The sequence below is a fragment of the Pseudarthrobacter sp. NPDC092419 genome (assembly GCF_044755045.1).
Taxonomy (GTDB): Bacteria; Actinomycetota; Actinomycetes; order Actinomycetales; family Micrococcaceae; genus Arthrobacter.
Window position 1 is genome coordinate 1 of record NZ_JBIVQF010000008.1, and the last position, 112,038, is coordinate 112,038.

The 112,038-nt window shown below is 66.1% G+C and carries 109 protein-coding genes and 1 tRNA gene (1 of these 110 only partly in view); 47 read left to right on the top strand and 63 right to left on the bottom strand.

Features of this window, described 5'->3' with window-relative positions:
- Positions 1-167: 167 nt before the first annotated feature.
- On the top strand, positions 168-623 hold the full coding sequence (gene aroQ / locus ACIQC0_RS12855; protein WP_400535349.1) for a type II 3-dehydroquinate dehydratase: 456 nt from the start codon (positions 168-170) through the stop codon (positions 621-623).
- A gap of 7 nt (positions 624-630) precedes the next feature.
- Here aroQ and ACIQC0_RS12860 read toward each other — a convergent pair whose 3' ends face one another.
- The gene (locus ACIQC0_RS12860; RefSeq protein ID WP_400535351.1) at positions 631-1,815 is read right to left on the bottom strand and encodes a MarP family serine protease; all 1,185 of its coding nucleotides are present in this window, start codon (positions 1,813-1,815) and stop codon (positions 631-633) included.
- A gap of 185 nt (positions 1,816-2,000) precedes the next feature.
- On the opposite strand from ACIQC0_RS12860, the gene ACIQC0_RS12865 reads away from it, so the two are divergent.
- Positions 2,001-2,678, top strand: coding sequence for a Crp/Fnr family transcriptional regulator (locus ACIQC0_RS12865; protein ID WP_009359192.1), 678 nt, complete (start codon positions 2,001-2,003; stop codon positions 2,676-2,678).
- Positions 2,679-2,764: 86 nt separating this feature from the next.
- On the opposite strand, the gene ACIQC0_RS12870 is transcribed toward ACIQC0_RS12865, so the two are convergent.
- From ACIQC0_RS12870 to ACIQC0_RS12880, 3 genes are read right to left on the bottom strand one after another with little or no spacing between them, the layout of a single operon-like run.
- Positions 2,765-3,676: an NUDIX hydrolase gene (locus ACIQC0_RS12870; RefSeq protein ID WP_377214349.1), complete on the bottom strand. Its 912-nt coding sequence runs from the start codon at positions 3,674-3,676 to the stop codon at positions 2,765-2,767.
- A 7-nt stretch (positions 3,677-3,683) separates the two neighbouring features.
- Positions 3,684-4,217, bottom strand: coding sequence for a RidA family protein (locus ACIQC0_RS12875; protein WP_377214348.1), 534 nt, complete (start codon positions 4,215-4,217; stop codon positions 3,684-3,686).
- A gap of 1 nt (position 4,218) precedes the next feature.
- Positions 4,219-4,374: a DUF4177 domain-containing protein gene (locus ACIQC0_RS12880; RefSeq protein WP_009359196.1), complete on the bottom strand. Its 156-nt coding sequence runs from the start codon at positions 4,372-4,374 to the stop codon at positions 4,219-4,221.
- Between the two features lie 37 nt (positions 4,375-4,411).
- On the opposite strand from ACIQC0_RS12880, the gene ACIQC0_RS12885 reads away from it, so the two are divergent.
- The 5 genes from ACIQC0_RS12885 (at position 4,412) to ACIQC0_RS12905 (ending at position 11,502) form a co-directional block, all read left to right on the top strand.
- Positions 4,412-6,685 (top strand): transglycosylase domain-containing protein, encoded by a 2,274-nt coding sequence (locus ACIQC0_RS12885; RefSeq protein ID WP_400535354.1) that lies wholly within the window; start codon positions 4,412-4,414, stop codon positions 6,683-6,685.
- Between the two features lie 3 nt (positions 6,686-6,688).
- A complete protein-coding gene (locus ACIQC0_RS12890; protein WP_400535356.1) occupies positions 6,689-7,639 on the top strand; it encodes a metallophosphoesterase in 951 nt (316 codons plus the stop codon).
- A 71-nt stretch (positions 7,640-7,710) separates the two neighbouring features.
- On the top strand, positions 7,711-9,519 hold the full coding sequence (locus tag ACIQC0_RS12895) for an ABC transporter ATP-binding protein (RefSeq protein ID WP_400535358.1): 1,809 nt from the start codon (positions 7,711-7,713) through the stop codon (positions 9,517-9,519).
- Complete coding sequence (locus ACIQC0_RS12900; RefSeq protein ID WP_400535360.1) at positions 9,516-11,342, top strand: ABC transporter ATP-binding protein; 1,827 nt, start codon at positions 9,516-9,518, stop codon at positions 11,340-11,342. The genes ACIQC0_RS12895 and ACIQC0_RS12900 overlap by 4 nt, the downstream gene beginning before the upstream one ends.
- A gap of 83 nt (positions 11,343-11,425) precedes the next feature.
- Positions 11,426-11,502, top strand: a tRNA-Pro gene (locus tag ACIQC0_RS12905).
- 136 nt (positions 11,503-11,638) lie between these two features.
- Here the strand turns inward: ACIQC0_RS12905 and ACIQC0_RS12910 are convergent.
- On the bottom strand, positions 11,639-11,884 hold the full coding sequence (locus ACIQC0_RS12910; protein ID WP_400535362.1) for a hypothetical protein: 246 nt from the start codon (positions 11,882-11,884) through the stop codon (positions 11,639-11,641).
- A gap of 133 nt (positions 11,885-12,017) precedes the next feature.
- On the opposite strand from ACIQC0_RS12910, the gene ACIQC0_RS12915 reads away from it, so the two are divergent.
- Positions 12,018-13,283 (top strand): helix-turn-helix domain-containing protein, encoded by a 1,266-nt coding sequence (locus ACIQC0_RS12915; RefSeq protein ID WP_400535364.1) that lies wholly within the window; start codon positions 12,018-12,020, stop codon positions 13,281-13,283.
- A 9-nt stretch (positions 13,284-13,292) separates the two neighbouring features.
- Here ACIQC0_RS12915 and ACIQC0_RS12920 read toward each other — a convergent pair whose 3' ends face one another.
- On the bottom strand, positions 13,293-14,225 hold the full coding sequence (locus tag ACIQC0_RS12920) for a phosphoribosylaminoimidazolesuccinocarboxamide synthase (RefSeq protein ID WP_400535366.1): 933 nt from the start codon (positions 14,223-14,225) through the stop codon (positions 13,293-13,295).
- A 1-nt stretch (position 14,226) separates the two neighbouring features.
- Entirely contained in the window at positions 14,227-15,543 is a 1,317-nt protein-coding gene (gene purD / locus ACIQC0_RS12925) for a phosphoribosylamine--glycine ligase (protein WP_377214911.1), read from the bottom strand.
- 98 nt (positions 15,544-15,641) lie between these two features.
- Here purD and ACIQC0_RS12930 point away from each other — a divergent pair, with 98 nt between their 5' ends.
- Genes ACIQC0_RS12930 through ACIQC0_RS12940 form a run of 3 tightly spaced genes read left to right on the top strand, consistent with a single transcriptional unit; the run spans position 15,642 to position 18,712 of the window.
- Positions 15,642-17,216 carry a molybdopterin-dependent oxidoreductase gene (locus ACIQC0_RS12930; protein ID WP_377214340.1) on the top strand — a complete coding sequence of 525 codons (1,575 nt, stop codon included), beginning with the start codon at positions 15,642-15,644 and terminating at the stop codon, positions 17,214-17,216.
- Between the two features lie 53 nt (positions 17,217-17,269).
- Positions 17,270-18,286: an asparaginase gene (locus ACIQC0_RS12935; RefSeq protein ID WP_377214339.1), complete on the top strand. Its 1,017-nt coding sequence runs from the start codon at positions 17,270-17,272 to the stop codon at positions 18,284-18,286.
- A 48-nt stretch (positions 18,287-18,334) separates the two neighbouring features.
- Complete coding sequence (locus ACIQC0_RS12940) at positions 18,335-18,712, top strand: sterol carrier family protein (RefSeq protein ID WP_400535368.1); 378 nt, start codon at positions 18,335-18,337, stop codon at positions 18,710-18,712.
- Positions 18,713-18,759: 47 nt separating this feature from the next.
- Here ACIQC0_RS12940 and ACIQC0_RS12945 read toward each other — a convergent pair whose 3' ends face one another.
- The 3 genes from ACIQC0_RS12945 to ACIQC0_RS12955 are packed head-to-tail and all read right to left on the bottom strand — an operon-like array spanning position 18,760 to position 21,053.
- The gene (locus tag ACIQC0_RS12945; RefSeq protein WP_400535370.1) at positions 18,760-19,545 is read right to left on the bottom strand and encodes an SDR family oxidoreductase; all 786 of its coding nucleotides are present in this window, start codon (positions 19,543-19,545) and stop codon (positions 18,760-18,762) included.
- Positions 19,523-20,503 carry an aldo/keto reductase gene (locus ACIQC0_RS12950; RefSeq protein ID WP_400535372.1) on the bottom strand — a complete coding sequence of 327 codons (981 nt, stop codon included), beginning with the start codon at positions 20,501-20,503 and terminating at the stop codon, positions 19,523-19,525. Before ACIQC0_RS12950 ends, ACIQC0_RS12945 begins: the two co-directional genes overlap by 23 nt.
- 55 nt (positions 20,504-20,558) lie before the next feature.
- Positions 20,559-21,053 (bottom strand): nucleoside deaminase, encoded by a 495-nt coding sequence (locus tag ACIQC0_RS12955; protein WP_377214335.1) that lies wholly within the window; start codon positions 21,051-21,053, stop codon positions 20,559-20,561.
- Between the two features lie 171 nt (positions 21,054-21,224).
- Here ACIQC0_RS12955 and ligD point away from each other — a divergent pair, with 171 nt between their 5' ends.
- Positions 21,225-22,457: a non-homologous end-joining DNA ligase gene (ligD, locus tag ACIQC0_RS12960; protein WP_400535374.1), complete on the top strand. Its 1,233-nt coding sequence runs from the start codon at positions 21,225-21,227 to the stop codon at positions 22,455-22,457.
- A gap of 27 nt (positions 22,458-22,484) precedes the next feature.
- Here the strand turns inward: ligD and ACIQC0_RS12965 are convergent, their stop codons facing one another.
- Positions 22,485-23,660, bottom strand: coding sequence for a zinc-dependent alcohol dehydrogenase (locus tag ACIQC0_RS12965; RefSeq protein WP_400535376.1), 1,176 nt, complete (start codon positions 23,658-23,660; stop codon positions 22,485-22,487).
- Between the two features lie 173 nt (positions 23,661-23,833).
- On the opposite strand from ACIQC0_RS12965, the gene ACIQC0_RS12970 reads away from it, so the two are divergent.
- Positions 23,834-24,079, top strand: a complete 246-nt coding sequence (locus ACIQC0_RS12970; RefSeq protein WP_377214332.1) for a hypothetical protein — start codon at positions 23,834-23,836, stop codon at positions 24,077-24,079.
- Here the strand turns inward: ACIQC0_RS12970 and ACIQC0_RS12975 are convergent.
- The 3 genes from ACIQC0_RS12975 to ACIQC0_RS12985 all read right to left on the bottom strand — a co-directional run bounded on the left by ACIQC0_RS12975 (position 24,057) and on the right by ACIQC0_RS12985 (position 27,009).
- Positions 24,057-24,791, bottom strand: coding sequence for an HAD family hydrolase (locus ACIQC0_RS12975; protein WP_400535378.1), 735 nt, complete (start codon positions 24,789-24,791; stop codon positions 24,057-24,059). The genes ACIQC0_RS12970 and ACIQC0_RS12975 overlap by 23 nt on opposite strands.
- Positions 24,788-25,078 (bottom strand): hypothetical protein, encoded by a 291-nt coding sequence (locus ACIQC0_RS12980; protein WP_377214330.1) that lies wholly within the window; start codon positions 25,076-25,078, stop codon positions 24,788-24,790. The genes ACIQC0_RS12975 and ACIQC0_RS12980 overlap by 4 nt, the downstream gene beginning before the upstream one ends.
- Before the next feature lie 95 nt (positions 25,079-25,173).
- Positions 25,174-27,009 carry a glycoside hydrolase family 15 protein gene (locus tag ACIQC0_RS12985; protein ID WP_400535380.1) on the bottom strand — a complete coding sequence of 612 codons (1,836 nt, stop codon included), beginning with the start codon at positions 27,007-27,009 and terminating at the stop codon, positions 25,174-25,176.
- A gap of 62 nt (positions 27,010-27,071) precedes the next feature.
- Between ACIQC0_RS12985 and ACIQC0_RS12990 the strand changes: the two genes are divergently transcribed.
- Both ACIQC0_RS12990 and ACIQC0_RS12995 read left to right on the top strand, forming a co-directional pair.
- A complete protein-coding gene (locus ACIQC0_RS12990) occupies positions 27,072-27,803 on the top strand; it encodes a DUF72 domain-containing protein (protein WP_400535382.1) in 732 nt (243 codons plus the stop codon).
- Positions 27,804-27,891: 88 nt separating this feature from the next.
- On the top strand, positions 27,892-29,031 hold the full coding sequence (locus ACIQC0_RS12995; protein WP_400535384.1) for an App1 family protein: 1,140 nt from the start codon (positions 27,892-27,894) through the stop codon (positions 29,029-29,031).
- 9 nt (positions 29,032-29,040) lie between these two features.
- On the opposite strand, the gene ACIQC0_RS13000 is transcribed toward ACIQC0_RS12995, so the two are convergent.
- From ACIQC0_RS13000 to ACIQC0_RS13015, 4 genes are all read right to left on the bottom strand, one after another.
- A complete protein-coding gene (locus ACIQC0_RS13000; protein ID WP_400535386.1) occupies positions 29,041-30,570 on the bottom strand; it encodes a glycoside hydrolase family 1 protein in 1,530 nt (509 codons plus the stop codon).
- Between the two features lie 95 nt (positions 30,571-30,665).
- Positions 30,666-31,043: a hypothetical protein gene (locus ACIQC0_RS13005; protein ID WP_400535388.1), complete on the bottom strand. Its 378-nt coding sequence runs from the start codon at positions 31,041-31,043 to the stop codon at positions 30,666-30,668.
- 50 nt (positions 31,044-31,093) lie between these two features.
- The gene (locus ACIQC0_RS13010; RefSeq protein WP_377214324.1) at positions 31,094-31,423 is read right to left on the bottom strand and encodes a J domain-containing protein; all 330 of its coding nucleotides are present in this window, start codon (positions 31,421-31,423) and stop codon (positions 31,094-31,096) included.
- Between the two features lie 72 nt (positions 31,424-31,495).
- Positions 31,496-31,921, bottom strand: a complete 426-nt coding sequence (locus tag ACIQC0_RS13015; protein WP_400535601.1) for an Hsp20/alpha crystallin family protein — start codon at positions 31,919-31,921, stop codon at positions 31,496-31,498.
- Positions 31,922-32,057: 136 nt separating this feature from the next.
- Here ACIQC0_RS13015 and ACIQC0_RS13020 point away from each other — a divergent pair, with 136 nt between their 5' ends.
- Positions 32,058-32,375, top strand: a complete 318-nt coding sequence (locus ACIQC0_RS13020) for a MerR family transcriptional regulator (protein WP_400535391.1) — start codon at positions 32,058-32,060, stop codon at positions 32,373-32,375.
- 41 nt (positions 32,376-32,416) lie between these two features.
- On the opposite strand, the gene ACIQC0_RS13025 is transcribed toward ACIQC0_RS13020, so the two are convergent.
- The 8 genes from ACIQC0_RS13025 to ACIQC0_RS13060 all read right to left on the bottom strand — a co-directional run bounded on the left by ACIQC0_RS13025 (position 32,417) and on the right by ACIQC0_RS13060 (position 40,636).
- A complete protein-coding gene (locus ACIQC0_RS13025) occupies positions 32,417-33,121 on the bottom strand; it encodes a phosphatase PAP2 family protein (protein WP_400535604.1) in 705 nt (234 codons plus the stop codon).
- A 201-nt stretch (positions 33,122-33,322) separates the two neighbouring features.
- Complete coding sequence (gene manD / locus ACIQC0_RS13030) at positions 33,323-34,552, bottom strand: D-mannonate dehydratase ManD (protein ID WP_400535393.1); 1,230 nt, start codon at positions 34,550-34,552, stop codon at positions 33,323-33,325.
- A gap of 46 nt (positions 34,553-34,598) precedes the next feature.
- Positions 34,599-35,534, bottom strand: a complete 936-nt coding sequence (locus tag ACIQC0_RS13035; protein WP_400535607.1) for a sugar kinase — start codon at positions 35,532-35,534, stop codon at positions 34,599-34,601.
- 35 nt (positions 35,535-35,569) lie between these two features.
- A complete protein-coding gene (locus ACIQC0_RS13040; protein WP_400535395.1) occupies positions 35,570-36,250 on the bottom strand; it encodes a bifunctional 4-hydroxy-2-oxoglutarate aldolase/2-dehydro-3-deoxy-phosphogluconate aldolase in 681 nt (226 codons plus the stop codon).
- 5 nt (positions 36,251-36,255) lie between these two features.
- Positions 36,256-37,404, bottom strand: a complete 1,149-nt coding sequence (dgoD, locus tag ACIQC0_RS13045) for a galactonate dehydratase (RefSeq protein ID WP_400535397.1) — start codon at positions 37,402-37,404, stop codon at positions 36,256-36,258.
- A 6-nt stretch (positions 37,405-37,410) separates the two neighbouring features.
- Complete coding sequence (locus tag ACIQC0_RS13050; protein WP_400535399.1) at positions 37,411-38,292, bottom strand: carbohydrate ABC transporter permease; 882 nt, start codon at positions 38,290-38,292, stop codon at positions 37,411-37,413.
- The gene (locus tag ACIQC0_RS13055) at positions 38,289-39,242 is read right to left on the bottom strand and encodes a carbohydrate ABC transporter permease (protein WP_400535401.1); all 954 of its coding nucleotides are present in this window, start codon (positions 39,240-39,242) and stop codon (positions 38,289-38,291) included. Before ACIQC0_RS13055 ends, ACIQC0_RS13050 begins: the two co-directional genes overlap by 4 nt.
- Before the next feature lie 98 nt (positions 39,243-39,340).
- The gene (locus tag ACIQC0_RS13060; RefSeq protein WP_400535403.1) at positions 39,341-40,636 is read right to left on the bottom strand and encodes an ABC transporter substrate-binding protein; all 1,296 of its coding nucleotides are present in this window, start codon (positions 40,634-40,636) and stop codon (positions 39,341-39,343) included.
- Positions 40,637-40,767: 131 nt separating this feature from the next.
- On the opposite strand from ACIQC0_RS13060, the gene ACIQC0_RS13065 reads away from it, so the two are divergent.
- Positions 40,768-41,511 carry a FadR/GntR family transcriptional regulator gene (locus ACIQC0_RS13065; RefSeq protein WP_400535405.1) on the top strand — a complete coding sequence of 248 codons (744 nt, stop codon included), beginning with the start codon at positions 40,768-40,770 and terminating at the stop codon, positions 41,509-41,511.
- Here the strand turns inward: ACIQC0_RS13065 and ACIQC0_RS13070 are convergent.
- The gene (locus tag ACIQC0_RS13070) at positions 41,508-43,382 is read right to left on the bottom strand and encodes a S8 family serine peptidase (protein WP_400535407.1); all 1,875 of its coding nucleotides are present in this window, start codon (positions 43,380-43,382) and stop codon (positions 41,508-41,510) included. The genes ACIQC0_RS13065 and ACIQC0_RS13070 overlap by 4 nt on opposite strands.
- A gap of 101 nt (positions 43,383-43,483) precedes the next feature.
- Positions 43,484-44,332 (bottom strand): NAD-dependent epimerase/dehydratase family protein, encoded by an 849-nt coding sequence (locus tag ACIQC0_RS13075; RefSeq protein WP_377214321.1) that lies wholly within the window; start codon positions 44,330-44,332, stop codon positions 43,484-43,486.
- Between the two features lie 306 nt (positions 44,333-44,638).
- Between ACIQC0_RS13075 and ACIQC0_RS13080 the strand changes: the two genes are divergently transcribed.
- Entirely contained in the window at positions 44,639-45,382 is a 744-nt protein-coding gene (locus tag ACIQC0_RS13080) for an ANTAR domain-containing protein (RefSeq protein ID WP_377214908.1), read from the top strand.
- A gap of 14 nt (positions 45,383-45,396) precedes the next feature.
- Here the strand turns inward: ACIQC0_RS13080 and ACIQC0_RS13085 are convergent, their stop codons facing one another.
- The 4 genes from ACIQC0_RS13085 to ACIQC0_RS13100 all read right to left on the bottom strand — a co-directional run bounded on the left by ACIQC0_RS13085 (position 45,397) and on the right by ACIQC0_RS13100 (position 49,705).
- Entirely contained in the window at positions 45,397-46,233 is an 837-nt protein-coding gene (locus tag ACIQC0_RS13085; protein WP_377214320.1) for an alpha/beta fold hydrolase, read from the bottom strand.
- 40 nt (positions 46,234-46,273) lie between these two features.
- A complete protein-coding gene (locus ACIQC0_RS13090; protein WP_377214319.1) occupies positions 46,274-47,434 on the bottom strand; it encodes a fatty acid desaturase family protein in 1,161 nt (386 codons plus the stop codon).
- A 13-nt stretch (positions 47,435-47,447) separates the two neighbouring features.
- Positions 47,448-48,545 carry a ferredoxin reductase gene (locus ACIQC0_RS13095; RefSeq protein ID WP_377214318.1) on the bottom strand — a complete coding sequence of 366 codons (1,098 nt, stop codon included), beginning with the start codon at positions 48,543-48,545 and terminating at the stop codon, positions 47,448-47,450.
- A 104-nt stretch (positions 48,546-48,649) separates the two neighbouring features.
- Entirely contained in the window at positions 48,650-49,705 is a 1,056-nt protein-coding gene (locus ACIQC0_RS13100; protein ID WP_377214317.1) for an LLM class flavin-dependent oxidoreductase, read from the bottom strand.
- 132 nt (positions 49,706-49,837) lie between these two features.
- On the opposite strand from ACIQC0_RS13100, the gene ACIQC0_RS13105 reads away from it, so the two are divergent.
- From ACIQC0_RS13105 to ACIQC0_RS13120, 4 genes are read left to right on the top strand one after another with little or no spacing between them, the layout of a single operon-like run.
- The gene (locus tag ACIQC0_RS13105) at positions 49,838-50,422 is read left to right on the top strand and encodes a hypothetical protein (protein ID WP_377214316.1); all 585 of its coding nucleotides are present in this window, start codon (positions 49,838-49,840) and stop codon (positions 50,420-50,422) included.
- Between the two features lie 24 nt (positions 50,423-50,446).
- Complete coding sequence (locus tag ACIQC0_RS13110) at positions 50,447-50,806, top strand: YnfA family protein (protein ID WP_377214315.1); 360 nt, start codon at positions 50,447-50,449, stop codon at positions 50,804-50,806.
- Between the two features lie 37 nt (positions 50,807-50,843).
- Positions 50,844-51,248 (top strand): YidH family protein, encoded by a 405-nt coding sequence (locus tag ACIQC0_RS13115; protein WP_377214314.1) that lies wholly within the window; start codon positions 50,844-50,846, stop codon positions 51,246-51,248.
- A gap of 6 nt (positions 51,249-51,254) precedes the next feature.
- Complete coding sequence (locus ACIQC0_RS13120; RefSeq protein ID WP_377214313.1) at positions 51,255-51,593, top strand: DUF202 domain-containing protein; 339 nt, start codon at positions 51,255-51,257, stop codon at positions 51,591-51,593.
- A 47-nt stretch (positions 51,594-51,640) separates the two neighbouring features.
- Here ACIQC0_RS13120 and ACIQC0_RS13125 read toward each other — a convergent pair whose 3' ends face one another.
- A complete protein-coding gene (locus tag ACIQC0_RS13125; protein ID WP_377214312.1) occupies positions 51,641-52,039 on the bottom strand; it encodes a hypothetical protein in 399 nt (132 codons plus the stop codon).
- A gap of 120 nt (positions 52,040-52,159) precedes the next feature.
- Here ACIQC0_RS13125 and ACIQC0_RS13130 point away from each other — a divergent pair, with 120 nt between their 5' ends.
- The 4 genes from ACIQC0_RS13130 to ACIQC0_RS13145 all read left to right on the top strand — a co-directional run bounded on the left by ACIQC0_RS13130 (position 52,160) and on the right by ACIQC0_RS13145 (position 57,239).
- Positions 52,160-52,393, top strand: a complete 234-nt coding sequence (locus ACIQC0_RS13130; protein WP_377214311.1) for a DUF2630 family protein — start codon at positions 52,160-52,162, stop codon at positions 52,391-52,393.
- A gap of 63 nt (positions 52,394-52,456) precedes the next feature.
- The gene (locus tag ACIQC0_RS13135; RefSeq protein ID WP_400535412.1) at positions 52,457-53,269 is read left to right on the top strand and encodes a carbon-nitrogen hydrolase family protein; all 813 of its coding nucleotides are present in this window, start codon (positions 52,457-52,459) and stop codon (positions 53,267-53,269) included.
- 196 nt (positions 53,270-53,465) lie between these two features.
- Positions 53,466-54,776 (top strand): ammonium transporter, encoded by a 1,311-nt coding sequence (locus tag ACIQC0_RS13140; RefSeq protein WP_377214309.1) that lies wholly within the window; start codon positions 53,466-53,468, stop codon positions 54,774-54,776.
- 126 nt (positions 54,777-54,902) lie between these two features.
- A complete protein-coding gene (locus ACIQC0_RS13145) occupies positions 54,903-57,239 on the top strand; it encodes a transglycosylase domain-containing protein (RefSeq protein WP_400535414.1) in 2,337 nt (778 codons plus the stop codon).
- Here the strand turns inward: ACIQC0_RS13145 and ACIQC0_RS13150 are convergent.
- The 4 genes from ACIQC0_RS13150 to ACIQC0_RS13165 are packed head-to-tail and all read right to left on the bottom strand — an operon-like array spanning position 57,236 to position 59,482.
- Positions 57,236-57,844 (bottom strand): DUF1992 domain-containing protein, encoded by a 609-nt coding sequence (locus ACIQC0_RS13150; RefSeq protein WP_377214307.1) that lies wholly within the window; start codon positions 57,842-57,844, stop codon positions 57,236-57,238. The two genes, ACIQC0_RS13145 and ACIQC0_RS13150, sit on opposite strands and share 4 nt — an antisense overlap.
- Before the next feature lie 18 nt (positions 57,845-57,862).
- Positions 57,863-58,360 carry an SRPBCC domain-containing protein gene (locus ACIQC0_RS13155; protein ID WP_377214306.1) on the bottom strand — a complete coding sequence of 166 codons (498 nt, stop codon included), beginning with the start codon at positions 58,358-58,360 and terminating at the stop codon, positions 57,863-57,865.
- A gap of 12 nt (positions 58,361-58,372) precedes the next feature.
- Positions 58,373-58,705, bottom strand: a complete 333-nt coding sequence (locus tag ACIQC0_RS13160) for an ArsR/SmtB family transcription factor (RefSeq protein WP_377214305.1) — start codon at positions 58,703-58,705, stop codon at positions 58,373-58,375.
- Between the two features lie 42 nt (positions 58,706-58,747).
- On the bottom strand, positions 58,748-59,482 hold the full coding sequence (locus tag ACIQC0_RS13165; RefSeq protein ID WP_377214304.1) for a GAF and ANTAR domain-containing protein: 735 nt from the start codon (positions 59,480-59,482) through the stop codon (positions 58,748-58,750).
- 248 nt (positions 59,483-59,730) lie between these two features.
- On the opposite strand from ACIQC0_RS13165, the gene ACIQC0_RS13170 reads away from it, so the two are divergent.
- Positions 59,731-60,462 (top strand): GAF and ANTAR domain-containing protein, encoded by a 732-nt coding sequence (locus ACIQC0_RS13170; RefSeq protein WP_377214303.1) that lies wholly within the window; start codon positions 59,731-59,733, stop codon positions 60,460-60,462.
- A gap of 43 nt (positions 60,463-60,505) precedes the next feature.
- Here ACIQC0_RS13170 and ACIQC0_RS13175 read toward each other — a convergent pair whose 3' ends face one another.
- Both ACIQC0_RS13175 and ACIQC0_RS13180 read right to left on the bottom strand, forming a co-directional pair.
- Positions 60,506-61,456: a siderophore-interacting protein gene (locus ACIQC0_RS13175; protein ID WP_377214302.1), complete on the bottom strand. Its 951-nt coding sequence runs from the start codon at positions 61,454-61,456 to the stop codon at positions 60,506-60,508.
- Positions 61,456-62,460 (bottom strand): ABC transporter substrate-binding protein, encoded by a 1,005-nt coding sequence (locus tag ACIQC0_RS13180; protein WP_400535418.1) that lies wholly within the window; start codon positions 62,458-62,460, stop codon positions 61,456-61,458. The genes ACIQC0_RS13175 and ACIQC0_RS13180 overlap by 1 nt, the downstream gene beginning before the upstream one ends.
- Positions 62,461-62,586: 126 nt before the next feature.
- On the opposite strand from ACIQC0_RS13180, the gene ACIQC0_RS13185 reads away from it, so the two are divergent.
- From ACIQC0_RS13185 to ACIQC0_RS13205, 5 genes are all read left to right on the top strand, one after another.
- Complete coding sequence (locus ACIQC0_RS13185) at positions 62,587-63,579, top strand: FecCD family ABC transporter permease (protein ID WP_400535420.1); 993 nt, start codon at positions 62,587-62,589, stop codon at positions 63,577-63,579.
- A complete protein-coding gene (locus ACIQC0_RS13190) occupies positions 63,576-64,679 on the top strand; it encodes a FecCD family ABC transporter permease (RefSeq protein ID WP_400535422.1) in 1,104 nt (367 codons plus the stop codon). The genes ACIQC0_RS13185 and ACIQC0_RS13190 overlap by 4 nt, the downstream gene beginning before the upstream one ends.
- Complete coding sequence (locus ACIQC0_RS13195) at positions 64,676-65,500, top strand: ABC transporter ATP-binding protein (RefSeq protein ID WP_400535424.1); 825 nt, start codon at positions 64,676-64,678, stop codon at positions 65,498-65,500. Before ACIQC0_RS13190 ends, ACIQC0_RS13195 begins: the two co-directional genes overlap by 4 nt.
- 31 nt (positions 65,501-65,531) lie before the next feature.
- Positions 65,532-66,761 carry an NYN domain-containing protein gene (locus ACIQC0_RS13200; RefSeq protein ID WP_400535426.1) on the top strand — a complete coding sequence of 410 codons (1,230 nt, stop codon included), beginning with the start codon at positions 65,532-65,534 and terminating at the stop codon, positions 66,759-66,761.
- Positions 66,762-67,003: 242 nt separating this feature from the next.
- On the top strand, positions 67,004-67,195 hold the full coding sequence (locus ACIQC0_RS13205; protein ID WP_400535428.1) for a hypothetical protein: 192 nt from the start codon (positions 67,004-67,006) through the stop codon (positions 67,193-67,195).
- 126 nt (positions 67,196-67,321) lie between these two features.
- Here ACIQC0_RS13205 and ACIQC0_RS13210 read toward each other — a convergent pair whose 3' ends face one another.
- Entirely contained in the window at positions 67,322-68,707 is a 1,386-nt protein-coding gene (locus ACIQC0_RS13210) for an MBL fold metallo-hydrolase RNA specificity domain-containing protein (RefSeq protein ID WP_400535430.1), read from the bottom strand.
- 348 nt (positions 68,708-69,055) lie between these two features.
- Here ACIQC0_RS13210 and ACIQC0_RS13215 point away from each other — a divergent pair, with 348 nt between their 5' ends.
- Positions 69,056-69,862 carry a type II CAAX prenyl endopeptidase Rce1 family protein gene (locus tag ACIQC0_RS13215; RefSeq protein WP_377214294.1) on the top strand — a complete coding sequence of 269 codons (807 nt, stop codon included), beginning with the start codon at positions 69,056-69,058 and terminating at the stop codon, positions 69,860-69,862.
- Between the two features lie 96 nt (positions 69,863-69,958).
- A complete protein-coding gene (locus tag ACIQC0_RS13220) occupies positions 69,959-71,047 on the top strand; it encodes a LacI family DNA-binding transcriptional regulator (protein ID WP_377214293.1) in 1,089 nt (362 codons plus the stop codon).
- Between the two features lie 36 nt (positions 71,048-71,083).
- Here ACIQC0_RS13220 and ACIQC0_RS13225 read toward each other — a convergent pair whose 3' ends face one another.
- From ACIQC0_RS13225 to ACIQC0_RS13250, 6 genes are all read right to left on the bottom strand, one after another.
- On the bottom strand, positions 71,084-72,520 hold the full coding sequence (locus tag ACIQC0_RS13225; protein WP_377214292.1) for a glycoside hydrolase family 32 protein: 1,437 nt from the start codon (positions 72,518-72,520) through the stop codon (positions 71,084-71,086).
- Entirely contained in the window at positions 72,517-73,422 is a 906-nt protein-coding gene (locus ACIQC0_RS13230) for a carbohydrate ABC transporter permease (protein WP_377214291.1), read from the bottom strand. Before ACIQC0_RS13230 ends, ACIQC0_RS13225 begins: the two co-directional genes overlap by 4 nt.
- An 8-nt stretch (positions 73,423-73,430) precedes the next feature.
- On the bottom strand, positions 73,431-74,333 hold the full coding sequence (locus ACIQC0_RS13235; RefSeq protein ID WP_377214290.1) for a carbohydrate ABC transporter permease: 903 nt from the start codon (positions 74,331-74,333) through the stop codon (positions 73,431-73,433).
- A complete protein-coding gene (locus ACIQC0_RS13240; protein WP_377214289.1) occupies positions 74,330-75,751 on the bottom strand; it encodes an extracellular solute-binding protein in 1,422 nt (473 codons plus the stop codon). Before ACIQC0_RS13240 ends, ACIQC0_RS13235 begins: the two co-directional genes overlap by 4 nt.
- Before the next feature lie 303 nt (positions 75,752-76,054).
- The gene (locus ACIQC0_RS13245; RefSeq protein ID WP_400535432.1) at positions 76,055-76,822 is read right to left on the bottom strand and encodes an oxygenase MpaB family protein; all 768 of its coding nucleotides are present in this window, start codon (positions 76,820-76,822) and stop codon (positions 76,055-76,057) included.
- 24 nt (positions 76,823-76,846) lie between these two features.
- Entirely contained in the window at positions 76,847-77,650 is an 804-nt protein-coding gene (locus tag ACIQC0_RS13250) for a methyltransferase domain-containing protein (RefSeq protein ID WP_400535433.1), read from the bottom strand.
- Between the two features lie 203 nt (positions 77,651-77,853).
- On the opposite strand from ACIQC0_RS13250, the gene ACIQC0_RS13255 reads away from it, so the two are divergent.
- The 7 genes from ACIQC0_RS13255 (at position 77,854) to ACIQC0_RS13285 (ending at position 86,397) form a co-directional block, all read left to right on the top strand.
- Positions 77,854-78,897: a LacI family DNA-binding transcriptional regulator gene (locus tag ACIQC0_RS13255; protein WP_400535434.1), complete on the top strand. Its 1,044-nt coding sequence runs from the start codon at positions 77,854-77,856 to the stop codon at positions 78,895-78,897.
- Between the two features lie 161 nt (positions 78,898-79,058).
- Complete coding sequence (locus ACIQC0_RS13260; protein WP_400535435.1) at positions 79,059-79,868, top strand: ABC transporter permease; 810 nt, start codon at positions 79,059-79,061, stop codon at positions 79,866-79,868.
- A 7-nt stretch (positions 79,869-79,875) separates the two neighbouring features.
- A complete protein-coding gene (locus ACIQC0_RS13265; protein WP_377214284.1) occupies positions 79,876-80,841 on the top strand; it encodes a carbohydrate ABC transporter permease in 966 nt (321 codons plus the stop codon).
- A gap of 81 nt (positions 80,842-80,922) precedes the next feature.
- On the top strand, positions 80,923-82,533 hold the full coding sequence (locus ACIQC0_RS13270; protein WP_400535436.1) for an ABC transporter substrate-binding protein: 1,611 nt from the start codon (positions 80,923-80,925) through the stop codon (positions 82,531-82,533).
- Between the two features lie 111 nt (positions 82,534-82,644).
- Entirely contained in the window at positions 82,645-84,162 is a 1,518-nt protein-coding gene (locus ACIQC0_RS13275) for a glycoside hydrolase family 32 protein (protein ID WP_400535437.1), read from the top strand.
- Between the two features lie 70 nt (positions 84,163-84,232).
- Complete coding sequence (locus ACIQC0_RS13280) at positions 84,233-84,700, top strand: hypothetical protein (RefSeq protein ID WP_400535438.1); 468 nt, start codon at positions 84,233-84,235, stop codon at positions 84,698-84,700.
- Positions 84,697-86,397: a DUF5671 domain-containing protein gene (locus ACIQC0_RS13285; protein ID WP_400535439.1), complete on the top strand. Its 1,701-nt coding sequence runs from the start codon at positions 84,697-84,699 to the stop codon at positions 86,395-86,397. Before ACIQC0_RS13280 ends, ACIQC0_RS13285 begins: the two co-directional genes overlap by 4 nt.
- Before the next feature lie 304 nt (positions 86,398-86,701).
- Here ACIQC0_RS13285 and ACIQC0_RS13290 read toward each other — a convergent pair whose 3' ends face one another.
- From ACIQC0_RS13290 to ACIQC0_RS13300, 3 genes are all read right to left on the bottom strand, one after another.
- Positions 86,702-87,355: a GPP34 family phosphoprotein gene (locus ACIQC0_RS13290; RefSeq protein ID WP_400535441.1), complete on the bottom strand. Its 654-nt coding sequence runs from the start codon at positions 87,353-87,355 to the stop codon at positions 86,702-86,704.
- Positions 87,356-87,462: 107 nt separating this feature from the next.
- Positions 87,463-88,410: a polysaccharide deacetylase gene (locus ACIQC0_RS13295; protein ID WP_400535444.1), complete on the bottom strand. Its 948-nt coding sequence runs from the start codon at positions 88,408-88,410 to the stop codon at positions 87,463-87,465.
- An 88-nt stretch (positions 88,411-88,498) separates the two neighbouring features.
- Entirely contained in the window at positions 88,499-90,109 is a 1,611-nt protein-coding gene (locus ACIQC0_RS13300; protein WP_400535446.1) for a purine-cytosine permease family protein, read from the bottom strand.
- Between the two features lie 108 nt (positions 90,110-90,217).
- On the opposite strand from ACIQC0_RS13300, the gene ACIQC0_RS13305 reads away from it, so the two are divergent.
- Positions 90,218-91,846 (top strand): PucR family transcriptional regulator, encoded by a 1,629-nt coding sequence (locus tag ACIQC0_RS13305; RefSeq protein ID WP_400535448.1) that lies wholly within the window; start codon positions 90,218-90,220, stop codon positions 91,844-91,846.
- Here ACIQC0_RS13305 and fdxA read toward each other — a convergent pair.
- The 13 genes from fdxA to ACIQC0_RS13370 all read right to left on the bottom strand — a co-directional run bounded on the left by fdxA (position 91,843) and on the right by ACIQC0_RS13370 (position 105,919).
- On the bottom strand, positions 91,843-92,166 hold the full coding sequence (gene fdxA, locus ACIQC0_RS13310; RefSeq protein WP_400535450.1) for a ferredoxin: 324 nt from the start codon (positions 92,164-92,166) through the stop codon (positions 91,843-91,845). The genes ACIQC0_RS13305 and fdxA overlap by 4 nt on opposite strands.
- A gap of 3 nt (positions 92,167-92,169) precedes the next feature.
- Entirely contained in the window at positions 92,170-93,645 is a 1,476-nt protein-coding gene (locus tag ACIQC0_RS13315) for an aldehyde dehydrogenase family protein (protein ID WP_400535452.1), read from the bottom strand.
- A 25-nt stretch (positions 93,646-93,670) separates the two neighbouring features.
- Entirely contained in the window at positions 93,671-94,459 is a 789-nt protein-coding gene (locus ACIQC0_RS13320) for an SDR family oxidoreductase (protein WP_400535454.1), read from the bottom strand.
- Positions 94,459-95,406 carry a dihydrodipicolinate synthase family protein gene (locus ACIQC0_RS13325; protein ID WP_400535456.1) on the bottom strand — a complete coding sequence of 316 codons (948 nt, stop codon included), beginning with the start codon at positions 95,404-95,406 and terminating at the stop codon, positions 94,459-94,461. The genes ACIQC0_RS13320 and ACIQC0_RS13325 overlap by 1 nt, the downstream gene beginning before the upstream one ends.
- Positions 95,407-95,461: 55 nt before the next feature.
- On the bottom strand, positions 95,462-96,301 hold the full coding sequence (locus ACIQC0_RS13330) for an enoyl-CoA hydratase-related protein (protein WP_400535458.1): 840 nt from the start codon (positions 96,299-96,301) through the stop codon (positions 95,462-95,464).
- Positions 96,298-97,557 (bottom strand): CaiB/BaiF CoA transferase family protein, encoded by a 1,260-nt coding sequence (locus ACIQC0_RS13335; protein ID WP_377214260.1) that lies wholly within the window; start codon positions 97,555-97,557, stop codon positions 96,298-96,300. Before ACIQC0_RS13335 ends, ACIQC0_RS13330 begins: the two co-directional genes overlap by 4 nt.
- Positions 97,554-98,918, bottom strand: coding sequence for an FAD-dependent oxidoreductase (locus ACIQC0_RS13340; RefSeq protein ID WP_377214907.1), 1,365 nt, complete (start codon positions 98,916-98,918; stop codon positions 97,554-97,556). The genes ACIQC0_RS13335 and ACIQC0_RS13340 overlap by 4 nt, the downstream gene beginning before the upstream one ends.
- Positions 98,919-98,930: 12 nt before the next feature.
- Positions 98,931-100,262: an MFS transporter gene (locus ACIQC0_RS13345; protein WP_400535460.1), complete on the bottom strand. Its 1,332-nt coding sequence runs from the start codon at positions 100,260-100,262 to the stop codon at positions 98,931-98,933.
- 164 nt (positions 100,263-100,426) lie between these two features.
- Entirely contained in the window at positions 100,427-101,032 is a 606-nt protein-coding gene (locus tag ACIQC0_RS13350) for a helix-turn-helix domain-containing protein (protein ID WP_377214258.1), read from the bottom strand.
- Between the two features lie 120 nt (positions 101,033-101,152).
- Positions 101,153-101,998, bottom strand: a complete 846-nt coding sequence (locus ACIQC0_RS13355) for an IclR family transcriptional regulator (RefSeq protein ID WP_400535463.1) — start codon at positions 101,996-101,998, stop codon at positions 101,153-101,155.
- Positions 101,999-102,071: 73 nt separating this feature from the next.
- A complete protein-coding gene (locus tag ACIQC0_RS13360; RefSeq protein WP_400535465.1) occupies positions 102,072-103,328 on the bottom strand; it encodes an aminopeptidase P family protein in 1,257 nt (418 codons plus the stop codon).
- Positions 103,329-103,380: 52 nt separating this feature from the next.
- On the bottom strand, positions 103,381-104,691 hold the full coding sequence (locus ACIQC0_RS13365; protein ID WP_400535610.1) for an MFS transporter: 1,311 nt from the start codon (positions 104,689-104,691) through the stop codon (positions 103,381-103,383).
- A 487-nt stretch (positions 104,692-105,178) separates the two neighbouring features.
- Positions 105,179-105,919, bottom strand: coding sequence for a FadR/GntR family transcriptional regulator (locus ACIQC0_RS13370; protein WP_377214255.1), 741 nt, complete (start codon positions 105,917-105,919; stop codon positions 105,179-105,181).
- Positions 105,920-106,106: 187 nt separating this feature from the next.
- Between ACIQC0_RS13370 and eat the strand changes: the two genes are divergently transcribed.
- From eat to ACIQC0_RS13395, 5 genes are all read left to right on the top strand, one after another.
- Entirely contained in the window at positions 106,107-107,543 is a 1,437-nt protein-coding gene (eat, locus tag ACIQC0_RS13375) for an ethanolamine permease (RefSeq protein ID WP_377214254.1), read from the top strand.
- 64 nt (positions 107,544-107,607) lie between these two features.
- Positions 107,608-108,990, top strand: a complete 1,383-nt coding sequence (locus ACIQC0_RS13380; RefSeq protein ID WP_400535468.1) for a glutamine synthetase family protein — start codon at positions 107,608-107,610, stop codon at positions 108,988-108,990.
- Complete coding sequence (locus ACIQC0_RS13385) at positions 108,971-109,732, top strand: gamma-glutamyl-gamma-aminobutyrate hydrolase family protein (RefSeq protein WP_400535470.1); 762 nt, start codon at positions 108,971-108,973, stop codon at positions 109,730-109,732. The genes ACIQC0_RS13380 and ACIQC0_RS13385 overlap by 20 nt, the downstream gene beginning before the upstream one ends.
- Entirely contained in the window at positions 109,713-111,080 is a 1,368-nt protein-coding gene (locus ACIQC0_RS13390; RefSeq protein ID WP_400535472.1) for an aldehyde dehydrogenase family protein, read from the top strand. The genes ACIQC0_RS13385 and ACIQC0_RS13390 overlap by 20 nt, the downstream gene beginning before the upstream one ends.
- A gap of 22 nt (positions 111,081-111,102) precedes the next feature.
- Positions 111,103-111,882, top strand: a complete 780-nt coding sequence (locus ACIQC0_RS13395; protein WP_400535474.1) for a 3-oxoacyl-ACP reductase — start codon at positions 111,103-111,105, stop codon at positions 111,880-111,882.
- A gap of 105 nt (positions 111,883-111,987) precedes the next feature.
- On the opposite strand, the gene ACIQC0_RS13400 is transcribed toward ACIQC0_RS13395, so the two are convergent.
- On the bottom strand, positions 111,988-112,038 hold the 3' end of the coding sequence (locus ACIQC0_RS13400; RefSeq protein ID WP_400535476.1) for a phosphatidylinositol-specific phospholipase C/glycerophosphodiester phosphodiesterase family protein. It continues 804 nt past the right edge of the window; 51 of the gene's 855 nt are visible here — the last part of the coding sequence; its start codon lies off the right edge, out of view; its stop codon occupies positions 111,988-111,990.

The following is a 112,038-nucleotide window of genomic DNA, read 5'->3' on the forward strand; positions in this document are numbered from 1 at the left end:
CAGCCCTGGCCGACCTCGGCTGGGCAACCACCAAAACCGTGGACCAAATGTGCCAGGACCACTGGCGCTGGCAGAAAAACAACCCCAACGGCTACAAGGGCTAGGAATGGCCCTCGTTGGACGTAAGAATGCACGTCCCGTCCCCGGCGGGCGATAGATTGGCTCGCATGACTGAAGCTACCGCCGCCGGCCGCGGCACCATCCTGGTGATCAATGGACCCAACCTCAACCTGCTGGGCACCCGCGAGCCGGAGAAGTACGGGACGTCCACCCTGGCGGACGTCGAGCAGCTGGCCGCGGACGCTGGCAAGGGCCACGGTTTCGAAGTGGAGTTCGTGCAGTCCAACCACGAGGGCGTGCTGCTTGACGCCATTCACGCAGCGAGAGGCGCAGTGGCGGGCATCGTCATCAACGCCGGCGCCTTCACGCACACATCCGTGGCGCTTCGCGACGCCCTCGCCGCCGTGCAGCTTCCGGCCGTCGAGGTGCACATCACCAACGTGCACCAGCGCGAGGAATTCCGGCACCACTCCTACCTGTCACCCGTGTGCTCAGCGGTGATCGTGGGCGCCGGCGTCACCGGTTACCGGCTGGCCATCGACTACCTGGCCGAGGTTCTCTAGCGAGGCCTTACTTCTGGATGCACTGCCCGGAGGAAACGGGCGATGACATCGCTGGCGCCTGGGATGCCACCGGGTTCAGGTCGTCCATGGTGATGGCAAAGCCCATGGCAGTGTCCGCGGTTGCCTTCGCGAAGATCACACCGGCCACCTGGCCCTCGGTAGTGAGCAGCGGCCCGCCGGAGTTGCCCGGCTGCACGTCCCCCGCCAGCCGGTAGATTTCCTCCGGCGCAGGGTCCGACCCGTAGATGTCCGGAACCAGCACGGTCGCAATGTCCTGCACGGTAGCGGGCTTCGACTGGAACGGACCGCCGTGCGGATACCCGGCGAACGCGGCCGGGCTGCCGTCCGGCAGGTCGGCGCTAAGCGGAAGCGGCTGGGCGGGCAGGCCGTCAACGGCGAGCACCGCGAGGTCGTGCCGGGTATCGAAGTAGACGACCCGCCCGGGGTAAGCGCCGCCGTCGGGCATCTCCACCACCGGCTGCGACACTCCCGCCACGACGTGCGCGTTGGTGACCACCCGGTCCGCGGAAACCACGAAACCGGTGCCGGTCTGGTTCTGTCCGCATTCATAGGCGGTACCGGCGATCTTCAGTACGGAGGCCGCAGCACGGTTGAGCGCGGGCGTGTCCGTGCTGGCGTTGGGCACCGGAACGGTCTTGCCGTTCTCCAGGCCCTGGATGAGCGTGGGAATCCCGTTGCCGATCACGGTGGACCGCAGCTGCGCCAGGGTGGCTTTCACGGGCGTGGGTGTCAGCCCGTCGATGAAACGGATCACCTTCGAGTCGGCCAGCTGCTGTGAAATAAACGGCACACCCAGCGAGCTGACGCTGAACGCCAGCATGGACATCACCAAGGCCGAGACCACCACATTAACGGCGCCGCCCACCAGCCGGTCCACGGCGCGCAGGGGGCTGATCCGCACGGCGCCCCGGATGGCGCGGCCCGCCATGGTGCCCAGCCCATGCCCCATGACCACGAGCACGACGGCGGCGGCAATGGTGGCGGTCAGCCTCCATTGCGGGTCGGGGACAAAGCCGCTGACCAGCGGAACGGCGACAACGGCGGCCACGGCGCCGGCCGCGAAGCCGGCGATCCCGCCAACGGTGACCAGGAAGCCGTTGCGGAGCCCGTACACAAGATAGGACAACAGGACCAGGACCAGGACCAGGTCGAGGACAGTCAGGCCGGGCACGCAGGCTCCTTAATCAACAGGTGAAACCCCATTCTAGTGGTGCCGGCTGACAATCGCCGGGGACGCGAATGTGATGCCCGGCTCCTGCCACGGTGCGTTTCGCCTGCCAAGTTCGTCACAGAACCTTGAAAATTCTGAAACAATGGCACAAGCGCCACAGCCGATACTTTTACTCAGGAGATTTTATGGACATCGAGGTACTGCGCCGAGCACCCCTTTTCGCCACGCTCGACGACGACGCATTCCGTCTGCTGACGGACGAGCTCACCGAGGTGGACCTTTCCCGCGGAGCATCGGTGTTCCGTGAAGGCGACCAGGGCGACCAGCTCTACTTCATCGTCTCCGGCAAAGTGAAGCTCGGCCGCACGTCCCCGGACGGCCGCGAGTCCCTGCTGGCTATCCTCGGCCCGGGCGAGCTGTTCGGCGAGATGGCCCTGTTCGACCCCAGCCCCCGCACCGCCACGGCCACTGCTGTTTCCGAGACCCGCCTCGCCGGCCTCAAGAACGAGAGCCTGAACAACCTGCTGCGCACGCGCCCGGAAGTGTCGGCCCAGCTCCTGCAGGCTCTGGCCCGCCGCCTGCGCCGCACCAACGACTCCCTGTCCGACCTGGTCTTCTCCGACGTCCCCGGCCGCGTGGCCAAGGCACTGCTGGACCTGGCCGACCGCTTCGGCCGCCCGGCCACCGACGGCGTCCTGGTGGCGCACGAGCTCACCCAGGAAGAACTGGCCCAGCTGGTGGGCGCTTCCCGTGAGACGGTCAACAAGGCCCTTGCCGAGTTTGTTCAGCGCGGCTGGCTCCGCCTCGAGGCCCGCGCCGTGGTCATCCTCGACATGCAGCGCCTCCGCCAGCGCTCCCGATAAAACGTCGAACGCTCGCTCACTTTCTCTTGAGAGTGAGCGAGCGTTTCCGTTTAAGCGCCGATAAGTGAGAGAGCGTCGGGAGGGGTTCAGCGGTCGCGCTGGGGATCGTCGGGGGTGGTCTTGGCCGCTTCGACTTCCAGCATCAGCTTGCCGTCCTCTTCGACGAGGACCGGCTGGTAGACATGCGCCTTGCGCTTGTAGCTAAGGTAGGCGATGCACCCATTAGCGGCCGCCATCTTCTCCAGCATGATCTCCGAGCCCGGCACCAGCAGCTCACTGAGGGTGCGGCCCACAGTGTTCTCCTGGCCCGCTTCATCACCGAGTGCCGTGGTGTGGCGCTCGGCAATCACCTGGGCCGCATTGACCCAGCGGCCCCACACGCCTTTGCCCTCCAGCATCACCGGCTGCTGGTTCACGGGGACGGTGGTGGCAAAGTAGCGGGTGTCGAAGCGGCGGTGCGCAAAGTCCGGGCTCCGCCAGTTGACCAGGGATTTCAGGAGGTCCGTCCGGAGCGACAGGCCGCGCTTCTCGAGTATCTGCCCGAGCGTTTTCTCCTGCTCCGCCACGGCCTGGCGCGCGCGCATCCATTCCGGGGTTGAGGTCGCCTCCACCACGCTGGACATGTCCGGCCCGGCGAGCAGGACTCCGGTCTCCTCGAACAGTTCCCGAATGGCGCCCACCACGTGACGCCGCGCCAGCCCGACGTCGTCCGTTCCCATTTGCTCAGCCCATTGATTGGGTGAGGGGCCCAGCCAGCCGACGGGGTCGTCGTCGGCCGCATCGATGGAACCGCCCGGGAATGCGAGGACCCCCAGCGGCGAGGACCCTGGCCGGTAGGCCAGCCAGGTTTCCAGGCCGGTGGGGGAATCCCGCAGGAGAACCACGGACGACGCGAACCGCGCAGCGCGGGGGGTGCGTTCGCCGTGTTCGAGCCAGCTTTGCGCGGCCCCTTCAAGATCCGGTGGCAGAGCGAACAGGCGTCTGGCTAAATGCGGCAAAACTGTCCTAGCTGAATTCGGCGATCAGTTCGACCTCTACCGGAGCATCCAGCGGAAGGACGGCAACGCCGACGGCGGAACGGGCGTGCTGCCCCGCGTCGCCCAGGACGCGTCCCAGGAGTTCGGAGGCGCCGTTGATGACGCCCGGCTGGCCGGTGAACGACGGGTCGGAGGACACGAAGCCCACCACCTTGACGATGCGGGTGATCCGATCCAGGTCGCCGATGACGCTCTTGACGGCAGCGAGGGCGTTGACGGCACAGACGGCAGCGAGCTGCTGCGCGTCTTCCGGCGATACCGTGGGCTCGTCTGCGTGGCCCTCCGTGCCGGTGGAAACCTTGCCCGTAGCTGGGAGTTTGCCATTAATAAAAGGCAGCTGGCCGGAGGTGTAAACGTGGTTGCCGGAAATGACGGCCGGAACGTAGGCGGCAACGGGGGCGGCAACCTCAGGGAGCTTCAGCCCGAGTTCGGCGAGGCGCTGTTCGACGGCGGAGACGGGCGCCGTTGCCGTGCCGGCCGTGGATTCTGCGGGGGTTGACATGCTACTGCTTCTCCCTCTTGAGGTAGGCAACCAGGCCGTTTCCGTCGGGTCCGGGGACAACCTGGACAAGCTCCCAGCCGTCCTCTCCCCACTGGTCCAGAATCTGTTTGGTGGCGTGAATAATGAGCGGAATCGTCGCGTACTCCCATTTGGTCATGAGAGAAAGACTAGTCCTTGCCGGTAAAGTGGAAAACATGGCGACTCGCAAGAACCCTCTATTCGACACTGCCACCACACTGGGTAAGATCCTTCTTTTCCTTGGCGTGAGTGGGATTTGTGGTGTCCTGGTCGCGGGACTCCTGGTGCCTGCCGCGGCCGTCTCCGGCAGCGCTGCAAGTGGGTCCATCGAGTTCTTCGAGCAGCTCCCGGCCGAGCTGAAGGTTGACCCGCCCAGCCAGACAACCAGGATCCTGGCCGCGGACGGCAGCGAGATCGCCAGCGTCTTCATGGAGAACCGCACGAAGGTTTCCCTGGACAACATTTCGCCCTTCATGAAGGACGCCGTCATCGCCGTCGAGGACAGCCGCTTCTACGAACACGGCGGCGTGGACACCACCGGCATTCTCCGCGCGCTGGTCAGCACCGCGCGCGGCAACAAGCAGGGCGCCTCCACCATTACGCAGCAGTACGTCAACAACGTCCTGAACGCGAACCTTGCGGCCGAAGGCAACGAGGACCAGATCAAGCTCAACGGCGTAAACAAGGGCGTGGGCGACAAGCTTCGCGAGATGAAGCTGGCCATCGCCCTGGAGAAGGAATTCAGCAAGGACGAGATCCTTGAGGGCTACCTGAACATCGTCTTCTTCAACCGGGACGCGTACGGCATCGAGGCCGCCTCCCGCTTCTTCTTCAGCACGTCCGCGAAGGACCTGACGCTTCCGCAGGCCGCACTGCTGGCCGGCCTGGTCAACAGTCCCTCTGCGTTCGACCCGATCTCCAACCCGGAGAACTCGAAGGCCCGCCGCGACCTGGTGCTGGGCCTGATGCTTGATCAGAAGAAGATCACCCAGGCTGAGTACGACGCCGCGGTGGCCACACCCGTCGCGCCGAAGGTCACCCCCGCACGCCAGGGCTGCGCCTACGCCTCTAAGGCGCCCTACTTCTGTGATTACGTGCTGCACCTGCTGGAAAACAACCCGGCATACGGAGCAGACCCCCAGGACCGCAAGCGCCTGATCTACGGCGGCGGCCTCACCATCACCACCACCCTGGACCCCAAGGCCCAGGCGGTGGCGCAGGAGCAGGTCAACGCCTCTGCCGGCAAGAACCCCGACAAGTGGGGCGCGGCCATGGTTTCGGTGCAGCCCAACTCCGGCAAGATCATCTCGATGGCACAGAACACCACGTTCCTTCCGGTCAAGGGCGGGTTCGACTCGCAGGTGAACTTCAACGTGGACAAGCTGGACAAGAACGGCGCGGACCTCAACGGCATGGGCGGTGCGCAGCCGGGCTCCACCATGAAGCCGTTTACCTTCGCTGAATGGCTGAACGAGGGCAAGTCCATGAAGACTGTCGTGGACGGTTCCAAGCGCCGTTATCCTCTGGACTTCCCGTGGCGGAACTCCTGCGGCCAGGTGGCCGGCGCCTACAACGACAACGAGACCGCCCTCGGCGCCGCGGAAGACCTGCAGAACGCCGAACCGCAGTGGTACCGGCCGCTGTCAGTGCTGGAGGGTCTGTACAACTCCATCAACACGGTGACGTTCGCGTCCGCCGCCCAGTTGGACTTCTGTGGGATCCAGAAGATCGTTGACGCCGTGGGCCTGCACGGCGGCCTGCCCTCGAAGGACGACCCCAACCCCAAGATCAATATGTTTACGCTGGCCAACCTGTTGGGTTCCACGCAGACTGCCCCCCTGACCATGGCCAGCGCGTTTGCGACGTTCGCCAATGACGGCAAGTACTGCGAGCCCATCGCCATCACGGCGGTGAAGGACGGCACCGGCAAGGCCCTTCCGGCGCAGTCCAGCAGCTGCCGGGACGCCATCAAGCCCGACGTCGCCCGTGGCGTCAACTATGCGTTGCAGGAGGTCCTCAACAGGGGCTCCGGCTCGCTGATCCAGCCGCGGATTTCCACCGGCACCCACTTCCCCATCGGCGCCAAGACCGGTACGTCCAACAACAACGGTTCCACCTGGGTTGTGGGCCACACAACCGGCCTGGCCACCGCCTCCTGGTTCGGTGACCCGCTGGGCAACCAGGGCCGCGCCGGACAGAACATCACAGTCAACGGCCAGTTCTACGAGGGCATCGACGGTTACATGATTGCCGGACCGATGTTCTCGAACTTCATGGCACGGATTGCACCGGCCTACGGCACGGACCCGTTCCCGGCGCCGCCGAGCAACCTTCTTGCGGAGTCGTACGTCAGGTCCGAGCCGCAGCCGTCAGCCCCGAAGAACGAGGACAGCAAGGCGCCCCCCGCGGAGCCTGCCCCCGCGCCGACCAAGACCAAGGGCAACGACTAACCCATGGATACGGGCAGCCTGGCGGACAGCGTGCGGACCGCAGCCCGCGCGCTGGCGGTCGCTGCCGGCGCCGGGGCCGCCGCGGGTGCCGCGGCCTTCGGCTACGGCCTCTGGGAAAAGAACCAGTTCATCGTGCGGGAGGAGTCCCTCGCGATACTCCCGCACGGCCGGAAACCGTTTCGCGTCCTGCACCTGAGTGATATCCACTTCGTTCCAGGCCAGCATAAGAAAGCCGCCTGGCTCGAGTCCCTGGCGGAGCTGCGGCCGGACCTGGTGGTCAACACTGGAGACAACCTCAGTCACGTCAAGGCAGTTGATCCCCTGCTCGCGGCACTCCGTCCGTTGCTGGAGTTCCCCGGCGTGTTCGTGCCGGGATCCAATGACTACTTCGCGCCTACCCTGAAGAACCCCGCCGCGTACCTGCGTGGCCCGTCCAAGGTGAAACCCAAGCCGCAGGAACTGGACTGGCCGCGGCTGCGTTCCGGCTTTGGCATGGGCGGCTGGGTAGACCTCACCAACCGCCACCAGTCCCTCATTCTCAACGGCATGCGCTTCGACTTTTCCGGGGTGGACGATCCACACCTGAACCGCGAACGGTATGCCGGCTGGCCCCGGGGCACCGTCAACCAGGATGCGCAAGACCACCTCCGCGTTGCGGTAATCCACGCCCCGTACCAGCGGGTCCTGGACCACTTCACCGAGGCCGGGGCGGACCTGCTCCTCGCCGGCCACACCCATGGCGGGCAGATTTGCATCCCCGGCTACGGCGCCTTGGTCTCCAACTGCGACCTCCCCACCTGGCGCGCCAAGGGCCTCAATGCCTGGGAAAGCAACGGACGGACGACGCCGGTCAACGTCTCGGGCGGAATCGGCACCTCGCGCTTCGCCCCGGTCCGGATCGCCTGCCGGCCCGAGGCCGTGCTGCTCACGCTCACCCCACGCGAAAGTGTGTGAAGGATCTCACTTCATCGCATAAGGTAGTTGCTACAGGAAACTACCCTAGGAAAATTAGCTAAGAAGCGGGCATGGCCAGCCAAACGACGTTCTTCAGATCCATCAGCCGCCTCTACCCCCATGTCCGCCCCATCATCCCCCGGCTGCTGCTGGGCCTGCTCTCCGCGCTGCTGGCCAGCGTGGTGGCCCTGGCTATTCCGCAGGTGCTGCGGGTGCTTGTCAACAGCTCGTTGCAGCCCGGTGGAAACCCCCAGACGGTGTGGGCTTCGGCGGGCATCATCCTGCTGCTGGGCACGGCCGAGGCTGTCCTGGTGGCGTTGCGCCGGCAATTCGTCATCAACCCGGCCACCACAGTGGAAACCCGGATGCGCAATTCCTTGTACGGGCACCTCCAGGACCTGCCCGTCGCCTTCCACGACCGGTGGGGCTCGGGGCAGCTCCTCTCCCGCGCCATGACGGATCTGAATTTCCTCCGGCGTTGGATGGCGTTCGGGGCCATCATGCTGGTGGTCACCACCCTGACGGTCCTGATCGGCATCGCGGCCATGTTCGCCATGAGCTGGCAGCTGGCCCTGATCTTCCTCGCCGCGGCCCTGCCCATCATGGCTTACGGCTTCCGCTTCCGCAGGCGGTTCAGCAAGGTCACCCGCCGCAGCCAGGACCAGGCCGGCGACCTTGCCACCACGGTAGAGGAGTCCGTTCACGGCATCCGGGTACTGAAGGCGTTCGGCCGCAGCCGCGAGGCACTGGAAAACTTCAACGGGCAGGCGGAGGAGCTGCGGCAGACGGAGATCGCCAAAGCCCGCCACCAGGCCACGTTCACCATGGTGGTTACGCTGCTGCCGGAGCTGGCCCTCGGCGCCGGCCTGGTGGTGGGCATCATGCTGTGCACCGCCGGGGACCTGAGCATTGGCGCCCTGGTTGCCTTCTTCGCCACCGCCGCCGTCATCGCGGCACCCGTGGAATTCAGCGGCATGCTGCTGGCCATGGCACTCACCGCCAAGTCCGCCGTCGACCGGCATTTCGAGGTGATGGACGCGGAGAACACCATCGTCAGCCCTGCGGAGCCGCGCCGGCCCGAAAAGCTCAGCGGTGCGCTCACCTTCAGCAGGGCCTCCTTTGCCTTCGACGATGCGCCGGACAAACCGATCCTCAAGGACATCACCCTGGAAATCCGGCCGGGCGAGACCATGGCACTGGTGGGTGTGACCGGAAGCGGAAAGAGCGCGCTCATCCAGCTGGTGCCGCGGCTCTACGACGCCACCGGCGGCGCCGTCCGCATCGACGGCGTTGACCTGCGCGACTTCGACGTCGCCGAACTTCGCAGGATCGTGGGCGTGGCGTTCGAGGACACCACGCTGTTCTCCAGCTCGGTGCGGGACAACGTCCTGCTCGGCGCCCCGGAGGCTACCGCCGAGGTGCTGGATGAGGCCCTGGACGTGGCTCAGGCCCACTTTGCGTATTCGCTGCCGGATGGCGTTGACACGCTCATCGGCGAGGAGGGCCTGAGCCTTTCCGGCGGGCAGCGGCAGCGGATTGCGCTGGCCCGGGCCATCGCCGCCCGGCCCCGGGTACTGGCACTTGACGACCCGCTTTCGGCCCTTGACGTCCACACCGAAGAACTGGTGGAGGCCCGGCTTCGCACCGTCCTGAAGGACACCACCACCCTGATCGTCGCGCACCGGCCGTCAACCGTGGCGCTGGCGGACCGGGTGGCGCTGCTCGAAGACGGCACCATAACCGCCGTCGGAACCCACGCGGACCTGCTCGCACGCAACCAGCACTACCGGCATGTGATCGCCAGCCTCGACGTGGAGCCCAAGGACCTGGACACCGAATTATCCGACCTCGAGGACCAGGCCGAGGAGGCCACGCGATGAGCACGGCAACCTTCGGCACCGCCAATGAGGACAACGCGCACCTGAGCAGGGGCGACAGCAAGGCCGTACGACGGCGGTCGCTCGCCTTGCTGGGGTCGCTGATCCGCCCGGTGCGGGTCCGGTTCTGGCTGACCATCGCGACGGTGGTGCTCTCGCAGGCGGCACGGGCGGCGGGCCCGGCGCTGATCGCCTTCGGCATCGACCACGCCCTCCCGGCGCTCCGGGCCGGCGACAACCTTCCCTTGGTGCTCACCGGCGGTGCCTACCTCATGGCAGCCTTCACGACGGCGGGACTCACTGCCCTGTACGTCACCTCCACGGCACGGCTCAGCCAGGCCATGCTCCTGGACCTGCGTGTCCGCGTGTTCCGCCACACGCAGCGGCTGAGCCTGGAGTTCCATGAGAAGTACACCTCCGGCCGGATCATCGCCCGGCAGACGTCCGATCTTGAGGCGCTGCGGGAACTCCTGGATTCAGGCGTCAGTTCGCTGGCGTCCGGGCTGCTGTTCATGGTGTTCACGGCGGCCACGGTGTTCATTTTGGATTGGCGCAGCGGGCTGCTGCTGCTCGCGGCGGGGGTGCCCATGTATTTCCTTTCCCGCTGGTACCAGAAGCATTCGCAGATCGCCTTCCGTGAGTCCCGGGTGGTCTCGGCGCGGCTCATCGTGCACTTCGTGGAGACCATGACGGGGATCCGGGCCGTGAAGGCTTTCCGGAAGGAACGGCAGAATGCGCGGCGTTACGGGCAACTCGGCGAGGACTACCGGCAGGTCACGGTCCGTTCCATCAACCTCAACGGCGTCTTCCAGCCTGGCCTGGTGCTGATCGGGAACGTCTGCGTGGCCGTGGTGCTGCTGGCGGGCGGTTTCCGGGTGCTGGACGGCAGCTTGGCCGTGGGCGTGCTCCTGGCCCTCATCCTTTCCACGAAGCGGTTTTTCCAGCCCGTGGACCAGATGGCCATGTTCTATAACTCCTTCCAGAGCGCCCAGGCGGCTCTGGAGAAGGTCTCCGGCCTGCTCGAGGAAGTGCCCACGGTCCGCCCGCCGCGCGATCCCGTCGCCCTGCCGGCGGCCCGCGGCGCACTGGACTTCAAGGACGTGGAGTTCCGTTACGGGGACGGTCCCCTGGTGGTGCCCCGGCTCAACCTGCACATTCCGGCCGGACAGACGGTGGCGCTGGTGGGCCAGACGGGAGCGGGCAAATCCACGCTGGCCAAGCTGATCGCACGGTTTTACGATGTCAGCGCCGGTGCCGTGACCCTGGACGGCGTGGACCTCAGGGACCTTGCCACTGCCGATCTCCGGCGGAACATCGTCATGGTCACCCAGGAGGCGTTCCTGTTCAGCGGTTCCGTGGCGGACAACATCGCACTGGGCCGGCCTGGGGCCTCCCGCGCCGAGATCGAGGAGGCAGCCAAGGCCGTGGGTGCCCACGGTTTCATCATGGAACTCCCCGACGGCTATGACACGGACGTGAACAAGCGCGGCGGGCGGGTTTCCTCCGGCCAGCGGCAGCTCATCAGTTTTGCCCGGGCCTTCCTGGCGCAGCCGGCGGTGCTCATCCTGGACGAGGCCACCTCCTCCCTGGACATCCCATCCGAACGCCTGGTCCAGGCCGGCCTGGCGCGCCTGCTCGCGGGGACGGAGGCCGCACATCGGACTGCCCTGATCATCGCCCACCGCCTCTCCACCGTGGAGACGGCGGACCGGGTGCTGGTGGTCCACGACGGCCGCATCGTGGAGGACGGCACCCCTGCTGCGCTGATTGGGGGCGGCGGACGCTTCGCCGACCTCCACGGTGCGTGGAAGGACTCCTTGGTCTGAGGTGTAACGCCGGATGCCGGACCGCAGATTTCGCATCGGGACCGTGCATCGGCTATCCTTGTAAAGTTGCTTTTGCAGCGGATCGGGATGTAGCGCAGCTTGGTAGCGCGCTTCGTTCGGGACGAAGAGGTCGCAGGTTCAAATCCTGTCATCCCGACCAAGAGAAGAGGGTCTCCACATGGAGGCCCTCTCTTTTTTGTCATGCCCTTTTGTCATAATGCCGGTAACAGCTTGGTAAAGAAAGACCCCGGAGCGGCTGCTCCGGGGTCTTCACGCCTCCTGTGGTGAGGAGGCTATTACATCGGGTCCGGCCAGTTGCCGACATACGTGATGTATGAGATCTGCTCGGCACTCTTACCCCGCTCGACCTCCGCGCTGTTGCCCTTGGTAGTCGTGGACATCGGGTCGGGCCAGTTGCCAACCCTCGCCGAGGTTGTACCACTGGGATCCCCGTGGGAACCGGCAGACAGGACGGCTGGAGCCGCAGCAGAAAACGCCAGGGCGCCAGCGAGGGCGGCCGCGGCTGCGATCTTCTTCAACATATTAGGTTCCTCAATACGAGTCGGATTCGTTACAAAGTCAGCACTGCCCTTGTTGACATACATTGTAAAATGTTTTCCACAGGGACTGTCAAGCATTTGGTACAAAGACGGTCTGGAAAGAGGAGGAAATCCCGTGGGCAACGGATTCGGGGAGAAGCTCCGCGCGGAGCGTCTCGAACGGGGGATGACACAGGCTGAACTGGGCAGGGACCTGTATTCACCAAGTTACATCTCGCTACTCGAAACCGGCCGCAGGGAGCCTACGGCCGAAGTGATCGAGGAACTGGCACGTCGGCTGGAGCTGGCGCCCAAGGCCCTGGAAGCCTGGAGCCAGCCTATTTCCGTCAGTGACGCCGAATACGTCCTCGCCGGCCTGTACGCCAGGCAGGCATGGGACCTGAGGGACTACTCCCTGGCGGCCAGTCACGCGGCCACCGCCGCGCAGACCGCGCTCGATGGCCGCAACACCAGCGCCTGGTGGAACATGACCTATATGCAAGCGGAATGCCTCATGAAGCAGGGTGAGTGGCAGGAATGCGAGCGCATCATGCAGCACCTGCTGGAGCACCCCATGGCGACGGAATCCGCCGGACTTGCCGTACGTGCCCGACAGATGCTCGCCGGCATCTGTCAGGGGCAAGGCAGGTTGAGCGCCGCAGTTGACTACGCCATGGAGGCGGTCCGGCTCTGCTCCCAGCTACCCAAGGGGTCCACGCTCATCATCGGAGCCCACCGCGCCCTGATCGGCGCGCTGGCCGAGAGCGGCCGGCTGGAGGAAGCCTGGAAGTACTGCCTGGACATGATCGAGCACGTGGACGAACATTCCATGTCCCAGCTTGCCGGTGAGGTGGCCTGGGTCATCGGCAACGTGGCCTTCATGCGCCACGATTACCAGGAGGGGATCAAACACCACGAGCGGGCAGCGCGGCTGCTCTCCCCCGCCAATGACATCGAACTCTGGGCCCGGTTCAACAAAGCATCAGCAGCCGTCCGGCTGTCCTCGGGCATCGTGGAACCGGAAACGCTGTCGGCTATCGAACGAGCCGAACTGGCACTGTCGATCGTGGGCGGCAACAAGTCCGACCAGCTGGAAGTCGCCTTCATCCGCGCCCGCTGGCTGTACCTGACCGGCGATATCGTGGCCGCCGTCGAAAAGCTCCGCGAAATCCACAAGGAACGCTCAGCCCTGGCCAAGCACACGGCCGGTGAGGTCTCCCTGCTGCTGGGCAAATCCCTCAAGGCGGCCGGCGAACCGGAGGAAGCACTGCTGCACCTGGAAGAGGCCCAGAAATCCTTCAGCGCCGCAGGAGCAGCAGACCGCGTCCAGCAGACGCTGGACGCGGTCCTTGAGATCAAGCTGGCCCAGCAGCGCGCAGCCGCTGCGGCCAAGGCAAGCTAGGCAGGCCGGTCAGGCGAACCTGGTGCCGGTCAACTTCTCGTAGGCCTCGACGTACCGGCTCCGGGTCCGCTCCACTACGTCTGCGGGCAGCGCCGGCGGCGGGGTGTCGGATGCCCGGTCCCAGCCGGATTCCGCGGAAGTGAGCCAGTCCCGGACGTACTGCTTGTCGTAGGACGGCTGGGCCTGGCCCGGCCGGTACGTGGCCGCGTCCCAGAACCGGGAGGAGTCCGGGGTGAGGACCTCGTCGCCCAGCGTGATGGAACCAGAGACGGCGTCATAGCCGAACTCCACCTTGGTGTCGGCCAGGATGATGCCGCGCTCGCGGGCGATCCGTTCGGCCATGGTGTAAATCTTCAGCGTCAGTTCACTGAGCCGGCCCGCGATGTCGTCACCCACCATCGCCACCACGGCGTCGTAGGTGATGTTTTCGTCGTGCTCGCCGATTTCGGCCTTGGCGGACGGGGTAAAAATGGCGTGTTCCAGCCGCGAACCGTCCACCAGGCCCTCCGGCAGCGGGATGTTGCAGACCGTGCCGTGGGCGCGGTATTCCTGCAGGCCGGAACCGGTCAGGTACCCGCGCGCGATGCATTCCACCGGGAACATGTCCAGCTTCTTGCAGATCATGGCCCGGCCCTCAACTTCGGCGGGCACGCCGTCCGCCACGGTGGAGGCCAGCACGTGATGTTCCACGTCCAGCTGGTCGAACCACCACAGGCTCAGCTGGGTGAGGATGCGGCCCTTGTCCGGGATTTCGCTGCTGAGCACATGGTCGTAGGCGCTGATCCGGTCGCTGGCCACCACCAGGACGCACTCCTGGCCCACCCGCTCTTCGATGGACGGGTCCACCGGCTCGTACAGATCGCGGACTTTTCCGGAGTAGACGTGGCGCCAGCCGGGCAGGTCCAGTGCGGTGGCGTTGAAGCCGCGGGGAGTCTCAGTCATGCTAGGCCTTCGCTTCCGGGGCGGCCACCGAAACGGCGGCGCCTGACGTTACCTTGATTTCGCCGCGCGCGGCCTTGCGGCCGATGTCCGTGCGGAACTGGCCGCCGTCGAGCTTTACCAGCTCGACGCCGTCGTATGCCTTTTCCCGCGCCTCCACCAGGTCGCTGCCCAGCGCGACGACTGCGAGCACCCGGCCGCCGGCGGAGACCACCTTGCCGTCCCCGTCCAGCGCGGTTCCGGCGTGGATCACGTGCACGCCGTCCAGCTCCTCCACCTTTTTGAGGCCGCGGATGCGGTCCCCGGTGCGCGGCGTGTCCGGGTAGTTTTCGGAGGCGATGACGACGGCGACAGCGGTCTCCTTCGCCCAGCGCAGTTCCTCCGCCTTGTCCAGTTCGCCCTTGGCGGCTGCCAGAAGCAGGGAGCCGAGGGGGGTTTTGAGGCGGGCGAGGACTGCCTGAGTTTCGGGGTCGCCGAAGCGGACGTTGAATTCGATGACCCGGGTGCCGCGGGACGTCAGCGCCAGTCCCACGAACAGCACGCCGACGAACGGGGTGCCGCGGCTGGCCATCTCGTTGATGGTGGGCTGGGCAATGCGGTCGATCACTTCCTGGACCAGGCCCTCGGGAGCCCATTCCAACGGGGTGTAGGCGCCCATGCCGCCGGTGTTGGGGCCTTCGTCGTTGTCAAAAATACGCTTGAAGTCCTGCGCCGGGGACAGTGCCACGGTGTTCTGCCCGTCGCAGACCACGAAGATGGACACCTCGGGGCCATCCAGGAATTCCTCGATGACCACGGAACCGCCGGCGTCGAAGCAGGCCTGCGCGTGCGCCAGCGCTTCGTCGCGGTTGGAGGTGACCACTACGCCCTTGCCGGCGGCGAGGCCATCGTCTTTAACCACGTAGGGCGCTCCGAAGGTGTCCAGCGCAGAGGCGGCTTCTTCAGCGTTGGTGGCCACCATAGCCATTGCGGTGGGGACGCCGGCTTCTGCCATGATTTCCTTGGCGAAGGCCTTGGACGCTTCGAGCTGCGCGGCGGCCTTGCTGGGGCCGAACACCGGGATTCCGGCGGCGCGGACGGCGTCGGAGACACCGGCGGCCAGTGGGGCCTCCGGCCCCACCACCACCAGGTCCACCGCCAGCTTGGTGGCGAGCCCGGCTACGGCGTCCGGATCGTTGCCGTTGATGCCGTGGGTGGGGACCAGCTTGCTGATGCCGGCATTGCCGGGCGCCGCGTGGACCTCGGACACGTTGGGATCGGCAAGCAGGGATCGGACTATGGCGTGTTCGCGGCCTCCGGGGCCAATGACGAGTACCTTCACAGTCTCCAAGGGTACTTTGTGCACCCTCCGTGCTCCTAAGGTGTGACCTGCCCGGCCGGCCCGGCAATCCGCGCCGCCTCCGGCTGCGAATCCCTTGCATGAATAAGCTTCGGAAGTGGCTCAAGGGGCCGTACGGACTGGCTGCGGTGGCAGGCGTGGTGAGCGCCGCCGTCGTACTTTCCGTGGCGGAACTGGCCGGCGCTTTCTTCACCGCCCGCGCGGCCCCGCTGATCGCGCTGGGTTCGACCTTCATCGACTTCACGCCGTCCTGGCTCAAGGATTTCGCGATCGCCACGTTCGGCACCAATGACAAGGTGGCCCTGTTCGCCGGCATGGGCCTGACCATTGGCGTGCTCGCGTGCGTCCTGGGGATCGTGGCGTACCGGAAGTGGGCTCTGGGTGTGCTGGGGGTGCTGTTCATGGGCGCCGTGATCGTGGCCAGCGTGGTGACCCGCGCCGGCGTGGGACCCGCCGATGCGCTGCCGTCTGTGGCCGGGACCCTCGCGGGGCTAGCCGTACTGCGCTGGCTCATGGTGCGGCTGTGGCGGCTGGCGCCGTGGCCCGAAGTGCCGGCTGACGTCGCCGCTGACTCTCCCGCGGCCCGCCCCAGCCGGCGCGGGTTCTTCGCCGCCGCCGGGGTAACTGCGTTCGCCGCGGCCGCTGCCGCCACCGGAGGACGCATGCTCAGCTCGGCCCGGAGCAACATCGCCAAAGCCCGTGAGGCGCTCCGGCTGCCCACGCCCGCCAAACCCGCACCGGCCGTCCCCGCGGCCGTCCAGTCTCCTGCCCCCGGCATGCCTCCGTGGCTTACCCCCAACAATGACTTCTACCGCATCGACACCGCCCTCAGCGTTCCGCAGATCAACCTTGAAGAATGGCAACTGCGGGTGCACGGCATGGTGGAGGAAGAGGTCACGCTCACCTTCCAGGACCTGCTCGACGCCGACCTGATCGAATCGCACGTGACGCTCACCTGCGTGTCCAACCCGGTGGGCGGCAACCTGGCCGGAAACGCCAAGTGGCTCGGGATGCCGCTGCGCGACGTGCTCAAGCTGGCACGGCCCAAGGACGGCGCGGACATGGTGCTGTCCACGTCCATCGACGGCTTCAGCGCATCAACTCCGCTCCCCGTGCTGCAGGATGACCGCGACGCGATGCTGGCCATCGGCATGAACGGTGAGCCGCTGCCGCTGGAGCACGGCTACCCGGTACGCATGGTGGTGCCCGGCCTGTACGGGTTCGTGTCGGCTACCAAGTGGGTAGTGGACCTCGAGGTGACCCGCTTTGCGGACAACAAGGCGTACTGGACGCAGCGCGGCTGGTCCGAGCGCGGACCGATCAAGACGATGGCACGGGTAGATGTGCCCAGGTCCTTCGCCAAGGTTCCTGCGGGCAAGGTAGCCGTGGGCGGCACCGCCTGGGCGCAGACCCGCGGCATCACCAAGGTGGAGTTGCAGATCGACGACGGCGACTGGGTTGAGGCGGTCCTCTCCACCGAGGCTTCAGTGGACACTTGGCGGCAGTGGTCTTACGAATGGGATGCCGCACCGGGCGCGCACTACCTTAAGGTCCGTGCCACGGACGGAACTGGCGAGGTCCAGACGGACCAGCGGGCCGACCCCGTCCCGGACGGCGCCTCCGGCTGGCAGTCGGTAATGGTCACGGTCGAGTAGCAGCCCCAGCGGGCCTGCCCGGCCGCGCACGGCGCGGGCCCTAGACTGGCAGGATGCCGCACAATCCGCATGCAACCTTCACCGTGGACTCCGCCGTCGAACTTGCCGTGATCGAGCGCAGCGGCTTCGTGGAATCCCGGCACATCGGCTCCGCCGTGCTGCTCGCCGCAGACGGCTCCGTGGTGACGGAGCTCGGTGACGTCAACACTCCCATCTATGCCAGGTCCACCCTCAAGCCCTTCCAGGCACTGGCCGCCATGCAGTCCGGAGTTCCGCTGCGCGGGGCCCAGGTGGCCATCGCCTGCGGCAGCCACACCGGCTCGCTGGACCATATGGACGTGGTGTCCGGCATGCTCAAGGCCGCCGGCGTGCGCGAGGAACAGCTGCAGTGCCCGCCCGCCTGGCCGCAGGACGAGGCCGCCAGGAACTGGCTGGTCCGTTCGGAACGCGGAAAATCCCGGCTCGCCTTCAACTGTTCCGGCAAGCACGCGGCGTTCCTCTGGGCCTGCACCGAAAACCACTGGGACACCGGCAGTTACCTAGAGCCGAACCATCCGCTGCAGCAGCGGATCCGCACGGTAATCGAGGAGTACACGGACGAGAAGATCGCGCACCTGGGCATCGACGGCTGCGGCGCCCCCGTTGCGGCGGTGTCGCTCAAGGGGCTGGCGCGCGGATACTCGCAGCTGGCCAAAGCCCCGGGCGACCAGAACTTCAGCGCCCGGGCAGCCACCATCGCCACCTCGATGCTGGACTACCCGTGGGCGGTCCAGGGCCATGGGGAGGCCAACACCCTGGTCATGGACGAGCTGGGAATCATCGCCAAGATCGGAGCCGAGGGGGTGCTGGCCATGGCTACCCCGCAGGGCGTTTCCGTGGCGGTGAAGATCCTGGACGGGAATGTCCGGGCCACCTCCCTGGTGGCGTTGACCCTCCTGGCCGCGGCCGGCGCCGTGGAGATCCCCGGGGTGGCCAGCGTCCTGGAGAAGGTTGTGGAACCCGTGTTGGGCGGCGGTCACCCGGTAGGCAAGATCCGGCTGGGACCGGCTGTTTCCGCGCTGCTGGACTGACGCGTTTCAACCGACTGCTCTGATCACCCCCGAAAGGAGGCCGCGCACATGGCTGTGGCCCGCCGTCGTATCGACGTCGAAGAAGGGAAAGCGGCGCTGAAGGCGTGGCTGGAAGGAACCGCACCGGCGTCGGACGTTCCCGTTCCGCGTGCCGTGGTGGCAACCGCCGTGCGCTACTCGCTCGAGGAGGTCACGGCCCGGGCGCCCGGGAACTCCGTAGAGGTACGCGTGCCGCCGTTTGGCGTAACGCAGTGCGTGGAGGGGCCCCGGCACACGCGCGGAACGCCGCCGAATGTCATCGAGTGCGACGCCGCCACCTGGCTTGCGATGGTCACCGGCAGGCTGCGGTGGGCGGACGCCCTCTCGGCAGGTCAGGTGTCCGCCTCCGGGCTGCGGGCGGACCTGGCTGCCCTTCTCCCGCTGTAGCCAGTTCGCGGGATAGCGGCTGGTTCGCTGTAAGTTTTCCGGCGAAGTCAGCCGCGGCCGATGAACGGCATGCCCGCTGCGGTGATGACCACCGAGCCCACGCTCGCCGTCGCAGGCATGTTGGCCATCATCAGCACCGCACGGGCCGCGTCCGACACAGGGAACGTGGGCTCCACTCGCCGGCTGCCGTCCGCCTGCAGCGCCCCGGCGCCCACTCCGATGGTGTCCATCAGTTCCGTGGCCGTGTTCCCGATGTCGATCTGCCCGCACGTGATCCCGAACCCGCGGCCATCCAACTCGATGCTCTTGGTCAGCCCGGTGATCGCATGCTTGGTCACGGTGTACGCCACGGTCCGCGGCCGCGGTGAATGCGCAGCGATGGAACCGTTGTTGATGATCCGGCCGCCCTGCGGTTCCTGGGACTTCATGGCGCGGACAGCCGCCGCTGCGCACAGCATGGCGCCGGTCAGGTTCACCGCGAGGGTGTCGTTCCAGTCCTCGAGGCTGATCTCGTCCACCCCGGCCGCGGGGCCGAACACCCCGGCATTGTTGAACAGCACGTCAACGCGCCCCCACCGTTCCCGGACGGCCTGGAAGAGACGTTCCACGTCGGTTGGCCGGGTGATGTCGCACGGCACCACCAGCGCGTCCGGGTTGCGTGCGGCCGTCTCTTCGAGCTGGGCTTCACGGCGTCCGGCGAGTGCCACACGGTATCCGTCAGCAAGCAGCTGGCGGGCCACCTCGCGGCCGATGCCGGAACCCGCGCCGGTCACGACAGCGGTGCGCCCCGGAGAATTCGCGCCGCGCACGTTACCAGCGGGGGTGGATGGCATCGCGGAAGTAGTGGTCGTAGATCCAGCGGACGCCGTCGTCGAACCCTCCGGGCAGCGCCACGGACGCTGCCGCGGCGTTCGCCTGGGCCTGTTCCACGTTTCGGGCACCCGGAATGACGGTGGTGACGCCATCCTGGGCGGCCACCCACGCGATCGCGGCCTGGGCCATCGACGCGCCCTCAGGGACAAGCTGTTCGAACTCGGCCACAGCCTTGAGCCCCAGCTCATAGTCGACGCCCGAGAAGGTTTCCCCCACGTCGAACGCGCTTCCGGTGCGGTTGTAGTTGCGGTGGTCGTCCTCGGCGAAGGCCGTGTCCTTGGCGTACTTGCCGGTCAGCAGGCCGGAGGCGAGGGGGACGCGGGCGATGATGCCCACGCCTGCCGTCTTGGCCGCCGGAAGCACCTCGTCCAGCGGTTTGAGCCGGAACGCGTTGAGGATGATCTGGACGGAGGCCGTCCCGCTGTGGCGGATCGCTTCCAGCGCCTCATCGGTGCGCTCGACGCTGACGCCGTAGTTGCGGATGGCTCCCTCGGCAACGAGCGTATCCAGGGCGTCGTAGACCTCGGCGCTGCTGTAGACGGGCGTGGGCGGGCAGTGCAGCTGGACGAGGTCGAGAGTGTCCGTGCCGAGGTTTTTCCGCGAGCGGTCCACCCACTGGCGGAAGTTGGCCAGGGTGTAGTTTTCGGGCAAATGCTCCGCGCGGCGGCCCATCTTGGTGGCCACGGTGATGTCCAGCCCCGGGTTCTGGGCCAGGAACGTGCCGATGGCCTGCTCGCTGCGCCCGTCGCCGTAGACGTCCGCTGTGTCGAAGAACCTGACACCGGCTTCGGCCGACGCTGCGAGGACGGCCTGCGCCTGCTCCGGCTCCACGGATCCCCAGTCCGCTCCGAGCTGCCAGGTTCCCAATCCAACCACGGAAACGCTCCGGCCGGTCTTCCCCAATATCCGCTGTTCCATCCTCCGACTATAGGGGCACGCCTGCCGGGGTCCGGAAAATTACGACGGCGGCACGTCAGTATTCGGTCCGGTCCTCCAGTGCGTTCCAGGTAGTAAAGGGTTCCAGCGGGGCCGGCGAAGGGCTGCCGGCCAGTTCCAGCTTGGAGACAGCCATCAGGGAGCCGCGGTCCGGATTCTGGAAATATTCGTAGAAGACGGCGTCGTCAAAGCCTGCGGCGGCGGCATCATGCCGGTCGGCGGCATAGACCACCTTGCCTATCCTTGCCCAAAGGGCCGACGCCAGGCACATGGGGCAGGGCTCGCAGCTGGTGTACAGGACGGCACCGGTGAGGTCGAAGGTGCCCAGTTCGCGGCAAGCGGTCCGGATGGCGGTGACCTCGGCGTGTGCCGTGGGGTCGTTGTCCGCGGTGACCCGGTTGACGCCGTCGAACGCTTGCCCGTCCGCGGTGACGACCGTGGCGCCGAACGGGCCGCCGTTGTTCAGGACATTGGCCGTGGCCAGCCGGACGGCGCGGGACAGGAACTGTTCGTCGGTGGCAGTGGTGCTCATGATGCGACTCCCTTGCGCCGAAGCCGGGCGGGCGCGGCCCGGTGGAACCAGGTGCGACGGTGAGCCAGGATTCAGCGGTGTGCTGTTGAAGGTTCAGTAGCGCCTGGTAGATAGCTTCCCGTGTGGGTGCCCGCCGTTGGCAGAATCGAGATTAGCACCTAACGTGGCCGCATGAACCCGTCCAAGGCACCGGCGCAGATCCTCGACGTTGACGGCCACGAGGTCCGCATCTCCAGTCCGGACAAAATGGTGTTTCCCGAGGCCGGGCTGACCAAGCTGGACCTGGTGCGCTACTACCTTGCAGTGGCGGAGGGCGCACTGCGCGGGGCAGGCGGGCGTCCCATGGTACTGAAGCGGTTTCCCAAGGGCATCGATGCGGAGCCGTTCTTCCAGAAGCGGGTGCCGGAGAACCATCCGGACTTCATCGGCACGGCAACGCTGCAGTACGCGTCCGGCACGTCCGCGGAGGAGGCCGTCATCCGGGACGCCGCGGGCCTGGCCTGGGTGGTGAACCTGGGCTGCCTGGACCTGAATCCGCATCCGGTGCGCGCCGAGGACCTGGAGCACCCCGACGAACTGCGGGTGGACCTGGACCCGATGCCGGGCGTGGAGTGGGCCCGGATCGTTGACACCGCCTATGTGGCCCGGGATGTTTTGGCCGATACCGGGCTGGCGGGCTGGCCCAAGACCAGCGGTTCGCGCGGGCTGCATATCCTGGTCCGGATCGCCCCCGAGTGGTCCTACCGGGATGTCCGCCTCGCTGCCGAGACCCTGGCCCGCGAAGTGGAGAACCGTGCCCCCGGACTGGCCACTGCACGGTGGTGGAAGGAGGAACGCGGCGAGAGCGTGTTTGTCGATTTCAACCAGAACGCCAAGGACCGCACCGTTGCCTCAGCGTACTCAGTGCGGGCACTGCCCGATGCCCGTGTGTCCACGCCGCTCACCTGGGATGAAGTCCGATCTGCCCGGCCGGAGCAGTTCACCGTACCCACCGTCCTTCGCCGCTTCGCAGAATCCGGCGACGCGCATGAGGGAATCGACGATGCCCCCGGACGGCTGGACGGCCTCCTGGACCTGGCGGCGCAGCTGGGCCCCGCGGAGAAAGCCCCGCGTGCGGGAGACGGTTCGGGCCGCCGTCGGTCCGTCATGCCCTTGGTGGAGGTAGCCCGGACCAAAACGAAGCCGGAGGCCCTCGCCGCTCTCGAGGAGTGGAAGTCCCGGCACCGGGACGTGGTCCCTGCCCTCAACCCGGCCGATGTCCTGGTGGACGGCATGCGCGGATCGAGTTCGCTCTGGTACCGGGTCCGGGTGAACCTGCAGCACGTCCCCGAACCGGACCGGCCGGCGCAGGAGGAACTGATCGCGGACTACGATCCCTGGGCCGGCAAGCAGCCCGGCTCCTGAATCCCACGAATGAGGGGGTCCGGCAGACTAGGGATTCAGGACCACCTTGATGCAGCCGTCCTCTTTTTTCTGGAACTTCTCATACAGTGCGGGCGCCCCGTCCAGCCCCGAGCGGTGGGTGACCAGATCCATCACCCCCAGCGGGTCGGCGTCGTCCTCCACCAGCGGAAGGAGGTCATCCGTCCAGCGCCGCACGTTGCCCTGTCCCATGCGGACCTGGAGCTGTTTGTCGAACATGGTGAGCATGGGCATGGGGCTGGCCTGTCCGCCGTAGACGCCGCTCAGGGACAGGGTCCCGCCGCGCCGGACGGCGTCGATGGAGGTGTGCAGCGCGGCCAGGCGGTCCACCCCGGCGGTTTCCATCGCCTTCTGGGCAAGCTTGTCCGGCAGCAGCCCGAGTGCTTGGTGCGCAAAGCCCGCCACCGGCGAACCATGGGCTTCCATGCCGACGGCGTCAATCACCGCGTCCGGGCCCCTCCCCGCTGTCTTCTCCCGGAGTTCGTCCGCCACGCCCTTGCCGTAGTCCAGGGTTTCCACGCCGTGCCGGGCAGCCATGGCCCGGCGTTCCGGGACCGGGTCCACGCCGAGGACGCGGAGGCCGCGCTGCACGCCGATCCGGCTGGCGAACTGCCCCACCGGGCCCAGCCCGAACACGGCGAGCGTTCCACCCTGCTGTACGTCGGCGTACTCGACGGCCTGCCAGGCGGTGGGCAGGATGTCGGAGAGGAACAGGTACCGTTCATCGGGCAGGTCGGTTCCCACCTTCACCGGACCGTAGTCCGCGTGCGGCACGCGCAGGTACTCGGCCTGGCCGCCCGGAACGGAACCGTACAGCTCCGAGTAGCCAAAGAGGGCCGCCCCGGAGCCCTTGTCCTTGACCTGCGTGGTTTCGCATTGCGACTGGAGGCCCTGGCGGCACATGTAGCAGGACCCGCAGGCGATGTTGAACGGAATGACCACCCGGTCGCCCTTGCGGAGATTGGACACCCCGCTGCCTACTTCCTCCACGATGCCCATCGGCTCGTGCCCGATCACGTCCCCCTTATGCATGTAAGGGCCCAGGACCTCGTACAGGTGCAGGTCCGAGCCACAAATCGCCGTGGAGGTGATCCGTACAATGGCGTCCGTCGGCTCCTGGATTACCGGATCCGGTACTTCTTCCACGCTCACCGAGCGCTTGCCTTGCCATGTCAGTGCTTTCACGGTGTTCCTTCCGCCGAGCTCCTCTTATCGGGGGCCGGCAACGGCCCTTATTCGACGCTAGCGGGAAAGGCCGGGAAAAGTAAGCATGCTGATGAAACTCTTGTGGGAGACGCGCGGGGCTTCTAGCGTAGGAGGGGACAGAGTCCGGCCCACACCAATGAAAGAGGTCCACCATGTCGCCGTACCAGCCGGAACCGGTTGAAATTTCCACCCGCATGCGGCCGGGCGAATGGACCGAGACCAGCCTTGAACAGCTCGTCGATACCTACCGGGCGCGCATTATGGAGATGGGCGCCAGCCTCACCGAGATCTACACGGACGTTGACCGCAACGACGATGGCTCGGTCAAGGTGGTGGTGTCCTGGCTCAAGCCCGGGGATCCGGCGGCCGGAACGGTCACCGATGGCCCGCTTCGGTAGCGTTCAACAGCCGCCCGATAGCGCTTGAGGTCAGGTTGGCCAAGAGCTCACGCGGATCCTCATAGACTTCAGCAGCGCCGGCGTCCCGAAGTTCAGCGGCGCTGATGCCGCCGCAGGTGACCCCTATGGCGGGAATGCCCAGTGCAGCTGCGGCCTGCATGTCCCAGACGGCGTCCCCCACATAAACGGAGTCCGCCGCGTCCACATCGACCGCTGCAAGGGCGGCAACCAGGATGTCAGGCGCGGGCTTGCTTTCCTCCGCGTCGTTGGCACTGGTGGCGGCGTCAATGGCCGCGTCTGCATCCAGGATCTGCCGCATTGCCTGCAGGTCCCGCTCCCGGGCGGAGGAAGCAAGCGCCACGGCCAGCCCGGACGAATGGCACTGCAACAGCAGGTCCTTGGCGCCGCCAAACGCGCGCAGCGACGGCCAATGGGAGGCGTACAGCGCTGAGTGGCTGGCGAGGATCTCCTGGTCGGCGCTGCGGTCCCGGCCAGCCGGTAGAAGGCTGTCCACCAGGCGGTCTCCGCCCATGCCTACGCAACGGTGGATCCGGGCCATGGAAACGTCGTAGCCCTGCTGGCGGAAGGCCCCCCACCAGGAAAGGGTGTGCACGTAGGAAGAGTCGATCAGCGTGCCGTCAACATCGAACAGCACCCCCCGGCGGCGGCCAGGGGTCGCGGAGCCGTCGGGCCGGCCGGGATGCGGACTCAACTGACCGCCGCCCGCCGGACCTCCGGCGCCTTCTTGCGCCGGGCGGCTTCTTCCTTGGGCGAACTTACGGGGCGGACCCGCTCCCGAAGCACGGACCCGTGGCCGTCATGGCTCCGGTCCCGGATCAGGCCCGTCCCGGCAATCTCCCGCGCCATGGCCACACCTGCCACGGCGGCGCGCTTGGTGGGAAACGTGACCGAGATGGCCATCAGTTCTCCGGCGCCGTCGAGCATGCGGACCCGGTACCCGCCGTCGGGGGCATCAACCAGCTCAAAATATCCGGCCATTACTATCACTCCTCCGTCGATCACGGCACCGCACCAGGGCGCTCCGTGAGTATTAGTAAGTTTACTTACTTATCCTGGGAAGGAAAAGTTCGCTCTCAGATTTCCCGGCGTTCCGGGGCATCCTGCCCCTCCGTCCTACCCTCCGGAGGAATCGGGGTATCGCTCCGGCGCACCGTATCCTGATAGAGCTCCAGCGCGCTAGTCACAAGCGCGAAGTGACTAAAAGCCTGGGGAGTGTTGCCCAACTGCCGGCTGGCACGCACACCCCACTCCTCGCTGAGGAGCCCGACGTCGTTGCGCAGTTCCAGGAGCCGCTCGAACAACTCGCGTGACTCCTCGTGCCGGCCGGCACCCAGCAGCGCCTCCACCAGCCAGAAGGAGCACGCAAGGAAGACACCCTCGTCACCCGGCAGGCCGTCGTCGCTATCCGCCGGCCGGTACCGGAGGACGAAACCGTCTTCCGTCAGTTCCCGCTGGATCGCGTCAATCGTGCCCACCACACGCGGATCGTCCGGCGGCAGGAATCCCACCTTGGGAATAAGCAGTAGGCTGGCGTCCAGTTCAGGCCGGCCGTATGACTGGGTAAAGGTGTTGCGTACCGGGTCGAAACCGTTGGCCATGACGTCCGCGTGGATGGTGTCCCGCAGCGCCTCCCAGCGTTCCACCGGCCCGGGCAGCCCGGACTCACGGACGCCTTTGACCATCCGGTCTGCCGCAACCCAGGCCATCACTTTTGAATGGGTGAAGTGGCGCCGCGGCCCGCGCATCTCCCAGAGCCCGTTGTCCGGCTTGTCCCAGATGGTTTCCAGGTGCTGCATCAGGACCACCTGGAGGTCCCAGGCCTCGTCCGTGTGCTTCAGCAGCGAATTCCGCGTCAGCGCGAGGCAGTCCAGCACCTCGCCCCACACGTCCAGTTGCAGCTGGTCCACCGCACCGTTGCCGATCCGCACCGGGCCGGACCCCTCATAGCCGCGCAGCCAGGGCAGCTCGATCTCCGGCAGCCGGCGCTCGCCGTGGATGCCGTACATGATCTGGAGGTCGGCGGGGTCGCCGGCCACTGCCCGGAGGAGCCAGTCCCGCCAGGCCCCGGCTTCCTTCGTGTAGCCCGCCGCCAGCAGCGCCTGGAGGGTCATCGCGGCGTCCCGAAGCCAGCAAAAGCGGTAATCCCAGTTGCGGGACCCGCCCAGCTGCTCCGGGAGCGACGTGGTCACGGCGGCAACAATCCCGCCCGTAGGACCGTACGTGAGGGCCTTCAGGGTGACCAGGGACCGGACGACGGCATCCTGGTATTTGCCCTTGACCGCGCACTGGGATGCCCAGCCGCGCCAGAAGGCGTAGGTGGTGCCCAGTACCTCTTCCGCGTCCACGGTCTGCGGCCGCCCCACATGGCTGGGCGCCCAGGTGAGCACGAACGGGACGCGTTCGCCCGCACTGACGGTGAACTCGCTGGTGGTGTGCATGTTTTCGCCGCGCAATGGGGCAGGGGTGGCAAAGTAGACGGCGTCCGGCCCGGCGATGGCGTGCAGGCCGAACTCGTCCCGCCGCACCCACGGAACGATGTGCCCGTAATCGAAGCGCAGCACCAGCTCCGAGCGCATCCGCACGGTTCCGGTGACGCCCTCAACTATGCGGACCACGTCCGCAACGCGGTCCCTCGGCGGCATGAAATCGATGACCCGGACGGCACCCTCGGGAGTCTCCCACTCGGTTTCCAGCACCAGGCTGCCGTCCCGGTACTGCCGCCGGGTACACGGTCCGGCGCCTTCGGGAGCGATGAGCCAGCGGCCGGCGTCGGGCGTGTCCACGAGGGCGCTGAAGCATGCCGGCGAATCGAAGCGCGGCAGGCAAAGCCAGTCGATGGAGCCTTCCGTGCTGACCAGCGCGCCGGTCTGGAGGTCCCCGATCACCGCATAATCCTCAATGCGCGCCATGGACCAACATTGCCACACGGGCGCGGAATTGGCAGGAACCCCGGCGGGTGTAGCCTGCTGGGGTGGGAGTCCATATCGGTACCTCCGGCTGGAGCTACGACCATTGGGAAAACGTCCTATACCCGCCGGGCCTGCCCGGCCGCGAACGGCTGGCCTGCTACGTTGCCGAATTCAGCAGCGTGGAACTGAACGCGAGCTTCTACCGCTGGCCCCGGGAGACCTCCTTCGCCAGCTGGAACCGGCGGCTGCCGCCCGGCTTTGCCATGTCCGTCAAGGCTCCCCGCGGCCTTACCCACGCCAGGAAGCTGTACGCGCCGGAGGTGTGGCTGGAGCGGATCAGCCGGTGCTGGCATGAACTCGGCGACAAGCGAGCCGTGCTCCTGGTCCAGTTGCCACCGCAGATGGCCCGCGACGACGCCCGGCTGGACTACTTCCTGGCCGCCGTCCCTCCGTGGGTCCGGGTGTCGGTGGAATTCCGGCACCCCAGCTGGGAGGACCCGGAAGTGTTCCGACTGCTTGAACGGCGGCAGGCCGCCTACTGCGTCATGAGCGGCGCCAACCTGCCCTGCACCCTGCGCATCACGGCACCATTCGCCTACGTCCGGCTGCACGGACCGGACCACGAGCACCTGTACGGCGGTTCCTATTCGGACGCGGACCTGCACTGGTGGGCTGAACGCATCCGCGAATGGTCCAGCCAGGGCGTGGACGTGTACGCCTATTTCAATAACGACGGCGGCGGCAACGCTGTGCGGAATGCCCGGACCCTGCGGGGCATCCTCGGCGCGGGTTGAGCGGGGCGCGGAGGCAACGGCCGCAGTCCGCCCGCAGCCAGCGGGGGAGCCAGCGGCGCAGATCGCCTCGCTGTGGCAGAGTGGTGGCATGGATACGGCTCCCCAGAAACCGTCGCAGGACCACCCGCAGGATGCGCCCCAGGCGCTTCCCCCCGCCGCCGAGGCGGCCTACGATGCTGGCCTGGACCCCCGCGCAATCTCCGGCAACCAGGTGTTCCGGCTCGCACACCGGACTTCCGACGCCGTCAACGCCCTTCGCGTCCGGCTCGCCAAACGCTGGAAGTTCGAGCCGCAGACCATCGCCTATCAGGGCTACGGATCCACCACGCGCGTGCGTATCCTGGGCCGGGTCCTGCTGACCCGGAAGCCGCAGCCGGGAAGCCGCGCCGAACACGCCGCCCTGAACGGAACGCAGAACGTCCGGGGCTGGCGCGCCTTTACCAGCGTCCCGGTCCAGTTCACCGACGTCACCATCACCATCGGGGACGTCGCCACCAAGGTGCAGGCAGACCGGGGCGGGCTGATCGATACCGAGGTCGACGTCCGGCTGCAACCAGGGCTACACACCGCAGTCCTGCAGGCCGCCGGGACCGAACCTGCGGAAGCCCTGGTCCGGGTGATCGCGCCGGACGTAAAGTTCGGCATTGTTTCGGACATCGACGACACCGTGATGGTCACTGCGCTCCCCCGGCCCTTCCTGGCGCTGTGGAACACGTTCGTGCTCAGTGAGCGCGCCCGCATGGCCACCCCCGGGATGGCTGTCCTGCTGGACCGGCTCACCATTGAGCACCCGGATGCACCGGTCATCTACCTGTCCACCGGCCCCTGGAACGCCGCCCCCACCCTGGCCCGCTTCCTGAACCGGAACATGTACCCCGCCGGCGCCCTCCTGCTCACCGACTGGGGCCTGACCCAGGACCGATGGTTCCGCAGCGGCCAGGACCACAAGCACAAGAACCTCGAGCGGCTTTCCCGTGAGTTCCCGGACATGCAGTGGCTCCTGATCGGCGACAACGGCCAGCATGACGAGGCCATCTACTCCGCCTTTGCGGCACAGTACCCGGACAAGGTGGCCGCCATCGCCATCCGCCAGCTGTCCATCAGTGAATCCGTGTTCGCGGGCGGCCACTCCGAGGACGGCGACCATACCGCCTCCAAGGTGCCGTGGATCTACTCTCCGGACGGCGCCGGGATGGCCAAACAGCTGACCGCCCTTGACCTGCTCTAGCTAGCCTGGCTAGCCCTGCGCCGTCGCGGCTACCTCACCTGCCGCTTCGTCACCTGCAACAGCGCGCACGACGGCGGCAGTCGCCTCGGCGGCGAGGTCACGTTCCTCGATGAGTTCCTGGAGCCAGAAATAGGACGCCTTCGGCGTGCGCTCGAGCGTCTCGTGATCCAGGTGCACGAGTCCGAAGGGCTGGTTGTAGCCGGCGGACCATTCGAAGTTGTCCATCAGCGACCAGACGTAGTAGCCGCGCAGGTCCACCGATTCGGCTATGCCGCCAGGAGCCGTGGCCCGCAGCGCGGTCTCCAGGTGGTCCGAGAGGTACTTGAGCCGGCGCTCGTCCGGGATGAACCGGGTATTGGTCGATTTGTCGCGGACAATGATGTCCTCGAAGCTTGCGCCGCCCTCGGTGAGGATCACCGGCGGAAGATTGGGGTAGCGCTCCCCCATCTCCTTCAGCGCCACAGCCATGTACTCCGGCTTTACCGGCCAGCCGTACGCCGTGATGTCCGCTTCCGGCCACGTTTCCACGTGGAAGGGGGTTCCGCCGTTGCCGGCGGCGCTGAGGTCGCTGCCCATGGCTTCTGCCATGCTGGCCGGCACTGCTCCGCCGCCCGGGCCTGCCGCCACCTTGGTGGGCATGTAGTAATTCAGCCCGTAGAAGTCCAGGGGCTGCGAGATGGTCTCCATGTCCTCGTCAGGGTGTTCAAAGGTGCTGAAGAATTTGGCCGCCCGAATCAGGTCCGGGTATTTCCCCGTCAGCACGGGGTCCGCGTAGAGCCGGTTCTGCGCAAGGTCCATCAGGCCTGCGCTGACCCGGTCCAGCGGGTTGATGGAGTTGGGCACCATCGGCGAGTAGACGTTGGTCATGCCGATCTCGCCAGGCACTCCGACGGCGCGGAGGGCCTGCACTGCGAGGCCGTGCCCCAACAACTGGTGGTGCACGGTGGGAAAAGCGCCCAGGGCAAGCTCTTTCCCGGGTGAGTGCAATCCGAACGCATAGCCGTTCGCACTCACCGTGGCGGGTTCATTAATCGTTACCCACCGCGCCACCCTGTCACCGAACGCTTCTGCCAGGATCCCCGCGTACTCGCCCAGGCGGTGGGCCATGTCCCGGTTGAGCCAGCCGCCCTCCTCGTCGAGGGGAAGCGGCGTGTCCCAGTGGTAGATGGTGGCCATGGGCGAGATTTCATTGGCCAGGAGCTCGTCCAGCAGCCGGTCGTAGAAGTCCAAGCCGGCTTGGTTAACCGCGCCCCTGCCTTTGGGCTGGATCCGCGGCCAGGCGAATGAGAACCGGTAGGAGTCCACGCCCAGCTGCTTCATGAGCGCCACGTCCTCCGGCATGCGGTGGTAATGGTCGCAGGCTATGGCGGGGCTGTGGTTCTCCACGATGGCACCTGGCCTGGCGGCAAAGACATCCCATCCCGCCGGACCGCGGCCATCTTCATCAAGGGCACCTTCGATCTGGAACGCCGCCGTGGCCACACCGAGCGTGAACCCCGGCGGGATGATGGCGGCGAGGTCCTTGGCGGTGATGTGCATGGGTGGGCCCCTTGTGACGGCTGGACAGGTACGTCCCAGAATGGCACAGCGGGCGGTCCCTGACGAGTATTTGCCCGTCCGCCGTACCGCGGTCCCTACTGCGATCCGAAGAGGAACTCTTTGGCGTGCGCCACTGCCTTGCGGAAGGCGTCATTCCGCAGCGTCACCAGGTGCTCGGTCTCGCCGTCGGCCGGTTCAAGGTAGCCCGTGTAGCCCGGCCGCAGGACCCAGATGTCCCCGGCCGGGGGAAGATAGAAGACGCCGAAGGAGCGCTGCTGGCGTTCATCGTTGCTCCACACGGGCACCACAGCCAGGGCAGCTCCGGTGGCAGGGTTGATCCACTGGGCCCGGGGCAGGGGCTGCTCATGCGCCTCCGGATCCAGGAACGGGGCCGTCCCCTCACCCCACCGCTGCTCGAAACGCTCGTGGAATGCCGGGATCAGGGGTGTATCGTAGCGTCGCCATTCGCTCATTCGACTCTCCGCCTCCTTGCGGTTGATTGGTTGTGGTTCTCCCGGGCCGGCTAGGACCAGGGGCCGCTTTCCCAGCGGACGGGGGTCACCCTGAGAACGGGACCGGAAGACCCGGCATCCGGCCGCGGCTGCGCCTTGCGCACCGGGATAGCCGTGCCCTCCGGGGCCGCCAGTTGCCTGTCGTAGGCTGCGCGGCGCTGCGGATCGCGGAGCACGTTGAACGCCTGCATGATCCGCAATAGCTCGTCTTCCGGCACCGGTCCGTGGTCCATGTCAGGGTGGTGGCTGCGCATGAGCGCACGGTAGGCACGTGAGATTTCCTGAGCGCCCGCGTCCCGCCGGACTCCCAGTACGGCGTAGTGGTCAGGATCGGAGGTCATGGAAACTTCCCGGGAAGCTAAGGGCGCTCCGGCCGCGGGCACCGGGGGCGGCCCGTGTCCGGAGCGTCGTGGCTATTTATTGATCTCCTGCATCTGGTCCTGCTGGGTTTCGATCTCGATCTTGCGCGGCTTGGCCTTCTCGGCCACCGGGATGCGCAGGGTCAGCACGCCCTGGTCGTAGCTGGCCTTGATGTTGTCCGTGTCCAGGGTGTCGCCGAGGATCAGCTGCCGGCTGAAGACGCCGCGCGGCCGCTCCGAGGCCACCAGTTCCACGTTGGGCTGCGTTGGATCCTGGCGCTCTGCCCGCACGGTCAGGACGTTGCGTTCGAGATTGAGGTCGAGCGTGTCCAGCTTGACACCCGGAAGATCGAACGCCACCACGAACTGGCCGTTCTCCTGCCAGGCGTCCATGGGCATGGCCGCCGGCCGGGCGGCCGTTCCGAAGACCTGCTGCGTGAGCCGGTCCAGCTCACGGAACGGGTCCGTCCGCATCAACATCATTTCCCACTCCTTCAGCTTCTAGGGTGTTGGATCTAAGCCATATCCACGTCCGTAATCTATGGTGATGGATATAGATTTTTTATAGCACCCGTGGGAAACTGAAGCAATAGCCCGCTCAATTTCTGGAGACCCCATGGCAGACGAACACGGCCGCGCCGGCCGACCCGCCCCCGGGCACGCCGTTTATGCCATTTCCGTCGCCGCCAAGCTCGCGGGCACGGGGCAGCAGAACATCAGGCTCTACGAGACAAAGGGCCTGCTGACACCGTCGCGTACATCGGGAGGCACCCGCCAGTACAGCGACGACGACGTGGCGGTGCTCCTGCGCATCGGTGAACTTCTGGACCAGGGTCTGAACCTGGCCGGCGTGGCCAAGGTGTTGGAGCTTGAGGAGGCAAACTCGAGGCTCCACCGGGCGTTGAAGCGGGCCCGGTCGCAGCAGCAGAAATAGCGAGGCCGCACTAAGGACGCGGACGACGGCGGGGGGCCGGGTCAGTCGTTCGGCGTTTCCGCCGTGGACAGCTCGCCGGTGATCCGCTCGCCCGGGATGCGCGCCGTGCGCCAGGTGTCCAGGGCGATGACTGCGCCCAGGATCACCAGCGACAGCGAGAGCGAGGCCAGGGTGTCGCTCAGCCAGTGGTAGCCCAGGTATAGCCGGCTCAGCGCTGCGAGGACGATGCCCACACCCGCTCCGATGAAACCGAATACTGCCGCGCGGCTGTTCTTTCGCCGCGAGAAGATCAGGAACGTGCCCACCAGCAGGAAGTCGCAGGCGCCCAGGACATGGCCGGACGGGAACGAAAACGTGTGGTCGATACCGAAGAGCATCTGCTCCACCGGCGGCCGTGAGCGCCGGACGATGTGCAGGATGATCTGCGAGACGATGACGCCGGTGAGCATGGCCCCGGCCAACAGGATGGGCCGCCAGGCATGCTTGGCCAGGAACCCCCAGGCCACGTTCACCACCAGGACGATGATGGGAAGCGCGATGGGGCCAAAAACGATGGCCAGGAAGATCATCACGGCCGTGAGCGTGTCTGACCGGAGCGTCAGGAGCCAGTCCCGGACGGGAACGTCAGCGGCGGAGAGCCCGTCGGCCTGCACCACGCTGATCAACGTTGCAATGAAGAGCACCACCCCGGTAGCCGCCAGCGTCACCGCGGTCCGGTAGAGGCTCCTCCGATCCTCGGGGTCCATGTAGCGCTCCTCCACGACGAACTTGTCATGGAAGGCGCGCCATCTGCCGCCTTTTCCGTTGGTGCCGGATGCTGTTGTCTGGTGCTGTCCCACTGTGTTGTGCCCGTCCGTACGCCGAAGATTTGCTGAGTGAAGACTATCCCGGTTCAGCGGTTTTGGCCCTGCAGTACAACGCAGGGTGGTTCCACCAGTCGTATCCGCTCACCAGTCATGGACGGTACCGTCCACGAGGCGGTTGTAGGGCAGGTAGGCCTGCTGGTATGGGAAGGCAGCGGCGGCTTCCTCGTTGAATTCGACCCCGATGCCGGGTTCGTCGCCGGGGTGCAGGTAGCCGTCCTTGAAGGTCATGGACTGGTGGAAGACCTCATTGGTCTTGTCCGAGTGCTGCATGTATTCCTGGATGCCGTAGTTGTGGATGGCCAGGCCAACGTGCAGCTGCGCGGCGAAACCGACCGGGGAGATGTCGGTGGGGCCGTGGAAGCCGGACTTGATCTGGTACTGCGCGGCGAAGTCCATGACTTTCTTCAGCGGGGAGATCCCGCCGAAGTGCGTGGAGGCTGCCCGGACGTAGTCGATCAGCTGTTCCTTGATGATGGTCTGGTAGTCGTACACGGTGTTGAAGATTTCACCGATGGCCAGCGGGGTGGTGGTGTGCTGGCGGACCAGGCGCAGTGCTTCCTGGTTCTCGGCCGGGGTGCAGTCCTCGAGCCAGAACAGGTCGTACGGTTCCAGCGCCTTGCCCAGCTTCGCGGCCTGGATCGGGGTCATCCGGTGGTGCCCGTCGTGCAGCAGCGGGATTTCGGGGCCGAACTCGTTCCGGACGGCCTCGAACACGGTGGGCAGGTGGCGCAGGTAGGCGCGGGTGTCCCAGTCCTCCTCCACCGGGAACGCGCCGCGCCCGGCGGGTTCGTAGTCGTAGCGTTCACCTGAGGCCTGGGCCTGCGCGGCAACACCGTACAGGGCCTTGATGCCCGGCACCGCGGTCTGGATGCGGATGGACTTGTACCCGAGTTCCAGGTGCTCGCGGACGGAGTCGAACAGGGAGTGGATGTCCGCGCCGGATGCGTGGCCGTAAGCGCGCAGCCCGTTCCGGGACGCACCGCCCAGGAGCTGGTAGACCGGAAGGCCGGCGATCTTGCCCTTGATGTCCCACAGGGCCATGTCGACGGCGGCGATCGCGGCCATGGTCACCGGGCCCCGGCGCCAGTACGAGGACCGGTACAGGAACTGCCACGTGTCCTCGATCCGGTGCGGGTCCTTGCCGATCAGCAGCTGGGCAACGTGCTCCTTCAGGTACGCGGCCACGGCCAGCTCACGGCCGTTCAGCGTGGCATCACCAATGCCGACCACACCGTCCTCCGTCGTAATCCGAAGAGTGACAAAATTCCGGGAGGGACTGGTGACAAACACGTCCGCGGCAATAATTTTCACCGTAATCTGACTTTCTGGTCGGGCCGAGCCGTCTGCCCGGCGGGATTTAGCGTTGGGTGGTGCCGCGTGCCAGCTCGGTCAACAAGGCCAGTTCCGCGCGGCGCGGCAGGCCCTCCCAGTCGCCGCCGGTGCTCACGGCGAACGCTCCGGTGAGCACTCCCCGCTGCAGGCGTCCCGCGGCGTCTTCCCCGTCCAGCAGCGCGGACAGGTACCCGGCCGTAAACGCGTCGCCGGCTCCAACAGTGTCCACACTGGTCACCGGGACGGCCGGCGCCTCCCGGCGTCCGCCGGAAGTGTAGACGCCGGCGCCGGCCGCGCCGCGTTTGACCACGACCTCACGGACGCCCCCGGCGAGGAGCTCTGCGGCCATGGCAGCTTCCGCATCCACGCTGTCCCCCCGCCCAGGCCAGGCCGGGCTCACTAGCGCGAGTTCGTCGTCGGATGCGATGACGATGGTGGCGTACTGGACAAGGTTGGTGAGGACTTCACGCGCTTCCCCGCGGGACCAGAGCTTACTGCGGAAGTTGACGTCCAGTGATACGACTGCGCCCGCGTCGGCCGCGCTCCGGGCTGCATGTTCCACCGTGTCGCGCGCCAGGGGGCCCAGCGCGGGCGTTATTCCGGTCAGGTGGAGGACGGCCGGTCCTCGTTCCAGACCGCGCTGCACGTCCTCCCGCGACAACTGGGAGCCGGCCGAATGCGCCCGGTAGTAAAACGCCCGGCTGATGTCGGCGGTGCGCTGCTCCAGGAACATGACGCCGGTGCTGCGCTCCGGATCGATGCGGCACTGGACGTCAATCCCTTCCGAGCGGAGCTGGCGCCGGATAAATTCACCGTGCGGATCGTCCCCCAGCACTCCGGCCCAGGCCACGCTGTGGCCGAGCCGTGCCACGCCGGCGGCAACATTCGACTCCGCACCTGCAACGTGCATGACCAGGTTCCCTCCGGACGCGAGCGGACCCGCTGACCTCAGCGAGACCATCGACTCCCCAAACGTCAGGAGGCTGACGCCGCCGCTCACTGCTGGCCCGGCAAATCAGTCCTGCGGGAAAAGGCCGCTGCGAGGCTCAAGAAGGAACGCGCCCGTCCCCGCATGGGACCCAGGTCTCCCCCGGATCCGGCGTCCCCGAAGAGCGGACCGCCGAGCCCGACGGCAATAGCCCCCGCGTCCCAATAACCGGTTGCTTCATCAAGCCCAACTCCGCCTACGGCGATAAACGGGATGTCGGGCAACGGCTCCCGGATGGCCTTCAGGTAGCGCGGGCCACCGATGGACGCCGGGAACAGCTTGATCGCCGTCGCGCCCCGGTCCATGGCTTCATAGGCTTCACTGGGAGTCAGGGCGCCGGCGAGGAGGGGGAATCCGCGCTCCATCGAGGCACGGATGGACGGGGCGAGTGACGGCGTCACCATGAACTGGCCCCCGGCTCCGGCGACGTCGTCAACGTCCTTTTCAGTCATCACGGTTCCGGCCCCGACGAAGCACCCGGACGGAGCTTTCCTCCGGACGTCGCCAATGGCCTCGAGCGCACCCGGCGTGGTCAAGGCGATTTCAACGAACCTGAATCCCTCTTCCATAGCAGCCAGCGCCGCTTTGGCAGCGGCCGTGCCATCCGTGCCACGGACAATTCCCACCAGTCTTTCCCGGCTGAGCCCAGCCAGCAGCGCAGCTTCCGTCAGCGTGTCCGCACGGGTCATTCCATTCACCATTCTGCAAACGCTCCGTCGGCATGGCGCCACACCGGTCCGCGCCAGGCATGCCCGCGCTTGTCGGCGGCACGGACTACTGCCTCGTCTATCTCGATGCCCAGGCCGGGGCCGGTCAACCGCTCTATGTGGCCATTGACGAATTTCAGCGGCGTCTTGTCCACCACGTAATCCAGGACCTCGGCGCCCTGGTTGTAGTGGATGCCGATGCTCTGCTCCTGAATCAGGAAGTTAGGGGTGGCGAAACCCACCTGCAGGCAGGCCGCCAGGGCCAGCGGGCCCAGCGGACAGTGCGGGGCCAGCTGCGCTTCGTAGATTTCGGCCAGCGACGCAATCTTGCGCACTTCCGTGATTCCCCCGGCGTGGGAGAGGTCCGGCTGGGCCACGGCGATGCCGGCCTGCAGCGCCGGAAGGAATTCCTGCCGGCTGTAGAGGCGCTCCCCTGTGGACACAGGTGTGGTGGTGGCGGACGTCAACTCCCGCAGCAAGTGGATATGCTCGGGGACCGTCGGCTCCTCGAGGAAGAACGGCCGGTACGGTTCCAGCAGCGGAGCCACGCGCCGGGCGTTGGCCAGGCTGAAGCGGCCATGGAAGTCCACGGCAACGTCCCGGTGGTCACCAAGGACTTCCCGGGCGGCAGCAACCCGTTGGATGACGCCGTCTATCTCCGCAACCGAGGCGATGGGGCTCATCCGGCCGCTGGCGTTCATTTTGACGGCGGTGAGGCCCACCTCCAGCTGGGCGCTGATCTGATCCGCCACCTCGTTGGGCTCGTCGCCTCCCACCCAGCCGTACATCCGGATCCTGTCGCGGACGTGGCCACCCAGGAGCTGGTGCACGGGGGTGTTGAAGTGCTTGCCGGCGATGTCCCACAGCGCCTGGTCCAGGCCGGACACGGCACTGGCCAGGATGGGGCCGCCGCGGTAGAAGGACCCTTTGGTCATGACCTGCCAGTGGTCTTCGATCCGCAGCGCGTCGTTGCCGACCAGCAGTTCGGCCAGCTGCCCGACGGCCGTGCGCACCGTTTCGCTTCGTCCCTCGCACGTCGCTTCGCCCCACCCGACGATCCCGCACTCCGTCTCGATGCGTACGAACAGCCAGCGCGGCGGGACGAGGAAGGTTTCGATCCTGCTGATAGTTGTCATGTGCGCCTAGCCCTTGGTTGCGCCGGCGGTCAGGCCGGAGACGATGTACTTCTGCGTGAAGAGCGCAATGATCATGATCGGGATGGTGACCACGGTTGCCGCCGCCATGAGTCCGCCCCAGTCGATGCTGGCGTAGGAGACGAAGTCGAAGATGGCCACCGGCAGCGTCTTGGTCTTGGCCCCGGAGAGCACCAGCGCGAACATGAAGTTGTTCCACGAGAAGATAAAGGACAGGATGCCCGCGGTGGCGATTCCCGCCACGGACAGCGGCAGCGTGATCCGGCGGAACGCCCCAATAGGGGTAAGCCCATCCACCTGCGCCGATTCCTCAAGTTCCAGGGGCAGCGAGTCGAAATAGCTCATCATGATGTAGACGATCAGCGGCAACGCCACGAACATGTGGCTGAGGATCAGCACCTCGAAGCGCCCCACCATCCTCAGGTTGGAGAACACGTAGTACCAAGGCACGAGGAGGGAAACACCGGGGATGACGCGGGCCATAAGGACCACCAGGGCTGAGCGGTGCATCGTGAAGCGGCTCATGGCGTATGCGGCCGGCACGCCGAGGACGATGGACAGTGCCGTGGAGATGAAGGCTACCCAGAAGCTGTTGAAGATGAAGACGAAATAGTTGTTCCGCTGGAGCACGTTCGCGTAGTTCTCGCCCGTCGGGGAAAAGAATAGTGCCCTTCCGGTGTCATAGATGTCCACGTTGGTCTTGAAGGAGGCCAGGAGCATCCAGAACAGCGGTGCAACGAGGAACAGCACCACAGCGACCAGGGCGAGGATGCGGAAAAGCTTGTAGGCGCGGGTGGCCAGCGGCTTCCGACGGCGGCGCAGCACCTGGGGTGTGCTGGCTGTCGCTTGGTTCCGGGTTAGGACCGTCATTTGGTTACCGCTTTCTTGCGCATGGTCAACAGCCACATGGAACCGATGATGATCATGAAGAACAGGATGAGTACTGCCGAGGACAGCCCGTACTGGTTGTAGTCAAAGCTCAGGCCGTAGGCATAAACGTTCAGGGTCTCCACCTCATGGAAGGAACCGCCGCCCTTGCCCTTAGTGGCGTACAGAATGTCGAAGGTCTTCAGGGCGTCGATACCGCGGAGCAGGATCGCCACGATCACCGTCGGCATCATGAGTGGCAGGGTGATATAGAAGAAGCGCTGGAAGGCGTTCGCGCCGTCCACCCGGGCGGCTTCGTCGGGTTCATCGGAAAGGGAAGTCAGGCCGGCAAGCAGGATGAGGACCACCATGGGCGTCCATTGCCATACGTCCATGAAGATCGTGGTGCCCAGTGCTGTGTCCTGCCCGGAGAGCCAGGGCTGCGGAGGGATACCGAGTATGCCCAGGAGTTGGTTGGCGAAGCCGATGTTGGGGTCGAAGATCAGGCGCCACATCATGCCTACAGCCACCGGGGTGGCGACGAGCGGCAGCAGGATGGCTACGCGGACCCATTTCTCACCGCGGAAGGGGCGCCACAGGAGCAGGGCGATTCCCATGCCAAGAACCACTTCGCACAGCAGCGCGACCCCTGTGAAGGAGAGGGTCCGGCCGACGGCGGGCCAGAAGCGGTCCATGTCGGAGAGGACCGTGAGGTAGTTCTGCAGCCCGATGAACTCGGTGGCGGCACGGACCGAGCCCTGTGAATCCGTCAGGCTCAGGTACAGAGTCCACGCGAGCGGGAACACAATCAGGACGCCGACGAAGATCATCGCCGGGGCGGCAAAGAGCCACTTGCGGTGCCGGTTGGCCCAGGCGGAAAAGCTTCCCTGGAGGCTGGGCGGCCGGCCGGCGCTGCGGGCGGGAGCGCCTAGGTGAGCGTTCGTTACAGACATGGTTCGCCTAAAAGTTGGGGGCTTGCGGCGCGGCGGGACAGCAACAGGGCTGCCGTCCCGCCGGGCCGGGGCGCTACCGGACAGGTGAGCCCGGTGCGTTACTTCTTTTCGCTGTCCAAGAACTTCTGGAAGGCTTCCTGGGCCGAGTCAGCGGCTGCCGCAGCGTCCGCCCCGGTAATGCTGGCCACGATCGGCTCGCCGACGATTTCGCGGGCCTTGCCAACGGTGACAACCTCCGGGCGGTCATGCCCCACGCCATTTTCGGCGCTGACGGCGATGGCCTCGGCAAGGTCCTTCGGATAGGTCGAGGTTCCCTCGGGGTTGGCCCAGACGGAAACACGGGGTCCGGGGACTCCGGCCTTTTGGGCGGCCAGGGTACGTTCCTTACTGGTGGCCCACTGAATGAACTTCCAGGCGTTGTCCTGGTTGGCCGAGGCCTCGTTGACTGCCAGGCCCCACGACGGGACGTTGTAAGGCTTGGAACCTGCAGGACCGGCCGGCAACGGAGCGAAACCAACCTTGTCCGAAACCTTGGACTTGGCAGGATCCGTGGCGTTCTTGTAGAGCGAATCCGCCTCCGTGTAGAACGCGGCCTTGCCTTGGGTGAAGATAGCCATTGCCTCCGGCCAGCTCATGTCCGTGCTGACGTTGGCCGGACCGAAGTCCTTGATGAGGCCGCCATAGAACGCGTAGGCCTTCTTGGCAGCGTCCGAGTTGACCGTGGCCTTGCCCTCAGCGTCGGTGAAGTCACCGCCAAAGCTGTACAAGAAGCTGGAGAACTGGGTCACAGCGGCGGATTTGCTGGTGCGTGCCACGAAGCCTGCGGTGCCGGGGTTGGCGGCCTTGATGGCCTTTGCGGCAGCCTGGAGCTCCTCCATGGTCTTGGGAACTTCCAGCCCCGCAGCTTTCAGGAGGTCCTTGCGGTAGTAGAGGACTTCCCGTTCGGTGATGATGGGAACGCCCACCACCTTGCCGTCGATCGTCGTGGCCTTGACCGGGCCCTCCTGGTAATCCTTCCAATCCCAGTCGGCGTCGGCGGATACCTTCTCCGTCAGGTCGGCCAGGTAGCCGTTCTTCGCGAAGAGCTTGCCCTCCTGCAGCGGGCGGTACATCATGACGTCGATCTCGTCGCTGCCGGCGTTGAGTTTTACGTTGTACTGGTCGGAGAGCTGGTCTTCGCCCAACTGGGTCAGCTCCACCTTAAGTCCGAATGCCTCTTCGAACTCCGGAATTGCTGTCTTGATTCCCTCGGTCCAGACGTGGTTGGCCAGCGTCACCCGGACGACACCTGACTCCTTGGCCTCGTCGCTTCCGCCTGCTGATCCGCAGGCGGTCAGGCCAAGTGACAGTGCGGCGGCGACAGCCGCGTACTTCACGATCGAACGTCGCTTCATTACGACTCCCTTTTCAGTTGCTGGTGAGCCCAGCCGCGTACAAATGCGTCTTTACATCTGCTCTGAAAGAGATCATAGGTAAATAAGGCAGACTTAAACAACCCTTTACCTGAAGCCCGTATGATTTAAGAATGAAGACCCCAAAGGCGGAATCATCCCAGGACCTGCACGCGTCGCTCGTGCAGAAACTGGGGCTTGCGATCGCCGATGGGCGCCTGGCGCCGCACTCGATACTGCGCCTGGATGAGCTGGAAGTTGAGCACAAGGTCTCCCGCTCAGTTGTCCGCGAGGCCGCCAGGGTTCTCTCGTCCAAGGGTCTGTTGGAGTCCCGGCGCCGGTTCGGGACCGTAGTTCAACCGGAAGAGGCCTGGAACCTTTACGACCCCGAGGTCATCCGATGGCGTTTGGCATCATCACGACGACTGGAACAACTACAGGCCCTGAACGAGCTGCGTGGAGCGATCGAACCGCACGCAGCCCGGCTTGCGGCCGGCAGGGTGTCCTGGGACGGCGGCAGCCAGCTGGTCTCGCTCGCAGCACGGCTCTGGGCGGCAGGCCAGAGCGGCAACCAGGATGAGTTCCTCCGACTGGATGTGGAGTTCCATACGGCAGTCCTCAAAGCCTCGGGCAACGCAATGTTTTCGCAGCTCCAGAACCTTGTGGCGGAGGTTCTGACCGGGCGCACACAACATGGCCTGATGCCGCATTTGCCCCAGCACGAGGCGCTGCAGCTTCACGTCGATGTAGCCAGTGCCATCCAGCGCGGCGAGGCAGCAGCCGCCCATGCCGCAATGTCCCGGATTGTTGAGCAGTCCACCGAAGAGATGGGCCACATCTGGTCAAGCCATCAGCAGGACGGCCAGCTCCCCGCCTAGAACGAACCCGTGGTGAACTGCCAGGTTTTGGAAGCAAGCGCATTCCCGGCCAGGTCGCGGATACCGGCAGTTCCGCCGGTGAGCGCCACCGTGTACTTCGTCTTCTTGGCCAGAGCCAGGCTGGGATCCAGGATCCATTGGTTGGTAGTCCCGTTGCGGAATAACCGGGCAGAAACCGTCGCACCGGTGGAGGCATTCTTTACCGTAAAGGTCCCGGTTCCAACACCCTGGACCGCCTCGCTGAACGTCACCGTGATGTTGCTGCCCCGCTTGACCAGGAGTGCATTGCTTCCCGGTGCAAAGCCCGTGATCACCGGAGCCGGGCCCGTCAGGAACGTCCAGCTGGCGGTCGCCAGCGGCGTCCCCGCGGCGTCCCGGATGGCTGCGCTGCCGCCCACCAGCGTGGCGGTGTACATGGTGTCGGCGGCCAGGCTGGACGTGGGGTCCAGGACCGCGGTCCGTGTGGTCGGGTTGTAGGACACAGCTGCTGGCACCGTGGTCCCGGCAGCGGTCCTGAGCACGAAAGTGGAAGATCCAACACCCTGCACACCGGTGCTGAAGGTTGCCGTGACATTGGCGCCCGGCACCACCCCCGTGGACTTGGCGGCAGGGCCCACGGCCGTGACGGTGGGTGCAGGTGCGGAGGGAGCAGCAGGCGCAGCCTGCGCGGGCGGTGAATACAGGAGACGGTTCGGCGTGCCGGCGCTGCTGCCCGTGATGGCTCCCGCCGTCGCGTTGGCGGTCAGTGATCCGGCGACCTGCGCAGGAGTAAACGCGGGGTTCAGCGAGAGCAGGACCGCGGCTGCGCCGGCGGCGTGGGGTGCTGCCATGGATGTCCCCGACATGGAGGCCGCGGCGGTAGTGGAGGTGTAGGAGGCGGAAGCAATGGCAACCCCGGGCGCGTACAGGTCGACGCAGGAACCGTAGTTGGAGAAGGACGCCTGCCGGTCGGCGGAGTCGCTGGCGGCCACGGTCACCGCGGCCGGCACCCGGGCGGGGGAACTGCCGCAGGCATCGACGGCAGAGTTGCCGGCGGCCACCACCGCAGTGACGCCGTCATTGATGACTCCCTGCACGGCGGAATCCACCGCGGTGCTGGTGCCGCCGCCCAGGCTGAGGTTGGCAACGGCGGGCTCGCCGGCGGCATGGTTGGCCGCGATCCAGTCCAGGCCGGCCACAACATCGGAGTTGTAGCCGGACCCGTTGCAGTCCAGGACGCGGACGGGAACCACTGTGGCGCCCTTTGCCACGCCGTAGGTGGCGCCGGCAACCGTGCCCGCAACGTGTGTGCCATGGCCGTTGCAGTCACCGGTCCCGCGTCCGTCGGCCACTGCTGTCCAGCCTCCGGCCACCCGGCCGCCGAACTCCGAGTGGGACGCCAGGATGCCGGTGTCCACGACGTAGGCCTTCACGCCGGAACCGGAAGCGGTCCAGGTGTAGGAGCCCGAGAGCGGAAGGGCCCGCTGGTCCAGCCGGTCCAGGCCCCACGGGGACGGCTGCTGCGACTCGGTGGCGCTCACCCGGGCATCCGCTTCCACTGACAGCACCCGGCCGGAGCGCGCCAGGGCTGCAGCCTGGGCCGGGGTGGCGGTTACCACGGCGCCGCGGAAGGCGTGGGCAAAGGTCCGGCCCACTGCCAACCCCTGGGCCTTGAGCCCGGCAGCCTCGGCGGCCACATCGGCCCCCGGCGTGTATTGGACAATATAGCGGCCGGCCGGTGCAGGATCTGCCGCAGGAGCGGCCTGGGCCGGTACGGAAACGGTGACGAGCGCGAGGGCCGGAACGGCCACAGCAAGGGCTTTGCGGGCGAAGGGGAAGATGCGAATCGGAGGATCCTTGGGGTGGCAATGTCGGACGTGGGAAGCGGTCACATAACCCCGCTACAAAAAGGATAGGAACGGGCCGCCCGCCCGGGCCCGCTCCTTGCACGATCCTGTGCCAACCTTTGGCGCCCCCTGCGGATCTGCCGGGCTTAGCCCTGGTGGTCCCGCCAGGAGTGCTGGGGCTCAAAGCCCAGCAGACGCCGGGCCTTGTCGATCGCCAGCATGGTCTCGTGCTCGCCGAGTTCGCGGGTGACCTTCACCGCCGGAAATACTTCCGCCGCGAGGCTGGCGCTGGAGCGGCTCATCACCGTGTCCGCGTTGGCGACAATGAACGCCTCAAATCCGGGCTTTCCGTTCTCCAGCGCCCGGGCCACGGCCTGTGCCCCGTCCCGGCCGTCAATATAGCCCCACAAGTTCCACTTGCGGAGCGTGGCGTCGGCGTCGAAGGACGGGAATTCCCTGTAGTCCTCCACGTCCATGACGTTCGAGAAGCGCAGGGCCACGATGCTCAGTTCCGGGTCCCAGCGGGTCAGCTCAACGGCCATCTGTTCCTCGAGGTGCTTCACCAGGGAGTAGGTGCTTTCGGGGCGGGCAGGGTACTCCTCGTCGACCGGAATGTAGGGAGGATCGATGTCGAACGGCAGCCCCAGCACCGTCTCGCTGGAGGCGTACACCACCTTTTTGATCCCGGCCCGCCGCGCTGCCTGGAACACGTTGTAGGTGGAGAGCATGTTGTTCTCGAACGTCGCGGCATCCGGAAGAAGGCCCGGCGCCGGAATGGCACCCAAGTGCACGACGGCGTCGAACCCGGTATGCCGGTCATCCACGCCCAGCAGAGCGTCCACCACCTGGCCGTAATCGCGAAGGTCCACCACGACCAGGCCGGGACTGCGGCTGCCGGCCCGGTCCAGGTTGAGTACCTGGTGCCCGTCCTCGATCAGCCTGTGCACCACGTGCCGTCCGAGCTTGCCACTGCCTCCGGTTACTGCGATCTTCATCGGTGTCCTTCCGTTCGGGCGTGCGTCCGGTTCCGCGCAGGCGGAACGGGCATCGAATTACGACGGCGGCGGGCCCCGTCCGCGTACACCGAGACTACCTGCCAGGGCGCCCCTGCGCGGCCCTGGATGGGCGCGTCATGATGACACCGGCGCACTCCCGGGGATGTATATACTCGTGCATATCGGTTTAGCAGCAGGCCGTTGGAAAGCGCGTCAATCCAGCGACCTCCACCGCATCCCGGCCTGACGGCGGGACGGCTGTGTGTTGCCGGCTCGTTTTGACCTGAGCGAATGGCACTAATAATCGTGGCCAGCGAGTCAACAGCTAAAACCGAAACCTCCATCACCGAACACCTGCACGAACTGGTCCTCAACAGCTCCGACGTTGAGGACTTCCTTAACGAACTCGCGCAGGTGTCTGCCCGCAACCTCACCGAGCCCGGCGACGAGATGCTCTGTGCCATCACCCTGCTTCGCCAGCGGAAAGCTGCCACGGTCGCCAGCAGCAGCCATGACGCCAAGGCTGTCGGTGAGCTCGAATACCAGTTCAGCCGCACGCCCAGCCTGTCGGCAGCCGATTCCCGGGAAACCGTCCATGTCCGGGACCTGGAGCAGCAAACAGAATGGCCGGACTACGCCGAGGCAGTCCTGGCCCAAGGCGTGCGCTCCGTGGTGGCGATCCCCTTCGAACTCGAAGGCGAAACCAAGGCTGCCCTGCTGCTGTATTCGGGACGCCCCCACCGCTTTGCCGGCCGAGTCCTGGACATTGCCGAAGACTTCGTGACCCAGGCTTCGCTGGCACTGCGCCTGGCCGTCAGGTTCGCCCATTACAGCGAAACCGCAGCAAACCTCCGGGCCACCCTGGAGACGCGTACGGTGATCGACATGGCGGTAGGCATCATCATGGCCCAGAACCGCTGCAGCCAGAGCGACGCGTTCGAGATCCTCAGGACGGCGTCCAGCACCCGGAATTCCAAACTGCATGACGTGGCTGCCGCCGTGGTCAATTCCTTGGGCCAGGGACCGGCCCGCACCCACTACGACGGGTAGCGGGCCGGCGCCTGCTACTTGGCCAGGAAAGCGAGCAGCGCCTCGTTGACCTCGGCGGCGTGCGTCCAGAGGAGCCCGTGCGGCGCACCCTCGATCTCGACGTACTCCGCTGCGGGCAGGGCCTTGGCGAAGAGCCGCCCCGTCGTTTCGATGGGAAGGATGTTGTCCGCGGTGCCGTGCAGGATCAGGGCAGGGACGTCGATCTTGGGAATGTCCTTCCGGAAGTCCGTGAGCCAGGTGGGCTGGGCGGCCACGGACGCGGTGGCGCCGGAGGAAGCAGCCAGGTTCCAGCTGGCGTTGACCGCTTCCTGGCTGAGCCGCGGCGTTCCCAGGAACGTGTCCGCGTTGTAGAAATTCTTGAAGAACTCCGTGAAGAACGCGTACCGGTCCGCCGTGACGGCCTCCATCAGCCCGTCGAACACTTCCTGCGGGACACCGTCCGGGTTGTCGCCGGTCTTCAGCAGGAACGGTTCCAGCGACCCAAGGAAGGCGGCACGGGCCACGCGGCCTGAACCGTAGGTGGAGAGGTAGCGGGCCACCTCGCCGGTTCCCATGGAAAAGCCCACCAGGACGGTGTCGTTCAGGTCCAGGGTGTCCAGGAGAACCTTGAGGTCCGCGGCGAAGGTGTCGTAGTCATAGCCCACAGTGGGTTTGCCCGACTTGCCGAAACCGCGGCGGTCATAGGTGATGACCCTGTAGCCGGCCGAGAGCAGGGCGGCCGTCTGTTTCTCCCAGGACGAACCGTCCAGCGGGTAGCCGTGGATCAGTACCACCGGCTGCCCGGTGCCGTGGTCCTCGTAATAGAGCTCGATGTCAGTGCTGTTTTCAGTTCCTACGGTGATGTATGCCATCGCTTCGGTCCTTTCTCGACTGGTATCGGTGCCCTCCGGATCAGGCCTTGGCTGCCTTGCCGGGCAGTGCCAGCCGGAAAATTTTGCCCCAGGTGGAGCCGACCTGCTTCAGCAGCGGCCCGGTGGTGTAGCTCAGACCGTACCGCTGGCAGATTTCCCGGACCTTGGGCGCCACCTCGGCGTACCGGTTGGAGGGCAGGTCCGGGAAGAGGTGGTGCTCAATCTGGTGCGAAAGGTTGCCCGTCATGATGTGCATGAACTTCGACCCGGAGATGTTGGCGGAACCGATCATCTGGCGGATGTACCAGTCGCCGCGGGTTTCGCCTTCGGCCATTTCCTCCGTGAAGGTGTCAGTACCTTCGGGAAAGTGGCCGCAGAAGATCACCGCGTGGGCCCACACGTTCCGCACGGCGTTGGCCGTGATGGTGCCGTAGAGTGCCTGCTTGCCGGAGCCGGTGAGCATGGCAACGGCCGGGGTCGCGGCATAGTCCTTCGTGAACTGGGTGACAACCTTCTTGCCGAGGGCCTTGAGGTCCTTAAGCAGCGCTTCCTTGGACTTCGTGCCTTCCTTGAACTCCGTGAGCTCAAGGTCGTAGATGGCGATGCCCCACTCGAAAAAGGGCGCCAAAATGGCGTTGTACAGGGGGTTGCCGAGGTTCATCGGCTTCCACGGCTGGTTCTCGTCCATACGCAGGAGGTTGTATCCGACGTCGTTGTCCTTGCCCACGACGTTGGTCCAGCGGTGGTGGAGGTCGTTGTGGGTGTGCTGCCAGGAGCGTGAGGGCGTGACGAAGTCCCACTCCCACGTAGTGGAGTGGATGTCGGGATCCCGCATCCAGTCCCATTGGCCGTGGAGCACATTGTGCCCGATCTCCATGTTTTCCAGGATCTTGGCCAGGCTCAGCAGCGTGGTTCCGGTGACCCAGGCGGCCTTGTTCTTGCTGACCAGCAGCGCGGCGCGGCCGGAGATCTCCAGGGCCCGCTGGACTTTGATCACGCGGCGAATGTAGGCGGCGTCTTCTGCGCCGCGCTTGGCAAGGACCTCGTCGCGGATTGCGTCGAGCTCGCGGCCCAGCTCCGCCACCTGCTCGTCGGTGAGGTGCGCGGCGGCGGGAGGACGGACCGTGGGGCTGCCCGATTCGGCGAGCTTGCCGGGGCGGGCGCGCGTGGGTGTTGGCTTGGAGGGTGAAATGACAGACATACCTTGATGCTCCTCAGAGTTCGAGGTTGACGGGTCCGGCGGCTGCCGAGACACACGTTTGAATCAGTTGGCCGGGTTCGCCATGGATTTCCCCGGTGCGGAGGTCGCGGACCTGGCCGGCCAGCAACGGTGTGAGGCAGCTGTGGCAGATGCCCATCCGGCAGCCGCTGGGCATCAGCACCCCGGCGTCCTCGCCGATGTCCAAAAGGGGAGTATCGCCGTCGGCCTCGACTTCCCGGTCCGAGGCCTCGAAGGTGACCAGTCCGCCGTCGTGTCCCACGCCCGCGTTGAACGTGGTGTTGAACCGTTCAATCATGAGGTTCCCGGGTTCACCGGGGACGGCGAGGTCGGTACCGGCGCCGGCGGCGGTGAGTGCGACCCGGTTCCAGAGCGCTTCGGCGTCATCCAGGAAGCTGTCAGGACCGCAGGCGTAGGCAGCACGTTCCTTCCAGTCCGGGCAGATCTCGTCGAGCTGCTCGGTGTTGGAGAAGTCCATCCGGCCCTGTTCTCCGGTGAACCAGTGTGCCAGGCGGAAGTTGGGGAACTGGTCCGCGAGCTCGGCAAGTTCCTCCCGGAAGAGGCTGTCGCCGGGGCTGCGGGCCGAGTGGACCAGCACGACGTCGGCATCCGGGCGTCGTGGCACCAGCGTGCGGATCATGGACATCACCGGAGTGATGCCGCTGCCGGCGGTGACCATCAGGAGCGGGCGGGGATGTTCCGGGAGCACGAAATCACCCTGCGGCGGCGCGAGGAACAATACGTCGCCCGGTTTGGTGGTCCGGACGAGGGTGCCGGAGACGGCGCCGACGTCAGTCACCGTGATGGCCGGATCCTTGCCGGCAGGGGCGCTCAACGAGTAGGAGCGCCAGTGGCGGACCCCGTCGAGTTCGACGCCGATGCGCGCCCACTGGCCAGCAAGGTGCGCCTTCCAGCCGCGGCCGGGGCGGAAAAAGATCGTGGCGGACTGGGCGGTTTCCTGCACCACGCGCGTGACTACGCCGCGCAGCTGGCGCGCGGAATAGACCGGATTGAACAGTGCAAGGATGTCCTCCGGCGCCAGGGGCGTGGTGAGCACAGTGGCCGCCTGGGCCAATTGCCGTAACCGGATCATGCGATCAAGCCTAATGCGGCGCGAGCCATAGTTCTCTCTCTCCGTCATATGACCGTTCCGCAGTCACACTGTAAATGGTGGCGCTAAGCCCCCACAGCCGCACTCTAAGAGTAACGGCTGGCATGGGCGGATGGTTCCCCGTCGTATTCCGTAAGCATGCTTAGTATACCCATGATGTTACCCAAAAGCTTCGAGTTGAAGTCCACTCCCAGCTGGTTGGGGACCGTGACCAGCAGGGTATCTGCCGCCTGAACGGCAGCATCGCCGGCAAGTTGTTTGGCCAGGGCTTCCGGTTCTCCGACGTAACTCTTGCCGAACCGGGCGGTCAGGCCGTCGATGACACCTACCTGGTCCCGGGTATCGCGCAGGGCGCTGCCACCGAAGTACCGCCGGTCCTGGTCGTCCACGATGGGCAGCACGCTGCGGCTGACGGACACCCGCGGGGCGTGTTTGTGGCCCGCGGCGGTCCAGGCCTCGCGGAAGAGTCGGATCTGTTCGGCCTGGAGTTCGTGGAAGGGGACTCCCGTGTCCTCGGTCAGGAGGGTGGAACTCATCAGGTTCATGCCCTGCTCCGCTGCCCACACGGCGGTGTTCCTAGTCCCGGCGCCCCACCAGATGCGCTCCCGCAGGCCGGGCGACTGGGGCTGGACGGGCAGCAGTCCGGTCGCAACACCCGCATAGCGCGGGTCCGACTGCGCCACGCCGGCGCCGCCGATGGCATTCCGGAACTCCCCTGCGTGCCGGCGGGCCATGTCAGCGTCCGTTTCCCCCGGCAGGGGCCGGTATCCGAACGCGGACGCGCCCTGCAGGGCGGGTTCAGGTGAGCCCCGGCTGATGCCCAGCTGGAGCCTGCCGCCACTGATCAGGTCCGTGGCGGCGGCTTCCTCGGCCATATATAAGGGATTCTCGTACCTCATGTCGATGACCCCGGTGCCGATTTCGATCCGGCTGGTCCGGGCTGCGATGGCGGAAAGCAGGGGAAAGGGTGCCGCCTGCTGGCGCGCAAAGTGGTGCACCCTGAAGTACGCACCGTCCAGGCCCAGTTCTTCGGCGGCTACCGACAGTTCGATGCCCTGGAGCAGTGCGTCCGCTGCCGTCCGGGTGCGCGAGCCCTGACCGGGGCCCCAATGGCCGAAGGAAAGGAAACCAACGTTCTTCATATCTGGCCCAACAGGGCAGGCGGCGCGGGAATTCCCCGGGCCGAAAGACTCTGTGCCGCCTGTTGAGTGTGTGGGACGCTTCCAGGATCCGCCCCGCGTGGGGCGGCCTCCCATCCAGGAAAGAAGTGTGTCATGCATCGGAAAAACCTGCAGCCTGTCCGTTTCGCTGCCATGGTTATGGCCCTGCTCGGAATCCTTAGCGGCGGCCTCCTCGTGGCTTCGCCGGCGTCGGCCGCCACCACATTCAGGGTGGATTACAGGTCACAGTTCGCAGAGGCTTACTCGGACATGGTGTCCCCGGACGGCTGTACCTTCACTTCTGTCATGGCCGGCGCCGGCTATAGCCCGGAGGAAGGAAGCACCATGTTCTATTCGACATACAGCTTCAACGACTGCACCCAAGAGTTCTACTACTCCGCTTATGGATCAGCTCCAACCGACGTCTTCACCTTCGATAAGGACTTTGTCCACGCCGTTGCCACCGTTCTGCTTTCCGATGGAAGCCAGATCTACCTGGACCTGACCTGGCAGGGCACTGGCCCTGTCATGCGGGGAGGCACCAACTCCAGGACCATCCTGCCCGGGCAGTTCGTCAACCGGTTCAGCCTCAGGGGAACGTCGCAGGAGGCCGTGGTCACCGGGACGCCTTCCTTCGCTAGCGGAGTGATCTCGCAGGCCAAGGGCTCATCGCTGACGGTCATGATCGGCAACCCGTAGGCCTCCTGCTGGGATGATGGCTGGGTGGACAACTTAGCCCAGGCTCTCACCGCCTCCAGGATCGTCTTGCTGTTCGCTCTGGCCGCCGCGGCTGAAATCGGCGGGGCCTGGCTGGTGTGGCAATCGGTACGGGAAGGAAAGGACTGGTGGTGGGCTGGCCTGGGCATCCTGGCCCTGGGGGCATACGGATTCGTGGCCACCCTCCAGCCGGACGCCCATTTCGGCCGGATCCTGGCGGCCTACGGCGGCGTGTTCGTTGCCGGGTCACTGGCCTGGGGCATGGTGTTCGACGGTTTCCGGCCCGACCGCTGGGACGTGGCCGGCTCCGTCATCTGCCTGCTGGGCGTTGCCGTCATCATGTTCGCACCGCGGAGCGCAGGCTAGCGGCAGTCCTGATAAGCGCCCCGGCTAAACTGGCACCGTGACCAACAGCGAGCCGCCCGCCCACGCCCCCGTTCCGCCATCGCGCGGTAAAGTCGCCCAGCGGCTGCTGCCCGGCGGCGAGGAACCGGACCCCCGTTTCACCCTGGCGAACGAACGGACGTTCCTTGCGTGGATCCGGACGTCCCTCGCCCTCCTGGCCGGCGGCATCGCCATTGAGGCCTTCACGGGCGACCTGTTCCTGGAGCCCCTCCGGAAGGGCCTCGCCATCCTGCTGCTCCTGCTGGGCATGCTGCTCAGCGGCGGCTCAGCGGTACGCTGGCTCCGCGTGGAACGGAGCATGCGCAATAAGGCGCCCCTCCCCCTGCCGCTCATCGTGCCGCTGTTGGCCGCGGCGGGCGCGCTGGCGGCCGCCGTCGTGCTGGTTTTTGTCCTCTGGCGTTAACACCCAATGGCCCGCTACCGCCCCGCCTCCACCCTGCACGGTGACCCCGGACTCCAGCCGGAACGGACCGCCTTGGCCTGGGGCCGCACCATGATGGCGCTGGCCACCGTGAGCGCGTTCTTCCTCCGCTGGCTGCCGATCCACGGGCTGCCCATCCTGCTGTTGTTCGCCGTCTCCTCAGCTGCGGCGCTGGCCATCTACCTGACGCAGCGGCGCCGGTACAGCCACCGCGCGCAAGGAATAGCGTCCGAAAGCGTGGAGGCAGACGTCTCCGCCGTCCTGTGGACCGCTTTTGCCGGGGTGGCGCTGGGAACCCTGGGAATCGGCGTCGTCCTCGCCGGATAGTCAGCGCACCGCAGGGCAGTCGGCGCGGTGCGGCGCTGGCCGCCCAGTTAGAACATCGGGAGCAGGAAGCCCGCCACCAGCGCCACCGCCCCGATGCCCGTGAGCCAGGCGCCCAGGATTCCTGCCGTCCGGCCCGGCTGTTCCGGCGTGACCATGCGCCACTGGGTGGGCCGCTTCGGGTGGTAGTAGATGGGGAGGGTGTCGCCCGCGGCCATGTCCTTGATGTCGTGGGGCGACATCGGCGCCTGATGCACCTGATGCCTGCGGTCCGCCCACCGGAATCCCACGCCGGTGATGTCCGAATAGACCACTCCCTGCGCCACCTCCCATGGATGGACGAAACGGCGCATGAAGCCGGCATAAGAGAGGAGTCCGAGCCCAGCGGGCAGGCACAACCAGGTCAGCATTTCCAGGATTGGACCTGCCAGATCGAGCACGGTGGTCATGGTGAAGATCGTACAGCGCGGGACGGGCTTCCCGGGGTGGTGGCCGGGGCCGCGACTCCGTACGCTGGGAATCCGGACGCGGCCGCAAACACGCCCGCGGACAGCGACGAAGGAGACGCCATGAACGACCAGGATATTTTGACGCGCATCCAGGCCCTCGTGGAGGAGGAGCATTCCCTGCGCGAACCCGCCGACGGGCAGGCGCCGGACCGCACCCGCCTGCGCCAGGTGGAGGAAAGCCTGGACCAGTGCTGGGACCTGCTCCGGCAGCGGCGGGCTAAGATCCGCTCCGGCGAGGACCCCAACGACGCCGAGGCCCGCCCCGTCAGCGAGGTGGAGGGCTACCGGCAGTAGGCCCGTAGGCTACAAGGTAAACGCGTTCAACGAACAACCCTGACAACAGGTTGGAGCCTTTCCATGCGCATCGCAGTCGCCCAGATCATCAGCAGCGCCGACCCGGCTGCGAACCTGGACCTGGTCCGGGACTACACCGGCAGGGCCAAGGCCGCGGGGGCTGGACTGGTGGTGTTCCCCGAGGCCACCATGCGGGCGTTCGGCAACTCACTGCGCGGCATCGCCGAACCGCTGGACGGACCGTGGGCGACGGCGGTCCGCGACATCGCGCGCGAGCACGGCATCGCGGTGGTGGCGGGGATGTTCACCCCCGGCAAGGACGGGCGGGTGCGGAACACGCTCCTGGTCACCGGACCCGGAGTGGAAGCCTCATACGACAAGGTGCACCTTTTCGACGCGTTCGGCTTCACCGAGTCCGAGACGGTGGACGCCGGCGAGGCCCCGGTGACGTTCGAGTACAACGGTACGGTCTTCGGACTGGCGACCTGCTACGACGTCCGTTTCCCCGGGCTTTTTACGGCCAACGCCAATGCCGGAGCGCAGGTCACCATCCTTTGCGCGTCCTGGGGCGCCGGTCCGGGCAAGTCCGAACAGTGGGACCTCCTGGTACGGGCCCGAGCCCTGGACAGCACCACGTTCGTGGTGGCGTGCGGCCAGGCCGACCCGGCGAGCGTTGGCGCCGGTGGCGCCGAAACTTCCGATACCCCCGGGACGGCTCCGACCGGCATCGGGCACAGTGCCGTCATCACTCCCCTGGGCGCCCCCTTGGTGACGCTGGGCGCCGAACCTGAGCTCGCCGTCGTCGACCTCGATCCCGCAGAGGTAGCTCAGGCCCGCCGGAAGCTCCCCGTGCTGGCCAACGCACGGCGATTCTGACCGCGCCGAGAGGCCGCGTTAACATTTCCGAAACATCGGCGACACGCGATCTTCACGCAACGGCAATTTGTGTAACGTGACCGCAACTTGACGCTCGATTAGCGGAAACACTGGACCCGAAAAATGGACGGCGGGGGAAACACGGGGCGTGCAGCCAGCTCCCCCGTTTGCCGTTTACATGCGAAGGGACCTTCCGGTGGAGATCACTGCCCAACACGTCTGGCTGATGATTTCAGCCGCGATGGTACTGCTGATGACCCCCGGGCTTGGCCTCTTCTACGGCGGCATGACCCGCGCCAAGGCCGCGCTGAACATGATCATGATGAGCTTCATCTCGGCCGGGATAGTCGGCGTGGTCTGGGTTCTCTGGGGCTATTCCATGGCTACCGGCGACAGCGTGCTGGGCATCGTCGGCAGCCCGGCTACCCACTTTGGCCTGCAGGACATGATGGGTTCACCGGACCTGATCTCCGCCGGTTACAGCGCAACGTTCGCCATCATCACCGTGGCCCTGATCAGCGGGGCCATCGCGGACCGGGCCAGGTTCAGCGCCTGGTCGATGTTCGTCCCTGTGTGGATCACCGTGGTGTACTGCCCCCTGGCGTTCATGATCTGGGGCGGCGGACTCATGGGACCGGACGGCGCGGTGACCGCAGCGTTCGGCCAGGTCATAGACTTCGCGGGCGGCGCCGTCGTCGAAATCAGCTCCGGCACTGCGGCGCTGGTTCTCGCACTGATCGTGGGCCAGCGGCACGGCTTCGCCAAGGATCCCAACCACCGCCCGCACAACATCCCGTTCATCATGCTGGGTGCCGCGATTCTCTGGTTCGGCTGGTTCGGCTTCAACGGCGGAGCCGCCACCAGCGCCGAGCAGGCCGGCCTCATCTGGATCAACACCCTGGTCACCCCCGCTGCCGCCATGCTCAGCTGGCTGGTTGTCGAGAAGATCCGCCACGGCCACCCCACCTCGCTGGGTGCCGCGTCGGGCGTCGTGGCCGGCCTGGTGGCGATCACCCCCTCCTGCGCCAACATCAGCCCAGTGGCCGCCGTCGGGCTGGGCCTGGTGGCGGGCGCCGCGTGCTGCTGGTTCGTCGACCTCAAATACCGCTTCGGCCTGGACGACTCCCTGGATGTTGTGGGCGTGCATCTGGGCGGCGGTCTCATCGGCACCCTGGCCCTCGGATTCATCGCCCTGCCGGTGGACGGCGCGGGTGGAGGCCTGTTCTACGGCGGCGGTTTCCAGCAGCTGATCGCCCAGACCGCGGCCGTCGTCATCACCGTTCTGCTCTCCGGCATCGGCACCCTGGTGATCGGCCGGGCGATCCACAAGACCGTTGGCTTCCGGGTCAGCCACGAAGCCGAGACCGCAGGTGTGGACCTGTCCGAACACGCTGAAACCGCCTACGCCTTCGGGGAGGCCGGGGCCGGCTTCAACCCGCTCGGACACCTGCGTTCACACCAGGAAAGCACGACGGCGGCACGCGCCAAGGAAGACTCCTTCGCCTGAGTGCGTTCAGGCCGCGGCACCTGCTCTGGTCCGGTAAACGTGACCAAATCCTGACCTGCATGTCTCTGGATCGGCCCACCGCTGCGGCGTAGTCTGATGCCACCTCCGAGGCTCAGGGGCAGCTGAATGGCACAGACAATGAAGCGCAAGTACGGCGTTGGCGCCGTCTTGGCACGCTTTATCGGGTTCATTGCCGCGAGCGTCGTGTGCGGCGTCCTGGCGGCCAGCCTGGTGGTTCCGGCGGTGGCGGCAGCCGGGCTGGGAGTCAGCAGATCCATTGGGTTTTTCGAGAACCTGCCCGACGAGCTGACGGTGCAGCCGCCGTCGCAATCCACCAGGGTGCTCACCTCCGACGGCAAGCTGATCGCCACGTTCTTCGCGGAGAACCGGGTGCGGATCCCGCTGGGCCAGATGTCTCCGTACGTCAGGAATGCGGTGGTGGCGATCGAGGACAGCCGGTTCTACGAACACGCCGGGATCGACCCGCAGGCCATTGCCAGGGCGGTAGTTTCCAACCTCACCACGGGCGGCCAGCAGGGGGCTTCCACCATCACCCAGCAATACGTCACCAACGTGGTCAACGAGGCCCGGCTCTCGCAGGACCGTCCCGACGAGGTGATCCTCAGCGGCCAGAAGGACATGGGCGACAAGCTGCGGGAGATGAAGCTGGCCATCGCACTGGAGAAGAAGTTCACCAAGGAGCAGATCCTTGAGGGCTACCTGAACATCGTTTTCTTCAACAGCGAGGCCTATGGGATCGAAGCCGCGGCGCGCTACTTCTTCAGCAGCACCGCCAAGAAGCTGACCCTCCCCCAGGCGGCGCTCCTGGCCGGCCTGGTCAACAGCCCCACGTTCTACAACCCGGCCATCAATCCGGACAAGTCGATCGTGCGCCGCAACCAGGTCCTGTCCGAGATGCTGCGCCAGGGCATGATCACCGACGCCGAGCACGACGCCGCGGTGGCAACCCCCATCCAGTTGAAGCTCACGCCCCAGCGGCAGGGCTGTGCCTACGCGGCCATCGCACCATACTTCTGCGATTACGTTTCGCACCTGATCCTGAACAATCCTGCCTACGGCACCAGCCTGATCGAACGGCAGCGCAAGCTGTACCGCGGCGGGCTGACCATCATCACCACTCTGGACAGCCGGTTGCAGGGAGCCGCCCAGACGCAGGTCAACGGGACGGCCGGCGCCAACCCGGACCGCTGGGGCGCAGCCCTGGTGACGGTGCAGCCCGGCACCGGAAAGATCCTGGCGATGGCGCAGAACACGGTGATCCTGCCGGCCAGGGGGAAGTTTGATACCCACCTGAATTTCAATGTGGACGCCAAGGATCCGGAGGGGAACGACCTTAACGGCGCGGGCGGTTTCCAGCCGGGCTCGACCATGAAGCCGTTTACGTTTGCGGAATGGCTGAATGAGGGGAAGTCACTCACCGCAATGATCGATGCTTCCCGAAGGGTCTACCCGGTGGGCTTCCCGTGGCGATCCAGCTGCGGCCGGGTGATGGGCGCCTACAGCACAGCGCAGAACAACCCGGAGCTGGGGGCTGCCGACGACCTGCAGAACGCTGAACCCGGCTTCTACCGGCCGATGCCCATCAACTATGGACTCTACAACTCGATCAACACGGCCACCTTTGCCTCCGCCACCCAGCTGGACTTCTGCGGCATCCAGAAGGTGGTGGACGCGGTGGGCCTGCATAGCGGCCTGGATGGAGCCCAGATTAATATGCACCAGCTGGGCAACCTGCTGGGTGCCATCGGAGTGGCCCCGCTGCACCTTGCCAATGCGTACGCCACGTTCGCCAACGATGGCCGCTACTGCGCACCCATCGCCATCCTGGAAATCCGTGATGTCACGGGCGGCAGGTTGCCGGCGCAGACCACGGAATGCCGGGACGCGCTCAAGCCGCAGGTGGCACGCGGGGTCAACGCGGTGCTGCAGGACGTCATGAAGAAGGGCTCGGGTGTATGGATCGAGCCGAAGGTCCACACGAAGTTCCCGGTCGGCGCGAAAACCGGCACGTCCAACAACAACGGCTCCACCTGGGTTGTGGGGTACTCCAGCGGACTGGCCACGGCATCCTTCTTTGGCGACGCGCTGGAAGGCCAGGACCGGCCGGGACAGAACGTCACCATCAACGGCGTGTTCTACGAGCGGCTGGACGGCTACATGATCGCCGGGCCGCAGTGGGCCAACTACATGCTCAAGGTGGGTCCGCTGTATCCGCGGAAGGAGTTCCCGCCGCCGCCGGCATCGATGTACGGGACGCCGCCTTCTCCGTCGCCCAGCCCCGGGACGTCCACCGGGGGCGCCGGCCCGGTGTCCACCGGGGGCACCGGCCCGGCACCCTCCAGCCAAAACGACGGATCCACCGGTGGTGCCACCCCGAGCGGGCCGGATAGCGGTTCCGAACGTCAAGGCGGTGGCAGGCCGCCGGCGCCTCCCGGCCGTTAGCTTTCCCCGCGCCACACCTTCCGCCACCACCGGCTGCTCCATCCCCGCGGCCCGGCGGGTGCGGCCGACGGCTCCTCAACAACACGAGCCGCCCGCCGTTTGCGCCACCGGGCCAGCTCGGTTTCCACGTCGCGGGTTTTGGTAACTACCGGCGGACCACCCTGCAGCTGGCGGCGCGCGTCGATGACCCTGCGGTTAAAGTCCTCCAGGAGGTCCCGCGCCTGCTGTTCGGTGTACTGCGAGTCCAGGGTGGCATCGAGCCCGGCATCCTCCTTACGGAGCAGTATCGCTGCGGGCCCCATGCCACTGATGTTCTCCCGTTCCAGGAGGCCTTTGACCCACCAATCGGGGTCGTACGCTTCCCCAAGGCCGGGAATCGGCTTGCCCGCGTATTTGAGGTTGTCGAACTTGCCCTGGGCCATGGCGTCACGGATCAGGTAATCGGCGCGGGCAGCGTCTCCCACCTTCCGGCGCTTTTCACGTTCGCGGGCTTCGGCGGCTTCCAGCGCGGCTTCCTCCTCCGCGCTGATACCCGCTCCCCGGTACGATCTCAGCTCCGCCGCCCGTTCCAGCCGGTTCCGAAATCCGTCGGATCCCCCCGCCATTCCATGCCCTCCGAAAGCTCAGGCGTTGGCGTGTTCGGCCAGGATGCCGTCCATCTGGTCCACGGCGCCCTTGAGGCCCTCTTCCATGCCCATGGCCACCATCTGTTCCATCTGCTCCTCCGACTCAAACTTCGAGTGGATCGTCATCCGGGTCCGCCCGCCGACATCCTCAAGGGTCACCTCGGCATGGGTGATGCCGAGATCGCCGGTGGGGTTGCCGTCGTCATCCGCAAAACCGTCATCGAACTCAAGCTGGCGCGGCGCGTCAATGGCGGTGAATTCCCACCAGCCACGCGATTTTTGCCCCTCCGGGCCGGTCATGTAGTAACTCGCGCGTCCGCCGCGGACAAAATCGAGCTTCTCAAACGTCGCTGGCCAGGTGGGCGGCCCCCACCAGCGTTCCAGTTGCCGCGGGTCTTCCCACAGGTTCCAGACGCGGTCGACGGCGGCGTCAAACTCCGCGACGAGGGTGAGGCAGAGTGCCTCGGGGTTTTTGTCCATACTGATGACTGTCATGGCTGTGCCGTCCTAGTTTTCAGCGAGAATGTCAGCAATCCGGCCGGCGCGTTGCCGCCAGATCATTTCGTATTCGTCGAGCAGCAGACGGGCTTTCTGCAGGCCTTCACGGCTGCCCCGCACCAACTGCTCCCTTCCGCGCTTTTCCTTGCTCACCAGGTTCGCGCGCTCCAGCACCGCCACATGCTTCTGGACTGCGGCGAAGCTCATGGCATAGAGATCAGCGAGGCCGGACACCGAGTACCCAGCCACCGTCACCCGCCGGACAATGTCACGTCGGGTGGGGTCTGCGAGCGCTTGGAACAGGCGGTCGAGTTCTGTTTCAGGGAGCTGATCTACAACCATTTGGTTGTACGATATTCCCATCCCGCGGAGGAGTCAACAGTTTCAGGAATCGAAGTGCGTCTCAATTGAGGTTCCGGACAGCTGCTCAATGAGCTCGCGGGCCACGTCCCGCAACTTGCGGTTGCGGTTGCTGGAAACCTTGGTGAGGATGTCCATGGCCTCAGCCTGCGAGCAGCGGTTCTGCGCCATGATCACCCCGCACGCCAGATTGATGGCGGTCCTGCTCTCCAGGGCCGCCTCCAGGTCCTCCGCCCTGCTCTGCGCGGAAGTGATCCGCACGGATAGCCGAAGCGTGTTCTGCGCGGCGCCCGCGAAACCCACGGCCTGCTCGTAGACATCTGCGGTGAAGACGCCGGGCCTGCCGGCAAAGAAGTTCAAGGCGGCACTGGCATCCGGACCGATCTCCAGCGGCACGCCCAAAGTGCTGTGGACATCGTTCTCCGCGAGCTGCCGGTTGTAGGCGGGCCACCGCGGATCCCTGCTGACGTCGTCGATGATCACCGGGGACATTTCCCGCAGCGCCCTGATGCACGGACCGTCGCCAAGGGCCTGCTCCACGTGGTCAAGGTCCAGTGCGCGCTGGCTGCTGCCTGCCGCCGTCGCGGGTTTGCGTTTGGCCTTGAGGGTTACAGCGCATTCGATGTGGTCACCGGCGGTTTCCGAGACCGCGGCTGCCGCCATCCCGGAGAGACCGGACAGGAAATCCATCGCGTTTTCCGCGCCCACCAGAATTTCCTGAAGCTGGTGGACGGGCCCGCGTTCGGTTGATGTCGGCATGCGGCCATCCTACTGGCCCCGCCGTGTATCGCATGGCCCGGCAGGGGCGTAGTGTCGATAGCAGGAGACTTCGGGATAGCGACAGGATCCGGGGGTTGACTGTCCGGGCCGCCCCGCACCCAAGAGCGGCGGCCACCAGCCACCCGCAGGGCGGCGTTTGGGAAGTAGGGCCGAATGGCCATAAACATTGCAATGACCCCCGCCTCGTCGACCAGCAACAGGGCGGCCCCCGTGGAGCGTGACCGGCAGTGAACACCCGCGACGCGGAAACTGACCTGACCATGCAGGAAATGGTGCTGGCGAACCCGGACATCCGGAGTTTCCTCACCGAACTGGCCACGCTCGCCTCCGGGCGGCTCTCCTCTCCGGGCAGCCCCGTCCACAGCGGGGTCACGGTGCTGCGGCGAAAGCGGCCGGAAGCCGTCGCCGCCAGTGACATCACCGCCCGGGCCCTGGATGAGCTGCAGAACGGATTCGGCGACGGGCCGTGCCTCACCGCCCTGCGGACCAGGTCCACGGTACTGGTTCCTGACCTCGCCGCCGAAGAACGATGGCGGGCATACATCCGCGCCGCCGCCAGCAACGGCGTGGCCTCGATCCTCGCCGTTCCCCTGGATCTGGCGGGGGAGGCCGACGCCGTCCTGAACCTTTACGCCCCGTCCCGCCACAGCTTCCCCAGCGACAGCATCGCCACGGTAGAAGCGTTTGCGGAACAAGCGGCGGGCGCGCTGCGGCTGTCCCTTCGGATTTCCCAACTCAGCGAGGCGAAGGAGGACCTGACGGCGGCGCTGCAGTCGCGGACAATGATCGACACGGCCATCGGGGTGATCATGGCGGAAAACCGGTGCAGCCGGGACACCGCGTTCAGCATCCTGACCAGGGCCTCCAGCACCCGCAACGTCAAAGTGCGGGACTTGGCCGCCACAGTGATCGCTTCGGTGTCGGGTGAGCAAAAGATTGACACACACTTCGACGAATAACCCGCCGACCGTCCCGCACCCAGGAGCATCCACGCGGGGAAAGTCAGCGGCGCTCAGGCGCCACGGGTGTGCCGTTGACGCCCGATCCGGCCCTGCCCTCGCTCCAGTACCCGCGGAATTCGCCGTTCCTGGTGTCCACGCCAAACCCGGACATCACCCGCCGGAGGGTGCGGACCGTTGCGGCCTCGGCGCCGACCCATGCGTATCCGGGCGGCCGCCCGCCGTCTGCAATTGCCTGCTGCAATGCCTGCCGTACGGCCCCGACCAGCCGCTCTCCGCGAACTGGTCCGCCGCCCCGATGCAGCCATGTGACCTGGATGCGGCCCGGCGTCGACAGCGGCTGGATGTCCATCGCTGCCGGGACCTCGAGGAACGCATGGCCGCGGACATGCGCGGGCACGGACTCCAGGATGGAGCAGATGGCGGGTGTTGCCGTTTCGTCACCGGCAAGGAGCACACGCCCGGCGGTGCCGGGGCGCCAGTTAATGCCCGCTTCGGGCAGCGGCGTGGCCGGCGTAATGGCTTCGGCGTCGGGCCCAACGAACCACACCGGCTGACCCACGACGGCGGCGGCCGCCCACGATGATCCGGGTCCGGCCGGGGTGCCATCCCTGGCGCGGAGGACAACGTCGACGTCGATCTCCCGGGCCGCGCCTGCCTGCCTCAGCGCGCGCACGGTGTAGCTGCGGATGTGGCCGCGGCCGGGCAGGTCCCGCCGGAGCCAGTCCTGGTACCAGCCGGCGTGGAGGGTACCGTCCGGGCCACCGGGCAGGAACAGCGGTCCGGGCTCGGACGGCGCATGCCCCGGGGAGGGCAGGAGAAGCTTGATGCGGAGGTCCCGGGTGGGCCCGGGGACGCCGAAACGGGCCAGCTGCGGGCCGGCGAACGTGATGCGGCGGAAGTGCGGGCCCAGGTCCCGCACTTCCGACACGGCAGCCCCGAATACCCGCACCGGGTGCAGGGAGACGGGGACCGGCCGAATAGCTAGGCTCACTACGGCAACTGCGGGTCCACGCCGTAGTGCTTGGCGAGATCCGTGATCACGGAGTGGGCGCCCTGGATGCTGACGGAGGCCAGGAAGGTTGCATCGTCCACCTCGATGACGTCGCCTTCAAGCTTCTTCCACAGCGGGTTGGACTGGAACTTGGCCTGCTGCGCGCGCGCTTCTTCGCCTTCGGGTCCCTCCGGGGTGAAGGCGCTGACCATGACAAGGCCGGCGTCGCCCTGCAGGATCTGCTCAGCGGACAGTGGAACGAAGATCTTTTCCTGGGTGTCCGGCGCGCCCTCGGGGCGGGGGATGTTCATGTCCGTCATGATCTCGCCGATGAACGAGTTGGAGGAGTACAGCCGTGCGGTGTCGCCGCCGGTGAAGCGGACCAGGGAGTACGTAGCGTCCGGGTTCTTGGCGAGGATCTCGGCACCGACCTTTGCGGCGCGCTCCTCATAGGCCTTGACCAGGTCCTGGGCCTTTTCCTTCTTGCCCATCGCCTCGCCGAGGAAAACGACATTTTCCTTCCAAGTGGGGCCGGTGCTCTCAGAGAAGATGGTGGGCGCGATCTTGGACAGCTGCGAGTACAGGGCCTCGTGGCGCACCTTGGCGGAGACGATCAGGTCCGGTTCGAGTTCAAGGATCTTTTCCAGGTTCGGCTCGGCCAGCGTGCCCACGTTCACGGAGTCCTTGGTGGCCTCGGCAACGTCGCCGAGGTACGGCGCGAACGGCGCCTTGGGGTCCTGGCGGTACTGGACATAGCCCACCAGGTCAGCCTCGAGCAGCAGGGCTGCATCGATGTAGCTGGGGTCCAGCGCCACGACACGCTTCGGCACTGATTCGAGGGTGGTGGAGCCCATGGTGTGCTGCATGGTCAGCGGGAAGCCGGCGGTCTCGGAGGGAGCACTGGCGTCGCCGGTGGATGCGGCCGGGGCGCCGCAGGCCGCGGTGGCCAGGAGGGCCAGGCCGGCGGCGGCAGCTGTGAGGTGCCGGGTGATGCGAAGTTTCACGGTTATGCCTTCATACAAGGAACGGGGATGCGACGCATAAGGTTAGCCTTACCTGCGTCTGCCGTAGACTGTAGCAGTACTTTTGTGATTAGCTCACAAACGCGTGACGTAATAGAGAGACTCTGAGTGAAGACCCTGACCACCGCAGCCGTGCCGGCAGCAGCCCTGGCGTTGGCCGTGGCAGTGGTGCTCAGCGTTTGTTTCGGAGGCCAGCCGTCCACGCTGGCCGACGTCTGGCACGCCGTGTTCACTCCCACGGGCAGCGTCATGGATGTCACCATCCGCGAACTCCGCTGGCCCCGGACCGTGCTGGGAATCTGCGCCGGCATTTGCCTGGGTCTGGCTGGAACCCTGGTGCAGGGGCATACCCGCAACCCGGTGGCGGACCCTGGCCTGCTTGGCATCAATCAGGGTGCGGCGCTGGCCATCGTGGCCGCCACCGCTGTGGCCGGCGAAATCTCCCCGCTGGGCCAGTCTTTCCTGGCCTTCGCCGGAGCCTTCGCTGCAAGCGTGTTGGTGTTCCTCATCGGCTCCGCTGCCCGCTACGGCGCCACTCCGGTAACGCTGGTCCTGGCGGGCGCTGCGGTCACCGCGCTGTGCTCCGGCATAGTGTCGGGCATAGTGCTGCTGAACGACCAGGCGCTGGACACACTCCGGTTCTGGCAGGTGGGCTCGCTGGCTGGCCGTTCCGGAGTCCTGGAACTGGTGTGGCCGTTCATCGTGGCCGGCGTAATGCTGGCTGTCGCCAACATCCGCGCCCTGAATGCTTTGGCCCTGGGTGCCGATACCGCCGTTTCGCTGGGCATTTCCGTGTTCCGGGCCCGGGCCATGGGCATCGGCGCCATCACGCTGCTGGCCGGCACCGCCGTCACGCTCGCCGGGCCCATCGCGTTCGCCGGACTCCTGGTCCCCCACATCACGCGGGCCATCACTGGGCCGGACTACAGGTGGCTGATACCGCTTTCTCTGGTCACCGGCGCCAGCATTGTGCTCCTGGCCGACACAGCCGGGCGGTTGATCGCACGGCCGGGTGAGTTGTCTGTGGCCGTGGTCCTGGCCGTCGTCGGGGCCCCCTTCTTCGTCTACCTCGCCCGGCGACGGAGGCTGGCCACGCTGTGACACTTCTCCAGCAGGCTCCCCCGCGCCAGGAATCCCGTCCCGTCACGGGCCTCAGGGCCTTACGCGCCGGGCCCGTCTCCATCCGGTTCAATCTCCGCGCCCTGGTGGTGGGCGCCCTCCTCGCTGTGGGCACCGTCGCCGCAATGGCCCTGCATGTGGCTTTCGGCGGCACCCCCTTGGCCTACCCCGATGTACTGCGCGCCCTGCTCGGCGATGACTCGATCCCCCGCGTCTACCTGGCCGTCACGGAATTCCGCGCGCCCCGGATGGTCGCAGCCGTCGTCGTCGGGGCCTGCCTGGCCGCGGCAGGGGCCATTACCCAGACCGTTGGGCGGAACCCGCTGGCGAGTCCGGACCTCCTGGGGGTGACCGCCGGGGCCTCGCTCGGCGCCGTCACCGTCCTCGTGATTTCCGACGGCGGCCATGCCGGGCTGAGCGGGTTCGCCGCCACCGTGGGGATGCCGTCAGCGGCGTTCGGCGCCGGGATCATCAGCGGCGTGGCGGTGTACCTGCTGGCCTACCGGCGGGGGCTGGACAGCTACCGACTGGTCCTGGCCGGGCTGGGGATCTCGGGGCTGGCCGCAAGCCTGACCACCTGGATCCTGACCCTGGGTGATGTCACCAGCGCCGCCCAGGCGCTCACGTGGATGATGGGCTCGCTGAACGGGAAGGACTGGGAAACCGTCCAACCCATGGCGGGCGCCGCCGTCGTACTTCTCCTGGCGGCGATGTGCTGCGGGCGTTGGCTGCTGCTGGGAAGCCTGGGCGAAGACACCGCCGTCGGACTGGGAGCGCGCATTGGCGCTGTGCGACTGGTGGTGCTCACGCTGGCCGTGCTGCTGGCGTCCGTGGCCACGGTGACTGCCGGGCCGGTGGCGTTCGTGGCGCTGGCCAGCCCCCGCATTGCCCGCGCACTGGCCGGAACCGTGATACCGCCCGTCGGGGTATCCGCGCTGGTGGGAGCCATCTTTGTGCTGCTGGCAGACCTGTTGTCGGCTAACCTGCTGAGCGCTCCCCTCCCGGTGGGTGTGGCCACGGCCGTGGTGGGCGCGCCCTTCCTGATCCACCTGATCCTGAAATACCAGCGGAGGCTGAGTTGAGCACCCCCACCGTCCAGCAGGCGGGCCTCGAAGCCCGGAATCTCAGCCTCGGCTACGAAGGCAAGACGATCATCGAAAGTCTGTCCCTGGCCGTGCCGAACACCCATGTCACCTCGGTCATCGGCCCGAATGGGTGCGGCAAGTCCACGCTGCTGCGCGGCCTGGGCCGGCTCCTGGCGCCTCAGTCCGGTGACGTTTTCCTCGACGGGACGCCGCTGCGGCGGCAGTCCACCCGGCATGTAGCCACGCGGGTCAGCGTGCTGCCGCAGACGCCCAGAGCTCCGTCCGGGCTGACCGTCGCGGACCTGGTGTCCCGCGGGCGGCATCCCCGGCAGAAGTGGTACCAGCAGTTTTCCACCTCCGACGAGTCCGCCGTGGAGTGGGCGCTGGCGGCCACCGACATCCTGGAACTGGCGGACATGCCGCTTGAGGACCTGTCCGGCGGGCAGCGGCAGCGGGCCTGGATTTCCATGACGCTCGCGCAGGAAACCGGGATCCTGCTGTTGGACGAACCCACCACCTACCTGGACCTGGCACACCAGGTGGACCTGCTGGAACTGGTGCGCACCCTTAACCGCGAGCACGGGCGGACCGTGGTGATGGTGCTGCACGACATCTCACTGGCGGCCCGGTACTCGGACCACATCGTGGCCATGAAGGACGGGCGCATCGTGGCCCAGGGGTCGCCCGCGGAGGTGATCACGCCGGAACGCCTGCTGGACGTGTTCGGCCTGGCGGCCCGCGTGGTGCCCGAGCCCACCGAGGGACGCCCGCACGTGATCCCGCTGGGGACCGTGGACACCCTGCCGGCGGATGCGTGACGCCGCGGCTGCGTGCTGGCACACTGGGCGAATGAGTCTTTCCCCGTCCCGGCGGCCGGGCATCCGCGCTGCGATGTTCGTCGATTTCGACAATGTCTATACCGGCCTGCTGGCGTTGGATCCGGTGGCCGCCAAGCGCTTCGCGGAGGATCCCAAGCACTGGGCGGATGCCCTGTCCGCGGGCGGGACTGCAGAGAACTCGCGCCGCTTCCTGGTGCGGAACTGCTACCTGAACCCCGTGGTCTATTCGAAGTACCGGGCATACTGGACCCGGGCCGGGTTCAGGGTGATCGACTGCCCGTCGCTGACGCAGCAGGGCAAGAGCAGCACGGACATCAACCTGGTGCTCGACGCGATGGATGCGCTGTCCGGCAGCGTCGGGATCGAAGAGTTCTTCATCGCCTCCGCCGACGCCGACTTCACCTCGCTGATCCAGCGCTTCCGGGCCGCGGACCGCATGACCACAGTGATCGCCGCGGGCCCGGTGGCCTTTGCCTACCGGGAAATGGCGGACAGCGTGGTGGAATCGCACGACTTCATCGCAATCCTCAACCAATCCACGGCGGAGCCCATCCGCGCGGTCAGCACGAACGGTACGGCTCCGGTCAACGGCCCGGCAGCCCCGAAGGGCAGGCCGCTCAGCCCCGCGGTCAAAGAGGTCACCGCCCTGATCCGCAGCGCCGCCGGTCCCGTAGTTGGCGCGATGGTGGCGCACCGGGCGTTGGCCGCGGACCCTTCCCTGAAGTCCGACTGGGGCGGCCACGGGAAGTTCGGCACGTGGGTCGCGCAGCTGGGCAAAGGCATCGAATACTCCCCGGCCCGCGGCGGCTGGGTCTGGGACGCTAAGCGTTTTTCGAGCGCCGACCTGCCGCAGGACACCGAGCCGGAGCCGGGGATCGAGGAGCAGGTGGCCCGGGTGACGGACGTGCCGTCGCTTTCCACGGCCCAGTTCCGGCAGATGTTCATCGCGCTGGAGAATCGCCTCCGCGAACACCCCGTGAACCGCAATGAACTGGCCAAGCAAGTCCGCGACGATTGCGTGAGCGCAGGCCAGCCGGTGTCCCGGGCAGCCGTGAACTTCGTCATCCAGGGGCTGGGTTACGCGCATTTCGAGCTCACCGACACGTCCACCGCAGCTCAGCTCGCCACGGCCTGGACCCACAACGTGGAGGAACTCTGCCGGGTGGCGCTGATGGAGTTCGATGACGACGAACGGCGGGCGCTGCGGCGTTGGGCAAGCGGCGGGTTCCTGGAGTCCTGAGGCGCCGTCCCATCGAGGGGTACCGTGTGGAGTGGATCACACGTGATGCGATTCACTCGCAATAATGTTGTGGCCACCCCGTCCGTTGGGCACTATGGAGGAGCAGGGCGGGGTTGACTCCGGCCCTCCACATCTGGTGACGCAACGAAGCCCACCGGTGACCCCCGGGCCGCCGACGCCTCCGCGCGTTCACGAGCAGGCCACCTCCGGCACAGTCCGGACCGACATGGAAGTACAAAACAATGACGTTTGAAACTGCCCACTCCGTAACGCTCAAGATCTGGGACCGCGCGAACATGCACCACACGCTGGACGCCATGATCGAGGACCTTTCGGCCCGCCACAACACCACCAAGTGCCGCATCGCCGTCACCTGCAGCGGCCCCAACACCTTCACCCTGAGCCTCCGCGGCTCGGAGCTCGCCAGCGCTTAGCAGGCAGCAAAGCACGCCACATCTCGGGAGGGCGTACGACGGCGGGACGTCCCGCCGTCGTACGCCCTCCTTGTGCTTCCGTCACCTTGCCGCCGCGAGCGGGTGGGCCGGGTGCTGGACCATCCTTCAGCGGGGATCAAGCAGGGACACGGTTTCCATGAACTCCGGGACGCGGGCGCGCCGGCCCAGTTCGTGCTTGATACGGAGCCGAAGAGCATCAGACGCGTCCGGCTCGCCATGGGTGATATAAGTCATGGACGGCGCTTCAGGGACAGATTGCATCCACTGGATCAACTCGTTGGAATCGGCATGGGCTGAGAGCCCTTCCATCTGGATGACCTCAGCCTGGATCCCGACGTCCTCGCCGTAAACGCGGACATGTTTCCCTCCAGCGGCCAGGTACGCTCCCCTGGTTCCGCCGGCCTGGTAGCCGCTAAGGATGATGGCGTTGCGGCGGTCGGGCCCGTAGGCCGCAAGATGGTGGAGGATCCGGCCTCCGGTGAGCATGCCGCTTGCGGAAATAATAATCATGGGCCCGCCGCGCAGGTTGAGCAGCTTGGAGTCATCCGGGCTTCGGACCGGCTGGGCCACTTTATACATCGCTTCGAACTCATGCTGCTCGATCCGGTGCTCTTCGCGGTGGCGCCGGTACATGTCAGAAGCGTCGATGGCCATGGGGCTGTTCAGGTATATGGGGATGGCCGGGATGGCGCCCTTGGCCAATAGTCGCGACAGATGCAACAGAACGGTTTCAGCCCGGCCCACAGCGAAGGCCGCGATCATGATGACGCCCTGCCGCTTAGCGACCCGTGTGATGATCTCACCCAACTCAGTTTCGGGACTTCCTGCCGGGTGGGTCCGGTTGCCGTAGGTGGACTCGGTGACCAGGACGTTCGCCGGTTCCAGCCCCCGCGGTGGGTACATAAGCGGGTCATTGTCGCGGCCGAGGTCACCGGTGAAGTGGACGGTCCGGCCGCCCACCTTGAGCCGGACCTGGGCAGCGCCAAGAATATGCCCGGCGGGAACAAAGGACACTTCAATTCCTCCGGCCGTCTGGAACGGCGAATCGAAGTCCTGGGCCCTGAAGCTGTTGAGCGACCGCACGGCGTCTTCGGCTGTGTAGAGCGGCACCGCTGGATGGTGCACCGAGGATCCCCGCTGGTTGGCGTAACGGGCTTCTTCTTCCTGGAGGTACCCGCTGTCGGGAAGGAGCAGCTTGCACAGTTCAGTTGTTCCAGCCGTCGCATACACAGGGCCCCGGAAGCCGTCCCGGACCAGCGCCGGTATGTAGCCGGTATGGTCCAGATGCGCGTGCGTGAGGACAACCGCATCAAGGCTTGCGGGGTTGACATGGAGCGGCATGCGGTTGCGTTCGCGGAGTTGTTTATACCCTTGGAAAAGCCCGCAGTCCACCAGGACCCGGCGGTCCTGGGAACGGACAAGGTAGCGCGAGCCCGTCACGGTATCTGTTGCACCAAGAAACTGCAGCGTTGGAGGATGCTGTTCCCTCACATCTGCTCCTTTGTAAGGGCGGGGGCGTCCTTCCAGTAGATACCGTGTCCGTCAGCGCACAACAGGGACAAAAGACCCGTCCCCGCCGGCTGAAGGATCCGCTGTGGACGGACCGTAGGGCTCCAGCCGTTCAGAACCTGCTTAAACACAGAACCTGCAGGTACCTTCGCGATCTCGCTAAGAGACGGCTCGGACATTCTCATGTCCTGAACAACCCGGCGTCATCTGATGGTTACCTGCAGGCGCTTCAAGTCTACGCCTGGAGACCGGGCAGCGGCAGGTGCTGCAGGAGAAGCTCCGGCCGCCTGAAGCGTGCCGCCCATGCCTCCGCACGTAAACTGTGTGACCATGACGCTGCACTCCCCCGCCCGGTTCCCCGCTGCACTGGCCCCGGCGGCGATGGTGTCAGCCTCGGGGTTCCTGCTGTTCGCGCGGCAGGACCGGCTCTCCGGCTTCATCCTGCTGGCCTGCGCCCTGGGCCTTGCCGCGTTGGTGGGGCGGCGGCTGCTGATCGACCTGGCGCTGGTGGCGGTGGGCCTGACGGCGATGAGCCTGGTACCGATCACTACGGACATCAGCACCGGGCACATGATCGAGATGGGGACGGCAATGGTGCTCGCCGTGGGGATCCCCTATGCCGTCTCGCGGTTTGTGACCAAGGACCACGCCATCCGGTTTCCCATCCGGACCGGGCAGCCGTGGACGCGGGCGGAAAAGTGGTACCTGCCGGCGGTCCTGGTGATCGGCTACGCGCTCATGCCCGTGTACATGATCCGGACCGGCGTGTACATGAACTGGCCGGCGGTGAGTGACGCCGAGGGGATTGGCCGGCTGTTCCTGGGCACCAACGTGCTGGGCATCTGGGACGAACTGTTCTTCATCTGCACCGCATTCACCCTGCTCCGTCGCCACCTTCCCGACTGGCAGGCGAACCTGCTGCAGGCCGTCCTCTTTACGTCCTTCCTGTGGGAGCTCGGGTTCCACAGCTGGGCGCCGTTCTTTATCTTCCCCTTTGCCCTGCTGCAGGCGCGGCTCTTTACCATCACCAGGTCGCTGTCCTACATCGTCAGCGTGCACCTCCTGTTCGACTTCGTCCTGTTCCTGGTACTGGTCCACGCGCACAACCGCGAGTGGATCGACATCTTCATCTATTGAGCCGGACTCACCTGGTTTCCTTTGTGCGGCGCTCCGCAGCTCACACGAGTTAGGTAGACTGCAGCGAAGCAGACTTACCATCAGAAGGACCCGCCCATGAACCGCAAGGCCACCGCCCTGGACGTCGCCAAGCTCGCCGGCGTTTCGCGCAGCGCCGTGTCCCTGGTGCTTAACGGCCGCGGGGACGGCAATGTCGCCCCGGAGAGCCAGCAGCGCATCCGGGAGGCCGCCGCCGCCCTGAACTACTCGCCGAACAAGATTGCGCTCAGCCTGCGCAACCAACAGTCGCGCATCATCGGCATCGTCTCGGACCAGGTGGTCACCAGCCCGTTCGACGGCAACATCATCGCCGGGGCGGACGCGGTGGCCCGGGAGCACGGCTTCGTCACGGTAGTGATGGACACCGAGCTGGACGAGGCCCGGGACGAAAGCGCTGTGGAGACCCTCCTGGACCGGCAGGTGGACGGGCTTATGTATGTCACGGTGGGCCTGCGGCCGCTGCACGTTCCGGTGAACATGGCCCGCGTTCCTTCCATCCTGGCCAACTGTTTCGACGACCGTGAAGGCGCGGGACTGCCCGCCGTGATTCCCGACGAGGTCCGCGGCGGGCGCGAGGCGGCAGAACACGTTATGTCACTGGGCCACCGGGACATCGCGTTCCTGGCCGGCGACTCCCTGACCCCCGCGGCACCGCGCCGGATCGAGGGCCACCGGGAGGCCTTCCGGCGTGCCGGACTGCCCGTCGGCGAAAACCGGATCCTGCAGGTGGGCTGGGATATCGACGCCGGATTCCACGGCACCATGAAGCTGCTGGACGGCGTGGACCCTGCACATCGCCCCACCGCCATCCTCTGCGCCAACGATCGCCTGGCCGTCGGCGTGGTCCTGGCCTGCTACCGGCTGGGTCTGGACGTGCCGCAGGACATTTCGGTCATGGGCTACGACGACGAGTTCCGGGTGGCCAAGTCCATGGTTCCGGCACTGAGCACCATGGCCCTGCCGCTGCGCGAGATGGGCGCGGCCGCGATGACCGCGCTGCTCGCGGACGTCGGGCGCGCCCGGGATTCCACACACGACGGCGGCGCCCCAGCTGCTGGGTCAGCCCCCGGTACCAGCCGCGAGAGCATGGTCCCGTGCCGCCTGGTGGTACGCGACTCCACCGGGCCGCTGCCAGCCGGACGCTGACGCAGGGTTAGGGTCCGGCCAGCCGCGCCGGCGAAACTATGACGGCGCGTGGCCCAGCTGCCAGGCGTGGGCAGCGGTTCCTGCCGCGAGCCGCAATTCCCACCGTTCCCCCGGAGCAGGGTAAGCGCGGAGTGTGGTGGCGACATTCCCTGTCCGGAATACTTCCACCAGGGACGCGTCGATGAAGATACGCAGTTCTTCACCTGCCGCAACCGCGCCACTGAAAACCACCTGCTCGGCAGCGGCACCCACCAGCACAAGCTCGACAGCGGCATCCCCCTGCCCTGAACCGGCCGGCACCGAAGTAGCTGCCACCAATGCCTCCGCGTGAGCCGGAAGGACCATGGTTCCGGCAGCACCGCGGGCCACTTCCGCTCCGCGGTACGCGTCCAGTTCCGGAGCGGCACGCACGGCGAGCCTGCCGTCCACTACCGAGAGTTCGCGCGGGAAGGTCAGGATCCCGGCCCACCCGGCTGCATCGACTTCGTCCTGCGTGCGGCCGCGGCGGCCGTCACGGCTCGGCCCTTCGTTGGCCCAGCCCCACAGCAGCGCCCGGTCCTCGAGGGCCACCACCTGGGGTGCGTAGAAATCCCGGCCCAGGTCTGATTTTCCGCCGGAACGGGGCGCGAAGACTGGAAGTCCAGTGTCGGGGTCCTCGGTGAGTGAACCGATCAGGTGCCCTACGCCGTTGGCATGCTCGTGGCCGTCACCGGAGAGCCACAGGGAAAAGATCATCACCCAGGTGTCGTCCATGGCTCCGCGGGAAGCGTCCGGCACCCTGACCAATTGGGGGCACTCCCAGATCTCGGCCGGCGTATGCTGGCGGGCCATCGGGTGGTTCCCGGTGAACCAGATGCCCTGGTACTTCCAGTCGGACATGTCCTCCACGGAATACAGCAGGAGCGCCGCGTCGCCGTTGGCCAGGCCGGCGCCCTGCATGGCGTAGCGCTTGCCGTTGAAACGGAAGAGGAACGGGTCCCGTACGGCGGTGACATTGGGGTCATCAGGCATTCGCGCCGCCACGTGGCCGGTCTGTTCCCAGTGGACCAGGTCGGACGAACCGCGGGCGATGACCACCTCGGAGTGGCCCCCGTCGCCCCGGACACCCGAGTACGCGGCGGTGGGGACCCCGCCGTCGTCCGTTACTACGCCGGTCCAGCAGCCGAATTCGTCCGGCCCGCCAGGCTGGGGGCGGAGCGCTACGGGATGCTCGTCCCAGTGGACCAAGTCCGCCGAACTGACGTGGCCCCAAGCGATCCGATGGTGGCGGGCTGAGTCTGGGTTGTACTGGAAGAACACGTGATAGCGGCCGTTGACGAAGCTGACGCCGTTGGGATCGTTGATCCAGCCGTGGGCCGGTCGGGGGTGGAACCGCGGGAACGCGGGATCGGGGTGGGCTGCAGCGACGTCGGAGAAGCAGACGGCGGCGAGGTCCGGGGTGGGCATGTAGTGGCCTTTCAGGGAGGATGTCATTTGCCGGTGCCTGCGGTGAGGCCGGCCTGGAGTGCGCGCTGGCCGAACATGAAGACAACGAGGGCGGGAATCATCGACAGGACCACGCCCGCCAGTACCACGGAGATGCTGCCGGTGCCCAGGTTTCCCTGAAGCGAGACGAGGCCCAGCGGGAGCGTGAAGTTCTGCTCGGAGATGGTAAGGATGAGCGGTCGGAAGAACTCGTTCCAGTGGAAGTTGAATGCGAGGATCCCCACGATCGCCATGCCGGGGAAGGCCAGCGGGGCGTAGACGGAGCGGAAGGTCCGCCATGGCGAGGCGCCGTCGATGGACGCAGCCTCCGCGAGCTCGGCCGGGAGGCCCAGGAAGTACTGCCGCATCAGGAAGGTGCCGAACGCCGTCGGAATGGCCGGCAGGATCAGCGCAAGCAGCGTGTCCGAGAGGCCCATGCCGCGGATGAGCATGAAGACGGGCACGATGGTCACCTGGACCGGCACCATCATGGTGGCCAGCACGACGGAGAACAGTGCCCCGCGGCCGCGGAACTTCAGGTGCGCGAACGCGTAGCCTGCCAGGGCAGCGGAGACCATCTGGCCTGCTGCGATGAGTCCGGTCACCAGCGCGCTGTTGAGCACCAGCAAGAAGATATTCAGTTGCTTGAATACTTCGCCGTAGGACGTGAAATCAGGGTTCCAGGGGAAGAACGACGGCGGCAGCTTGAACGATTCCGACGGCGACCGCAGCGAGGTGGACAGGGTCCACAGCACGGGGCCGAGCGTCAAGGCTGCGGCGAGGAGCAGCAGCGCAATGCGCGCGGTAACGCTCCAGCTGAACTTCCGGCGGTTGGACGAGGTCTCCGGCAGACCACGGGACGGGTCAAGGGAAGCGCCGGAGGCGAGGCCGCTTTCTGTGGTGGTAGTCATGGCTGGCCTTACTGGTAGAAGACGAATCGTTTGCTGAGCCGGAACTGCGCGGCCGTGATGGCCATGATGATCAGCGTCAGAAGCACACCGATCGCGGACGCCTGGCCGAATTCAAGCCGTTGGAATGCCGACTCGAAGATCACCATGACGGCGGTGCGGGTGGAGTCGCCCGGCCCGCCGCGGGTCAGCACATAAGGCTGGTCGAAGACCTGCAGGGCGCTGATAATCGCCATGACCGAAGCCACGAGGGTGGTGGGGCTCAGGAGGGGAAGCGTGACATGGAGGTGCTTGCGCAGGCCGGTGGCGCCGTCGATAGAGGCCGCCTCATATGTCTCGACGGGAATGGATGCGAGGCCCCCGACGAACAGCAGGAACGAGAAGCCGAAGTTCTGCCACACGTACACAAGGATCACGACGGCGGCGGACCCGGCGGGGGTGGTGAGCCAGGGGACGGCAGGGATGCCCACCAGGGAGAGGAACCAGTTCACCACGCCGAACTGCTCGTTGAAGAGGTACCGCATGAAGATGGATACTGAAGCCGCCGAGAGGATCAGCGGGAAGAAGAAGGCCGAACGGAAGAACACCCGGAGCCAGGCCGGCATCTTTTCCTGCACCATGATGGCTAGAGCCAGGGCGAGGCCCAACTGGAGTGCCACCGCCACCACCACGAACGCGATGGTGTTCAGGAAGGACACCCGGACGGTGGGGTCTTGGACGACCTCCGCGAAGTTGTCGAACCCCACGAAGGACGGGGCCGAAATGATGTCCCAGCGGAAGAAGGCCAGCACCACCGAGGCCACGATGGGGACCAGGGTGAAGAGGGCCATGCCCAGGATGGTGGGGGCCAGGAAGACCCATGCCAGCCAACGTTGGCTGCGGCCGGGTCCGGCCGCGGTCGTAATCGTGCTCATGACTGCCTCCTCAGTGCCAGTTCAAGGTCGCGCTGCATGGATGCGAGGGCCTGCTTCAGCTGCCGTTCGTCGCCGCTGACGGCCAGCGATACGTTCTTCATGAGGGCCGTTTCCACCGCCGCTTGCTGGGGCGGGGCGGGGATGGGGCCCGTGGTGGGGAACCGGTCCAGGGTGTCGTAGAAGACCTTCCAGTGGGCGGGTCCCTTGCCGGCGTAAAGCTGCTCGTTCACCATCGAGCGGCGGGCCGGCGTGGTCACTGGGTTGGGGAAAATGAGCTCCATGGCTTCGCGGCTGGAGCTGAACTTGACCCATTCCCAGGCCGCGTCCTTGTCCTTGGCGGTTTTCATGATGGCGTAGCCGGCCGTGCCGAACTGGTGGCGCTGCGTCTTCCAGCGGGGGAAGAACTGGACGTCGTAATCCTTGGGGCCCATGCCGGCTTCGTGGAGTCCCTGCACCCAGTAGCCGCCGGCCGGCGTGGTGCCGATCCGGTTCGAGGCGAACAGGCCCACCAGGGAACTCCCGCCGCCTTCCTCCGGGCGGACACCGAGGCCGTCCTTGACCAGGCCGCGGAGGTAGTCGAAGGACTCGAAGACGCGGTCGTCGTCGGCGTTGGGTTCCAGCCACTGGTAGCCGCCGGAGCGGAGGCTGCGTGAGGGATCGCTGCCGTAGAAGCCGTCCCAGAGCCAGTCTCCGCCGGTGGACCGGGTCTCCTTGAGGAAGCTCGTGTCATTGGCGTAGAGCCACGGCACCACGCCGCCGAAGAGGCGGTTGGTCCAGTAGTACGGGGTGAAGTCGGCCGGCCGGGCCTTACGCATGGCGGCGAGGCTGTTGCGGAAGTCCAGGTGCGACCAGTCGTCCGCGGGGCGGTCCAGGCCCGCCTGCGCGAAGGCGGTGGTGTTGTAATACATGTTGGCGGCGTTCCAGTCCATCGGAAGCTGGTAGAGGCTGCCCTTGTACATGAAGGCCTCCACCAGGCTGGGGTGGACGTCGCTGAAGAACTCTGCCATGTCCGCAGCGTCGCGGCGCACGTATTCGTCCAGGGGGTGCGCGAGCTTTTCGGCGAAGAGCTGCGAGCCCTCCGTGGCCACGTAAACCACATCCGGCGGCGTCCCGGCGGCCACCATGGTGAGGATCTTGGTGAAGAAATCCTTCCAGTCCACGGCCTGGATGGCCTGGACTTTAACCTTGATGTCCGGGTGGATCCGGTTGAACGCTTCGATGGCACGCTGGCGGGCGGCGGCGTCCGCGGCGGTGCCCAAGATTGCGATGCTGAGGCTGTTGTCTCCCCGGCCCGGAATGTCTGCACCGGAAAGCCGCGGCCACGACGCCACGGATGCTCCGATGATTCCCGCGCCGAGGGCACTGAGGGCTGTCCGACGAGTGATCTCCCGCAGGCGCCCGGTGGTGGCTTCGGTCATGTCCAATTCCTTCCTAACACGTGTTAGGAACAGTAGAGCGGAGACCTAACACGTGTCAAGCGTCACAGAAAACTTTGTCTTCCCGACGGCGGCCAGGGTTCACCGGCCCGCCGTCGCATGACCGGCGCTGCCCCGCATGACCGGCGCTGGCCCGCATGACCGGCGCTGGCCCGCATGACCGGCGCTGGCCCGCATGACCGGCGCTGCCCCGCGTGACGGCGCTGGCCCGCATGACCGGCGCTGGCCATCACCGTATGTGCAGTCCGGGGCCGCTCAAGCGGAAAAGCCGCCCGGGCCAGGCGGCTACGCCAGCCCGCTCAGGCAATAGTCCTTGACCCAGTGCCGGACCCGCCTGGGAAGCCGGGGATACGCCACGGCGAGCGCCGACATGGTCCGCTGGAACCGGCGTTCGCTCCGGGCATTCCAGGGCAGGCCGAAGTCGTCCCGCAACTGCTCCGTCAGCAGGCCTGCCGTCATGAAGCGGGCCGGGGGCATCAGGGCCCGGTACCAAAGCGGCGCCACGGCGGGATACAGGAGGCTGCGCCCGACCTGCACGGCGGCATCGTCCGCGCGGAGAGTTGCCAGGTGCTCCTCCCAATAGCGGGCAAAGGCCGCCCGGTCCCCCGGCCACATGCGCTCGGGAAGCTGCAGGGCTGTGCCGAGCTTCGCGTACTCGCGGTACATCGCATCGGCTGTTTCGTCGTCGAGCGGTCCGTACACCCGGGTGAGGATCGTTGCCGCGGTGTCATAGAGGGTGGCTGCCACCCAGAGCTGGAGTTCGGGATCGTAGGCACTGTAGCCGGCGGGGCCGGCCCCGGGGTCGCTGCGGACCCGCGCGTGGGCGCGGTTTACCCGCCGGCGGGCCGCCCTGATCTGCTCCTCGCTGCCGTACACCACCGCGTAGACGTACGTGAGTGTGCCCACCAGCCGATGCAGCGGCCGGTCGGTGAAGTTACTGTGCTCGGCGACGCCGCGGCCCACCGCCGGGTTGGCGATCTGCAGCAGGAGGGCGCGCCCGGCACCGGCGAGCAGGATGCCCTCCGCCCCCAGGTCCGCGTGCCCTTGATTCATGCCAACTGGACTTCCGTGGGGGAGTCATCCCAAACGGGCGGCCACGCTGATGCTGGACACCCCGTACTTGGAGGTGGCCTTGACCGCCCGGCTGGACAGGAACCGGTACTCGTCGTTGGGCCGGACGGTTTCCACACGGAAGCCCGCGTCCTCCATGGCGGCGAGGAAGCTGTCCTGCTGCATTGCGCCGCCGATGCAGGCCGCCCACAGCGAGGCGTCACAGGTGACGTTGTCCGGAAGCTGCGCCGCCGAGACGATGTCAGCGACCACCAGCCTGCCGCCGGATTTAAGCGCGCGGGCGGCCGCCTCAAAAACGCGCGGTTTGTCCGGGACCAGGTTGATGACGCCATTGGAGATGACGCAGTCCACCGACCCGTCGGGGACGCCGGGGTCTTCGATCCGGCCCTCGCGGAAATCGACGGCGGCGGGCGGGGTTCCGCTGACGGCGGCAGCAGTGAATTCCTCAGCCAGGGCACGGGCTTTGCGCACCTGCGCGGGAGTCATGTCGACGCCAATGACCGCACCGGAGGGCCCGGCGTCGAGCGCTGCCAGGAAGCTGTCCATACCCGATCCGCTGCCCAGGTCCAGCACGGTCTCCCCCGGGCGGATGGCGGCGAGGTCGTGGAAGTAGCCCACGCCGGCGAAGGATTCAATGGCAGCAGGCGGGATCCTGTCCAGACCGGCCGGCGGGTAGCCAAGCCGTTCCGCCAGGGCGCGGCCGGTCTCGAAATGGAACTCCTGGTGCGGGAAGTTTGCCACTGCCTCGTACATCGACCGCACGCGGTCTTCAAGGTCGGTGGTATCGAGTTGGCGGGGCGTGGTTTCCATGGGTCCTCCTCGTTGAACACCGCCCAACGATTGGGACCCCCAGCACCCGTGCGAGCAGCTGTGGAACAGAAGTTTCCTCCGGTGCCGGTGGTGCGTCAAGATGCCACCCTTGACCGGCCACTATGACGTGGGTTACAGTCTTCTCCAGCGCGGTTATACGAATAACTGATACGAATAACCCACACATGGTAAGGAGAACCCCGATGCCCCGATCCCGGCCACGCTCCGGACCCACCATGCATGACGTGGCGGCCGCAGCCGGAGTCTCGCAGGCCACGGTGTCACTGGTTCTCAACTCCGCCTCGGGTTCGCGCTTTTCGGCCGAAACGCGCCAGCGCGTTCAGGACGCGGTGGAGCAGCTGGGCTACCGCACTAATGCCCATGCCAAGACGTTGCGGGACGGCGTCTCCGGAATCATCGGGTTCCTGGGGGACGCCGTGGCCACCACGCCCTTCGCCGGAAAGATCATCGAAGGTGCGCAGGAACGGGCCTGGGAGGACGGTCTCCTGCTCCTCACTATGAACACCGGGGGCGACAAGGCGCTGGAAAGGGCGTCCCTCGATTCAATGCTCTCCTACAAGGTGGCCGGCGTCGTCTACGCCGCCATGTACCACCGCCGCCTTGACGTGCCCGATGCACTGCACGGCGTTCCCTCGGTAGTCCTGAACTCGCAGGACCGGGACCATAAGCTTCCCAGCGTGGCCCCGGACGAAGAGCTGGGTGGGTATACAGCTACGCGGCACCTTCTCGATGCCGGTCACCGGCGCGTGGCAATGATCAACATAGAGTCATTGGAGAGTGAGTTGCCTGCAGCCGTGGGCCGCTTCAACGGCTATACCCGGGCCCTGGCAGAAGCCGGACTGCCGGTCCAGCCGAGCCTGGTCCGCTTCGGCACCGGCAACGAGCTGGATGGCTTCAACCACGCCATGGACCTGCTGACGGCGGAACACCCGCCCACCGCCATCTTCTGCGCCAACGACCGCACCGCCTGGGGCGCCTACCAGGCCGCATCGGAGCTGCGCCTCACGATCCCCGGCGACGTGTCAATCGTCGGTTTCGACAACCAGGAAACCCTGGCCCCGCACCTGAGGCCCGGACTCACTACGCTCGAACTGCCCTTCATCGAGATGGGCCGCCGGGCAGTGGAACTCCTGCTGCAGGACGCAGAACCTTCCGCGCAGGTGGAACTCATGACCTGCCCGCTCATTGAACGCAATTCAGTGACCCATCCAAAGGAGAAGCCATGAGCCGTACATTGGCTCAGCCAAGGCCGGCATCGCCGCCGGCGGCACCCCCGCAAGAAAAAAGCAGGAAACCACTGCGCTTTAAGCGCGTCGTCAGGGCCTGGCAGTTATACGTATTACTTGTCCCGGCCCTCATCTACATCGCCGTCTTCAAGTACTGGCCGATGTACGGTGTGCAGATCGCGTTCCGGAACTACAATCCGGTGGATGGCTTCACGGGAAGCCCGTGGGTGGGCCTCCAACACTTCGTCCGGTTCGTGAACTCCTACCAGTTCGGGCAGGTGGTGGGCAACACGCTGTGGATCGCCGTCCTCGGCCTGCTGGTGGCCTTCCCCATCCCGATCATCCTGGCCCTGCTGGTGAACCAGCTGCAGAGCGAGCGATTCAAGAAGTTCACCCAAACCGTCCTCTACTCTCCGGCCTTCATCTCCACCGTTGTGGTTGTCGGCATCATGTTCGTCCTGCTCTCCCCCAGATCCGGCCTGGTCAACAACGCCATCCAGCTCGCGGGAGGCGATCCCATCTTCTTCATGGGCTCGCCGGAGTGGTTCAGGCCCGTCTACGTCATCTCGGATGTGTGGCAGAACGCCGGCTTCGCGATGATCGTCTACCTTGCTGCCCTGTCGGGGATCGACCCCGCCCTGCACGATGCCGCCAAAGTCGATGGAGCTTCCAGGTTCCAGCGCATCCGCCACATCGACCTGCCGGGAATCATGCCGGTCATCACGGTGCTGTTCATCCTGGCCATCGGAAACCTCCTCAACGTCGGCTTCGAAAAGGCCCTGCTCATGCAGACCAACCTGAACCTGCCGACATCGGAAATCATCCAGACGTACGTCTACCACGCCGGCCTGCAGCAGGCGCAGTTCAGCTACTCGGCGGCTATCGGGCTCTTCAATTCCATCCTCAACCTCGTGCTGCTGCTGACCTTTAACTGGGTCGCACGCCGGGCCAACCAAGCAACCCTGTGGTGATGCCGTTATGTCCCTGAACATCAAATCCAAGCCCGGATTCCACCCGGCAACGCGGACCGTCCCTGCACCGAAACGCATCCCCACGTTCCGCGACAGGTGGGCCGACCCGGCGTTCAACGTTGCCGCCGTCGCCATCCTGGCGCTGTCCATCATCGCCGTGGTCTACCCCCTGTACTTCATCGTGATCGCCTCGATCAGCGACCCCAACGCCGTCTACGAGGGCAAAGTCTGGCTGCTCCCGTCAGGCGTCACCCTTGAGGGTTACGAGCGGATCTTCGCGGACAGCCGGATCTGGAACGGTCTCGGCAACACGGTTGTGTACACCGTCCTGGGCACCGCGATCAGCGTGACCACCATCCTGTTCGGCGCCTACGCACTGTCCCGCAAGGACATGCCGGGCCGGAAGTTCCTGATGCTCCTCTTCGTGGTCACCATGTTCTTCGACGGCGGCCTCATCACCAAGTACCTGGTGGTCCGGGACCTCGGCATGCTGGACACGGTCTGGGCGGTGGTCCTTCCCGGCGCCGTGGGCGTATGGAACCTCATCATTGCCCGGTCGTTCTTCGAACACACCATCCCCGGCGAGCTCCGGGAAGCCGCACAGATGGACGGCGCCAGCGACTTCACCTTCTTCTTCAAGATGGTCCTGCCGCTCTCCAAGCCCCTCATCATGCTGATGGTCATGGTCCATGTGGTGGCGCACTGGAACTCGTTCTTCGACGCACTGATCTTCCTCAACGACGACACGAAGTACCCGCTGCAGCTGGTGCTCCGAAACATCCTCATCCAGTCCGACGTCTCCTCTGCCGGCACAACCGGCGGAGACATCGAGTCCTACGCGGCGGCCCAGCGGATCGGTGAACTTACCAAGTACGCCATGATCGTGGTCTCCAGCCTCCCGCTGATGATCGCCCTCCCGTTCATGCAGAAGCACTTCACCAAGGGCACCATGATCGGCGCAGTAAAGAGCTAAGGCTCCCCTCTTAGCGTTCGACGGCGGTGCCTCCTGCCGCCGTCGAACGCCTTCCTCCCCACGATAGAAAAGGACACACCCATGGCTCCCAGCCGTAAACTCGCCGTCCTCGGCACCCTGATGGCAGGAACAATGCTGTTCACCGCCTGCTCAGGCAGCTCCACCGCCTCCCCGGAAATCCAGGATGCCTCCGCAGACTTTGGCTTTCAGGAGAGCGGCTTTCCCATCGTCAATGACACGCTGACCCTGACGTTCTCCGGAACAAAATCAGCGCTTGCCCCGGACTTCAACAGCATGTCCCTGGTCCAGCAGTGGGAAAAGGACACCAACATCCACATCAACTGGGAAAACCTGCCCGAGACGGTGTTCAAGGAGAAGAAGAACCTCATCCTCGCCAGCGGTGACCTGCCCGACGGGTTCTTCAACAGCGGCCTTACGGATGCGGAGATCGGCACCTATGCTGCCAGCGGCACGCTGATCCCGCTTGAAGGCCTCATCGAGAAGAACGCGCCCAACCTCTCCAAACTGCTGGCGGACCGTCCGGATATCCGCGCTGCGATCACCTCCTCCGACGGCCACATCTACTCACTGCCCTCCGTGGAGGAGCTGGGACTGGTGCAGTTCCCCCACATGATGGCCATAAACACCGCGTGGCTGGACAAGCTGGGCATTCCGATGCCGAAGACCGTCGACGAGCTGCACGATGCGCTGCTCGCATTCAAGACCAAGGACGCCTCCGGTACCGGCAAGACCATCCCGCTCAGCTTCATGCCAGGCTCCTGGTGCGGCGACATTGTTGACCTCATCGCAGCGCTCGGCGGCGTCCCGGACAACATGGACCACCGCATCGTGCAGGACGGCAAGGTGGTCTACACCGCCACCCAGGACGGCTACAGGAAAGCCATCCAGACGCTGCACGAGTGGTACCGGGAAGGCCTGATCGACCCCGAGTCGTTCTCGCAGGATGACAAAGCGTACCTTGCAAAGGGGAAGGCCAGCACCGAGAACCTTGGGTCTTTCGTGTGGTGGGAAGTCAAGGAAATGGTCGGCGCCGACCGGGTTGGCAACTACGAACTGCTGCCCGTGCTGGAAGGCGTGGACGGCAAGCGCCTGGCCAGCCAGTCCAACAACCAGGAAATCGCCCGCGGGGCCTTCGCAGTGACCCGCGCCAACAAGTACCCTGCCGCCACCATGCGCTGGGCCGACAACCTGTACGACCCCATCCAGTCCGCCCAGGCGAACTGGGGCCCCATCGGGGAGACCTTGCAGAAGGACCCGGCCTCCGGGCTGCTGACCCAGATCCCGGCGGCTGCGGGAACCAGTGAAGGCGAGCGCCGGCAGAAGGTGGCCCCGGGCGGCCCCAAGGCCAACACGGCCGAAAACTTCGAGAAAGTGGTGGCACCGGAGCCCCGGGCCGCCGAACGCCAGAAAATCGTCGAGGAAAGCTACAAGCCCTTTGCTGCCAACGACGGCTACCCGGCAGTGCCCTTGTCCAATGAGGAACTCCAGCAGATCAGCACCATCGAGGCTGACGTGGCCGCGCTCGTCAAGCAGAATACGGCCAAGTGGATCGTCTCCGGCGGCATCGACCAGGAGTGGGACGGCTACGTTTCCCAGCTCAAGAACATCGGCCTGGACAGGATGATCGAGGTGTACCAGCAGGCGTACGACCGGTACCAGCAGAACTCCTAGTCCCTTCCCCCTTCACCGCCACCGCCGGGCACGGAACCTCCGTGCCCGGCGGCCCCACCCGCCTGCCCGGCTTATTGGCCGGATGGCCGCCACGAATCGAGTTTCCGCTTCATGAACACCGTCACTTCCACCCTGGAGACCTACCGCCCGGCGCTGCACTACGCCTGCAAGGACACCTGGCTCAACGATCCGAACGGCCTGGTCTTCCACGACGGCGTCTACCACCTCTACTACCAGAACAATCCGTACGGGAACGTCCACAGCAACATGTCCTGGGGCCACGCAACGTCCACGGACCTGGTCAGCTGGGAGGAACAGCCCGTAGCCATCCTGTGCGATGACACCGAACAGATCTTTTCCGGAAGCATCGTGGTGGACCATCACAACACCTCCGGATTCGGTGAGGGTGGCGCCGCGCCCCTGGTGGCGGTGTACACCAGCGCCTTCCAGCCCGGCTCCGTCCACCAGGGCACGCAGGCCCAGTCCCTCGCCTGGAGCCGCGACGGCGGCTACACCTGGACCAAGTACGCGGGGAATCCTGTCCTCACCCGCAACTCCCCCGAATTCCGGGACCCCAAGGTATTCCGCTACGAAGGCCCCGCCGGCAGCTACTGGGTGATGGCCGCCGTCGAAGCCCACGACTACGCAGTGCTGCTGTACCGGTCCGATGACCTGAGGGACTGGGAATACCTGAGCACGTTCGGTCCGGCTAACGGAACCGGGGGAATCTGGGAGTGCCCGGACCTCTTCGAACTGCCGCTGCCGGACGCTTCAGGCGAAAATGGCGATGCAGGCACCACCCGGTGGGTCCTCACGGTCAACATGAACCCGGGCGGACCCAACGGAGGATCCGCCGGGCAATACTTCGTGGGGCATTTCGACGGCGTGACGTTCAGGTCCGAATCCACCGTCACCGAAGGCATGCAGGACGACGCGCGGCTGGCCGACTACGGCTGGCTCGACTGGGGCCGGGACTACTACGCCGCGGTGTCGTTCAGCAACGTTCCGGACGGGCGCCGGCTCATGGTCGGCTGGATGAACAACTGGCAGTACGCCAACCAGATTCCCACGTCACCGTGGCGCAGCCCCATGAGCCTGGTCCGGGAAGTCTCCTTGGCAATGGTGGACGGACGGCCCCGGCTGGCGCAGCACCCCGTCCGGGAAATCACCGCCACGGCGGCTCCGGACCGGTCATACTCCGGGCTGGTCCTCGACGGAACCCACCGGTTCGAGGGCGGGACGGCTGTGCAACTCATCGAGGCCACCTTCGTCCCTGGCACCGCCCCGGAATTTGGCCTGGTGGTCCGGGGTGCCGGTGACGGAAGCGAGGGCACGCGGATCAGCATCCGGCCCGACGGTAACCTGCTCACCGTGGACAGGACAGCCTCCGGCGACGTCGGCTTCCACAAGTCCTTCGCGTCCGTTTCCCGCGCACTGCTGAAGCCCGCCACCGGACGCTATTCGCTGCGGATCTTCGTGGACCATTGCTCCGTGGAGGTCTTCACCGACGACGGCCTGGTGACCGTCACCGAACTCATCTTCCCGAATCCCGCCAGCACCTGCGTGTCGCTGTTTGCCGCCGGAGGAACCGCAAAAGCCGAATCCCTCAAACTGACAAACCTGGCCTGAACCGCCAACCTGCAAGAATTAGGGCACAAGGTCACCTCCCAAACGGTGGAACGTGGCACATACTGGGCGCATGGAGGAGACACCGCGAAAACCTGATCGGATCCTGTTGGCGCTGCTCGGCGTCGTCGGCCTGTTGGTGGTGGTGGCGCTGGCCGTGGTGTTTACGCGCGGCGGACCCCCGCCGCTGGACCCGGCGAGCGCGGCCGGGGTGGTCCAGCAGTACAGTACGGCCGTGATCGACGGCGATACCGAAACCGCGGACAGCTACCTCACCGACAACGCCCGCAGCATGTGCGGCGGCGGCTACTACTCCGGCGAACCGCGGCCCTCCCGGGTGGTGCTGGTGTCCACGACGGAACGGCCCGATTCCGCCACGGTCCGGGTGTCCATCGTCCACTCAGCGCAGGATGGCCCCTTCGGTCCGTCCGAGTACGAGATGGAGGATTCCTTCCGGCTGTCGAAGGTCGACGGGAAATGGCTGATCGACCAAGCACCCTACGTCCTGCAGGCGTGCGACGGACCGCTGGTGAAGCGATGAGCGCCCCCTCAGCCGTCACCGTCCACCGGGCGGGAAGTTCGCTGGCCACCCTGCGCCGCCTGATCCAGTACGGGCTGCTGTTCGCCCTGGTGGTCATCATGGCCAACGGCCTTTCGGGGTTGTTGACCCGCCTCTTCGCCGCACCCAGCACGCTGGCCTCGGCGGATGTGGCCAGCCTTGCCCTCGCCCTGGCCTTCACGCTGATCGGCGGTCCGCTCGCTCTGCTCCTGTGGTGGTTCAGCTGGAAGCGGCTCAGCGACGAGGCCGAGCGCCGGGCAGTGGAGTGGGGCCTGTACCTGACCCTGATGTACACCGTCTCGCTCATCATCTTCAGCACGTCGCTCTTCGCTTTCGTGGCATCGTTCGTCGACTCGTACGGGAACACCTGGCAGCCGCTGCTGGCCAACGCCATCGTGTGGGCGGGCGTCTGGCTGTGGCACCGCTGGATGTGGACCAACCGCACCAAACCGTCGGACCACCTGCACGACGTAAGGGCCGTCGTCGGCACCGTTTTTGGCCTGGTGCTGGGAGCGGCGGCAGCGATCGTCGCCCTCTCCGCCGTGCTGGACGCCGCCATCCGCGGCCTCCCGCTCCTCGCCGCCTACGAGCCCTGGTGGCGACCGGCGGTCCAGGCGCTCGTGTGGGCTGTGGGCGGTGCGGCCGTTTGGTGGTGGCACTGGTTCCGGGACGGCGGCAGGACCTTCAAGTCCGGGCTGGTGGACGTGATCATCGTGCTGGTCGGCGTGTTCCTGGCCGGGATCACCGCCCTCGCCGGGTTCGGCGTCATCCTGTTCGTCCTGCTGCGCCTCGCGTTCGACCGGAGCGAGCCGATGAACGAGCTCCTCGAGCCCCTGGCGCCGGCAATCGCCGGAGCACTGATCGGTGCCGTGGTGTGGCGATACCACCGGACCGTCTCGACCGGCCGCCCGCTCTCCACCCGCCGCGCGGGCCTGCTGGCAACCTCGGCGGTGGCGCTCGCGGCGACCGCCTCCGGCGTCGGAATTATTGTCAACGCGCTGCTTGCAGCGATGGTCTCCCCCCTGGCCGGCGGTGCCACGCGCACGCTCCTGCTGGGTGGAATCAGTTCGCTCCTGGTGGGCGGGCCGGTGTGGTGGCTCTCGTGGAGGCCGCGGCGGCAGCCGACGACGGCGGATGAAATTCCGCCGGGGCGGCGCATGTACCTCGTGGCGTTCTTCGGCGTCAGCGCCGTGGTGGCGCTGATCGCGCTGCTGGTGATCGGGTACCGGCTGTTTGAGTTCGTCCTGGGCGACGTCACCGGCGGCAGCTTCATCGACCGTATCCGCGCCCAGTTGGGGCTGCTGGTGGCGGCGGGCCTCGTGGCCGGCTACCACTTCGCGCTGTGGCGCCGGGACCGGGCGCTGATTGCGGCGGCCGCGCCTGCCCGAAAGCGCACGGTGGAGCGGATCACCTTGGTCACAGGGTTCCCGCCGGGTCTTGCGTCGCCCGATGCTCCCGACGCTCTTGCCCGGGCCATCGCCGAAGCCACCGGGGGCGCCAGGGTCACCGTGTGGCTCAGGGCGGACGACGGCGGCGCGGCACCTTCCGCGGTAGCGGCGCCTCCGGGGGCGGATGTGGAACGGGTCGCGGAGGCGGTGGAAAATGTTGCGGCCGCGCACGTCCTGGTGCTCCTGGGCCCCGGACCGAGGCTGGAAGTGGTCCCCTTGGCCGCCCGCTGACCACTGCCCTTAAAGCAAGGCTTGGAGGAGGCGGTTAGCGGCCGAACAGCCTGGCCAACCAGTTGAAGCCGCCGCCGGATGGCCGGGCTGTGTCCGTGGAGCAGGTGCAGCGCCTGGACTGCGGGACATTGGCCATGACCTGGTCCACGTGGTTGCCGCAACCAGCCCAGGTTGCCTTCGAGCATTTCTGGCACGTTGCCACTCGGCACATAGGAGTCCTCCATAGGGTTCGCGTGGCGGGCAAGTACCCGCCTCCGCTGAAAATAATACCCTAGGGGGTATCTGCCCGCAATTCCGGGGCCCGTTAGAGGGTTGCAGCCTCTTCCTCGGCCAGCCTGACGAGCCGAAGCTCGTCCTCAACAGCGCGGGAAGGCCAGTAGTCCTTGGCCACCTCGTCGGCCCACACGCGGTCCGCCTCAGGGAAGAGCTTGCCGAACAGGCCGGAGGCTTCGAGCAGCCCTACCAGCGCAAGGAGCCGCGGGTCCGGCACGGGCGATCCAGCACGCGAGGCAAGCGCCAATTCCAGGTCCCTGACCAGCGCGGCCCTTGGCCCGTGATCCTTTTCGGCATACCGGACGGTCCGGAACAGGCCCAGATGCCGCTCGCCGGTCCGCTCCACGATCCCCAGCGGGGCCATGCTCTCGAAAACACGCTGCACCGCCGCGCGCCCCTCGAGCATCGACACCCATCGCTTGGGCGTATGCGGCCGGGACTTGTGCTGAATGAGCTCGAGTTCGTGCTCCAGGTTGGGGGGCGCGGCGGTCCCCGTAGCCCGGACGTGCTTTCCGCGCAGTTCCACGGCACCGCTCCGGTCGAGCTCGGCCAGGATCGCCCCCGCCAGGCCGGTCCGGAGCGCGAACACCGGAATTTCCGGCTTTCCATCCGCGTCATTTGTTCCCAGGAGAAGGAAGGCCTGCGGCAGGTTCAGCCTGGCAGCCTTCGGAGTTTCCGCATCCATACCACCCATGGTGCGCCCCTCCCGCGGTGACCACAATGGCACAGAAAGACGGACGACGGCGGTGCCTCCCGCCGTCGTCCGCTTGCCTGAGGCGTGACGCGCCGGCGCTACTGCAGCGCAGGCTCCCGGACGGCGCCGGGCTGGAACCGGGCCCCGGCGCCGGCGAAGACCGGAACCTCGATCCGGGCGTGGGTGTGGACTGCCTGGACGGTCGCCTTGGTATGCTCGGCGATCTTGTCCAGGGTGGTGATCCACATCCCGTCCATGCCCTTGACCCGTTCGATCAGTTGCTCCAGGGCCACGGTTTTGGATGGCCGGCCGGAGATGAACGGGTGGTTGGTAAGGACGAAGCAGCTGCCCTGGGAGTGATGTGCCTCGGCTTCGAGGGTCCACATCTCCAGCACCTTTGCCGGGCTTTCGATGACTCCACTGCCGGTGACACCGGGGTAGAACGCGTACTGCTCCCAGTCGTCCAGCGCCCAGTCCACGGGAATCTCCACGAGGTCCCTGGGATCGTCCGGGGCGACGGCGAAACGGTAGGGCGCGTCGCCGTCGAGCAGGCTCGAATCGTAGAGGAACCCGCGGTCCGCCAGCAGCCCGGGTGAGTGCCAGTTCAGCTCCCACCATGGTGCCCGGTACCCTACCGGGCGCACGCCGGCCACCTTGGCCAGGGCTTCCAGGCCCCGGTCAATGTAACTGGCCTCGGTGGCGGCGTCGATGCCCTGCATGGGTTCGTGCAGGTAGCCGTGGTGCGCCACCTCGTGCCCGCCGTCCACGATCGCGCGCACCACGTCCGGGTAGGACTCGGCGGTGAAGCCGGGGATGAAGAACGTCGCCTGGATCTGCTGCCGCTCCAGGATCTTCAGGAGCCGGGGCACCGCCACCTTGGGCCCGTAGGACTGGTGGGTCATCAGCGACATGCGCTTCGTGGTGGAGGGGTCGTGGGCGATGGTGCAGGACTCGGCGTCCACGTCGAAGGTGAACGACGCGGCTGCCTTGGCGCCGTCGGGCCAGGTGATCGGATGGAGCAGGTCCGGGATGGCGGGGTGGTTCACAGAGGATCCTTTCGCGGGGCGGGCGGCGTTGCCCGCCTCCAGTAGCGGGGCGGGCATCGTCGCCCGCCCCGGTGGTTGCGGCTGGCGGTTAGGGTACGGGCAGTACCGGGATGCTGGACTCAGGATCCTGGCTTCCGCCGGCGCCGTTGCGGCCGGTGCCGTCCCGGCCGGTGCCGTCCCGGCCGGCTGCCGACTTGGGCTGGTAGGTCGCCTCAAGGTAGCGGACGTGTTGCCGCGGGCCGAGGACTGCGTAGGCGGCTGCGCTGGTCAGTCCGCCGGCCAGCCAGGACAGGTCCCAGCCGCCCAGGGCCACGGCGATGGGGCCCTGCATGACCGGAATCAGCCCGTACATGAACAGCCAGGTGGCGAAGATGCCGGCCAGGAGGGAGGTGATGCCCGCCCAGTTGATGCCCGGAAGCCTGCGGGTCCCGACGCCGTCGAACAGCCGCTCCGGGTTGCCGGGCCAGCGCTTGTCCAGCCAGAAGTAGTGCACCAGCATGACCCCGCCCCAGGCGGCCACCCAGGCCACCAGGCCGATCAGCCAGGCGTCGAGCACCGCGGCGAAGTCCTCCTGGAAGATAAAGAAGACGACGGCGATCAGCGAGAAGACGCCGACGAACAGGTTCAATTTCCGGCGGCTGATGGTGATGTCCAGCGCCTGCGTGGCAACCGAGAACGTGTAAATGTTGAGGATGTTGGTGGCGATGGGTCCGTGCAGGACCATCAGCAGGACAGGCAGTGCCAGGACGCCGAAGTTCTGTACGATCAGTTTGCCCGGGTCCACCTCGCCACTGTTCGTGGCCAGGCTGGCGCCGAGGATGCCCAGCCAGACCACCGGGATGAACTGCCCCAGCACCGAGGCCAGGTAGACCTTCTTCTTGGGCACGGAGGTGCTGACGAAGCGGGAGTAGTCGGCGGCGTACGTGAACCAGGTGATGCCCCAGCCGATGCCGATAGCGGTCATGACCGCGCTCATGGCAGCGATGCGCTCGGAGCCTTCCAGGATGTTCCCGGCAGGGCCGGCATAGGTCCAGTCGATCTTCATGCCGAACCAGGCCACGGCGGACATGACGGCGAGGATGATGATGGTGGGCGGCACCGTCCACTTTTCAAAGGCGGCGATGGCTTTGTAACCGAACCAGGCGATGGCCACCTGGGCGGCCATGATGCCGGTGGCAACCGCGATCTTCCAGGCGTAGTTGTGCGCGTCCGGGTCTACCCATCCGAGGGTGCCGAACAGTGCCATCACCAGGTCCAGGATGATCCAGGTGTTCACGGCGCACCAGCCAATCACCAGGAGCGCCTGGATGGCGGCGGGGAGGTAGTTTCCACGCCGACCGAACGCGGCGCGGGCCAGGACCATGCCGGTGGCGCCGGTCTTCTGGCCAAGCAGGACGAAGCAGCCAAACAGCAGCATGCCGATCAGGTTGCCCAGCACCAGGACGGTGACGGTGTCCGCGAAGCCGAGCCCAAGGTGGATACCGAGTGCCCCCAGCACCCAGTTGATTGGAGCGAGGTTGGCGCCGGCCCAGATCCAGAACTGTCCGGACACCTTGGTGGTGCGTGCCGATTCCGGGATGGGCTGGAGCCATGCTTCATGGTCCTCGGCGCCGTCGTGGACGTTTATGTGCGCGGCGCCGGGGCCGGGTGCATCGGAAGCAGCGCGCCTTTGCGCTGCCGTGGAAAGCTCTTCTTGCATAGGGGGCCTCCGTGAGGATTGGTAGGTACTCAAAGGCTATGTGGCCCCCATCACAGGGAACAAGATACTATGTGTCGAGCAAATCCCTTTCTTACGTTACGGAATGTCATGTCGGTTCCCCTCGGCGAGATCCTCGCCCACCCAGCACTCGCCGCTGCGGACCCCTTGCTCCACGCGCCTGGCAGGGACGTCGCGGCAGATCCAGTCCGCTGGGTCCACTCGAGCGAGGTGCTGGACATTGCACCGCTCCTGCGCGGTGGGGAGTTGTTGCTCTGCGGTGGCATCACCCTGGCCGGAGCCACGCCGGACAAGCGCGCCGCCTACGTTCAGGACCTGGCGCAGCGGGGAGTGGCCGCCCTTGCAATCGAAACCGGCGGGGTCCTGCCTGAGATTCCGCCTGGCATGCTGGAGAAGGCCCGGGAACACGGGCTGCCGGTAGTGGAACTCCGCGAGGTGGTGCCTTTTGTGGGCGTCATGCAGGCCATCAATTCCATCCTGGTCAGCGAGTCGGTAGGGCACCTCCAGCAGGCGGATGCGGCAACCCGGGCCATGGCGGCGGAACTCGCCCATGGCGCATCCCTGGACAGGATCCTGGACGTGCTGGCGGGGACCACCGGCTCCGCGGTGAAGCTCACTTCACCTTGGGGCGTCATCCTGGGCAGTGCAGTGCCGGAGGGCCACAACCCCCATCCGGCAGATCTTGCAGCGGATCAGGCGCGGGACTCCCCCGCTGCCCAGTCAGCGGACGACGCCGGCGCGCCGGCAGGCGGGCAGGACCACCTTGAGGAGGTGGCAGGGGAGAAATTGGTCACCGTGGACATTGCCGTGCGGGGTGTGCTGATGGGCCGGCTTGAGGTCCGGGTGCCGGAGGGCGCCGATGCGGCGCTGGCGCACGTGGCCGGGGAACGCGCCGTCGACATCCTCGGGCTGGCTCTGCTGCAGCACACGCCGCCAGGACTGCATGCCCTCGCCGGTGCGGAGCTGATGCGCGCCGTGCTCACATCCGCGCCGGAGTGGCGCCTGGAACAGCTCGCCCCCGGCGCCGGTTTCCCAGCCAGTTCCCCGGCCGTGGTGGCGGCCGTCCACGCGGCCTCGCCGCAGAAACTGCGCGGCGCGATGGAGGCCCTCCTGGGTGCGCACCGGATTCCCAACGCTGCTTACCTGGATGAGGCCGAGCTGGTGGTGATGATCGGCCTGCCCTGCACCGACACCGCTGCCGAACGGCGGCAGCTCCTGGCATCGCTCCGGGAGCTGGAAGGGGATCACGATGCGGTGATCTCCGTGGGACCCCTGGCCGGCAGCGTTGCGGAGGCTGCCTGGTCCCTTGCCGAAGCGCGCCGGGCACTGGAGGTGCGGCAGCTCCGGCGCCGCACGGCGTCAGCGCGCCGCCGGAGCTATCCGGCCCGCGGCCTCGTGGTCATCGATGCGGGGGATGTTGCGGTCGAAAGCCTGGCCTTGACCGCCCTGGACGCCTCGGCCCGGGACGCGTTCGTCCACCGCCAGCTGCGGGCGCTGCTGGACCATGATGCCCAGCGGCAGTCCCAGCTGCTGGAGACCCTGCAGGTGTGGCTGGACTCGGGCTGCAACACGGCGCAGTCGGCCAGGGAGCTGCACCTGGAACGGCAGTCGATGCATCACCGGCTGCAACGGATTTTCGAGTTGTGCGGCGGGGATCCCCGGGGAACGGGCCGGCTTGCCGCGCTGCACCTGGCAGCCCGTCTGGCAGGCCTGCCCTAGACGGCTACCTTCCGGGGTTCACCCGCAACCACCGGATGGTCCCTGCCCAGGTTCCCGAGCGCCGCGGCGCCCTGCGGGGACCCCAGTTCCTCGAAGAACGCTGCGTTTGCCCCCATATAGTCAGCCCATTCGTCCGGGACGTCGTCCGAGTAGTAAATGGCTTCCACCGGACAGACCGGGTCGCAGGCGCCGCAGTCAACGCACTCGGAGGGGTGGATGTACAGTGAGCGCGCGCCTTCATAGATGCAGTCCACGGGGCACTCCTCGATGCACGCCTTGTCCTTGACGTCCACGCACGGCTGCGCAATCACGTACACCACGGTTCAGACGCCTGTGTAGACGGTCTTGCCCCAGGTGAAGAAGTCCAGGGCGGACCTGCCCTGCTCGCGGAAGGTGTTGGTGGATGAATCCTTCACACCGCCAAACGGCACATTCAGGTCCAGGCCGGCGGTGGGCCGGTTCACCTTCACGACGCCCGCTTGTGCCCGCGCGGCGAAGTCCGTGGCGCGGGCCAGGGAATCCGTGCAAATGCCGGCGGTGAGTCCGTAACGGGAGTCGTTGATGGCTGCCAGGCCTTCCTCATAATTGGCCACTTCCAGGACCGCCACCACGGGGCCGAAGATCTCCTCCGTGACGGCGGGATCGTCCGCTTGCAGGCCGGTGAGCACGGCGGCAGCAAAGAGCAGCGGGCCGGAGGGATCGCCGTCGTACGTTCCATGGAGCAGCGTGGCACCGCGTTCGACGGCGCCGCGCACCGCTGCCTGGTTCTGTTCCAGTTGCTGCCTGCTCACCACGGCGCCCATGGCCGAATTCGCGTCAAGGCCGTTGCCGGGAACGTAGGAGGCGGCTTCGGCCACGAGTGCTTCCAGGAATGCTGCACGGATGCCCGGGGTGACATACACCCGCGAGGTTGCCGTGCAGGCCTGTCCAGTGAGCCCGAAGGCACCGGCGGCCACAACTTTCGCTGCCCGGACGGCATCAGCGTCGTCGAGCACCAGAACGCCGTTCTTACCGCCCATTTCCAGCTGCACGCGGGCACGGCGGGCGTTGAGGACTTCCTGCAGACCGAGGCCCACGGCGGTGGACCCGGTGAAGGATAGCCCGGCAATCCGCGGGTCATGTGCCAGGGCCGCCCCCACTACCCGGCCCTTGCCATGGACCACGTTGAGAACGCCTGCAGGCAGTCCGGCGTCCTGCAGGGCACGGGCCAGGTGCGTAGCGGACAGCGGAGTCAGCTCGGCGGGCTTGATGACGACCGTGTTGCCGCTGATCAGGGCCGGGGCCATCTTCCAGGCCGGAAGGGCAATGGGGAAATTCCACGGGGTGATGAGGCCCACCACGCCCAGCGGCTCGCGGCGGGTGGTGATGGTGGTGTCCGGCAGGCCGCTGGGCAGCACTTCGCCGGTGGCCGCCCACCCCAGGGACCCAAAGAACCGCAGCACGTCCGAGGCACGCTTGACCTCCCCTTTGGCTTCGGCGAGGGTTTTGCCTTCTTCCCGCACCAGGTCTTCGGCGATGGCTGACTGGCGGTCCATCAGCAGGTCGCCGGCAGCCAGCAGGACCGCGCCGCGTGCTGGCGCGGGCAGGGCGGCCCAGGCGGGCTGTGCCTCCACTGCCGCGGCGATGGCCGCCGCGACGTCTTCCGCTGTGCCGCTCGGGGACGAAGCCACCATTTGGTCCGGCTGGGCGGGGTTCATCCGCCTGGTTGCGGCTTGGCCGCACCACGTGCCGTTGATGAGATGTTGCGCGGTGGCGGTGGCGTTCAGGTCGGTGGCGGCATCAAGCGTTGGGGAAGTCATGGTTGTCCTTAGGTAGGTCTGGGGGCTAGAGGCTGCGGATCAGGCCGCCGTCGCACCGCAGTGCAACACCGGTGATGTACGACGCCGGGGCGCTGCAGAGAAACGCGGCGGCGGCTCCGAATTCGGCGGGTTCGCCGTAGCGGCGGGCTGGTATCGTCTTGCGGGATTCGAGCTGGATGGCGTCGGGCGTGGTGCCGCGCCGCTTTGCCGCTGCCTGGTCGAGTTCGGCCACCCGGTCCGTGGCGATGCGGCCGGGCAGCAGCATGTTGACGGTGACTTCGTCGAGGGCTACCTCGGCAGCGAGGGTCTTGAGGTAGCCGGCCAGGGCCGCCCTCCCGGTGTTGGACACTGCGAGGTTGGGCAGGGGTGCCACCACACCGCTCGAACCGACAGCGAGGATCCGGCCCCAGCGGCGTTCACGCATTCCCGGAACGATTCTGGAAACAAGGGCGTGGTGCGGCTTGACCAGGAGGTCGAAGGCGGCAGCAATGTCCCCGGCGCCCAACGACGCTGCGGCCCCGGGCTTGGGGCCTGGTCCGTTGAGGACAAGGATGTCCACCGGGCCCAGATTCGCCACGGTCTGTTCGACGGCGGCTTCGACTCCCTCCGGCGTGGTCAGGTCGGCTTCGATGGCGGCAGCCTCAGCTCCATAGTCGGCCTGCAGCTCAGCCACGATCTCCTTGGCGCGATCGCGTCGCCGGCCCACGATGGCCACGCGGGCGCCTTCCGCCGCGAGGGAGCGGGCCACGGCCAGGCCCAGACCGCCGGTCGAGGCGGCCACCAGTGCGGTTTTGCCGGTGATTCCAAGGTCCATCAGAAGCTCCTTTGGGGGGTCTGTGCTGTTTCCAGTGCGGCCGCTGCCTCAGCGAGGTGCGTCTGCATGGCAGCACGCAGGTTTTCCGGGAACCCGGCAGCAGGTGCCCGGACGCCGGCATCCTTGATCAGGCCCCGTTCACGCAGGCATTCCTTGCGGATGGCCAGCGCAACCTTGGGCTGCTGTTCGAAATTGATCAGGGGAAGGTACGGCAGCAGCTCTTGCTGTGCCGCCTCGTAGCCGCCCTCCCGCCAAGCCCGGACGCAGGCGATGAGCGCCTCGGGGTACGAGAAGCCGGTCATGGCGCCTGCCGCGCCGGCCAGGAGTTCGTCGAGCAGGCCCTGCCCGCCAAGCCCGCCAAACACGGGGACGCCGGTTGCGGTCAGCTCCGCGATGGCAACGCTGGTGGGCGGTGCTTCGGCTTTGATGGCGATAACGCAGTTGCATGCCGACACCACGGCAGCCAGGGATGTCGCGGCAATGGCCACGCCACTGGCCAGCGGATAATCCTGCAGGACGATGTTGGCACCGGTGGCACGGTGAATGGCGTCCAGGTGGGCGGCCACCACCTCAGCGCTGGGCGAGTTGGCCTGCACCATCACGGCAGCGAGGCGGACGCCCGCCACCTCCTGGGCGGCGCGGACTTCCTCGATGGCCGGCCGCGTCGCCAGGGCGGTGACCCCGACGACGAGGGGCAGGTCAGAGCATTCGACGGCGATTTCCAGGACCTGGCGCCGTTCAGCCGGAGTAAGGGCGGCCGCTTCACCGAAGACGCCCAGGACGGTCAGCCCTGTGGCGCCGATGGTTTCATAGTGCTCCACAAGCCCGGCAAGGCTGTCCAGGTCCACGTCCAGGGTGCTGCCCTGGAACGGTGTGGCGACGACGCCCCACACACCGGCGGGAAGGGTTTCACGGAGCCCGTTTTTGGGCGCGAAAGACTGCGGCATGGTTGTTTCCTTTCGATCGAGGGCCGTTGCTACCGGAGCTACTCCGGGTGGACGGTCAGCGGCCGGGCCACACGGGCGCCCGTTTTTCCTGGAATGCGCGTACCCCTTCGGAGGAGTCCTCGCTGTCCAGGGCCGCCATGAGCGCCGGCAGCCGAAGTCCGCGCGCTTCGGCCGCCGAAAGGTGTCCGGTCTGCGTGACCATTTGTTTGACTGCCCGGACGGACGTGGGGGCGCAGGCGAGGATGTGGTCAATCCAGCGCTGGACTGCGGCGTCGAGTTCGTTGGCCGTGACCACCTCGTTGACCAGCCCCATGGCCTGCATCTCCGCCGCGTCCGCCTTCCGTCCGGTCAGCAGCATTCCCATGGCCTGGGTGTACGGGACCCGCCGCACAAGCTGGTGGATGCCGCCGTCAAGCGCCAGGCGCCCGACGCGCGGTTCCGTGAGCCCGAAGCGGGCCGTATCCGCGGCCACTACGATGTCGGCGCCGAGCACCATTTCCATGCCGCCGCCCAGTGCGTAGCCGTTGACGCGGGCGATGACGGGAACGTCCAGGGTGGTGCGGAGGCTGAGGCCGCCGAAACCGTTCGGGTCCAGGCCGGCCCAGTATTCCAGGCCGGTCTTGTCCATGGCGTCCGCGGACATGTCGGCGCCGGCGCAGAAGGAACGGTTCCCGGCTCCCGTGACCACCACGACGCGCACGCCGGGGTCGGTTTCGAGTTGCTCCCAGATCTCATTGAGCCGGTCCTGAGAGCGGCCGTCGACGGCGTTGAGGACGTGCTGGCGGTCGATGACCACCGTGGCCACGTGGTTCTCGATGGTGAGCGTGACCTCGTCAACGGGTGCGGAGGCGGACGTCCGGCCCACCGCCGCACCGTCCACGGAGACCGCCGTCATCGCAGGACTCCCAGCTGCTGCAGGCGCGCGATGGTTTCCTCATCAAAGCCGTTCTCCAGCAGCACTTCCACGTTGTGCTCGCCCAGGCGCGGCGCCACCCGGCGGACACTCGGCGGGGTGGCTGAGAGCCGGATCGGGGCGTTCAGCATCCGTACCGTTCCGACGCCGGGGTGTTCGGCCTCAACGATCATGCCGTTCGCTTCGGTCTGGGCATCGGCGAGCGCCTGTTCGAGGGTATGAACAGGGGCGTTCAGCACCCCCTGTTCCTCGAGCCTGCAAGTCCAGTACTCCGTGGTGTTGGTGGCGATGCGCTCCCGGAAGATCGACTGCAGCGCGGGCTTATGGGCGAACTGCTGCTCCAGGGTGGCGAACTCGGGGCGCAGTGTCAGGTCCTCGTCCAAGGCCAGGGCTTCGGAGATCCGTGCAAGCGGGTCCGGGGTGAAACCGCCCACCATGCAGACGGCGCCGTCGGTGGTTTCGAAGACGCCACTCAGCGGCATGGCACCCCAGTTGACCTCGTAGCCGCGGTTGAGCTGCATGCAGGCCTCCTGCATCTGCAGGTGCAGCATGGAGTCGTACATGGTCACCTCGACCTTTTGCCCGACTCCGGAGGTCTCCCGGGTGCGCAGCGCCAGCAGGATGCCCTGCATCAGGTGCATGCCGGTGATGTAGTCGCACAGGGTGGTGGGGTAGATGGCCGGTTTGGTGTCCTCGGACTCCCGGCGCCACATGACGCCGGAGTACGCCTGGGCAATGGCGTCCTGGCCGCCCTTGTGCGAGTAGGGTCCCACGGGACCGAAACCGGTGCCCGAAGCCCAGATGATGCCGGGGTTCTCGTTCTTGAGTTCCTCGTAACCGAAGCCCATCCGCTCCATCACGCCTGACCGGAAATTGCTGACCACCACGTCGGCGTCCGCCATAAGGACGTGCAGGACGTTCCGTCCCTCTTCCGTACGGGTATCGATGGACACGCTCCGCTTGTTGCGGTTGATGGACAGGAAGATCGGGTTGTCCTGGCCGTCCTTGTCAGGGAAGGAGTTGCGGGAGATGTCCCCGGCGCCCGGGCGCTCAACTTTGATGATGTCCGCACCGTAGTCGCCCAGCATCTGGGTGCACGACGGGCCCATGAAGACCTGCGTGAAATCCACCACCTTGATGCCGTCCAGCGGCAGGGGGGTGGCCGTCTGCTCCTCCCCGGCGGCCGGGGCCGCGGTGGCGGGCGCCGCCGTCGTACGTTCTGCCGTTACGGTGCTCATGCCGGAACCGCCGCTTCGGTATCCACGGTGGCGTTCGACGACGGGACGTCGCCGGGGTCCGCACCGTGCCGGCGCATCCCCTGCTGGATGTCCACGGCGGATACGTCCCGGACCAGGACGTTGCCTTCGACGGCGAGCGCTGCGGCGACGCCCACGGCCTGGCCCATCGCCATGCAGGGCGGGATTTCGCGGGACATCTTCTGCGCCTCCGGGGTGGCCGAGTAGTGCCGGCCAGCGACAAGGAGCTGATCCACCTCCTTGGGCAGCAGCGAGCGGTACGGGTAGTAGTAGTCGCGGCCGCGGGCAACGCTGTCCTGGAAGTGGCGGCGCTGCGTCACGTCGTCCTTGGTCATGACGTATTCGCCCTGCAGCAACCGGGTCTGGCGTACGCCCATCTGTGAGGCAACGTCCAGCATGTAGCAGTTTTCGAAGCCCGGCAGGTTGGCGCGGACGTAGTCCACGGCCTCGGAAATGCGGTCGCGGGCAGCGAACTCTGCCGCCGTCATATCCGCCGGGTCAACGCCGTCGAAGCCGGTCATGTGTGGGGCGTTGCACCAGACCACACCGTCGATGGGGGTCTTCAGCCACCACAGCTCCCAGGCGCCGCCGAGGAGGCGCTTGATTTTACGGTTGATGGCGCGGGCCTCCTTGGGGTTGGCCTGCTCGAACGCCTCTGCCGCCGCGGTGTCAACGTTGCCCAGCCGGAAGACCAGGGTGGTGAGGTAGTTGTCCTTTGCATAGCTGGCACCGGCACGGGAGGCGACATCAATATCACCGGTGGTGTCGATGACGACGTCCGCCATGAAGGCCTGCGGACCCAGCTTGGTTTCGCAGATGACGCCCTTGATCACTCCGTTGTCCACGATGGGGCGGGAGAACCAGGAGTGCAGGCGCAGGTCCACTCCGGCTTCGCGGACCAGATCGTTGGAAACCCGCTTCCAGCCGTCGGGGTCGAAGGCGGCGGCGTAGCAGACGGGTTTGGGAGTGGTGTGGGAGTGGAAGTCGAAGGTGCCGTAGCGGCCCCACTTGTTCCATAGCTCCTCGGACGTCTTCCTGTCGTCGGCCGGCGGCACGATTGCCAGCCCCAGCTTCTGCAGGCGCTCCACATATTCGGAAACGATTCCGGTGACGGTGATCTCCTGGCCATTGATCATGTCGTCCAGGACCAGGACCATGCCGCCGGAGGCGAGACCGCCGAGGGATGAGTACCGCTCAAGAAGCGTCACTTTGGCACCGGAGCGGGCAGCTGTCACAGCGGCGGCGACGCCTGCCGGACCACCGCCCACTACCAGGACGTTGGAACGGGAGATGACGGGCGCGGTCAGGTCCGCCGTCGTGGTACTAAGTTCGAGTGAATTCATCATGGTGCTTCCTTACTTCCCTACAAAGATGCCGTTGCGGCGGCGGGCGGCGATGTAGAAGACGATGCTGAGGGTAGAGAGGACGGCGACGTAGACCGGGAAGACCCAGGTAAGGCTTAGCGACTGGAGCCAGACCAGCAGGTAGGAGGCGGTGCCACCGAAGAGTGCAACGCCGATTCCGTAGCCGAGAGCCACACCGGTGCCGCGGATGTTCTTGGGCATCAGCGACGAGCTGACCACGTTGTACAGGGTCATGTTCAGGACCAGGACGACGGAGCCCCCCAGCAGGACCGCGGCAAAGCCGCCGATGCCCGGCTGTACATAGAGGAGCATGAGGAAGACTGACGGGATGGCCAGGATGCGGGTGACCAGGAACCAGCGGGACATCTGGCGGCCGTCTGCAAACTTGCCGATAGCCCAACTGCCGGCCACCAGGATGATGCCCAGGACGGTCGTCAGTGCGAAAACCGCGGTGGGGTCTTCCTTGAAGCCGCTGCGGGCCGCGCTGGGCAGGCCCACGTTCCAGGCGTAGTTGTACGCTTGGGCCGCGCCCACGACGAAGATGATGGCCAGTACGGAGAGCCAGTGCTTGCGGACTCCGGACCAGACGGCGCGGGGAGTGTTGCTGGCCATCTCCTCGGCTTTGAGGGTCTCTGGAAGGGCGCGGCGCAGGTACAGCACAACGAAGCCGAAGAGGGCGCCGATGATGAACGGGACGCGCCAGCCCCACTCGGCCATGACGGCACCGCCCAGGACCAGACTGCACAGGAAGCTGATCAGTGACGCCAGCAGAATGCCGATATTGACGTAGAAGCTCATCAGGCCGGCGACATAACCTTCGCGGCCTTCGGGCGCCAGTTCCAGGGCGTGGGACGTAGACAGCGGGGCTTCGATGCCCGTGGAAATGCCCTGGAGCACGCGGCAGACCAGCAGGATGATGCCGGCCCAGGCACCGATCTGGGCGTAGGTGGGCGTGATGGCAATCACCAGTGTGGTGCCGGCCATGAGCATGATGGACAACAGCATCACGCGGCGGCGTCCGATCCGGTCCGCGAGGGTCCCCAGAAGGATGCCGCCGAGGGGACGGAAAGCGAATCCGACGGCGAACACGGCCAGGGCGCTGAGTGTGGCCGAGAGCGGTTCGGTGTTGGGGAAGAAATTCGGTCCGATGAAGGCCGACAGGAGCCCGAAGACCATCCAGTCGTACCATTCCAGGGCGTTGCCGAGGCCAAGGCCCAGCAGGCCCTTGCGGACTTCGGGGGTGAAGCGCCCAGGCTTCAGGGGGGATGAGTCGGTGGGTCGGGGTGACGGGACAACACTGTCCGTCGTTTGGGTATCGAGCATGGGGATGTCCTTACGCTGCCGCCCCGGAGGGCGTGGGAGGGTATGACGCAGTAACGCCTGTTGATGCAGGCGCATGGTGCGAAGGTGGCAAGGAGTGTCAGCGGCCACGGAGTGTGGCCGGGACAGTTACGGGTAAACGCGGGAGCCGGCGGGGGCCGGCCCGCCTATACGGCGTGTGGTGCGTTGACCCAAATGGCTACGCATACCTCTTCGTAGCTGTTCTTGTACCAGTGCGGGATCTCCGAGGAGTAGGTGATGGAGTCCCCCTCTTCCAGGCTGTAGCAGACGCCATCCAAATAGACGTCCTTACGGCCCGAAATAATGAAGCAGAACTCTTCCCCGCTGTGGGTAAAGGGTGTTGCGCTGGTGTCGTGCCCTGGGGGCGTGCTGATCCATTGCGCCTCAATAGTGCCGCCGCGGTCCGGGGTCAGCAGTTCGTGGACTGCTTCCCCCACGGATTCGCGGGTCACGTTTTGCAGGTTGCGCCGTTCCGATTTCCGGACGACCGGGGATTTGGATTGGTCCTGTCCCAGGAAAAACCTTCCTACCGGAATGTCCAGTCCGTGGGCCAGTTGGGCGAGGGTTGTGAAGGACGGGTTGGCCATGCCTCGTTCAATCTGGCTGACGATCGCCTGGCTGAGTCCGGTGATCTCCGAGAGCCGGGCCAGGGTCATGCCCTTTTCCTTGCGCATGGACCGCACCTTGTTGCCAACCGTCACCAGCAGTTCGCTGGTGGCTGGCGGTGCAGCGGTGCTACTCTCGATGGTCATCGGCCGTCTTTCGCTTGGTGAGCTAACTCACACAACTATAGTGAAGATTTTGCGCTCGTCAACGATTTTTCCTAATTATATTGAAAATCCTCTGGCGAGGACCCGAGAGCCGGCGCCGTGCTACGTGCCAGCGCGGCCGCCAAGGCGCGTTGTCACTTGCGCGGCGGCGGCCACGCAGGCCTCGCCCAGGTCCTCCAGCCGCTCGCGGGAGACACGGAAGCGCGGGGCGGGGATGAGTACGACGGCGGCCACGTCGCCACGGTGGTCGTACGCGGGGGCGGCCACGCCCACCTCGTCCATGGAAGTCTCCCCGTAATTCTCCGCCCATCCCCGCGCCGCGACCTGGTGCAGCCGCTCCTGGTAGGCGGCCAGGCCGGCGTCGTCCATCCCGGGAAAGCTGATCGTTCCGCTGCGCAGCAATTCCCGCACCCTTTCGGCGGGCAGCGACGACAGGAATACCTGCACGGAGGCGCTGAGGGCGTCCCGGTAGCGGGCGCCGAGCGGCGTGGTGTGCTTGATCTGATGCTGACCTGCGATCTGCTCCACGCAGATGGCCTCGTCACCGTTCCAGAGCATCAGGGCACTGGTCTCCCCCGTCTGCTCGGTGAGCCGGCGCAGCACCGGGTAAGCGACCCGGCGTTCATCCAGCTCCGCCAGCAGCGGCCCTGCGACGGCGATGAGACCCAGGCCGAGCCGGAACCTGCGGGTTTCCGGGTCGCGCTCCACGAGATTCTCCTGCTCCAGGGTTGCCAGCATCCGCGACACGGTGCTCTTGTGCATGCCCACCCGGTTGGCGATCTCGGTGACCCCGAGGAGCGGCTCCTCGGCAGAGAAGGTCTTCAGCACCGCAATGGCGTTGACGACGACGGATGCGCCTTTGGCGTCCGTCCCGCCGTTCGTTTCTGTGTGCTTCGGATTTCCGCCGCTGGTTTCTTTAGCTGCTGCTGGAGTCATGGTAGCCATCATCTTTCCTTATCTTCAGCGGAGACGCCGAAAGCGGCGCCACTTACCGTGGCGCCGCTTCCCGCTGCTACGGCGCCTATGCGCCGACGATGTTGTTCTCGGGTCCGAACGGGAACTTGGTGATGTTCTCCACCGAGTTGTCCTCGCCGATGACCAGGATGTCGTGCTCACGGTAGCCGCCGGCGCCGTGCTGGCCGTCAGCGACGGTGATCATGGGCTCCATGGAGACCACCATGCCTGGCTCGAGCACGGTGTCGATGTCCTCGCGCAGTTCCAGGCCGGCTTCGCGGCCGTAGTAGTGGCTGAGAACGCCGAACGAGTGGCCGTAGCCGAAGGTGCGGTTGGCGAGCAGTCCGTGACTGACGTAAATCTCGTTCAGTTCAGCGGCGATGTCCTTGCAGACGGCGCCGGGCTTGATCAGTTCCAGGCCGCGCTTGTGGACCTCGACGTTGATGTTCCACAGCTCCAGGGAGCGTTCGTCCGGCTGGCCGAGGAAGAGGGTGCGCTCCAGGGCGGTGTAGTAGCCGGAGGTCATCGGGAAGCAGTTGAGCGAGAGGATGTCGCCCTGCTGCAGCTTGCGGGTGGTGGCCCAGTTGTGTGCGCCGTCGGTGTTGATGCCGGACTGGAACCAGACCCAGGTGTCCCGGACTTCGCGGTCCGGGAACGTCCTTGCGATCTCGTGGACCATCGCCTCGGTGCCGATCAGGGCAACTTCGTACTCTGAGATGCCCTCGCGGATGGCGTTGCGGATGGCCTCGCCGCCGAGGTCGCCGATCCTGGCGCCGTGCTTGATGACCTCAATCTCTTCGGCGGACTTGATCATGCGCTGGCGCATGGCGTCCTGGGAGATGTCCAGCAGTTGGGCACCCGGGAACGCGGCGGCGATCTTCTCGCGGGTCAGGCCGGGCAGGAAGTCGTCCTCGACGCCCAGACGGTTTGCCTTGACGCCGCGCTGGCGCAGGGCCTCCTGGAGTCCGAAGTAGAAGTTGTCGCGGCGCCAGTCGGTGTAGACGATGTTCTCGCCGTACGAGGTGCGCCACGGCATGCCGGCGTCGATGTTGGCGGTAACGGTGACCGAGTCGTCGGCGGTGACGACCAGGGCATAGTTGCGGCCGAAGGTGGTGTAAAGGAAGTCGGAGTAGTACTTGATGCCGTGGTAGCTGGTCAGGATGACCGCGTCGAGCTCCTTGGCGGCCATGATCCGGCGCAGGCCGCCAAGACGGCGCTCGAACTCCGCGTCGGAGAATGTGAGCTTGCCTTTTGAGCCGTTGTGGAGGACCTTGAGCCGCTCGAGTTCGGCGACGGAGGAGGCGTTTTCGGCAGTGATGGTCATTTGGTGGTGCCTTTCTTGTAATGCAGTTACGTGAGACGGAAGAGGAAGTCTGTTATTCGTGCCGCAGCGCTTCCCGGCAGGTTTCCCGCGAGAGCGCCACCGCGACAAGGGAGACCACTGCAGCGGCGACCAGGTACCAGGCCGGCGCGAGGTCGTTGGCTGTCGCTGCGATGAGGAGCGTTGCCATGAATGGGGCGGTACCGCCGAAGAGGGCGTTGGAGAGGTTGAAGCTGACAGCAAAGCCGCTGTAGCGGACCCGGGTGGGGAACATTTCTGCCAGGAAGCTGGGTAGCGTGCCGTCATTGAGGGTCAGCATGGCGCCGAGCAGGATCTGGACCAGCACGATCACCAGGAAGTCACCAGTTCCCAAGAGCGCAAAGGCCGGTACGGTCAGCAGAATGAAGGTGACTGAGGCACTGATGAGTACCTTTTTCCTGCCGAAACGGTCCGAAAGCATGCCGGTCAGGAAGATGAAGCCGATATAGCTGACAAGCGCAATAGTCGTTGCCAGGAAGGACTCGGTTTCGCCCAGGCCCAGTTCGGAGGAGAGGTACGTGGGCATATAGCTGAGGATTACGTAGAAGCCCACTGCGTTGAGCAGCACGGCACCCACGGCCTGGAGGAGCTGCCGCCAGTGGTTGCGGAAGAGGCTGGACACAGGGGCCTTGACGGCGTGATCCTCCTGGGCCATCTCGCGGAACACCGGAGTGTCTTCGAGCTTGTTGCGGATATAGCGCCCGATCAGCCCCATGGGTGCGGCCAGGAGGAACGGCAGGCGCCAGCCCCAGCTGTGCAGGGCGTCGGTTGTCAGCACCGAGGTCAGGAGGCCAGCGATGAGGGACCCGAGGAGCAAGCCGGCTGCCGTGCTGGCCGGAACAACTGCGGCATAAAGGCCGCGCTTGCCGGCAGGGGCGTACTCCACCAGGAACGCTGAAGCTCCGGCATACTCGCCGGAGGCCGAGAACCCCTGGACCACCCGGATGATCAGCAGGAGGATCGGCGCCCAAATGCCGATGGTGTCGTAACCCGGGATGAGGGCGATGCAGAACGTAGCCCCTGACATGATCAGGATGGACAGGGAGAGCGCTGTCCGCCGGCCCACCCGGTCTCCGATATGGCCCCAGATAAAGCCACCCAAGGGACGAACGAAGAAAGAGATCGCAAACAGTGCAAAGGTCAGCAGGAGCGCGGTCTGCGGATCTGATTCCGGGAAGAAGACCGTGGAGATGGTGACAGCAAGATAGCCGTAGACGGCGTAGTCAAACCATTCGACGAAATTGCCGATGAAGCTGGCTGCCACTACCCGTCGGCGGGTCTGCCTGCTGGGTTCGTCGACAGTGACGGCACCTGCTGGATCAGTCATGCCTGAGCCGCGTCCGGCGGCGCGGCCCGGAACGGGACCATTGGCGCCCTCGCCAACAAGTCCCACGCCGGATGAGTTCGATTCATTACTCATGTGTATCCACCAAGAAATGTTTGGAGTTGCATTCTTTGCAACTTGGTTTCATCAGGTTAGGACGTGACACGCAGCACAGTCAATAGGGTGGCGTAAGCCATAATTTGTTTCTAAACAGTAATGAGGTAAGCCAACCGGGGCTGGTGGCACGACCCACGGGCAGCGACCCAAGCGGGAAGATGTTGCGCCTTACACAACACGGTTGCAGATAGGCACCCTTAGGCACCCGCAGTGGATGTGAAGAAGCGCGGGCATCTGAGCCTGCATTCCTCGGCCCGGCCGTCGGCTTCCTCCTCGAACACGCACGTCGTCCTCGATGCGCCCCAAGGGTTAAATACGGACGACGGCGGGAGGTCCCGCCGTCGTCCGCCGCACTAACGCCTTCAGCGGCCGGTCACCCCGCGCCGGCTGAGTCCGAGGATCCAAGGAATCCGTGCAACAGGGAAGCCGTTCCCTGCAGATGATCCCGCGCAACCTTATAGGCCTCCGTGTCATCACCCCTAAGAATGGCGTCCACTATTTCCTGGTGCTGCCGGTTTGAATGCTCCAGGTTCGGCTGGAGCAGCGGTATCCGATCGAGCAGGTCGTTGACCTTGGAACGTACATCCGCCACCGCAAGCGCCAAGCTCGGCGACCCCGTTATTTCCGCGATCGCCACATGGAATCTTGCATCCTTGGGACGGTACTGGTTCGCCGGGGCAGCAGCCACCTCGGCCAGAGTCCTCAGCAAATGGGTCCGCTGCGCCTGCGACAAGGTGGCGCGGGCGGCCAGCGACGCAGCAGCCGGCTCGATGACGTCCCGGAACGTCAGGATGTCCTCCACCTCGGCCGGGTCGAGTTCCGGATAGGAGCCTGATCCCGCCTCGGGCCAACTGCAGACGTACGTTCCTCCATAGCGGCCGCGCTGCACCTCGACATATCCGGCCTTCTGCAATTCCGCCAGGGCATCCCTCAGAGTGGCGCGCGAAACCCCCAGTAACTCCGCCAGCTCCCGCTCAGCCGGAAGCTTGGTTCCAACGCCAAAGAGGCCGAGCTTGATGTTCTGGAGCAGTCGTTCGATGGTTTCCTCGAAGGCATTGCCGTGCCTGACCGGGCGGAGGATCGGGGCCGCGGTTCCGAACTGTTCCTGTTCCATTACCCCATCATAATGGGTTGAAAAAATGCCTATGACTCCGGCATATCCGACTACCGCGGCGAATTGACCACCCATGCGTCACCAACGAACATGGGATAGACCCTTGACGGTCGGAATGATCTGGATCACACTGTAACGAGTTTATGGTCTGAACTCATACCAATACCCTCGGACGAAGGGAACTACAGTGTCATCCTCTGAATCAATCCAGGTGACCGACGACAAGCGGTACCTGCAGCATCGGCAGCTCAAGCGGGGAGCTGCGGGCTGGATACTGCTTGCCGGGCTTGGCGTGGCTTACGTCATCTCCGGTGACTTCGCAGGCTGGAACCTCGGCCTCGCCCAGGGCGGCTGGGGCGGGCTTCTGATTGCAACTGTCCTTATGGGAGTCATGTATACCTGCATGGCCTTCGGCCTCGCCGAGCTGTCCTCTGCACTGCCGGCCACCGGGGCCGGATATGGCTTCGCCCGGCGGGCGCTGGGACCCCTGGGCGGCTTTGCCACCGGCATGGCGGTGCTCATTGAGTACGCGGTGGCGCCGGCTGCGATCGCCATCTTCATCGGGGGCTATGTTGAAGCGCTGGGCCTGTTTGGCCTCACCAACTCCTGGCCCGTTTATTTGGTGACCTACGCCGTCTTCGTCGGTATCCATCTCCGCGGAGTGGGCGAGGCGCTGAAGATGATTTTCGGGATCACCGCGGTGGCGGTGGTCGCCCTGGTGGCCGTCGTCGTTGGTCTCGTCCCGCACTTCAATGTCCAGAACCTCTTCGACATCGTGCCGGACGGCGCGCCGACGTCGAGCGCTTTCCTGCCCATGGGGATCGGCGGCGCCATCGGTGCCCTGGTATACGGCATCTGGTTCTTCCTTGCGGTCGAAGGGGTGCCCCTGGCCGCGGAGGAGACCGCTGATCCGAAGAAGGATATGCCCCGGGGCATCATCGTCGCAGTAGGTGTCCTGGTGGTTTTCGCGGCCCTCATGCTGGTACTCGTCCCGGGCGCGGCGGGCTCGGAGGCGATGAGCGGGTCCGACAATCCGCTGCCGGAGGCCTTGCGCCTGGCCTACGGCGGCAACACCTTCCTGGCAGATTTCGTCAACTACGCCGGCCTGGCCGGACTTGTGGCCAGCTTCTTCTCCATCATCTACGCCTACTCCCGGCAGCTCTTTGCTCTTTCACGCGCCGGCTACCTCCCCAAGTGGCTGTCCTTGACGGGGAAGCGCCGTACGCCCTACTGGGCCCTGATTGTTCCCGGCACCATCGGCTTCATCCTTGCGGCAACCACCGGGGACGGTGCCCTCCTGATCAATATCGCTGTCTTCGGCGCCACCGTCTCCTACGTGCTCCTCAACCTCTCGCACATCGTCCTGAGGCGGAAGGAACCGGATCTGCCCCGGGGATACCGCACACCGGGCGGCGTGGTCACCACGACGATTGCCCTGGTTCTTGCTGCGGTTGCCGTGGTCGCCACTTTTGTGGTCGATGTCAATGCCGCTTCAATAACAGCAGCAATTTTCGGAGCCGCGCTCCTCTACTACTGGTTCTACAGCCGGCACCGGATCGTCGCAGGCGCTCCCGAAGAAGAGTTCGCGCAACTCGCTGCAGCCGAGGCTGAGCTCAAGAGCTGAGTTCCGGTCCTTGGACCAGACACCCTTTACCTTCACCAACACCATGAGAGTTACGGAAAACCTAATGATGAACCAAACAACCGGCTCCTCCGGGTCAGGACCGCTCAGCGTCGACGAGCTCCGCACGCTGGTCAACACGGGTGAAATCGACACCGTCGTCGTTGCCATCACCGATTCAATGGGGCGTTTGCAAGGCAAGCGGTGCGGAGCACGGTCGTTCCTTGAAGACGTGCTGGGACATGGTGCCGAAGGCTGCAACTACCTGCTGAGCGTTGACGTGGAAATGAACACCATTGACGGGTATGCCATGTCTTCCTGGGCGAACGGCTATGGGGACATGGTGATGCGGCCGGACGTCTCAACGCTGCGCCGTGTGCCGTGGCTGGAAGGCACCGCCCTGGTTCAGTGCGATGTGCTGTGGCTCGACGGCACGCCCGTGGTCCAATCCCCGCGCCAGATTCTCCGCGCCCAGGTTGAACGCCTTGAGACTCTGGGTTTCCGCGCCCACATCGGCACCGAACTCGAGTTCATCATGTTCGACGACAGTTACGAAGAAGCGTGGGAGAAGAAATACGAAGGGCTCACGCCCTCCACGCGCTACAACGTGGACTACTCCCTCCTGGCGACGGCAAAACTGGAACCCGTGATCCGGAGCATCCGGACCGGGATGGAGAGGGCCGGCCTGGTGGTTGAGTCTTCCAAAGGTGAGTGCAACCTGGGCCAACAGGAGATCACCTTCCGGTACGCTGACGCGCTTACTGCCTGCGACAACCACGCGTTCTACAAGAACGGGGCCAAGGAAATCGCCGCGCAGCATGGCAAGAGCATTACCTTTATGGCCAAGTACAACGAGCGCGAAGGCAGCTCCTGCCACATTCACTTCAGTCTGACCGACCTCGACGGCAACCCCGTCCTGGCCGGCGACGGCGAGCACGGCTTCAGCCCGGTCATGGAACACTTCATCGCCGGCCAGCTCGCCGGGCTCAAGGAACTGGCATACTTCGTCGCCCCCAACATCAACTCGTACAAGCGCTTCGTGGAGGGCAGCTTCGCCCCCACAGCGATTGCGTGGGGATTGGACAACCGAAGCTGCGCGCTGCGCGTCGTGGGCCGCGGCCCCAATCTTCGGGTGGAAAACCGTGTGGGAGGCGGGGACGTGAACCCTTATCTGGCCGCCGCGGCACTTATCTCGGCCGCGATTCACGGTATCGAGAATAAACTTTCGCTCGAGCCGATCATGGCGGGCAACGCGTACCAATCGGACGCAGACCGCATTCCCACCAGCCTGCGGGAGGCCCGCTCACTGCTGGCCGGAAGCGAAATCGCCCGTAAGGCATTCGGCGATGAGGTTGTGGACCACTATGTCTTCGCAGCCGGTGTGGAGCTGAAGGCGTTCGACAGCGCGGTAACGGATTGGGAGCGCAAGCGTGTCTTTGAACGGCTCTGATACCTACCGTCCACGGATCGGGCTGACCACCTACTACCAGGAAGCATCCTGGGGAGTCTGGACAGCAGATGCGGCGGTCCTCCCGGGCACCTACGTCCAGGCGGTGGTCGCCGCAGGCGGCACTCCTGTCCTGCTGCCCCCGCTCGGCACCGATCCTTCGATCGTGGAGGTGCTGGATGGCCTGATCATCTCAGGAGGCACCGACGTCGGCCCTGAACATTACGGTGCCGAACCGCACCGGCTCACCCGCGCCCAACCGGCGAGGGACGCGCACGACATCGCCCTCACCCGCGCGGCCCTGGAAGCCGGGGTTCCCCTGTTCGCCATCTGCAGGGGCGCCCAGATCCTCAACGTGGCCATGGGCGGCTCCCTGATACAGCACATTCCCGACGTGAATCCGGAAGCGGATTACCAGCCGGCCCCGGGGGTGTTCGGCAGCGTGGAGTTTACGACGGCGGTCGGAAGCATCAGCCGCGACCTGCTGGGCCCGGCCGCGATCGCGCCGTGTTACCACCACCAGGCCATCGACAGGATCGCTGACGGTCTTTCCGTCACCGCTGCGGCCGCTGACGGAACGGTCGAAGCCTTGGAGACAACAGAGGACGGCTGGGTACTGGGTGTGCAGTTCCACCCGGAACAAAATCCCGGCGATCTCCGGCTTTTCAAGGGATTCGTCGAGGCCGCAACCAACTACCGTCTAGACCGAAGGGAGCGCTCCGGCAATGTCCACCAGCACGTTTGACGTACTGAATCCGGCAACGGAGGAGGTCATCGAGACCATAGCCCTTGCTAGCCTTGAGGAGACTGACAGGGCCATCGAAACCGCCGTCCGGGCTTTTGAGTCGTGGCGCCATGTCGCCCCTGCGGACCGCGCCCTCCTGCTGCGCAGGTTTGCAGCAGCCGTAGATGCCGACCTGGAAAACCTGGCCCTGCTTGAGGTACGGAACGCCGGGCACACCATCGGCAACGCCAGATGGGAAGCTGGGAATGTACGCGATGTCCTGACGTACTACTCGGCGGCACCCGAACGGCACGTCGGCCAGCAGATTCCAGTAGCCGGCGGTGTTAACGTGACGTTCAACGAGCCCCTGGGTGTTGTCGGCGTGATCGTGCCCTGGAACTTCCCCATGCCCATCGCAGCGTGGGGATTCGCGCCCGCCCTGGCCGCCGGAAATACCGTGGTTCTGAAACCGGCCGAATTGACGCCGCTGACAGCCATCCGGCTCGGTGAGCTGGCCCGGGAAGCAGGCCTGCCTGAAGGCGTCCTGCAGATCATTCCAGGCAAGGGTTCAGTGGTGGGCGAACGGTTTGTGACCCACCCGGCCGTACGCAAGGTCGTCTTCACCGGTTCAACCGGTGTCGGGAAGCGGATCATGGCCGGTTGCGCGGAGCAGATTAAACCCGTGACGCTGGAACTGGGCGGCAAGAGCGCCAACATCATCTTCGCCGACGCAGACCTGGCAACCGCTGCAGCGGCCGCGCCCGGCGGGGCCTTTGACAACGCAGGACAGGATTGCTGTGCGCGGTCCAGGATTCTGGTCCAGGACAGCGTCTATGAGAAATTCCTCGAACTCCTGGAACCGGTCATCACGGATCTCCAGGTCGGCGACCCCGGAGACGAAGCTTCGTTCATGGGACCGCTCATTTCCGCAGCCCAGCACAGGACGGTGTCCGGATTCATTCCGGACACCTCGTCCATCGCTTTCCAGGGCTCGGCACCGGAAGGAAAGGGATTCTGGTTCCCTCCTACGGTGTTGACGCCGTCCAGGAGGGACAGGGTCATGCACGAGGAGATTTTCGGCCCCGTGGTGGCTGTTGTTCCCTTCACGGACGAAGCCGACGCACTTCAACTGGCCAACGACTCGATCTATGGGCTCTCCGGCTCCATTTGGACACGGGATATCGGCCGGGCCCTGCGGATGGCACGGGGCCTCGAGTCAGGAAACCTCTCGGTTAACTCGCATTCCTCCGTGCGCTATTCCACGCCATTCGGCGGATTCAAACAGTCCGGACTTGGACGGGAACTGGGGCCGGATGCCTTGGATTCCTTCACCGAGACCAAGAACGTCTTCATCTCTACCAACCCATAACGTCCCGATAGGAAGAAAAGAAATGAGCGAAGTAATCTCCAACCGCCTCAAGGGGCGCAGCGCCGTCATTACCGGCGGAGCCAGCGGCATCGGTCTCGCCACCGCACGCCGATTCGCCGCCGAAGGCGCCCATGTGGTCATCGCGGACCTGGACGCCACAGCGGGGCAGCGGGTGGCCGACGAATTAAACGGCCTCTACGTCAAGGTGGATGTGACCAGCGAAGAGGAGGTAAAGAACCTCTACGCTGTCACCAACGAAACGTATGGAAGCGTCGACATCAGCTTCAACAACGCCGGCATCGCACCCGCAGACGACGCGTCGATCCTCGAAACCGGAATCGATGCCTGGCGCCGGGTCCAGGAAGTAAACCTGACGTCAGTTTTCTATTGCTGCAAGTACGCTCTCCCCTACATGCAGGCCCAGGGCAAGGGCTCCATCATCAACACGGCATCCTTCGTAGCAGTCATGGGAGCGGCCACGTCCCAGATCTCCTACAGCGCGTCCAAGGGTGGGGTACTGGCCATGAGCCGGGAACTGGGCGTCGAGTTCGCCCGGCAGGGCATCCGGATTAATGCGCTCTGCCCCGGACCGGTCAACACCCCGCTGCTGAAGGAGCTCTTCGCCAAGGACCCGGAGAAGGCCGCCCGCCGCCTGGTCCACGTTCCCCTGGGGCGGTTCGCAGAACCGGAAGAGTTGGCCGCTGCCGTGGCCTTCCTGGCCAGCGACGACGCATCCTTCATCACGGCATCGACGTTCCTCGTTGACGGCGGCATCTCCGGGGCGTACGTGACGCCCGAGTGATGCCATAACCTGGTCCGCGCGCAAAGCGGGAAAACGGAAGCGGACGACGGCGGGTGCTTCCCGCCGTCGTCCGCTTCCTTTTGTGTGGGTGCTTTGGCGTCCCTGTTACGCCGCGCGGGCGGTGAGGAAGGCCTGCAGTCCGGCGAGGTCGTCGGT

Coding starts and splice junctions, on each gene's coding strand:
- aroQ (WP_400535349.1), top strand. CDS start 168: ATGACTGAAGCTACCGCCGCCGGCCGCGGCACCATCCTGGTGATCAAT.
- ACIQC0_RS12865 (WP_009359192.1), top strand. CDS start 2,001: ATGGACATCGAGGTACTGCGCCGAGCACCCCTTTTCGCCACGCTCGAC.
- ACIQC0_RS12875 (WP_377214348.1), bottom strand. CDS start 4,217: ATGTCAACCCCCGCAGAATCCACGGCCGGCACGGCAACGGCGCCCGTC.
- ACIQC0_RS12880 (WP_009359196.1), bottom strand. CDS start 4,374: ATGACCAAATGGGAGTACGCGACGATTCCGCTCATTATTCACGCCACC.
- ACIQC0_RS12885 (WP_400535354.1), top strand. CDS start 4,412: ATGGCGACTCGCAAGAACCCTCTATTCGACACTGCCACCACACTGGGT.
- ACIQC0_RS12890 (WP_400535356.1), top strand. CDS start 6,689: ATGGATACGGGCAGCCTGGCGGACAGCGTGCGGACCGCAGCCCGCGCG.
- ACIQC0_RS12895 (WP_400535358.1), top strand. CDS start 7,711: ATGGCCAGCCAAACGACGTTCTTCAGATCCATCAGCCGCCTCTACCCC.
- ACIQC0_RS12900 (WP_400535360.1), top strand. CDS start 9,516: ATGAGCACGGCAACCTTCGGCACCGCCAATGAGGACAACGCGCACCTG.
- ACIQC0_RS12910 (WP_400535362.1), bottom strand. CDS start 11,884: ATGTTGAAGAAGATCGCAGCCGCGGCCGCCCTCGCTGGCGCCCTGGCG.
- ACIQC0_RS12920 (WP_400535366.1), bottom strand. CDS start 14,225: ATGACTGAGACTCCCCGCGGCTTCAACGCCACCGCACTGGACCTGCCC.
- ACIQC0_RS12930 (WP_377214340.1), top strand. CDS start 15,642: ATGAATAAGCTTCGGAAGTGGCTCAAGGGGCCGTACGGACTGGCTGCG.
- ACIQC0_RS12935 (WP_377214339.1), top strand. CDS start 17,270: ATGCCGCACAATCCGCATGCAACCTTCACCGTGGACTCCGCCGTCGAA.
- ACIQC0_RS12940 (WP_400535368.1), top strand. CDS start 18,335: ATGGCTGTGGCCCGCCGTCGTATCGACGTCGAAGAAGGGAAAGCGGCG.
- ACIQC0_RS12945 (WP_400535370.1), bottom strand. CDS start 19,545: ATGCCATCCACCCCCGCTGGTAACGTGCGCGGCGCGAATTCTCCGGGG.
- ACIQC0_RS12950 (WP_400535372.1), bottom strand. CDS start 20,503: ATGGAACAGCGGATATTGGGGAAGACCGGCCGGAGCGTTTCCGTGGTT.
- ACIQC0_RS12955 (WP_377214335.1), bottom strand. CDS start 21,053: ATGAGCACCACTGCCACCGACGAACAGTTCCTGTCCCGCGCCGTCCGG.
- ligD (WP_400535374.1), top strand. CDS start 21,225: ATGAACCCGTCCAAGGCACCGGCGCAGATCCTCGACGTTGACGGCCAC.
- ACIQC0_RS12970 (WP_377214332.1), top strand. CDS start 23,834: ATGTCGCCGTACCAGCCGGAACCGGTTGAAATTTCCACCCGCATGCGG.
- ACIQC0_RS12980 (WP_377214330.1), bottom strand. CDS start 25,078: ATGGCCGGATATTTTGAGCTGGTTGATGCCCCCGACGGCGGGTACCGG.
- ACIQC0_RS12985 (WP_400535380.1), bottom strand. CDS start 27,009: ATGGCGCGCATTGAGGATTATGCGGTGATCGGGGACCTCCAGACCGGC.
- ACIQC0_RS12995 (WP_400535384.1), top strand. CDS start 27,892: ATGGATACGGCTCCCCAGAAACCGTCGCAGGACCACCCGCAGGATGCG.
- ACIQC0_RS13000 (WP_400535386.1), bottom strand. CDS start 30,570: ATGCACATCACCGCCAAGGACCTCGCCGCCATCATCCCGCCGGGGTTC.
- ACIQC0_RS13005 (WP_400535388.1), bottom strand. CDS start 31,043: ATGAGCGAATGGCGACGCTACGATACACCCCTGATCCCGGCATTCCAC.
- ACIQC0_RS13010 (WP_377214324.1), bottom strand. CDS start 31,423: ATGACCTCCGATCCTGACCACTACGCCGTACTGGGAGTCCGGCGGGAC.
- ACIQC0_RS13015 (WP_400535601.1), bottom strand. CDS start 31,921: ATGTTGATGCGGACGGACCCGTTCCGTGAGCTGGACCGGCTCACGCAG.
- ACIQC0_RS13020 (WP_400535391.1), top strand. CDS start 32,058: ATGGCAGACGAACACGGCCGCGCCGGCCGACCCGCCCCCGGGCACGCC.
- ACIQC0_RS13025 (WP_400535604.1), bottom strand. CDS start 33,121: ATGGACCCCGAGGATCGGAGGAGCCTCTACCGGACCGCGGTGACGCTG.
- ACIQC0_RS13035 (WP_400535607.1), bottom strand. CDS start 35,534: ATGGTCTCGCTGAGGTCAGCGGGTCCGCTCGCGTCCGGAGGGAACCTG.
- ACIQC0_RS13040 (WP_400535395.1), bottom strand. CDS start 36,250: ATGACCCGTGCGGACACGCTGACGGAAGCTGCGCTGCTGGCTGGGCTC.
- dgoD (WP_400535397.1), bottom strand. CDS start 37,404: ATGACAACTATCAGCAGGATCGAAACCTTCCTCGTCCCGCCGCGCTGG.
- ACIQC0_RS13050 (WP_400535399.1), bottom strand. CDS start 38,292: ATGACGGTCCTAACCCGGAACCAAGCGACAGCCAGCACACCCCAGGTG.
- ACIQC0_RS13055 (WP_400535401.1), bottom strand. CDS start 39,242: ATGTCTGTAACGAACGCTCACCTAGGCGCTCCCGCCCGCAGCGCCGGC.
- ACIQC0_RS13060 (WP_400535403.1), bottom strand. CDS start 40,636: ATGAAGCGACGTTCGATCGTGAAGTACGCGGCTGTCGCCGCCGCACTG.
- ACIQC0_RS13065 (WP_400535405.1), top strand. CDS start 40,768: ATGAAGACCCCAAAGGCGGAATCATCCCAGGACCTGCACGCGTCGCTC.
- ACIQC0_RS13075 (WP_377214321.1), bottom strand. CDS start 44,332: ATGAAGATCGCAGTAACCGGAGGCAGTGGCAAGCTCGGACGGCACGTG.
- ACIQC0_RS13085 (WP_377214320.1), bottom strand. CDS start 46,233: ATGGCATACATCACCGTAGGAACTGAAAACAGCACTGACATCGAGCTC.
- ACIQC0_RS13090 (WP_377214319.1), bottom strand. CDS start 47,434: ATGTCTGTCATTTCACCCTCCAAGCCAACACCCACGCGCGCCCGCCCC.
- ACIQC0_RS13095 (WP_377214318.1), bottom strand. CDS start 48,545: ATGATCCGGTTACGGCAATTGGCCCAGGCGGCCACTGTGCTCACCACG.
- ACIQC0_RS13100 (WP_377214317.1), bottom strand. CDS start 49,705: ATGAAGAACGTTGGTTTCCTTTCCTTCGGCCATTGGGGCCCCGGTCAG.
- ACIQC0_RS13105 (WP_377214316.1), top strand. CDS start 49,838: ATGCATCGGAAAAACCTGCAGCCTGTCCGTTTCGCTGCCATGGTTATG.
- ACIQC0_RS13120 (WP_377214313.1), top strand. CDS start 51,255: ATGGCCCGCTACCGCCCCGCCTCCACCCTGCACGGTGACCCCGGACTC.
- ACIQC0_RS13125 (WP_377214312.1), bottom strand. CDS start 52,039: ATGACCACCGTGCTCGATCTGGCAGGTCCAATCCTGGAAATGCTGACC.
- ACIQC0_RS13130 (WP_377214311.1), top strand. CDS start 52,160: ATGAACGACCAGGATATTTTGACGCGCATCCAGGCCCTCGTGGAGGAG.
- ACIQC0_RS13135 (WP_400535412.1), top strand. CDS start 52,457: ATGCGCATCGCAGTCGCCCAGATCATCAGCAGCGCCGACCCGGCTGCG.
- ACIQC0_RS13145 (WP_400535414.1), top strand. CDS start 54,903: ATGGCACAGACAATGAAGCGCAAGTACGGCGTTGGCGCCGTCTTGGCA.
- ACIQC0_RS13150 (WP_377214307.1), bottom strand. CDS start 57,844: ATGGCGGGGGGATCCGACGGATTTCGGAACCGGCTGGAACGGGCGGCG.
- ACIQC0_RS13155 (WP_377214306.1), bottom strand. CDS start 58,360: ATGACAGTCATCAGTATGGACAAAAACCCCGAGGCACTCTGCCTCACC.
- ACIQC0_RS13160 (WP_377214305.1), bottom strand. CDS start 58,705: ATGGTTGTAGATCAGCTCCCTGAAACAGAACTCGACCGCCTGTTCCAA.
- ACIQC0_RS13165 (WP_377214304.1), bottom strand. CDS start 59,482: ATGCCGACATCAACCGAACGCGGGCCCGTCCACCAGCTTCAGGAAATT.
- ACIQC0_RS13200 (WP_400535426.1), top strand. CDS start 65,532: ATGAGTCTTTCCCCGTCCCGGCGGCCGGGCATCCGCGCTGCGATGTTC.
- ACIQC0_RS13205 (WP_400535428.1), top strand. CDS start 67,004: ATGACGTTTGAAACTGCCCACTCCGTAACGCTCAAGATCTGGGACCGC.
- ACIQC0_RS13215 (WP_377214294.1), top strand. CDS start 69,056: ATGACGCTGCACTCCCCCGCCCGGTTCCCCGCTGCACTGGCCCCGGCG.
- ACIQC0_RS13220 (WP_377214293.1), top strand. CDS start 69,959: ATGAACCGCAAGGCCACCGCCCTGGACGTCGCCAAGCTCGCCGGCGTT.
- ACIQC0_RS13225 (WP_377214292.1), bottom strand. CDS start 72,520: ATGACATCCTCCCTGAAAGGCCACTACATGCCCACCCCGGACCTCGCC.
- ACIQC0_RS13230 (WP_377214291.1), bottom strand. CDS start 73,422: ATGACTACCACCACAGAAAGCGGCCTCGCCTCCGGCGCTTCCCTTGAC.
- ACIQC0_RS13235 (WP_377214290.1), bottom strand. CDS start 74,333: ATGAGCACGATTACGACCGCGGCCGGACCCGGCCGCAGCCAACGTTGG.
- ACIQC0_RS13240 (WP_377214289.1), bottom strand. CDS start 75,751: ATGACCGAAGCCACCACCGGGCGCCTGCGGGAGATCACTCGTCGGACA.
- ACIQC0_RS13245 (WP_400535432.1), bottom strand. CDS start 76,822: ATGAATCAAGGGCACGCGGACCTGGGGGCGGAGGGCATCCTGCTCGCC.
- ACIQC0_RS13250 (WP_400535433.1), bottom strand. CDS start 77,650: ATGGAAACCACGCCCCGCCAACTCGATACCACCGACCTTGAAGACCGC.
- ACIQC0_RS13255 (WP_400535434.1), top strand. CDS start 77,854: ATGCCCCGATCCCGGCCACGCTCCGGACCCACCATGCATGACGTGGCG.
- ACIQC0_RS13260 (WP_400535435.1), top strand. CDS start 79,059: ATGTACGGTGTGCAGATCGCGTTCCGGAACTACAATCCGGTGGATGGC.
- ACIQC0_RS13265 (WP_377214284.1), top strand. CDS start 79,876: ATGTCCCTGAACATCAAATCCAAGCCCGGATTCCACCCGGCAACGCGG.
- ACIQC0_RS13270 (WP_400535436.1), top strand. CDS start 80,923: ATGGCTCCCAGCCGTAAACTCGCCGTCCTCGGCACCCTGATGGCAGGA.
- ACIQC0_RS13275 (WP_400535437.1), top strand. CDS start 82,645: ATGAACACCGTCACTTCCACCCTGGAGACCTACCGCCCGGCGCTGCAC.
- ACIQC0_RS13280 (WP_400535438.1), top strand. CDS start 84,233: ATGGAGGAGACACCGCGAAAACCTGATCGGATCCTGTTGGCGCTGCTC.
- ACIQC0_RS13285 (WP_400535439.1), top strand. CDS start 84,697: ATGAGCGCCCCCTCAGCCGTCACCGTCCACCGGGCGGGAAGTTCGCTG.
- ACIQC0_RS13290 (WP_400535441.1), bottom strand. CDS start 87,355: ATGGATGCGGAAACTCCGAAGGCTGCCAGGCTGAACCTGCCGCAGGCC.
- ACIQC0_RS13300 (WP_400535446.1), bottom strand. CDS start 90,109: ATGCAAGAAGAGCTTTCCACGGCAGCGCAAAGGCGCGCTGCTTCCGAT.
- ACIQC0_RS13305 (WP_400535448.1), top strand. CDS start 90,218: ATGTCGGTTCCCCTCGGCGAGATCCTCGCCCACCCAGCACTCGCCGCT.
- ACIQC0_RS13315 (WP_400535452.1), bottom strand. CDS start 93,645: ATGACTTCCCCAACGCTTGATGCCGCCACCGACCTGAACGCCACCGCC.
- ACIQC0_RS13320 (WP_400535454.1), bottom strand. CDS start 94,459: ATGGACCTTGGAATCACCGGCAAAACCGCACTGGTGGCCGCCTCGACC.
- ACIQC0_RS13325 (WP_400535456.1), bottom strand. CDS start 95,406: ATGCCGCAGTCTTTCGCGCCCAAAAACGGGCTCCGTGAAACCCTTCCC.
- ACIQC0_RS13330 (WP_400535458.1), bottom strand. CDS start 96,301: ATGACGGCGGTCTCCGTGGACGGTGCGGCGGTGGGCCGGACGTCCGCC.
- ACIQC0_RS13335 (WP_377214260.1), bottom strand. CDS start 97,557: ATGAGCACCGTAACGGCAGAACGTACGACGGCGGCGCCCGCCACCGCG.
- ACIQC0_RS13340 (WP_377214907.1), bottom strand. CDS start 98,918: ATGAATTCACTCGAACTTAGTACCACGACGGCGGACCTGACCGCGCCC.
- ACIQC0_RS13345 (WP_400535460.1), bottom strand. CDS start 100,262: ATGCTCGATACCCAAACGACGGACAGTGTTGTCCCGTCACCCCGACCC.
- ACIQC0_RS13350 (WP_377214258.1), bottom strand. CDS start 101,032: ATGACCATCGAGAGTAGCACCGCTGCACCGCCAGCCACCAGCGAACTG.
- ACIQC0_RS13355 (WP_400535463.1), bottom strand. CDS start 101,998: ATGATGGCTACCATGACTCCAGCAGCAGCTAAAGAAACCAGCGGCGGA.
- ACIQC0_RS13360 (WP_400535465.1), bottom strand. CDS start 103,328: ATGACCATCACTGCCGAAAACGCCTCCTCCGTCGCCGAACTCGAGCGG.
- ACIQC0_RS13365 (WP_400535610.1), bottom strand. CDS start 104,691: ATGACTGATCCAGCAGGTGCCGTCACTGTCGACGAACCCAGCAGGCAG.
- ACIQC0_RS13370 (WP_377214255.1), bottom strand. CDS start 105,919: ATGGAACAGGAACAGTTCGGAACCGCGGCCCCGATCCTCCGCCCGGTC.
- ACIQC0_RS13380 (WP_400535468.1), top strand. CDS start 107,608: ATGATGAACCAAACAACCGGCTCCTCCGGGTCAGGACCGCTCAGCGTC.
- ACIQC0_RS13390 (WP_400535472.1), top strand. CDS start 109,713: ATGTCCACCAGCACGTTTGACGTACTGAATCCGGCAACGGAGGAGGTC.
- ACIQC0_RS13395 (WP_400535474.1), top strand. CDS start 111,103: ATGAGCGAAGTAATCTCCAACCGCCTCAAGGGGCGCAGCGCCGTCATT.